Origin of the sequence: Ochrobactrum sp. BTU1, from assembly GCA_018798825.1 — a bacterium.
GTDB lineage: Bacteria > Pseudomonadota > Alphaproteobacteria > Rhizobiales > Rhizobiaceae > Brucella.
This window is the reverse complement of record CP076356.1, coordinates 692,058-807,400: the sequence shown is the minus strand read 5'-3', so window position 1 is coordinate 807,400 and position 115,343 is coordinate 692,058. Positions and strand designations below refer to the sequence as shown.

The following is a 115,343-nucleotide window of genomic DNA, read 5'->3' as shown; positions in this document are numbered from 1 at the left end:
AGCCGAGCGCCACTGCACCACCGAGCGAGTGGCCTACAATATGTGCGCGTTCAATACCTATCGCTTCCAGCCGGTCTGAAACATCGAATACTATATCGTCCAGGCTGGTTGGAGCCTTTCGAAGTTCATCGCCATGAGCTGGCAGATCCAAGGCAATTGTTTCGTATTCAGAAGGTAGAAGGGCGGTAACTTGGCGCCACGACGAACGATCGGCTCCAAATCCGTGCAGGAAAACAACGGTTTCTGATCTCATGATAGGTGAGGAGACAATCGTTTCCGGGAAGGCCATTTTTTTTGCGGTCACCGCAGCCTCAATAGCGGTATCCGGTTGAGCATTTATTGCCGCCAGAACATCACGTTCCTTAATCCGTCCATGCGGGCCGGAACCTTTTATATGTGCAAGATCAAGTCCGACACTCTTTGCTACTCGTCGCGCCAATGGGCTTGCAACAATCCGTTGACCGACATCCACTACATCTGGCGTAGGCTGACTTACTGTATCGGGAAGGCCTGACGGAGTTGCTGTTGGGGCAGCAATCTGCGGAGCGTTGCTTTCTAGAGATAGTTCGGTATCTGAGATCGTGCCAAGAACAGCGCCGAGCGGCGCCTCCTGGCCCTCATCGAAGAATACCTCAGCTAACCAGCCGTCGCGATCGGCCTCAATCTCGGTTGCGGCCTTAGCCGTTTCGACGGTTAAGATCAGTTGACCTGCTTTGACAGTTTCACCAGGTTGGACAGACCAACCAACGATCACGACGGTCTCCATATATTCGCCGCCGGCGCTCTCGATGCTGATTGGGTGTTTTGCCATTGTTTCCCCCAATTATTTCAGTGTGGCGAGAGCGGCAGCACGAATTTTTTCGGCATTCGGCAACATCGCGGTTTCGAGAGGTTCGGAATATGGAATTGGCATATCCGGCAGAGTGACGCGGGCAACGGGAGCATCGAGATCATCGAAAGCGTGATCCATGATTGTTGCGGACAGCTCTGCCGCATAACCGCAGAAACGCCAGCCTTCATTCACCACAACTGCATGATTTGTCTTGGCAATAGATGCCTTGATCGTGTCCAGATCCAGCGGTCGCAGCGAACGTAGATCAATAACTTCAGCGGCTACTCCATCTTTCGCAAGTAGTTCTGCGGCTTTGTTTGCCTCTATGACCATCTTTGATGTTGCAAAGATTGATATATCTTTGCCTTCACGGGTAATGGCAGCTTTACCCAAAGGCACGATGATGTCGCCTTCAGGAACTTCGCCCCGAATGTTGTAGAGGAGCTTGTGTTCAAGAAACACGACCGGCTGGTTATCCCGAATGGCGGCTTTTAGCATACCTTTCGCGTCAGCTGGAGTGGAAGGTGCTACGACTTTGATGCCGGGAATATGCGCAAGCATGGAATCGAGAGCTTTCGAGTGTTGAGCTCCCGCACCCGCACCGCCGCCACCTTGCGTACGCAATACAAACGGCATTTTGACTTGTTCATTCCAAATGTAATTATAAATGGAAGCTTGATTAACAAGTGCATCCAGCGTCAGCGGGATGAAGTCTGCGTACATTATTTCCAGAATGGGGCGAGTCCCGGTCATTGCTGCAGTCACAGCCATTGCGGTTAATGCTTGTTCCGAAATAGGGGTGTCACGGACGCGGCTTTCGCCGAATTCTTCCATCAGACCTTTACTGACTTTGAATACGCCACCATATCGGGCAACATCCTCACCAAACAAAAACACAGAAGGATCTGCGAGCATTTCTTCCCGAAGAGCAGCATTCAATGCTTCGGCATAACGCATAAGGGCCATGTTATTGCGCCTCACTATAAGGATTACATTTTTCGTCGAGGCGGAATTCCGGTAAAGGATCTGCGAGCGCCGTTGCGAATGCGGTATCGATTTCGACGCGGGCGGCCTCTTCAACCTCCAGCAGTTTTTCTTCTCCAAGCTCACTCAACAGAGCGTTTCTGGATATGACGAGCGGATCTCGTTTTCGCCAATGAGCAATGTCTTCAGGCCGTTGATAGCCCCCCATGTCCGATGTTGAAAAGCCTTCGAGACGATAGGTTTTACATTCCACCATCCCAGGACCTTCACCCCGGCGGGCACGCTCGACCATTGTCGAAACGGCGCGGTAGACGGCTACGGCGTCATTGCCGTCAACGATTTCTGCGGGGATGTCGTAACCCGCAGCACGGATTGAAAGATCCTGTATTGGAGACTGAACTTCAGTAGGTACCGTGAGACCAAACTGATTATGCTCGAGTACGAAAACCACCGGCAATTTCCAGAGACCAGCCATATTCATGGCCTCGTGGCAGATACCTGTTTGCGCAGCACCATCGCCAAACACGCACATGGCGACGCCTTTTTGTCCCAGAACCTGCATTGAAAGCGCCATTCCGGTCGCGGCAGGAATGCCCGCGCCGACGATTGCATTGCCGCCTATAACACCCTTATCAGCATCAGCAACAAGCATGTGTCCGGCACGACCCGCACAGGCGCCAGTAGCTCGCCCCAGAATCTCAGCGATGACCGGATGAGGTGCCATTCCTTTACCGAGATAGACGGAATGACCTCGATGCGTCGTTGCGACTTTGTCGTTGATTTCAAGTGTAGCAGTTGCTGCAACGCCAACAGCTTCTTGGCCATCACAGCGATGGATCGGTCCACGTGTGCGACCTTCCTTATGCAAAGCTCCCAATCCTTCTTCCAGATAACGGACCAGCAGCATTTTGCGGTAGATTTCGAGGTGTTCCTCGGTCGAGGGAGTATTTTTCACGAGTGCCTCCGATAAATTTGTCCTATTAAATACAAAAGTGTCGACACTTTGCAAGTGGTTGTGCAAGATTAGAAAAATTATTCAACAACAGAGAGGCTTATGCGGCTAAACACAAGGTTTCTGTCATCACGGGTGGGGATCTATTGGAGCTGCCACTGCTGAACTCTTTGCAGAGGAAGCCGCAAAATTTCTGATGGTTGATCGTGATGCGGATCCGGCTCACATGGAAGCTCAACATATCGGTGCAGAGAGTTGTAGTTCTGATATGTCCGATAAAACGCAGGTTGTCGCTATAGCTAAATACGCCACTGACACCTTTTGGTCGGGTTAATATTCTTGTCAGCATTCCCGACTATGGCATTCGCGGTTCTGTTACAGCTATGCATGTAGGAGATTGGGATGCTCTCATGGCAGTAAATCTCAAGGGCGTGTTTCTTTGCTCCAAACAAATAATTCCTTTGATAGCTGATAGTGGTGCTGGCTCCATCGTAAACACTGCTTCGAGCATTGCGCATGTTGGTCTCGCGGATCGTGCAGCCTATGTCGCATAAAAAGGCGGGTTTGCTGCCCTTGCACGAGAAATGACATTGGATCGTGTCAGTCAAAATATACGTGTTAACGCAGTCGCACCGCGTACGATCTGGTCTAGCTACTTTGGCGAAATCCTCGCGAAAAACGAGGACCCGGAAGAATTTATCGCCGTCCTCAACGCGCATGCGCCAATGAACCGTACCGCCAAGCCACGAGAAATGGCTCATGCCATTTTGTGGCTTGCTTCGGACGATTCATCTTATGGGACCGGATCTGTACTTACAGTTGATGCTGGCATGACTGCTTGGTAAGTTAAGCTGGTGAAACAGAATTGGCCATCCGTCTTAGGGAGGCCAACATGTCGTCCAAATTAACGCAAGGATAATATCCGAGTTCTGAAATCTCCTGCGATACTTCGACGGGGAGTCCAGAATTTGAATCTTTTGGTACTTCGTTCAAGCGTCCGCCCATCAACACGGGAAGATCAAGATTCCGCTCTCTTAGTACCGCTTTGACTGCCTTCGCGTAGGTCAAAGCCACACCATTATAGGTGCTAATTGCAATAACATTTGCGCCATTTGCAATTGCTGTGGTCACAAGGACTTCCGGATCAACGGCGACGCCGGCATCGATGATGTTGATCTCCATCCCCTCAAGCGCTTGCTCGACGAGATATTTGCCGTGTTCGTGGACATCTGTGGTGCCGATACAAAGGATCAATGATTTCGCGTTGGCAAAAGAGCTTTGCGCTGCCACCCAATGCTCGGCTTTTTCATTGAGTTCCCGCGCCCATTCGGCATGGATAAGTGGCTTACGCCCCCGCTGAGTTTCTATACCTGGTCCAAAGAGTGCTTCCATGCGTTTTGGACCGATGCGGCGGATGGCGAGCAAAAGTGCTGCGGGGTCTCTGACGTCGACCCCTCGCTCCTCCAGTCCGTTAAGTACTGAGCTTGCAAACGCTTTGCCACCCTCAACGAGCGTATCAGCCATAGCTTCCGGTTTAGACCAGTCATAGACGGGATTATAATAAGGTGCATGCAAGCTAAGACGATGGGCGAATGTTTGGGCATCGATGATTTCATCGACGTCCGGTATCCGTTGGTTTTCGGTCACAGGAACAGGGTTGACTGCGTGACCACTCGGCCAACGACCAAGTGCGAGTATGTCTGCCAAAAGATAGCTTGAAAGACTCGCGTAATTGCCTGCCGGTGTAGATTGATAAGCAACGGTATTACCGAAAATCATTGTACCAGGTGTGTCACTCACGCGGATTAGAGCAGCATGAAACGCTGTTCTGGATAATGGATCACTGAAATGGTGGCCATAGCAATGCGCGATCTTTGCACCGATCAAATCTTCGATAATGTATTTTTCGATTAGCACCATACCAAGTGCGCAGGCCATATCGATGAACAGCCCCGCGAAACCGTCGTCAAGATTGGAATGCACCAGCACTTCCGCTTCCTGCGCCGCGATCAATCCTAATGCCTTAACTGTAGCCTCGGTTGTAGCGACATCGTCATCCCAATATGGCAGACGGAATGTGAAGTATTGTCCAAGGTTTCCTACGGCTGTCGCACCTGCAGCCAGCGCAGCGCGGGTGTTCTCCACAGCTCCGGGCAGACCCAGCATGAAATCTCCAAAATGCGCTGCTGCGGGTGCCGCATTGGTAATTCGTGCAAAGTCTTCTGGCCCGGATAGAACAATGCCGGTGCCACGCGACGCTTTCGCACGCATGGCTTCCGGATATCCCATTGACCAGTCGAGGGTAATACCGAAGCGGTCAACAGTTATGCCGCTTTTCAAACATGTACCGTGGACCTCTGCAATTGCCTCAATGGTACGATTAACATCTCGAAAGCCAATGTGAGCATGTTGCATCACCCGGCGTTCAGTGATTGCCCTCCGCTTCCACTCCAGCTCCGAAGAAACATTCATTTCGGAAAGAAAACGACAGCTTCCCACGCGCCAATCGCGCGCCATGGCGCGTCCTTCTGCCAGAAGATCGAATCCCGGTTTCAAGCGTGCATCTGTCAAGTTTAGAATTGATTGAAGCTGGTTCATTTTATTTAACCATTCGGTTAAGAAACTGTTGAATGACAGACGCAAACTGGTCGGGACTGGCAAGCGGATGAAAATGCGCGCCTGAAACAGAGGTCAGCGTGGAACCTGGTATAGCGGCGGCTATTTCTTGCGAAAGAACTGTTGGAGTCAGAATGTCGTCGTTCGCTGATATTATATGGACTGGCCGCTGAATTTCCGACAAATCTGCCAAACGATCATGTTCCAATAGCATGCGGATTCTTGCTGCTGTCACTGAAAATGGTGCAAGATTTTTTGCGGCATCAGCAATACCAATGCGCCATATCTCAGGATTTTTTGCAATCCACTCAGCAGTGTGGCCGAATATATAGGTCATTCGCTGATATGTTTCCGCCAGCCCGGCCTCAATCATTTCTGCCCGGGCTTTAAAGAGCATCTGAAATCGCTGATCCGAGCGTGCCCAAGAACTGCTAATTGTATAACTCAGACCGACATCGGAATGATCGAGTGCAATAACTTGGGTAATTGCACCACCTGTCGAGTGACCAATAATGTGCACCGGACAATTAAGTTCCTTTATAAGGCCTACGATGTCATTTGCGATCAGAGCGATGGAATAAGGTCCAGTGGGCCTGTCACTTTGTCCTGCCCCTCGATGGTCGGGCACGATTAGTCGAAACTTGTTTTTAAGTCCTTCGATGACCCCGTTCCAAAAACGTCCGTCGCCACCTAACCCTGGAATCAGTACAAGGGAAGGGCCGGTGTGGCCGTAAAGTTGATAGTGAATGCGACATCCATCTTGAGCTATATGATAAGGCATCAATCGCGTCCCTTCGTTTCCAGGAATTTCCGCAGAGAGGATGCGAGACTGAGTGCTGTTATCATTGAAGTCTTTGGATTAAGTTCCGAAGGTACGTTCTCTAAACGAATGAATGCAGCGCCTGCTGCACTTTCGACTTCGATTTCGTGTGTATTTCCTATCGCATCAGGGTCAACCAATACGCGAACTGCCAACTTGTGGGGTCTTATTGCCAGTGAAATGGTGAGCGCAGCGTTGAGGTTTTTCGGATAAAGGCGTGCAGCTTCTTGCGATGATCCTTCGAACAATACCAAAGCATCCTTATCGCAAACGAGATTTCTTTCCTCGAGTTCCGCCTTCCATGCGGCTGGTGGCTTCCTGGACGTGTAGCGGATTCGCGCATCCTCAAGTGGAGCAATTGCGGAGAGGTAATCCAATCCGCCAATCGCGCCCGATGGAAAGATTAGAGATGCGTTTGTTTCTCGACAGGCTCTATCAAGTGTCGAAACAAGTGTTTCATCGGCCAGCGCGCCCACAGAAGCTGCGATAACAGAAATATTAGCTTTGAGAATTATAGGAACCTGGTCGTACACTGCGCTTTGGCCTGCCGCTTCAACTACAATGGACGGACCGGACTGAATAAGCTCATCAAGGCTTCGGACGAAAGTGAGGTTGATGTCGGCGTTATCAATGATGGGAGCAGATCTTGTATAGACAATCCATCTAACATTCGCACTTGTGAAATGGGTAAGAAGCTCTCTCGCAATAGCCCCGAACCCAATCAACCCTATAACACGTGATTGTGTAGAGGCTGATTGGAGTTGATCCGATGAGTCCTGGCTTTGATTAAGCTGCCGTGACATGGTCTCAACGCGTGCTCTGGTTTACCGGATCGAATTTGTCGGAAAGATCTGCGCCAAACACCGTCTGCCGTTCGATTTCAAGAACATTTTCGGGGCGTGGGAAATTGGACGGCACCCGGTCTCCCGGCTTGCGAGGTCTACCGATCAGGCGGAAGAAATTTTCCAGTCCATTGGGGACGATTAGCCATACCCAACGCATGGGACCTTCGCCATCATTGATGAACATGTGGCGTGTTGATTTTGGAATAAAGACGGCACTATCCGGCCCCAGCTCATATTCCTGACCAGCAATTACGGTCCGTCCACGGCCCTCGATGACAAAGACTGCTTCTTCATGCTCTTCGTGGGTGTGTTCGCGGACGTATCCACCTGGCGCGAGCGATTGCGTACCCATACCAAAGGGGTTCTCCATGCCAACGAGATGAGGCGCTAAGGCAACGCTGACATAGCCATTTGCTGGAACTGGCTGCCAATAGCTTTCGCGCTCCTCTGGACCAGAAACGTAGACTCCACTGGGTGCAGACGCGGTTTGAATAGTGTTTTCCATCGCTCAGTTCCCGACTGTTTACATGAGTTTTTATCGCAAGGGATCGTAATCTGCAAAAAGTGTAGACACAATAGTAGACAGATAATTTTTTATTGGTTTATAACTGTCAGTAACAATGCAGGGGAATTGCAATGAAGAATTTCGATGTCGTCGTCATTGGAACGGGCTCCGCGGCCTGTTCTGCTGCTCTGCGTGCCGCAAAAGGTGGACTTAAGGTTCTGGCAATTGAGAAAACTGCCAAACTTGGCGGCACGTCTGCAATGTCCGGTTCCGGTGTATGGATACCAGCCAATCATATTGCCGCAGCTCAAGGCGTTTCTGACAGCCAGGAAGAAGCATTGGCTTATCTGCGAGCGGTTCAACCTGTTGAATGGGGTGACAAGGAAAATGCACGTCATGCCGCCTTTGTCTCAAATGCGCCGGCAATGTTGAAATTCCTGACGGATAATACCCTTATCGATTTTCGGCTTATTGATGAGCCCGATCCTTATGTCGAAGCCCCTGGTGGAAAGAAGTATGGGCGAATGATGTCGCCACGGCCATTAAGCCGCCGTCTGCTTGGGAAATATTCCAAGCATATTCGCCGTTCCACCTTGCCTCACACTTTCACATACCAGGAAAACGTAAATCTCGATCTCTACCACACACCATTTCGCGCTGGTTTGAAGATGTGGCCGAAACTACTCTGGCGTTGGCTTAACAACGCGGGAGCCCAAGGTACTGCATTGATGACGGGTCTGCTCAAAGCTTGTTTGGACAATGGCGTTGAATTAATGCTTGAGACCCGCGCGGTCGATCTCGTTCAGGATGAAACGGGGCGTATTATCGGTGTAGAAATAGAAAGCAATGGCAAACGCGAAATAATCTCTGCGAAGCGGGGGGTTGTCATAGCATCGGGTGGCTTTGAGTGGGACAAGGACATGCGGGAGAAATACTTTTCCGGTCCATTTGATCGCATCGGAACACCATCTGGGAATGAAGGCGATGGTCAGAAAATGGCTGCTGCGGTTGGTGCACATATGGATCATATGGAAGAGGCCAACGTTTATGCATGTCTGCCCACCCGCTATGAAGGCAAGCGGTACGGATTACCGATCAATTTCTTATATGAACCCCACTCAATCGTTGTAAATCGTTATGGAAAACGCTTTGTAAGTGAAGCGCATTTCAACAGCGGCGAGGCCATTAATTTGCGTAATGCCGATGGTTCTCCTGTTCATCTCCCCTGTTATATGGTCGGCGATCACCGCTTCTTACGTACCTCATTTCCGTTCCGCTGGTATGCATCTTATGAGCCGGACTGGATCAAAAAAGCTGACACCATTGAAGAATTGGCGGAAAAACTGGGACTGCCAGCAGCCGAGCTTCGCCAAACTATCGAGCGATGGAACGGATTCTGCGCAAAAGGAAGAGACGAAGATTTTCACCGAGGTGAGAATTACTGGGAGCATAAAAAAGATGGCGGAGGGGAAGATGGTTCAATTCGTCTGAAGCCAATCGATAAGGCGCCCTATATCGGTGTATCCATGAACCGCTCAATCATTGGGACCAAGGGTGGACCGAGAACCAACGAATTCGGGCAAGTTGTTCGACAAGATGGGTCGATTATTCCTGGCCTTTATGCTGCTGGACTGGCGATGGCGAACCCTATCGGTACACGGGCTGTTGGAGCAGGGACAACGTTGGGGCCCAATCTGACTTGGGGTTTCATCTCGGCCGAGACGATTTTGAAGCAGAACAGCTAAAGCGTTTGGATTTTAAGGACAGGATTAAAAAATGTCCTAGCACTCAACGAGATTTGTTTTCAGCAACAGCGCGGGAAGTGGTCGTGTTTCTGGCTAACTTCGCGCGCCCAAGAAGCTGCAGAGAGTGTGTAAAAAAATGAACGCAATAGTGTCGACACTTTCTTGACGTTTCATAAATTCTCTGCTTCCTTACGGTTTCAAGATTTTCAAAAAACATCTAGGGGAATAAAAAATGAAGACTGTTTTGGCACTCTGTCTCGGCGCCACCTTAATTGCTGCTCCCGCAATAGCTGAGGAAGTAACCATTGGCATCGCCGCACCCTTGTCCGGTCCGCAAGCATATTTTGGATCGACCTGGCATAATGGTTTCAAGCTTTATGTCGAGAAGCTCAATGCCGCCGGTGGCGTCAATGGAACCAAGATAAATATTGATCAGCAAGATGATAAAGCTGACCCTCGGGAAGCTACACTCGTGGCGCAAAAATTCTGCGACAATGATGATGTCAGTATAGCACTGGTAAACTTCAATTCGGGTGTCGCTCAGTCGACCCTTCCGATCTATGAAGATTGCGAACTTCCGAATATGACATTCGCGTCAAACCCAGCTTTAACTCACATGGACTACAAGTTCATGGTTAGGCCGGTCGGCAATGATCTCACAAATGCACGCCTTCCAGCCGAGTATGCCCTCAACAAACTGGGCGCAAAAACGGCCTTGGTCGTCAGCGACAAACAGGTTTTTGGACAGGGCGTTGCGGAAATCTTTTCTGAAAATTTCAAGAAAGGCGGCGGCGAAATCGTCGACACGTTAAGTGTCGCACCAGCAGACGTTGATTTCACAGCAGTGCTAGCAAAAATCAAAGCAAGCAATCCTGACGTTATCTTTATTGGTGCGGTAATGCCGCAGCTGTCCCTTTTTGCCAAACAGATGCACGAGCAGGGTGTGAAGTCCCAGCTTATTGTTCCAGATGGCGGCTACACACCGGATTTCATCAATCAGGCCGGCGAAGCCAATGTTCAGGGTGTCGTGATGGCTATCCAGGTCCCTCCAATGGATGCTTCGCCTGAGATTGCTGAATTCGCTAAGGCGTATAAGGCGAAGTTCGGTGAAGAAGCTGGCCCTTACTCAATCTATGGCTATGTTCAGGGGCAGATTCTAGAAGAAGTTATTAAGACTGCGAAGGGCTTTAGCCGCGAAGAGATGAATGCTGCTCTTCATGGGGTCAAAGTGAAAACAGTTGTGGGTGATCTTGAATTCGACGATATCGGCGAACTGAAAGTCGCGCCATCCTATATCTACCAGGTAGAGGGTAAGGACTTTACGCTCAAAGGGTCGAACTAAGATACAATCTCACTTGCCAATCCTGTGTTGGTTGAGTGAAACGCATCGTGCGCCAGCTTTCAATTTCTGGCAGGCGCACCCCTCTCATTGTTCAGCAATAAACGCTGACCCCTTCGAGCAGGATCTCCCATGCTTGGAACGTTTATCCAACAAACAGTCAATGCTCTGACCATCGGTTCACTGTATGCCCTCATCGCACTCGGCTACACGATGGTCTACGGTGTGCTGCGAATGATCAACTTCTCTCATGCAGAAATGTTTATGCTGGGAGCCTATGCTGCATTCTTCGGACTAGTGCTTTTAGTGGGGCAGATCGGAGACGCCGGTACGATTGCTTTAACAGTAGTCTTCTTTCTGGCTATTATAACCGTTGGCCTTATAGGCGTGGGAATTGAAAAGGTGGCGTATAAGCCGCTGCGTAATTCATCTCGCTTAGCGCCGATGCTTTCGTCACTTGGTGTCTCGCTGACGCTTGTGACAGCAATTCAAATCTTGGCTGGTCCTCAGCCGATAGGCTTTCCAAGCTTTTTCCCGTCAGTACGCTTTGAAATTTTTGGTGCAACAATCACAGCGATGCAGATCGGTATTTTGATCTCATCTTTCATACTCATGTACGGCTTGCATTTGGTCGTTAATCGGAGTCGAATAGGCGTCATTGTGCGTGCGGTTGCTGAAAATCGCGGGACTGCACGCCTATTGGGCATAAACGTCGATCTTGCTATCTCTATGGTATTCTTCTTTGGACCGCTTCTAGGGGCTGCTGGTGGTATTCTGTACGCTAGCTATTACGGTATCATGTCACCATCGATGGGCGCAGTGATTGGTCTCAAGGCATTTACTGCAGCCATTTTGGGCGGAATCGGGTCAATACCTGGTGCGGTGATCGGAGCTTATATTCTCGCATTCATCGAAGTTGGAGGCGTGGCACTGCTGCCAATTATTACGGGTGGAACATTGGGTACCGAATACCGTGATGTCCTGTCATTCGCGATCCTAATCTTAGTTCTGCTCGTCAAACCCGCTGGTATTCTTGGTGAGACAGTGTCCGAAGAAAGCATGGTCTATAAGAGGGAATTCTGATGTCGATCGATGCTGCTTCATTAACAAGAGAAAAGCCAAGAGGGCGTTTGGCGGCATTTTCGGTGCTTGCCGTTGTTGTCGCTCTTGTCATTATAACCCCATTTTTGCCGAATTATCATATTCGGGTCGTTAATGGTTTGCTGATCTATATCCTCCTTGGGATTGGTCTCAATATAGTAATCGGCTATGCTGGTTTGCTTGATCTAGGCTTCGTCGCGTTTTACGCCGTTGGCGCTTATACCTACGCGCTACTTGCAAGTCCCCAGTTTGATCTTCATCTGCCTTTCTTTGCGATCCTGTTTATTGCTGTCTTTATGGGCGCGATGATGGGGATACTTCTGGGCATACCTGTTTTGAAACTTCGTGGGGACTACCTTGCAATTGTCACCTTAGGCTTTGGTGAGATCATTCGTATTGTTGTCAACAATGTTGATTGGCTTACAGGTGGGCCGCAGGGAATTGCACGTCTTGATAAGTTGTCAATCTTTGGGCTCGACGTCAGTAAGCCAGCTCAAATTTATTGGTTGCTTCTGGTTACCGTTTTCATTGTCGCAATCGTTGTTTGGCGCTTAGAACAATCCATTCTAGGCAAAGCATGGTCTGCGGTGCGCGAGGATCAGGACGCTGCGCGTGGAATTGGGATCAACACAACGAATGCCAAGCTTGCGGCCTTTGCAACCTCTGCATCGATCGGTTCGATTGCAGGTGTCATTTTTGCCGCTTCACAAAGGTTCGTAAGCCCAGAAAGTTTTACGTTGCAGGAATCCGTACTCATCGTTTTGATGATTGTGATCGGCGGCATTGGAAATATTCTCGGAATTGTGGCTGGTGCAACAATCTTGATCATTCTGCCCGAAATTCTACGCGAGTTTGCCGAATGGAGAATTTTGTTCCTTGGACTGTTGATGGTCACACTTATCATAATTCGGCCAGCCGGTATCGTACCACGCAGCTTTGGCCCGGATAAGCTATTCAAGAGGCTAATCGGAAAATGACGCTTGCCTTCAAAAATCTGCGCAAGCAGTACGGCGAAGTTGTAGCAACGGACAATGTTACAACACAGTTCGCATCTGGTTTGATCCACGGCATTATCGGCCCGAATGGTGCTGGAAAGTCGACTTTGATCAATATGACTGCCGGTTCTTACGAGGTTTCTTCTGGCTCAATTATTCTTGATGGGCAGCATCTTGAGAACCTGAAGAAGTATCAGATTGCCAATTCGGGCGTCGCGCGCACCTATCAGAATATTAGGCTATTCGACCAAATGACTGTGCTCGAAAATCTGGAGGTGTGTTTTTATCCCGAGGACGTAAAGAACACGTGGAAAGAGGTTCTTTGGCCACCATTTAGTCGCGCAGAACTTGCTAGGCGGCGAGCGATATGTATGGAAACACTCGAGTTGTTCAACCTCCAGGGCTATGCAGACCTGGAAGCTGGCAGCTTGTCTTATGGGCGACAGCGTATGCTGGAAATCGCGCGAGCTCTAGTCCGAAACCCGCGGGTGCTGCTGCTCGATGAACCCGCAGCCGGTTTAAATCATCATGAAACTGCAGAGCTGACACAGCAATTGGCCGCGCTTCGTTCTCCTGATCGGATCATGATCGTCGTTGAGCACGATATGGATCTGGTTATGACTGTTTGCGATAATATCGTGGTGATGCACCACGGCAAACTGCTTTTTGAAGGAACACCTGAGCAGGTTCAGGCAAATCCCGACGTTCAACTCGCCTATCTGGGGACAGACAATGACATCGACGAAATCCGCACCGCTGCTGAAGATCGCCGGACTAAGCTCGGGTTACGGCCGCGTCGGCGTTCTTGAAGGCGTGAATTTGGAGGTTGATCCTCATGAGATCGTTGTTATTCTTGGGCCAAATGGCGCGGGTAAGACCACGTTGCTAAATTCGATCTCCGGCGTCGCGCAAACGACCGCTGGCTCGATCCAGTTTGATGGCAAGGACATCACAGGCGCCAAGCCTGAGCAGGTTGTCCGGATGGGCCTGACCCATTGCCCGGAAGGCCGCCAAATCTTCCAGCGTCTCACAGTGGAAGAAAATCTGATTGCCGCGCATGTTGGTCGAGTGGGAAAGAGCTTTGAAACGCTTCGTGAAGAAGTCTTCGAGCTGTTTCCAGTCCTCAAAGAACGACGCAATGGTATGGCAAGCCGGATGTCGGGTGGCCAGCAGCAGATGTTGGCCATTGGACGTGCACTAATGTCTGAACCCAAACTGTTAATGTTGGATGAGCCATCGTTGGGTCTTGCACCAAAAATCATCCATCAGATTTTTCGAATTATCCTTGACCTGTCACAGGCTGGCATTTCCATCCTGCTTGTCGAGCAGAACGTCCAACTGGCACTTGAGTGCGGTGACTACGCGTATCTTCTCAACACTGGTCGTGTTCGATTGCATGCACCAGCGCAAGAAATGATAGAGCATTCCGATTTAAGTGATCATTATCTTGGGGGAGCGTCGGAAGAAAATATTCATGTTTGACGTAGATTGGAAAACACCACATCTTTGGCGTAAGACGGCGCCTAACCGAACCCCAGCTTCAAAACTGATCGGTGAACATCGCACAGACCTTCTTGTTGTGGGCGGTGGTTTTACCGGCATGGCGGCTGCCTTGGGTGCTCGCGATTGCGGCTCGAATGTCATTTTGCTGGAAGGTAATGAGATAGGTTCTTCGGCTTCAGGTCGAAACAACGGGTTGGTCATATCACATCATTCCAAGGCTTCACCAAGCGAGTTTGAGTCTACTTATGGCAAGAAGATGGGTGGTCGATTTAATGAAATGGTTGCAGAGTCTGGAGCCGTTGCTTTTCGACTAATGCAACGATTTGGCATCGATGCGCATCAGGTCCAGAATGGATGGATCCAGCCAGCGCATAATACGGCGACTTTAAAGCGTGCCCGTCAGTTTTGCGACGAGTGGAAGGTGCTGGGTGCGGACGTTCAATGGATGAGCCGCGACGAGGTCTCGTCAAGGGTTGGTAGCCCTTATCTTGGGGGATGGATTGTCAAAAACTCTGGTCACATCAATCCCTTCGCTTTGACGATAGGTTTGGCAAAAGCGCTTGAAGATCAAGGTGTAAGAATATTTGAGAATTCAAAAGCGCTATCCCTTGAGAAAAGTGGCAGCGGATGGCGGGTGAGGACAGCCAACGGTACGGTTTTTGCGTCGAAGGTGGCTTTGGCGACCAATGCGCTCACTGATAAACTTTGGCCGGGGTTAAAACAGACGCTGATCCCGTTTAAAGTTTTTCAAGCCGCGACTGAGCCTTTGTCGGATGAGCTTCGTTCGCGCATACTTGCTGGTAACCCGGCTGTGTCAGACATGCGCAACGACCTGCGTTATTTTCATTACGATTGCGACAATCGTCTTGTTAGTGGCGGTACTCACAGTTTCTGGTATAATGAAGCTGAACGCGGTCGTCACAAGGTTGCACAACTCTTGAAGAAAGCATTTTCGGCGTTCGACCATACTCCGAAAATTACTGAATACTGGCATGGGACCTTTGCGGTGGTTCCCGATCGCAGTCCTCGACTGTACAGATTAGCACCAGGTCTCGTCTTCGGCGGTATCTATTCTGGCCGTGGTGTGGCACTCTCAATGTCTTTGGGCCAGGCAATAGGGCGTTGGGCGATTGAGCATGATCAGGATGATCAGATGCCGCTACCGGTGACAAACATGCAGACCATTCCGTTCCATCCTATTGCTACGCAAGTCGCAAATCGTATGCATGCTTGGAACCGAATAAAAGATTCACTTGGTACATAAATTTTTTATCGCCTGTCATAAAAGTACAATGCGCAAAGATAGTTCTTCGAGAAGATCGACTATCGCTGCTATTGACAGGAGATCAGTCGTCTTTGGCCTAGGAACCCGCTATTGGCGGGTTGCGTAGTGATGGCTTTAACCAGGATACCTCTCGACGAGCGGCCTAACCCCGTCGATATGGCTACCTCTTGTCTTTATGTTGGACAGGTCGATTCTGCGCCGTCTTATGGTACAGTTTGGCAAGTCGAGAGATGTGCGTTCGATAGATTGCGCAGCTATATCAAGCTTGTCCGTACACTTGTCCCGTATGCAGATCACCGAGCTCATACGAGTTCAATAATGCGATAGAAGTCTCGCACAGACTAAGGCGAAACGTGAGAAGATACCGGGGCGGTTCAAGTCAGCATGGCAGGCGCAGGGGCTTCTGTCTGCGGATGGCCAGATCGATCTTATTTCCTGCCCTCCTCATCATAAACTCACCAACGCATCCTTTCGTCACGCGAGATCCAACGCGTTCGCACTATGGCATGACTAAACATTCGAAATGACCGTCTGCGCATAGGCGCGCTATTCGCGTTCAGTCACTGTTCAAAAACTTTTCGATACCCTTTTTACGTTTCCAAAAGTTGCATTCCCGCAGCGTGAACCGCTCGCCTGTCGAAGGTCACCGTTTCACGGCATCCCGCAAGCCGCCCCCCGTGCGCAATAAGCGCATCAGAAAAATCTGCATTGCTGTTGCGAAAGGTTGCAAGCGCCAGATAACCAACCTCAGCGCCCTCGATGACCAATTCGCGTGTGCGAAGAAGCATTTCGATCACTTCGACCAAAGCGGCGCGCGGCATCTTGTAAGAGCGCCCAAGCACCCAAACGGTTTCGACCAGCACAACCTGGGAAATATATCCCGGCAGTTCAGTGGTGAGGCCATCGATGATCTGTGACGCTGCAGCCGATTGGGCTTCGTCGTCCTGCGCCAGATACCGCACAAGCACGTTGGTATCGATACCTATCACCTGCGAGTAGCCTCGCTTGCAATCGCTGCGTCCATGTCCTCCAGGCTGACGGGCGTGTTGGGCTGGGGGACGATCCCTTTCAACGATTTCACCGAACCCGACGCTGGCACGACGGCATAGTGGCCGTCCTCCATGCGAATGAATTCAATGCGGTCGCCGACCGACAGTCCCATGTCATGGCGTACCTTGATCGGAATTGTGACCTGGCCTTTCGACGTGACGGTTGAGAACGACATAACACAACTTCCTTACTATAGGTAAGGAGGAATGTAAGAAAGAATTATTCGATGTCAAGGTCGCGCCACGGAGAAACCGAACGTCGTCGCTTCTCTTATCGCGAAAATCCTAGCATCGAAGAGGATGCCGGGCGGCGATCGAAGGATCTGACGACTTCAGGCCGCTTTGTAGCGATATATGATGGGGCAGCTCTTTCGCAAAAAGCGCTTCGGTGGGGGCGACTATAGAGTTCGCAGGTCCAAGGGATCGGTATCAGCTTCCCTACGATGCTTAATTGGTATTATTAGCGGATGTTACGGGCTTGCCATCTGTCGGAAGGCTGTCTTAATGAAGCTTGCTCTTGTCGGGCAACGACGGCGGGATCGTTCATGTAAGCTGTGCTTGATTTACGTTCACGAGAAGTAGTTGAACGGCGCATTCCAGGCTTTTCCGCATAACGCACGTTAAGCTAGAATCCACCTCTCTGAATTAAGAGCTTACAGAATATCTAGGAGATTTCGAAGCAGGTACCAGGAGAAGGGCACTAACAACGACGATGGCCAGAGCGGTCTTCCGAAAAGAACGCTTGAGCAACACGTAGCCGATCGCGATTGCGATTAGCACCGGCAGCAAAATCATTCCGAGGCCGATATACAGCGTTGTTTTGTCTTCCATCAAAATCCGATCCATCGGTGCAGTCGATTGAGACCACTAACCGACAGAATTAATTATCAATTATGCGTAACTGAAAGCGATGTTCACGTGGCTTTCTAATGATCTTTTCGTCTAACAATAGTAACCGCCCAATTGTTACCGTGGAGACTATGTTGCGGCACGTTCGACGACCTCTTGATAATCGATAAAAAACTCGAGACATTCCTGCCATTTTTAGGCTCGTCTCGCGCGAGAGCCAGCATTTGTCGGCGCCCATCGATGCTGTCATCTCTCAATGCGGATGTAGTCTTGTCCTCACTGGTTCTGACAGTAATGATATTTTCAGCCTCTATAGTTTTAGGATGCCTCAATTTAGTACGAAAATAAGGACACGAATTCTTGCCAAACGAGATTGAGACGGACTCTAGTTCTCGCTTCGGCCCTAAATCAGCCGCTTACCATTATGATTTCGCGGTTTATCATGGGTCTGACGTCTTTATACCAACGATTGCCGTATTAGTTTCGTAGTTAGATACTCGTTTCTGGTCCTGATTATCTCAGTGTCCCGGAGATTTCAGCTTGGATTGCCTGTAGGCTAGGAAGATATTTCTGAACCAGACATTCCAGAGGTTCAGTAGTTGCAGCGAACCCCACATTAAGTGCTGCGACTGTCGTTCGCCGAAAGTCAGTTAATGGCACTGCAATTGATCGCAACCCCATTTCTACTTCCTGATCGATCGCAGCAAAACCGTGTTCGCGGATATGTCGAAGCTGATCCAACAGTCGGCGAGGAGATGTTTCTGTTCGTGGCGTTCGTGCATGGAGGGGGCCTGCCATGAGAATGTCTTTGGCTTGTTCTTCAGGTAGCGCTGCCAGAAGCACGCGCCCCATAGATGTGCAATAGGCGGGCAAACGAGATCCAGGCATGAGGGTCACTGACATCACACGCTGCTGTGCCGCCCGCGCCACATATACAATTTCTGATCCATCAAGAATTGAAACGGAGGTGCTTTGATGGATCTGTTCTGAAAGTTGATCGAGGTAGGGTTGCACGATGCGGGGCAACGGCATCGCGGCCAGACATCCTGTCCCCAAGCGAAGTATCCTGGGGGTTACGGTAAAGTACTTACCGTCATAAGCGCAGTATCCCAATTCAGCAAGCGTTAGCAGGCAGCGTCGTGTCGTAGCCCGGTCGTAACCGGTGACATCAGCGGCCTCGGAAATACTCAATTTCGGTCGATCAGCAGTAAAGGCTTCTATCACCTTTAAGCCCTTTGCTAAGCCACCCATCAGGTCGCGTTCTTTCAAAGTCATGTACTGCCTTTCAAAATGTGCGAATAACGAACAAAAAGACTATAACGCACAAACTGCTTGCAGTCGAGATAGGCTACTCATATCCATTTGCAAAACAGAAGGCGTATTTTTCGGCGTTGGAGAGATTGCAAAATGGATAAGCGACTGGACAGTGTTGATGCCGCAGTGGCATCCATCGGGGATGGCGCAACGGTCATGATCGGAGGGTTTGGGGGATCTGGTGCACCAATTGAGCTCATCCATGCATTGATCAAAAAAGGGCCCAAAGACCTCACTGTTATCAACAACAATGCTGGCAATGGTCGCATAGGGATCGCTGCCATGATTGATGCCAGGATGGTTCGAAAAATGGTCTGCTCTTTCCCACGATCATCTGACCCGAGAGCATTTACTGATAAGTATCTAGCAGGTGAGATCGAACTGGAGTTGGTGCCGCAGGGCACTTTGGCTGAACGCATTCGTGCGGGTGGAGCTGGGATCCCAGCCTTCTACACACCAACTGCCTATGGGACGGAATTGGCTGCAGGAAAAAATATAAGCGAGTTTGATGGACGACCCTATGTACGGGAACGCTGGTTAAAAGCCGATTTTGCTTTGATTAAGGCGCATTATGGTGACCAGCACGGGAACTTGACCTATCGGATGGCGTCGCGAAATTTCAATCCACTCATGTGTATGGCCGCTGAAAACACGATTGTCCAAGTCTCAAAAGTTGTACCGCTCGGCGAACTTGACCCGGAACACATCATCACACCAGGAATTTTTGTGAACAGTGTTGTCGAGGTTACCCAGCCACAGCAGGAAGAAGAACTCATTCGCGCGGGAGCAACCGGATTATGATGGATATCCACGAAAATATCAAATTATCGAATGCTCAGATTGCCTGGCGAGCTGCACAGGACATCGTTGATGGCGCCTATGTTAATCTCGGAATAGGTTTCCCGGAGATGGTCGCACGATATCAACCATCCGGACGGCAAGCCATATTCCATACAGAGAATGGTGTACTGAATTTTGGCGAGGCTCCACTGTCGGGCGAAGAAGACTGGGATCTGATTAATGCCGGAAAGAAAGCTGTTACACTAAAGCCCGGAGCATCGTTCTTCCACCATGCAGACAGTTTTGCCATGGTGCGGGGCGGCCATCTGGACGTCGCTATTCTTGGTGCGTATCAGGTTGCGCAGAACGGTGATCTGGCGAACTGGCGCGTCGGTTCTTCCGGTGTTCCGGCTGTCGGCGGAGCAATGGATCTGGTTCACGGTGCCAAGCAGGTGGTTGTTATTACCGAGCATCTTACCAAAAAGGGCGAACCCAAACTCGTTGATAAATGCACATTTCCTTTGACGGGCGTTGGTTGCATCACGCGTGTGTATACCAGCCATGCTGTCATTGACGTTGAAAAAGGACATTTTGTACTTCGGGAAAAGCTTGCCGGCATGAGTGTCGAGCAACTTCAATCCATTACTGGTGCTCAGCTACATCTTGACGGACCAGTATCCGACTTGAGCGTACCGCAACTCTGAAAGAAATGAACATGAGCGAAGCATTTATCTGCGATTATATCCGCACGCCCATTGGTCGTTATGGTGGCGCGCTTTCAAGTGTGAGAGCTGATGATCTGGGCGCTATCCCGCTTGCTGAATTGATGAAGCGCAATCCATCGGTGGATTGGGAAGATGTTGACGATGTTATTTTCGGCTGTGCCAATCAGGCAGGTGAAGACAACCGAAATGTGGCCCGCATGTCATTGTTGCTTGCGGGGCTGCCAGTCTCAATATCAGGAACTACCATCAACCGCCTTTGCGGCTCCGGCATGGATGCTATCATAACGGCTGCACGTGCTATAAAATCCGGAGAGAGTGATCTAATGATAGCTGGCGGTGTCGAGAGCATGAGCCGAGCACCATTTGTCATGCCAAAAGCTGAAAGTGCATTTTCCCGTCAGCCCGAAGTTTTCGACACAACCATCGGTTGGCGCTTTGTCAATCCAATGATGAAAGCTCAATATGGCGTCGATTCAATGCCTGAAACGGGTGAGAATGTCGCTGAGAATTTCCATGTCTCTCGTGAAGATCAGGACGTATTTGCGTTCAATAGCCAGCGCAAGGCAGCTGTCGCGCAAAAAAATGGCCGGCTGGCACGCGAGATTGTGTCTGTGTCTATACCGCAACGAAAATCAATCCCCGTTATCGTTGAGAAAGACGAGCATCCTCGGGAAACAACAATCGAAACTCTTGCTGGGCTTCGCGCTCCCTTCCGAACGGGTGGAACGGTCACGGCCGGCAACGCATCCGGCGTTAATGATGGCGCAGCGGCACTCATAATCGCATCAGAGAAGGCAGTTAAAAAATATGGGCTCACACCTATTGCACGCGTTGCGGGCGGTGCCACGGCAGGTGTGCCACCGAGAGTAATGGGTATCGGGCCAGCTCCGGCAGCAAAAAAGCTACTGGCAACACTGGATTTGACCGCTGATCAACTCGATGTCATTGAACTCAATGAGGCTTTCGCCAGTCAGGGCCTAGCAACTTTGCGGGAACTTGGCATTCGTGATGATGATCCTCGCGTCAATCCAAATGGCGGGGCAATAGCATTGGGTCATCCACTTGGTATGTCGGGAGCACGGATAACCGGCACGGCCGCTCTTGAGTTGCTGGAAACAAAGGGGCGCTATTCCTTATCAGCAATGTGTGTGGGCGTCGGACAAGGGATCGCGATTATTCTGGAAAGAACTTAAATCTAAAAGAGCGTTGCCCTTTTTGGGGCAACGCATCCGAACCTTTTATGGTCTTCATAATTCTATGAAGCGATGTCGTTATTGAGAGCTTGACATGCTGCATCATGATCCAGAGAAACTCAGTGAGCTCTTGCGCATACCGCGAGCGAAAAAGAGCTTCCTATTTACATTTTTTGAGCAACATGCTGGAAAGCTTTTACTTGCTTTACTGATGATAGCCTTGCTGATTGGCTTTTGCAGATGACGAGCGACCAGCCATATGACCATTGTCATGGAAGGTATCAGCAACGCTTGCTTTCAGCCGCTTCCATGCGCTATGTGGCGAATCCATTTATCAAATGATTTTCCAGCATCACTGAGACGCCGTGTTGGATGCTTCAGAAGCATATAATGCGCATTGCTCATCAACTTTGCCTTAGGAAATGGCGCTGTCAAGTCGCCTCTGCGCAGTGCTGCATCAGCTAATTCTATTGCGTAAAGCGCAACTCCGTCGCTTTCGATTGCGGTCTGCTCAAGCAATGGGGTGTCGCGGATAATATGTCCCGATTTAAAATGTTCTAAAGGGAGGTTATTCAACCGTGCCCATGCCAGCCAATTGTCGTAATCACGATCATGTATCAATACACATCGTAGGATATCGATAGGAGAGAACAGCTTATTTTTTTGTGCGAATTCCGGAGAGCACATTGGTGTGAACGTCAGACCCATTAATGGTTCGCATTGATATTCCGGCCAACTTTCAGGGTGACCCCACTTAATAGCAATTTGCGTTTGCCCTGAAAATTCGAGGCGCTTATCAGACAAATTGAGCTGCAATTTCAACGATGGATTTTCGTTGAGAAATTTCTTGAGCCGGGGAGCAAGCCATTTGGTGCTAAAGGCCGGCTCTACTTCAATCTCCAGCGAACACTTGCCTTGAGGATTGAAAGAAGAAAATGCGGTTTCCAATGTTTTGAAGGCTGGCTCGATCTCGCTTGCTAGCTTGGCTCCCGCCTCTGTGACGAATACGTGGTGTGGTGAACGGTCGAAGAGGACAATCCCAAGCTCCTCCTCAAGCCTTTTTATGCGATGGCTTACAGCTGATTGAGTGATGTTAAGTCTCTGAGCAGAAACTGAGAAATTGCCGTCCGAATGGACTGCCAGAAATGTCGCCAATAATTCGAAGTTGGGAATTCTGTGCTGCATGATCATGACCTTTCATCATCATCATGATGCACATATTTCGTTTCCAAGCCAAGGCATATCTGAATACAATTTAGGATAATCGGTAAAAATAAACCAAATATCACAATGGCTTAACGAGGTTATCTTAAAATATGTCAAATCCAGTGGTCAGTAATCCTTGGGCTTCAAAAGATGAGCAGACATTGCGCGAAGAACTGGCTGCAGTTTTTCGATTGGCAGTACGAAATGATTGGCATGAAAGTGTGGCAAATCACTTCAGTGTTGCGGTTTCCAATGATGGCAAGCAATTCCTGATGAACCCACGCTGGCGCCATTTTTCGCGTATCAAAGCATCTGACTTGTTATTGCTTAATGCGGAGGATCCTTCAACTATGGAACGTGACGACGCTCCCGATCCGTCCGCTTGGACTATCCATGGCTGTATTCATGCTGCGAGGCCTGACGCGCGCTGCGTTTTGCACGTCCACTCGACATATAGCACTGCTTTAGCCAGTCTGGCGGATCCTGAGATTAAGCCAATTGATCAAAATACAGCCCGCTTCTTTAACCGAACAGCTATTGATATTGAGTTTGGTGGCATTGCTGATGATCAGCATGAAGGGCAAAGATTGGTCCGAAAACTGGGAAATAAAAAGTCGATGATTATGGGAAATCATGGCATTCTCGTCACTGCGGCGAGCGTGGCAGAGGCTTATGATGAGCTCTACTTTCTTGAGAAATCATGTAAGACGCTTGTGCTGGCTTATTCCACAAACCAACCATTGAATATTATGTCGGATGAACTGGCCGAAAAGACGGCCCAGGAGTGGGACGACTATCGGGAAATGGCTTTTGCACATTTCTCTGAAATGCGTCGCATCCTCGATGAGGAAGAGCCAAATTACGCTCAATGATAATTGGCATCTGTATCTACTCCGAAAAGCAAGAAGTACGTTGGGAGTAGATATGCGCCAAAATATTTCCTGGCCGGATAGCAACACCTTATCAAGGTATGGTGTTTTGGCCGCGATATCACCCACGGCTGTTACATGGTTGAAGCAATGCATATACTCATTATAGAGAGCCATTATCAGATATATCACGACGCTCTCAAGGAGCTTCTACCTGATGCGGTTATTGTCTCTACGAGCAGTATCGAGCATGCATTGACCGAAGCTGGTCAATGTTCTTTCTGGATCGGTCAGCCTGATCTGATTGTTGGTTTGCTATCATCTGGCATGAAGCCCGAATTTGTCCAGTCGAGTTGGGCGGGATTTGAGGCTTTGCTCGCGCCGGATTTGCCGAAAGATTATGTTTTCTGCCGCGCGGTCGATGTATTTGGCCAGACGATGGCGGAGTATGTGTTGTCATACATCCTCGCGCATGAGCGCCAGCACCAATTGCGTTACCAGTCGCAAAATGCTTGTATTTGGGATGATACGCAGCCCGGCACGCTCAGCGGTAAAACGTTGCTCATTGCTGGAGCCGGTAATATTGGTGCTTCAGTTGCAGATTTTTTCCGACCTTTTGGCGTAAGGTTATTGGGTGTCGCAAGAACGATACGCGACTATGATTCATTTGACTATGTTGGGTGTTTGAATGAGATGAGTGATCTGGTTGGAAAGTCCGACTATGTCGTTAACCTCCTTCCGGATACCCCTGAAACGCGTAATCTCTTTAATGAAAGCCTTTTTCAGTGTTTTCGTCGCACTGCGGTATTCGTTAATGCTGGCCGGGGCTCAGCTGTTGTAGAACCTGACTTGATTAAAGCCATAAACAATGGCTGGTTAGCGAAAGCAGTTCTCGATGTATTTTGCCAAGAGCCTCTTCAACCCAATTCAAAGCTTTGGTCAACACCTGGCATTCTGTTAACTGCGCACGTTGCAGCACCAAGTGCGCCGCTTGCAGTTGCGCAGCTTTTCGTCGACAACGTGAATCGGCTGAAGGGCAGGATCCCACTTCGTGGTCAGGTTGAGCTTGGAAAGTATCAAGCTCAATCTGAATCAGCCACATGATTGTTTAAGGGATCGTACAAATCCGCGCCCCGCATCTGCATTAGCTTTGAAAGCCGATGAGCCGTGTCTTTCAATGCTTCACAATGCGCTTCAAAATTCTCCTCAATAACAGCACGGTAGGGACCCGTTACACCCACTGCATATAAGATCGGTGCCCGTTGCAATATGACGGGGACTGCAATTGTACCCAGTCCCGCCACATGTTCAGCAAGATCTGTGGAGTAACCGCGGGAGCGGATTAATTCATATTCCTCAAGCAGAGGGGCGGCTTGGGTTTTGGTCTGATCTGTAAATTGTATCAGGTTTTCAGAGAGTATCTTATCGATCAGTTCTGGCGATTGAAATGCCATTATAGCTTTCCCAGACGCTGTAGCATTGATCGGCATTGCCATGCCGGGCATTACATATGTTCGCACCGGAGTATCCGGAGCAACGCAAGTGACAGAGCGAATTTCATTTCCATCCAGCTTTGAAATAAATGCAGACTGTCCGGTTTTTTCCGCCAGAATCTGCAAAGGCTTTTGCGCTAATGTAACAACCCAGCTTGTATCAGGTGACGTGTGGAGCAGTTTGAGTAGCCGATCTCCAAGTTTGAAAGTTCGGTTCCGAGAATTGTTGGTGCTGATCATGCCGCTGCTAATCAGAGCGTGTAACAAGCGATTGACAGTTGTCTTGGGAAGATCGAGCGCCGTTTCAAGCTCTGCAGCGGTCAGACCATCAGTGAAAGGGGCAACTGTTTCCATAATTGCTATGTAGCGCTCAAGCGGGCTATCTTTGTTCGCAGCGTCATTCATAAGTTAAATCTTCTATCCTCGGTTCCATAAGGCGATTAGCTACAGGCCAAGTTATTGTCTGGTCACTCAGATCATTGAACGGGATTCTACTATTGAACAAATAATCGCATTCGGCAATCAGCGAGTAAATTGTCCCAATGTAAGGTAATAAGAAAATGAGCAAAATTATCCAATATTAAGCGTCCTGCCATTGGCGCTCAAAAAATTGAAGACTTAGTTTGCAGGAGAGAAAGGGCTGCGGAATCCGCAGCCCTGAAAGCTTGTCAGTATTCTTTATTCTCACCCACATCCGCAGCGGATGTAGGAAGGCCGTAGCTTGTCAGTGCTTCTCCAATGACACCATCATCGCGATAGCTCTTAAGCGATTTGTTCATGGCATCCACAAATGTTGGATTGTTGTGAGACATCAGGAAGGCGGTCTGTGTCGGCAACGTTGTCGCCGCCACTCGTGGGTCTGGCTGATATAATTTAACCTGAACATCGTTACCTTTGTTTAGGTTGACTGCTGCGCCAAAACCTTCAATCCCGGCGTCGATCCGCCCAGCCTGCACATCCTGTGCCAGATTAAGAGAGGATGGATAAGTTTTCACGTTGTCGTATAATTTTTCCAGATCTCCTACCCAGGAATAGCCCTCGACAGTTCCGACACGCTTGCCTTTGAGCTGATCAATTGTCTCAAAGCCTTCTTTGGATTCAACCGCAACCTGATCAAGGTAGACAGCATCGCTGAGCGCGACCACTTTGCCGCGCGCAGCAGTCCGATAGAAGCCGCCTATTGCCACATCAGCACGCCCCGATTGAATAGCTGAAACGGCAGCCGGATAGCTAAATATTTCGTATTCTACGGTCAGGCAATTGTCTTTGGCGAATTTCTGAAGGATCTGGCCATCAATTCCGGAAACTCCGTTTTCTTCGACCGAATAAGGTGGCGTATTTGTAAGGGCAACGCTGAGAACGCCAGCTTTGATTGGTTCTATGGAATGCTTTGGTGTGCAATCTTGCGCTCCTGCAACAGTGGCAGTCATCGTGGTCAAGACAAGTGCGCCCAATAGAGTGAACTTATTTGCTTTCATGTTACCCTCCGGTTTGTCGATTTATTGGTTGCCTAACTTCATGAGAGATCGTGAGTGATGGCGATCGCTTCTTAATCGCTCACACGATCTCATTCTCAAATATAAAGTTCCGAAAATCGGGAATTATCTTTATAAATGGAACTATGTCTCATCGCTCGGTTTTGTCAAGCGGTGCACAAGTGGGTCAAACGAGGTTCCAACCCTATTGTAACCGGACAAGCCATTGTTTGAATGAAAGAAATTGATAGTTCCGATAAATAAAATAAATTTCGATAAGTGGAACTATTGACTTTCAGCATTTTATAAAACCATTATTCGGTAACAATACCAATAATCGGAACATAAAATGACCCAATCCTTGCCACGTGTCACGTACTCCAACATTGGAGTGGATTTTTCCCCGGTACATGATTTCCTTGATGAAATATTGCCGGGCTTCGAAAAAAATGAGCTTGGAAGACAATGGGAGGTACCCTTTGCGACTGGGTCAATGCATTCGGTTAAGAGCCCAATTCATCCGTCTATTTCGCTTGGTTCGTTTCCGACGTCTACATCTGCCGATGTCGACGCCGCCATTGCTGCATCAAAGCAGGCAGCTATTTCCTGGCGAGTTTCGTCACTGGAAGAGCGCCTTGCTTTCGCGGCACGCTGGAGAGACATGCTTGAAGACGAAAAGTATCGTCTAGGGTTGGCAGCACTTTATGAGGTTGGCAAATCTCGTCTGGAAGCAATCGGAGAGGCGGAAGAAGCCGTCGATATGCTCGACTACTACCCTTCAGAATTGCGGGATAACAACGGGTTTGTCCGCTCAATGAACGAGCTTGTGGAGTTTGAAACTGCCACAAGCGTTCTCAAACCATATGGTGTGTTTGCGGTTATCGCACCTTTCAACTTCCCGCTTGCCCTATCGATCGGAATGATCGCTGGTGCCTTGATTACGGGCAATACAGTGGTCTTTAAGCCGTCGCCGGAATGCCAACTGACTGGCCTGTTGATCGCTGAGACGTTGCAGAAGGCCGGATTGCCTGAAGGTGTCTTTAGTATTGTGCTGGGTGGGGCAGACGTCGGTCAGGGCCTTTCGCAGCATCCTGACATCGATGGCGTTGCATTTACGGGGTCTCATAACACCGGCATGAGTATTTTCCGACATATGGCTACACAGCCATGGATGAAGCCAGTTATCGCTGAAATGGGCGGAAAAAATCCAACATATGTGACCGCGAATGCTGATCTGGATCGGGCAGCTCAAGGCGTTGTCCGCTCAGCTTTCGGACTACAGGGCCAGAAGTGTTCAGCTTGTTCAGTTGTCTACGTTGATAATGCAGTGAAGAATGATTTCATTGCGCGTTGTGTTGCCTTTGCAGAAAAGTTGAACATTGGCGATCCGCGTGAGCGTGATACTTTTATGGGCCCACTTTACAGTGAGGCAGCGACAAAGCGCTTTGCTAGCTCTGTTGCTCAAGCCCGGTCTGAGGGAATTGTTCATTTCGGGGGGCAGCCGATCGAAGGCAAACCTGAAAACTACTTCAGTCCAGCTATTGTTGAGATGCACAGTCCTTCGAACCTGACGCGCGATGAATTGTTCATGCCATTTGTTGTCGTGCGCGGTGTCACCTCGCTGGAAAGCGGTGTCACAGAAGGCAATAGCGTCGCTTATGGTCTTTCGGCGGGCATTTTCACACGTGATGAGGAGGAACTTAACTACTTCCTCAATAATGCTCAGGCTGGGGTCCTTTATGCCAATCGCGCTAGCGGTGCAACAACAGGTGCATGGCCAGGTGCGCAGCCATTCTGCGGTTGGAAAGGCACTGGCGTAAGTGGGAAAGGTGGTCTGGGAGCTTATTTCCTGCCACAGTTCATGCGTGAACAAAGCCACACAATCATGACCCGCTAGGCATCATAAAGCGCTTTATTGAGAAGATCACTCATGTCACGTTATCCAGACGATTGCCCTAAATCCCGCGAGTTGTTTAACCGCGCAAAAAAAGTAATGCCGGGTGGAAACACTCGCACGACTGTTTTCATCGATCCGTTTCCTATCTACGCAGAACGCGGTGACGGGTGCCGTATGTGGGATGTTGACGGAAATGAATATTACGATTGTATCAACAACTTCACTGCGATGATTCACGGCTATTCCCAGCCGGCAGCCAATGCTGCTGTTGCCGACCAGTTGCCTTTAGGAACAGCTTTCGGTGCGCCAACGTTGAGCGAAATTGAACTGGCTGAGCTCCTTGTTGAACGTTTGCCGTCGGTCGAGCAGATCCGTTTTGCCAATTCCGGTACCGAAGGCGTCATGATGGCAATTAAGGCGGCACGAGCATATACGGGTCGACCAAAAATCGTGAAGATTGAAGGTGCATACCACGGCTCGTATGACTTTGCTGAGGTCAGTCTCGATAGTGCTCCCTCTAACTGGGGAGATTTGCCTGTTTCAACCGCTTACGCAAAAGGTACGCCGAAGGGTGTGCTTGCTGATGTGATTGCTGTGCCTTTCAATGATTCAGAAGCGCTCAGAGCTGTGTTCAAGGCCGATGGTGAGAGCATTGCTGCGGTGTTAATTGATCCTATGCCCAACCGCGCAGGCTTGATTCCAGCTCGTTCGGAGTATCTGCAGGTCCTAACTGAAACCGCACGGGAACGTGGCGCTCTTGTGATATTTGATGAGGTGATTTCGTTCCGTCTCGGATATTCTGGTGCGCAGGGACTATGGGAGGTAACTCCAGACCTGACGGCACTCGGAAAGATTATTGGCGGTGGCTATCCTGTTGGAGCAGTAGGTGGTCGCGCAGATGTTATGGCGGTGTTTGATCCGACGCGTGGTAAACCAGCACTTCCGCATGGCGGCACTTTCACAGCAAATCCCGTTACAATGCGGGCCGGACTTGCTGCTATGCAGGCACTTAAACCTGATGTGTTCACGCACCTCGATAAAATTGGTGCATTGCTTCGTGAAGGCACAAACAAAGCTCTCCAAAAATACAATATTCCAGGCCGTTGTGTTGGTATGGGGTCACTCTTCAAGATCCACTTTACGGATAATGACGTTGTAGACTATCGTTCGGTTTATCCTTCAGCAGATCAGCGAAGGAAGCTTGATGCATTGCATAAAGGGCTTCTGCAGCGTGGTGTACTTTCAGCAAGTTATGGCCTGTTTGCATTGTCGACACCCATGACTGAGGCTGATGCGTTCAATATTTTGGCGGCTATAGACAACACTTTTAAGGATATTGCGGCGCATTAGGTAGCGCCGCATCTCTAAAATTCGATCCCCCGTTGGGCTCATGCGTAGTGTGTACCGGGTGATGGGGCAGGCATTCGCAAAGACGAGTGTCATAGCGCGGTAAGCTGCGTGACCAGTTCATACCCAGACAAGCAGGAATAGAAATGACAAAGTCGCCACATGTGGTTGTAATTGGTGCCGGAACGCTCGGTATGTGCACTGCATATAATCTCGCCAAACAAGGGGCTCACGTAACCGTTCTCGACGCGAATGCTATTGCATCGGGTTCCAGTGGGCGTTCTGTTGGCGTTATTGGAACTCAGTTTACAGATCCATTTGAGATACAGTTACGACAGTATTCAATGCGCCAGTTTCGTGAATTCGAAACATTTGGCCTGAATATAAATCGCATTGGCTACCTTCGACTTGCACGAACATCTGAACAGATGAAACTATTTGCTCAATCTGTTTTAATGCAGCAGGAAGCCGGTTTCAGATCCCGCGTCTATGAAGCAGACCAACTTACCGAACTCGTTCCCCATATAAGCACTGAGGGTTTGGCAGGTGGCATTTTCGGACCGGACGACGGTTTCATCGATCCGCATGAACTTTGCATGTTGCTTGCCGAAAAAGTGAAAGCATCCGGAAATGTTGTCCGTCAGTTCTGTAAGCTTGAAAATGCAGAACGGTTGTCATCCGGTTATCGATTGCAGACCAGCAAAGGTCTGATTGACTGCGATATGGTTGTGAATGCTGGGGGGGCATGGGCGCCTCAGGTCGCGGAGCTTTTTGGCCAGACACTTCGGATTAAGCCCGAGCGTCATGAGGCAATCACCATTCAGCTTGATGAACCACTGTCATATACCATGCCAATGGTTATGGATCTCGTTAACGGCGAAGGAACGGGACTAAATTTCCGCCACGAAAAGCCCAACGAACTGATAGCTGAAGTCCACAAAGTTGCATCACTGGAACCAGAAAATCCTGATCTTTATAATGATCAATGTGAAGAAGCTTCCAAGATTGACTTAGCAGAACTCTTACTCGAGCGCGTACCTGACCTTCCGGGGGCACGTTTGGGACGTGGTTGGGCTGGGCTATATCCAATGACGCACGACAAACGGCCCTTCATCGGTCCAATCGACTCATCTGAACCTCGTCTCATTACAGCTGCGGGCGCAGGTGGTTATGGCATTCAGCTATCGCCTGTCATTGGCCAGATTGCGGCAGATTGGATCCTTAAAGGCGAGGTTCACTTTTTCCCTGAAGCAGTAAGGCTCAGGCCAACTGATGAGCGCAATATCTCGAGTTAAATTTGAGGATGCGCTGTCAGTTACCTCACGAGGGGAGCCTTCTTGAAGGCTACACGCTTAAAAACACCGTTGCTCAAACACGGGTACAGAGATGCAAGAAGCAAATTTTATAGTCCGGCTTAAAGACATCAACGTTCACTACGGAAAATACCACGCGGTTAAGAACGTCACGCTTGATATTAAAAAAGGTGAGGTTGTTGCAATTGTGGGTCCAAGCGGCGCTGGCAAAAGCACATTCCTTCGAACGATTAATATGCTGGAACAGCCTGTTTCAGGATCGCTGCAAGTTGGGTCATTTACATTCAGTCTGGATAAGGCGCTTGAAAATGCGCAGCTTTTGCGACTGAGGCGATCAACGGGAATGGTTTTCCAGTCTTTTAATCTGTTTCCTCATATGACGGTTCGCAGAAATATTTCTCTTCCGCAAATGCGCGTTTTGGGTCGTAGCCAACAGGAAGCGGATAAACGTACGATGCAACTGCTGGAACGGGTTCATCTGGGCGATAAAGCAGATTCCTATCCAGCCCGCCTGTCGGGTGGTCAGCAGCAGCGAATTGCAATCGCTCGGGCGCTCGCACTTGATCCGGATGTGATGCTTTTTGATGAGCCGACCTCTGCACTCGATCCTGAACTTGGTCTGGAAGTGCTAGCAGTTATGCGAGAGCTGGCTCAGGATGGCATGACCATGATCGTTGTCACTCACGAGATTGCATTTGCTGCCGAAGTGGCCGACCGTCTCATTGTGATGGCGGATGGCCAGATACTTGAGGAAGGCATTCCAGCAGAGGTTATTCGCAATCCTGCTTCTCCGCGCACGCAGAAGTTTTTTCGCGCTATAGTGGACCGTCACTGATGATGGATCTCTTGTTCAATCTTCTTAGAGGCGTGCCTGCAACACTCGCTTTGACGGCAGGGGGATTTGCAATCGGTGCAATCCTCGGTGTGCCGCTCGTTTTAATGCGGAAGTCACAGCTTTCCCTTCCACGCATTCTGGCGCGATGTTTCATTGACATTGCGCGTGGCATACCTCCAGTCGTGTGGCTGTTCATCATCTTCTTCGGACTTGGAACCGGACTCATTCGGCTGACGTCACTACAGGCGGGCATTATTGGGCTTGGTCTGGTTTCCGCCGCTTACCTCGCGGAAATATACCGAGGTGGGTTTATGGCTCTTCATCCGGGTCAGTCTGAAGCTGCAACGGCACTTGGAATGCCGAAAACTGATATCCTAAGGTTCATTACTGCCCCTCAGGTCTTACGGGTATCCATTCCACCTATGGCGACTTTTTTTGTTGGCTTGCTTAAAGATAGTACCGTTGCTTCGACGATCGGCGTCCGCGATATTATGATGTACACATCACAGGCCGCACAGGCGCAGTCTGGTGGCTTTGCACCGTTTTTGTTTGCAGCCGTCCTCTATATCTTGTTGTCAGTACCTGTCGCGGTTTTCTCGCGTGTTATGGATGACAAATTGCGCCGGAGACTGTCATAATGTCTGAGACCCTCACGAACATAATCGACTGGGCGCCACAGCTCTTTACCGGCCTTCTCGTTAGTTTGCGCCTAACTGGCCTTGCTTTGTTACTGGGCCTTCCCCTTGGCCTCGCCCTTGCTTTGTTGTCGATGACGAAGACCACGTCATTACGATATCTCGCAGTGGGTCTTGTTGAAATTGGCCGTGGTGCACCAGCACTCATCGTCTTGCAAATGGTATATTACGGCCTGCCATCTGTGGGTGTAAATACGTCAGCCTTTATTGCTGCTGCCCTGGCATTAGCTCTAACTACTGCAGCCTATACCAGTGAAATTTTGCGTGCCGGACTTAACGCTGTCCCCAAGAAAGAGATAGAAGCAGGACAGGCATTGGGAATGACGCAGAGCGATATCATGCGTTTCGTTGTTGTTCCACAAGGGGTCCTGTTTGCTGTCCCCGCTTTGATGGGCTTTGCTATCCTTATTTTCCAGGCAAGTGCGTTGGCCTTCACGATCTCTGTTCCTGAATTGCTAGCCAGAGCCTATCGAATTGGTGCTGCAACTTATCTTTACCTTGATGTCCTTCTCCTTGCCGGCGCATTTTATCTGGCTGTTACCATTCCATTTGGTTGGTTGGTTGCATCAACAGAGCGACGTTTGGGAAAGCATTTGGGCTAAGCTGTGTTTGCAGCGAACGACAGCCGATTAAAGTCTAAGGTAACTGTAAAATGAAACGTGTCCTTGTCGCAGTAAAGCGGGTTGTAGATTACAACGTAAAGATCCGTGTTAAGGGTGATGGTTCAGGCGTTGAGCTTGCGAACGTCAAGATGTCGATGAACCCTTTTGACGAGATCGCGGTTGAAGAAGCGATCCGTTTGAAGGAAGCAGGCAAGGTCACGGAAATCGTCGTGGTTTCGGTGGGTCCGGCACAGGCGCAGGAAACGTTGCGCACCGCACTTGCCATGGGTGCTGACCGGGCAATTCTGGTGAAGACTGACGAAACCGTCGAGCCGCTTGGTGTTGCCAAGGTTCTGAAGGGCGTGGTCGATGCTGAACAGCCGGACCTCGTGTTCCTCGGCAAGCAGGCGATTGACGACGATAGCAACCAGACCGGCCAGATGCTTTCGGCACTGCTCAACTGGAGCCAGGCAACATTCGCCTCGAAGGTGGAGCTTGCTGACGGTTCGGCCAAGGTAACGCGCGAAGTCGATGGCGGTCTGCAGACCATTGATGTGAAGCTTCCAGCCATTGTCACAGTTGATCTTCGTTTGAACCAGCCGCGCTATGCATCGCTGCCAAACATCATGAAGGCCAAGAAGAAGCCGCTTGATGAGAAGTCGCCTGCCGATTTCGGTGCTGATATTGCGCCGCGCCTCAAGGTTCTGAAGACCGAAGAGCCGGGTGGCCGTAAGGCTGGCGTGAAGGTTGGCTCGGTTTCCGAGCTGGTTGAGAAGCTTAAAGCCGACGGCGTATTGTAAGAGATCGGAAGGAACAAACACATGGCTATTCTTCTTATTGCCGAACACGACAATGCAAGCCTTTCCGATCAGACTGCAAAGGCACTGACAGCAGCTGCCCAGATCGGTGGCGATGTCGATATTCTGGTTGCTGGCAAGGGCGCGAAAGCAGCCGCCGATGCAGCTGCCAAGCTTTCTGGCGTTCGCAAGGTCCTGTTGGCTGAAAGCGATGCGCTGGAAAACCGTCTGGCCGAGCCATTGGCTGCAGCCATCGTTGAACTCGCAGGAAACTACGACACAATCATTGCACCAGCCACCACTTCGGCCAAGAACGTGCTGCCACGCGTTGCAGCACTTCTTGATGTGATGCAGCTGTCGGAAATCATGGAAGTTGTGTCCGCTGACACCTTCAAGCGTCCGATCTATGCGGGCAATGCGATCCAGACCGTGCAGTCGACCGATGCCAAGAAGGTCATCACGGTTCGTACGGCTTCTTTCTCGGCAACGGGTGAGGGCGGTTCGGCTCTAGTTGAAAGCATCAATGCGGCTGCTGATCCGGCACTGTCGAGCTTTGTTGAAAACAAGCTTTCGGGTGGTGATCGTCCGGAACTGACTTCTGCCAAGATCATCATCTCGGGCGGTCGTGCGCTTGGTTCGTCGGAGAAGTTTGAGGAAGTGATCCTTCCTGTTGCCGACAAGCTTGGTGCTGCCGTTGGCGCCAGCCGTGCAGCAGTTGATGCGGGTTATGCACCAAACGACTGGCAGGTTGGCCAGACCGGTAAGGTGGTTGCACCGGAACTTTACATCGCAGTCGGTATTTCCGGCGCGATCCAGCATCTGGCTGGCATGAAAGACAGCCGCGTGATTGTTGCGATCAACAAGGATGAAGAAGCACCGATCTTCCAGGTGGCTGATTATGGCCTCGTTGGTGATCTCTTCACGATCCTGCCAGAGCTGCAAAAAGCGCTCTAAATGTTCGCAGATAACGAGCTTCCCGAACGCGAAAGCATGGAATTTGATGTTGTGATTGTCGGCGCAGGCCCTGCTGGCCTTGCTGCGGCTATTCGGTTCAAACAAATCAATCCGGAGCTTTCAGTCGTCGTTCTTGAAAAGGGCGGGGAAGTTGGCGCGCATATCCTGTCGGGCGCCGTCGTTGATCCAAGTGGTATCGATCAGCTTCTGCCAGGCTGGCGTGAGGAAGAGGGGCATCCGTTCAAGACCCCTGTGACCGCCGACCATTTCCTGCTGCTTGGTCCTGCGGGTTCGGTGCGTCTGCCAAATTTCGCCATGCCACCGCTGATGAACAATCACGGCAATTACATCGTGTCACTCGGCAATGTCTGCCGCTGGCTTGGCACGAAAGCAGAAGAGCTAGGTGTTGAAATCTACCCGGGCTTTGCTGCCACCGAAGTGCTTTATAATGATGAAGGCGCTGTAATCGGTGTTGCTACTGGTGATATGGGTGTCGAGCGTGATGGCTCGCACGGTCCAAATTACACGCGCGGCATGGCGCTGCTTGGCAAATATGTTCTGATCGGTGAAGGCGCACGCGGCTCGTTGGCAAAGGAACTGATCGCGAGGTTCAAGCTTGATGAGGGTCGTGAACCAGCCAAGTTTGGTATCGGCCTCAAGGAACTCTGGCAGGTCGATCCATCCAAGCATAAGCCGGGTCTGGTACAGCATTCATTTGGCTGGCCGCTTGATATGAAGACCGGCGGTGGCTCGTTCCTCTACCATCTTGAAGACAATATGGTTGCAGTCGGCTTCGTACTGCATCTCAACTACAAGAACCCTTATCTGTCGCCGTTTGAAGAGTTCCAGCGGTTCAAGACGCATCCGGCGATCCGCGATACATTCGAGGGTGGCAAACGCCTTTCTTATGGCGCGCGCGCGATTACCGAAGGTGGTTTCCAGTCAGTGCCAAAACTGTCCTTCCCGGGTGGTGCGCTGATCGGCTGTTCGGCTGGCTTCGTCAACGTTCCCCGCATCAAGGGCAGTCATAACGCAGTTCTGTCGGGCATTCTTGCCGCCGACAAGATTGCGGAAGCATTGGCCGCTGGTCGTGCCAATGATGAGCCGATTGAAATCGAAAACAGCTGGCGTAACAGCGCTATCGGCAAGGATCTCAAGAAGGTCCGCAATGTGAAGCCGCTCTGGTCGAAGCTCGGAACGGTTATGGGTGTTGCTCTCGGTGGTCTTGATATGTGGACCAATCAGCTGTTTGGCTTCTCATTCTTTGGTACGCTGAAGCATGGGAAGAACGATGCGCAAAGCCTTGAGCCAGCAGCAAAGCACAAGAAGATCGATTATCCGAAGCCGGATGGTGTGCTGACCTTTGATCGTCTTTCGTCAGTGTTTCTTTCGAACACCAACCATGACGAAAACGAGCCTGTGCATCTGCAGGTAGCTGACATGAAGCTGCAGCAGACATCAGAGCATGATGTCTTTGCAGGTCCATCGACGCGCTACTGCCCTGCAGGCGTTTATGAATGGGTGGATGCTGACGGCAATTCCGCGGCTGATCCGCAGGCCAAGGATGTTCGCTTTGTGATCAACGCGCAGAATTGCGTGCATTGCAAAACTTGCGATATCAAGGACCCGAACCAGAACATCAACTGGGTTCCGCCACAAGGCGGCGAAGGACCGGTTTACGTAAACATGTAATGTTGGCTATTCCTATAGTATAGCCTGTGCTGCTCTCTGTGATAGGAAATCCGTGACGTTGAATATAGCATCGGCCTCTTGCCATAACGCTTGGCTACAATCAGAAGGGCCTTAATTCAGCAATATCATTGGGAGGGGTGGCGGCATTCAACATAGGTCGAACCTGCCACACTTGGCAGTTATTTGCTTGATGAGTATAAAATCAGAGCGGTCGTGCCGCAGCTATCGAACCCGCGCTCAATGGCTACCATTCGTTGAGAGAAACACCATTTGAGGCTCCATGGAGAAACTCTGTTCTTTCCATTCGCTAACTCTCAACGATAGAATAAAAATCAACAGATTGTGGGGTCAGATCATCGTTGCGCTCGAAAGGCTGTCGCGAAAGCGGTTGCTTACGGAAACTGATTTTGCGCGCCAAGCTGGTGCATTACCGGCGAAAATACTGAGTTTCTCCCCGCTGGTTCAATAAATTAATTCGGAGCGGGTCGTTCTTCGACCCGGTGACGGCCATGCATCTCATTAATCCTGATCGGGAAACAGCCCCGGCATCCACCGTCCCGCGTACTTGGCTGGAAACGCTAGTTTGAGCGCCGCGCGCGTTGATGTGGAGGACAGAGCACCTATTTCGAGAAGCACGGACGTAACGCGCCGCGCGGTGCGATCACTAGTACCAAGAATCGCCTGGACCTCTCCGCGCTCAATCTGCCCCTGATAGAGGACGGCCTTCATTACGGTATCAGCTTTTTGTCACTGTCAAGCGGGAGGGTGCCGGTCAAGCTTCAACCATCAGCATAATTATCAACGGTTTCGCCGCAGCGATGACGATGGCATCCGAGCTGTATTGAACCTTCAGAAGCTTTGCTTTCAAACGAATGAAAACGGAAAGGATCACATCGAAAAGCAGATCCCACTGGCCGAACGTCGCAGGCCATTTGGGCTAAAGCCGCTTAAAGTCCCTGTCGGTTACGTTGCCGATTGATGGATCGTCATTGCTCGACCGCTTATCGAGATATCGTGCGCAACAGCGATCGTTACAGTGATCTACCCGATCACAACGGCCATTACCTGGCCCGGAGTAAAAGAAGACGCCGCAGATGAATTGTTTTCATCTGCGGCGTCTTCTTCATGTGATGAACTCGGCACATTAGCCGCAAGTCGCAGAAGCTGATGATTTCGCCTGATCTGCAACTCTGTCATGCTCAATCGCTTGTTGCTGTGACTGCGCTCTCGCTGTGCCACTCAGTATTTGTGCGCAATAACGCGAGCGCTTGGCTGCTTCACGATTAATTAGTTCAGCACCTCTAGAATTTAAGCACGCACCACCCGAGCTTGCCTTAGCTTGAACACTTTGTATCCAGCGGATGAAAGGCGTATTCGTCGCCCCTTCACAGTCAGCACGATTATCGGGTGGAACGGGCGGGAAATCCGAAGACGATGCGGTCGCTACAGATACCCTGCTTGTCTGAGTACTTGTCGACGCCGAGTTTTGCCGCTCTTGAGCTTTTCTTGCCAGTATGCCCTTAAGCCGATCCTGTTCTTCGCTGCTAAATTCTCTTGAACCAAAATGATAATCAAGCAGTAACTGATTGTCTGATAGACGAGGTTTACTTACACAACCAGTTATCAGTATGGCAGAGCAAATTGCAGCTGCCGGCATGAGAATGCCCATTCTAGACTTCATATTGTCCCCTCCAAGCAAGAACTTCCCTGCTAGCGGAATGATGTCTCATTTCAACATCGCGGGCAAACGCTTAATCAATACAGACGTCATGGATGGTTTGCTCTTCTGTTTTCAGCGAACAATAGTGAAAAGAATTGTCAGGGGCGGACATTGTCAGACGAAACTAAAAAGAGCCGATCCCTGCAAAATAACTAAGGGAAGTCTCCATGGACCCTACTCTAAAACAATGACATGGCAACAAACCTGCCCTCGTTACAAAAGCGGCTGCATTGCACGCTGGTAAGTCGCTGTCGCAGCGATGAGCCGTTAAGGCGAACGCGGAAGTACGCCGGACAAAGCGCCGGAGGATGACGCATCGTTAGGCACGGACTGGCGCAGCATTGCGATGTCCAGTTTCCGCCGAAAGTCATTACGTAGTCAGGACGTTCAAACAAAGGGCGCCCGAACGCAATGAAATCTGCTTGCTTCGACTGTAAGATGGCTTCGGCTCTTTCGGCGTCGCGTATCAGCCCGACGGTGATATCCGGAATATCGAGTTCCCGCCGTATCTCGGTTGCGAATGGCACCTGAAACTCGGGACCATTGTCGAATGAGGTGCGATGCAACAGCCCTCCTGACGACACACCGACGGCCGCAAGTCAAAATGGGATAAGCGGCTTGAGGTGAGCTGCAGCTTGGAGTGGTGTCAAACCGCCATCGGCGAAATCCGTTGCCGATACGCGCACGACCAATGGATAGTTTTTTTCGACCACATCCCTTACGGAAGCGAAGACGCCACCCCCACTCGCCCCGGCCTGCCGTGGCGGGCCAGAGACTTGCACAGAAACCGCTTGGCAGCGATTAAATTAAGGTTTTAGCTGAAATAGAACTCAACCGTATCGCCATAGCTACCGATCGCACGATACAGGTAGAGCCGCTCGCCTTGATCTTAATTTACGTCCATCAAGGTTCCATTTACGTGTGACCTGGCGCTTCTATCGGTTGAACTGTTCAAGCAGTTTTGGACTCTCTTAAGATCCCAGCGATGCAGTTTGGATGGTCCACCTCAACACCATGTTCTGCCATTATCTCCTTCAGATCACCAAGCCTGAGATTGTAAGCAAGGTACCCTCGAACGCACAGCAGAATGACGGATTTATCGAAATGACGGCCTTTAAACATCAAAAATAATCAGATCTTTAAAAGTCAGAATCCTATCAGACCATGCGTTGACAAAAAGTTTGCAACAGATCCCAACAAAAGCGGCTTGCGCCAAAATCCAACGATTTAGGCCAATAGGAGACGCCGTTTTGGTTGGTCCGAACATACTTCGGGTTAGCTTATAAGAACCTCAAAAATGGACGCCCGGATAAGTTTTAGGATTCTAAGATAACGACACTGGCCTTCAACGCGGCTACTTTCAATCATCAGTTAAAGCATTCAACAAGCGCAATTTAGTGCGGTTCAACTCGAATCCGCAGAGGGAAATTCTGTTCTTTTTCAACAAAGGGCGCCCGCAACGAGTAGTGTTGGAGGATCTCGTGAATATAAATTTCAGATCATCGGGTATATCTGCAGAGCGTATCTCAACACGGCGGATTCTTGTAGCAGGCGGTGCAGGATTTCTCGGTTCTCATCTTTGCGAGCGCCTACTGAACGAAGGAAATTTTGTCATCTGCGTCGATAATTTTTCGACGGGGCGGCTTGAGAACCTGCGCAATCTCCTGCGATACGACACGTTCAGCTTCGTGCGGCACGATATTGTAAACCCGATCGATCTGCCGGTGGACGAGATTTATAATCTCGCATGCCCCGCATCGCCGCCGCAATATCAAGCCGATCCGGTACATACAATGAAGACGAGCGTCATCGGCTCGCTCAATCTGCTCGAGCTTGCAGCGCATTATCAGGCACGGATTTTTCAGGCTTCCACGTCGGAAGTGTATGGCGACCCCCAAACACATCCACAACCGGAAGCCTATTGGGGCAATGTGAACTCGTTCGGCCCCCGGTCCTGCTATGACGAAGGCAAGCGCTCGGCCGAAACACTGTTCTACGATTTTCACAAGCAGTATGGCGTCGACATCCGCATCGTGCGCATCTTCAACACCTATGGCCCGCGCATGCGACCCGATGATGGCCGTGTCGTGTCGAACTTCATCGTTCAGGCCCTCAAGCGCGAAGACATCACCATCTATGGCGACGGCTCGCAGACCCGTTCCTTTTGCTATGTCGATGACCTGATCGAAGGATTTAGCCGGTTGATGAACAGCCCGATTCAGAAGCCCGTCAATCTCGGCAATCCGGGGGAGTTCACCGTGCGTGAGCTGGCCGAGCAGATCATTGCGCTGACAAACTCATCCTCGCGCATCGTCTATCGCCCACTGCCCACTGATGATCCGCGCCAGCGGTGCCCCGACATTACACTCGCTAAACGTGAGCTTGGCTGGGAACCACAGATTGCACTGGTCGAAGGACTGAAGCAGACGGTCGCCTATTTTGAACGCCAGTTGGTCAGACCATCGGGCGAGCTTTTCGAGGTGGCGAAATGACCCCGTGGAACATACTGGTCACCGGTGGCGCTGGCTTCATTGGCAGCCATACCGCCAAACTTCTGCACAAGAGCGGATTCTCGCCGGTCGTCTATGACAACCTGTCGACGGGTCACCGGTCTTCCGTGCGCTGGGGCGAGTTTGTCGAGGGTGATACGCTTTCGCAGGAACAGCTTATCGCTGCCGTCAGGACCTTTGAGCCGGTAGCAATCATCCACTTTGCGGCCTCGGCCTATGTGGGTGAATCAGTCACGGACCCCGCGAAATATTATCGCAATAATGTCGGCGGGATCCAGTCCGTTCTGGAAGTCAGTCGCCTGACAGGCGGGCGCCCTGTCATTTTCTCGTCGAGCTGCGCCACTTATGGCATTCCGGATGTGCTGCCAATCCGCGAAAGAGAAGTGCAGAATCCAATCAATCCCTATGGTCGGACAAAGCTGATCGCGGAACATATGCTGGCCGACTATTCAGCAGCCTATGGCATGTCCTATGCGGCGTTGCGCTACTTCAATGCTTGCGGCGCCGATCTGGACGGTGAGCTGGGAGAAATGCACGTTCCTGAAACCCACCTGATCCCGCGCGCCATGCTGGCTGCGGCGGGCATGGCAGATTGTCTGGAAGTCTATGGCGACGATTATGAAACGTCGGATGGCACCTGCATTCGCGATTATATTCACGTGGAAGATCTGGCACGGGCCCATGTGCTTGCGGTCGAGCATCTTCTGAATGGCGGCGGCAATCTGGTCCTTAATCTGGGAACCGGACGTGGGACATCTATCAAGGAAATCGTTGATGCGATACACCGGCTCACCGGACGCAAGGTGCCTGTCGAAATGCGCGCACGCCGGGCTGGTGATCCGCCGGCTCTTTATGCCGACCCGGCTGCAGCGGCTGCAAAGCTTGGCTTTCGCACGCTCCATTCCGATCTCGACACCATCATCCGCACAGCTGCGCCCTTCTTTGGTCTGGAGATTCGGACATGACAAGGCGCGAATTTCATCCGGCCATTGACGGCGAAAATGGCGAAAGGGAACCATTGCTGGCACCCATCTTCACCGGCCGCAAACGGGTGGAATATGTGGTGGGCATCATCCTGTGGGCTCTCGCTATCAGCTATTTCTGGCAATGGTGGTTCATCAGTGCAAAGCACAATCATCTGGTCGGCTCCATTCTGGTAACGGCACTCTTGGCCTGGATCACGATCCTGCCGCTTTATTTCATCACTGTTTTCTTCCATGCAGCGCGCCCGACCGGCCCGCTTCGCATCCCCGCCGGAAGCCGCGTCGCCATGGTCGTCACCAAGGCTCCGTCAGAACCTTTCGAGGTGGTGGCTGAAACATTGCGCGCAATGCTGGCGCAAGATGTGCCGCACGATACATGGCTTGCCGACGAGGATCCTTCACCCTCGACGCTTGCCTGGTGTCGGGAGCACGGCGTGTTCGTTTCCACGCGCAAGGGCCGTGCTGACTATCATCGGCAGACCTGGCCGCGCCGTACCCGCTGCAAGGAGGGCAATCTCGCCTTCTTCTACGATCATTATGGTTATGAGCGCTATGATTTCGTCTCGCAGCTCGATGCCGACCATGTGCCAGAACCGGGTTATCTCTTCAACGTGCTGCGGCCCTTCGCCGATCCCGCTGTGGGTTATGTTTCCGCACCGAGCATCTGTGATCGCAATGCGAATGAAAGCTGGTCGGCCCGGGGGCGTCTCTATGTGGAAGCCAGTATGCATGGCTCGCTGCAGGCCGGTTACAATGGCGGCTTTGCCCCGGTCTGCATCGGCTCTCATTATGCGGTACGCACGGCGGCATTGAAGGAAATCGGCGGTCTTGGACCGGAACTCGCTGAGGATCATTCCACGACCCTGTTCATGAATGCGCATGGCTGGCGGGGTGTTCATGCGCTGGATGCCATTGCCCATGGCGACGGTCCGCGCACCTTTGCCGATCTTGTGACGCAGGAATTCCAGTGGTCGCGCAGTCTTGTGATGATCCTGCTACAATATACGCCGAAGCTGATCGGTCGGTTGCCCCTGCGTCTGAAGATCCAGTTCCTATTCTCGCAACTCTGGTATCCTCTCTACGCGTTCTTCCTGGCGCTGACATTCATTCTGCCGATAGCCATTCTGGCTTATGGCGATAATTTCGTCAGCGTTACCTATCCTGCCTTCCTGACGCACTTCATGCCGCAATCGCTCGTGATTTTGGCGCTGGCATTCTGGTGGCGTTCGAGTAAGACCTTTCGCCCGGTCGACGGCAGGATTTTCAGCTGGGAGGCGATGCTGTTCCTGCTTGCGCGGTGGCCCTGGGTTCTGGCTGGAACCTTCGCAGCTTTCCGTGACTGGCTGACCGGTTCCTTTGTTGATTTTCGCGTCACGCCGAAAGGCTCATCCGAGGTCGATCCTGTGCCACTACGGGTGATCGCTCCCTATGCGATGATCTCCGGCCTGTCCATTATGCCCGTCCTCTTCTTCAGTGCTGCCGATCAGACACGCGGCTTCTTCGTCTTCGCCATCATCAATGCGTGCTTCTACCTGTTCTTGATGACGATGATCGTGATCCAGCACACACGCGAAAATCACGTGCGGATGACGAGCCGCTTCTATCGGCCAGCAATGGCTTGCAGTTTTACGGCGCTGGTCGCGCTGACTGGGTTTACTACTGTCGAGCGCGGACGCGACGGCATTGAGGCACTGAGTTGGGGCACGAAAAGCTTCACGGTATTTGACGACCGCTTCTCGGTTGCCGGTGCCGGCGTAGGCGGACGTGACGTCCACAGGACAATTTTCAATCCACGCTGGCGCACGAATACCGCTAGCGGAACGGACTAGCAGGAAAGGCGCGACGATTATGAAGATCGCTGTCATTGGTACGGGATATGTCGGATTGGTGAGTGGCACGTGCTTCGCGGCATGGGGACACGAGGTCGTCTGCGTCGACAAGGACGCCCAGAAGATTGTCGGGCTGGAGCGCGGCATCGTGCCGATCTACGAACCTGGGCTGGACGAACTGGTGGAACGCAATTTTGCCTTTGGTCGGCTGAACTTCACCACCAATCTGGAGGAAGCCGTCAAGGGTGCGGAGCTTGTCTTCATTGCCGTTGGCACACCAGCACGGGCGGGCCAAGGCGACGCCGATCTGTCCTTCGTCTATATGGCCGCTCGCGCGCTTGCGCCGCTGATCGACGACCACAGCGTCGTCGTGATCAAGTCCACCGTTCCGGTCGGCACAGGCGATGTGGTGCAGAAGATCATAGGCTCGGTTCGAAGGTCCGGCACATTCTCCGTTGCGTCCAATCCGGAGTTCCTGCGCGAGGGTGTCGCGATCCGCGATTTCCTCGAGCCTGATCGCGTCGTCATCGGTGTGGAAGATGAACGTGCACGTTCGGTACTCGTCGCCCTTTATGCTCCGCCACTCGAGGCAGCAAAGACGCCAATTGTAATTACGCAGCGCCGGACATCGGAACTGATCAAATATGCGGCCAATGCTTTTCTCGCAACCAAGATCACCTTCATCAACGAACTGGCGGATCTGTGTGAGGAAGTCGGCAGCGATGTCACCGAGCTGGCGCTCGGCATGGGGCTGGACAAGCGTATCGGTACCAGTTTTCTCAATGCTGGGCCGGGGTATGGTGGCTCCTGTTTTCCAAAGGATACGGTTGCGCTGTTGCGAACTGCCCAGGATCACGGGGTTGCCCTGCGACTCGTCGAGGAAACGGTCACCGTCAATGAAGCGCGCAAGCGTCGCATGGCGCTGAAGGTTCTGGATGCGCTCGGCGGCAGTGTCGAAGGCCGAACGATTGCCGTCCTCGGCCTCACGTTCAAACCCGATACAGATGATATGCGCGACGCACCGTCCATCCCGCTCATCGAAACCTTGCAGCGCTTCGGTGCCAGCATCCGGGCCTACGATCCCGCCGGAATGGAGAATTCACGCAGTCTTCTCAGGGACGTCGAGTTTTACGACGATCCCTACGAGTGCCTGAGCACTGTCGATGCAGCGGTGGTCGTGACCGAATGGGACAGTGTCCGCAAACTCGATCTCGTTCGGATGAAACAGGTCATGCGGGACGCTGTACTCGTCGATCTGCGCAATGTTTTTTCACCGGCGATTGCCAGGAATCTGGGCTTCCGGATTTCGACAATCGGCCGTCCCATTCAACAGCGGCAGGAAGCAAGACCAACAAACGTTCTGCCGCACGCGCGCATCCGTCAAGCGCAAGCACCCTTGGCGGGTGCGCGCAACCTTAAGGTCGTGGGAGGTTCAAATGAAACATGTGATGTATGAAGACCAACGGTACCGATCTGGTCGGAACGCTGATCGGCGCAGATGCGTTCTGCCGCTGGTTGTCCTGCTTGCGGGGCTAAGCGGACCGGCTGGAGCGGCGACAGTTCCGTCAAATGGTTTGCCCGACGGCGCCCGTGTGATGACTCCTGCCGAGCTTTACCTACTCTATCGTGACAAGAACTGGCAGTGGGTTGACGGAGCTGGCCGGATGGAAAGCCAGAACCGTCGTTTCACCGCCCGTGTTGATGGCGAGAAAGGCAAGGCCTGGGCGGAAGGACGCTGGCGGATCACCTGGTCTGGTCAGATGTGTTTCGATGCGAAGTGGCATCTGGATCAGGGAGTTTTTTCGAACAAGACCTGTTTCTCCCACCGCATCGCCGATGGGACGATCTATCAAAAACGCGAGCCGAACGGTGTCTGGTACGTCTTCCGACAAGCTGGTGAAAACAAGGATGATGAGGCGCATAAGCTCCTCCCCATCGAAACAATAACGCCAAAAACGGAAGCGCTGAATCTGGTGCTGCCCGTTGGCCTATCGCCCGTACAATAAAGGAGGCGGCGATGAAAACATCATATAAAATAACAACGGCCATTCTTTGCGGTGGGCTGCTTTCAACCGCTGTTTACGCTGCGAGCGGCGTTTCGGGTGCCAATGTCGACACCCGCAACATGTTCCACGACAAACGCCCGGTGATAACACCGCAATCCATCACGTTCGGGGCCTATGATCCGAGCGGGGATTTCACCAACGATCCCAATTCTCGCATCGAACATCTGTTCCTTCCGTGGGAAGATGTGGACCTGACGAGTCTGTCGACCGCTGATGCTTACGCGCAGGCACGGGGCCGTGAATTGCTGATAACCGTCGAGCCCTGGTCATGGGCCCGCGACTGGCGAGTTGCACCGGACGCTCTCCTGAACGGGATCGTGCGAGGGCATTACGATACAAACATGGCTGCCGTCTGCTCCGCTGCGTCGAAGCTGAAGAGCCCTGTCACTATTCGCTGGGCACAGGAAATGGATGACAAAACGGGTCAGTTCACGTGGTCTTACTGGTCGGCACAGAGCTATGTCCGCGCCTATCAGCATGCGGTCAATGTCTGCCGCAAGTCCTTGCCGAACGCCAAATATATGTGGTCCCCGAAGGGAGATGCGGGGCTTGAGACCTATTATCCGGGCGATGGCTATGTCGATGTGATCGGCTTGTCGGTGTTCGGCTATGAACCTTACGATATGCTGGAACTGGGGCATGCGTCCACATTCGTTGAGCGGACAAAACCGGGATACGACCGGGTAGTAGGCTTCAAGAAGCCGATTGTCATCGCCGAACTTGGCTATGAAGGAAGCGACGCCTATGTCCGAGCATGGGCGCAGGAGACCAACAAACCGCAACCTGAATTTCCGGAACTGACTGCGACCGTCTACTTCAATGACCGTGAAGTCTATCCGTGGCCACGGGGTGTTGGGCGGCCTGACTGGCGGGTTGCGAACCATCCGCTTGATTGATCCAGAGGCGCAAGTGCGTCTTGATCAGGTCATGCTCTGGACCGGTTCCAGTTAAAACAGTGTCGCTGGAACCGCTCTAAGTATTTGTTTCGTCGCATTTATCTCACGCAAAATCGCTTCGCACTTTTGCTGGAAATTCTTAACGTCTGAACAGGAATACGACAATGTTTTCGATCCGTTTGAGAACCGTAGGTGCGGCGCTGTCCGTGCTTCTTCTGGCAGGCGCTGCCGATGCGGCGCCGAAACAGAAAACTGAGGACTCGATCGCCGTCAAGGCTGCGGCGGCTGCACCGCTATCAGCCGAAGCGCTTGAGGCGCTTTATTCTGGTAAATCATGGAAATGGAAGGATGGCGGCGGCTATTTCTCTGCCGACGGACATCGTTTCATCGCCTGGTCGCAGAAAGGCAGAGCGTGGTCTAACGGGCAGGGGCGCTGGTACGCTACCAATCGCGGCAAGCTCTGCCTGCAGGCCTATTGGGTCAACAAGATGGGCGGCGGCAGCGATACGACCTGTTTCCTCCATCGCCAGAAAGATGGCGTCATCTATCAGAAGCGCTCACTGGGTGGTATCTGGTATGTCTTCCGCAATAATCCGCCACGCTCGACCGATGAGGCCGCCAAGCTATTGCGAGGCGACCGTGTCAGTATGGGGTTGGCGATCATGAAAGCCAACGCGAGATGATCGCCAGGAACGCATGTCGGCCCGCTCATCTGTATGGAGTTTTTGCGAGCCAGTGCGCCATGGAGCGCATCCCGAGAAACTTACGAGAGTTTTCGGGATGCGCGGTTCTAAACAAATTTGGAGCACCGATCTGATTGAATCAGACCGATACGCGGTCTAGTCGCGGATGAAGCAGCGGGATTTCTGCCCGAAGCCGCTCGGCGTGCACACATAGAGCGTACCGGCTGCATATTGCGTGGCGGAAACCTTGATGGCCTTGGCCGATGCGGGCTTGTTGTATCGTGCCTGGCTATTCACCATGTACTTGACGAGGTAAACGGAAATCGTTTCGCTTTTCTGCTTGCCGGCATCCTTGGCTTCGGCGCCTGCCGTCAGGCACAATGAAGCGAAAAGTCCAACGATAATAGCGGCAGCGCATTTCAAGGTTTCGCGGCGCGCAGTATATGCAAATACATTGTTCATACGATTGCCTCCGGTTGTTATTACCGTGCTTACTATCGGATACGAGTTAAAACTCCTGCCGGATATTCATGACAATTTTCATTAAATCCGATACATCCAGGTCATTTCCTCAAATACATTCCGGCACCTCTTATGAAATTTCTTAGGTGGCAGAAACCTCGTTGAACGCTGGCCATGCTCGCCAAGCTATCACCTTAAGTGCAGTATTTTCGACGCTCATGCGATAGCGGCATCGATGGATGCCATGATCATCTGCACGGATTAACCAGGAATAGACTGGAGAGTTCCAGATGCTTTGATTTTACATGTTCAAGTGCTAATATCCTTGGAGGGACTTGGGTGGCGTTCCGCTTACCTTGGACCTGAGAATTGGTTTGAGGAGTTGCCATGACGACCCCAAGCGACAAGGCTGTGAGCGATCTTAAGCCTGAATTTGTTGAGCGGCGCCAGTCTGCGCGAGTACAACTTACGCCGCTCGGCGAAAGTAGTCGCAGCACTAATATTCTGGCCCCACTGATATTTTCCACTAATTCACTGGGAGCCACAGAGCAGTTTTCTGCCTGGAAAAAACATATCGCGGCTCTTTATGATGTGCGTATGCCCGATGGCGTTAATGCGCGTGATGGCTTTCTTGTATTGCAGAAAGTCTGGGATCTTCATGGTATGTTGCTTATAGAACAAAATGTGCCACCGTTCAGCTATGAGCGCACGCCAGAGCAGGTTCGATTCAGCCCGATCGATCACTGGCATATCAGCTTTTTGCGTAGCGGGCGCACTTGGACAGAAGTGGATGGACGCGTTGCTGAAAACGAGCCAGGCATGATCAACATCCGTTCACTTGGCTATCCATTTCGTGGCCGGGCGCTCGCGACCGAAGCCGTGATGCTGATTATTCCAGTCGACCATTTTGCAGGACTCGGGGGAATGCCCGAGGCCAGCAACAACGCCTCAATTGGAGGCTATCGGGCCAATCTTCTGATCGATTTCATCTCCAGTCTTCAGTTGGGGCTAAGTCAGATAACAAGTGGGGATTTGCCCGAGTTGCGGGATGCAATAAGGCAGATCGTATTCGGTGCTATTGCTCCATTGGTGAGAGACGGTAATGCGACTGAGCACGTCGCTTCGATGGGTCTGATGACCAAGGCGAGACGCTTTATCCAGAAGAACCTCATGTCTCGTGACTTAAATCCCGATGTTCTGAGCAAAGAACTCGCAATTTCTCGTACCCACCTCTATCAATTATTTGAAAGTTCCGGAGGAGTACTCAACTATATTCGTCAGAAGCGATTGCTTGCGGCGCACGAAATGCTTGCTGATCTCTCTGGGAACCGGAAAGTTTCCGATATTGCCCAGTGGCTTGGCTTTGAAACAGCCGCGAACTTCACCCGGGCCTTCACCCAGCATTTCGGCTACAGCCCAAGCAGTGCCCGGAAGTCCACTTTACGGACCGATGGTACCGAGTGCATTCAGTCTGATGTGAGTCCTAATGAAACTTTATCAACTTTGTTGAGAAGGCTATCAACGCATGACACATAAGGGTTGAAAATATCATCCGGATAACCCGTCCCCTAAGTGAAAGGCAGTCAGCACTTAGCAATTAGGATCCGAGGCACTGGCGAGGCTCATACCTGCCATCGAGTTTGCCCCGGATACCGGTGTCAGCGCACTCTCAGAAGGTACTCTAAGCCCTGCGTGAAGCCACGCGGCGCAACGGTAAGGTGATCCTCGTCGTCCAAGACCGCAGACTTCAATTGAAGGTTCGGATACTTTCGGCTCTGCAACGCCACTTCTAAAGCTCGGTTGTCGGCGACCATATCTACCGTTTGGTTGTAGCGCAGGTCGCCTTTGCGTTGTGCCTCATAGGCGCCAACATAAAGATAGACCTTTGCGTGCAAGTCCTTGTTTCGATTGGCGTAGGCAGTTTCGAGCTCGAAAGTGTGGCGCTTGTCGTACCATAGAGAGGGGCTACCCAGAATATAGCCGCTAAACAAGTCAGGCTCGGTAAACAGTATCTGTGTGCCAAGTAAAGCGCCGTAGGAGTGGCCAAGGAAGAAGGATCTGGCGGAATCGGTCCGATAGCGGGCGGCAATAAATGGCTTCACCTGATCGCCCAAATATCGCTGATAGGCTCGTCCCTGTCCATGGATCGCACCTGCTGGTGCGCTCCTTGGGCCGTTCGAGGTGGGGGTGTAGTCGCGCTGCCGGCTAATCTTGCCATCCTCACCTTTTCCATAAGACAAACCGACAAGAATGAATTCCTCAATTCGGGGACCTTCGACATTCAGACGGCGGCCGATCTGTCGGATGATCGGAAAAGCGTAGTCAGCATCGGTGACGTAAAGCACGGGGTAACGCCGCTTTGGCTCCTTCACATAGGACGGTGGTAAGGCGACAAAGACTTGGTAACCGCGACCGGAAACCGGATCGGGCACATCCCAGACTTCGCTATCGATGATCTCGTACGCGCGCCCCGCTCCCAATTGAGCTTTTGGAGTCGACTGAGCGTACGTAAGTGTCACACCACTATGGAAGGCGAAGCCTGTGATGACAGCTATCAGCAGAGCATTGAGAAAACATCGTCGCATGTGAAGTCTCCGCGCTTAGGATTTCAATGGCGTCACCCATTAATGACCTACATGCGCAGCATTAAGGCTAATACTCTATCGAATGAATTCGTAGTTAACAAAACGAGACGGCTCGGAACGGTGGTTCGAGCCGTAATGCTGTCCGTAATTTGTCACAAAAATCCCGAAACTTGCGACAGGTATGGTTCAAGATGACAGGGACCCTGATGGCCCGCCGTAGTACTTTTCATCTCCTTTCATAGAACAGTTGCAATGAGGTGCATCGTGACGAAAAGCGCGTACAGCTTGCGGAATGATTAGACTGGGCATTTTATCCACTTGAGTGTGATTGCAGAGAATGCCGCCGTGCCATTTCGGGGGCACTTTGCAATATCGACTGTTTTGTCCGACGTGGAAGCAACTGATAAATGCCATATTCGAGACAAAGGAAACGAATTCTCGAGTAGATTTTCAGCTTCACCACTATAGGGCCAAACGCGTCTGTGACCGCCGAAACTTCAATAGTATGCCGGTCCCCTAGAGCATTTGAAAGTGTCATAGCTCCAATCGCTGTTAATAGCGTTTGAACTGTGTTCTATTCAAAATGGGTCTGTGTCATCAGTTCATAACGAAACAGTCCATCTGAACTCCGGCGCTGCTGCTCGTGCATAGCGAGTTCCGAAGAGATAAAGATTTTCTTGTTTGGCGCGAAGCGAAGGTCAACCGGTCCGCCTGCATTGAAGCCGACAATCGAGGTCAGAGTTTCGAGGCACAGTTGAACGCCAGATTTTTCTTCCACTGACGCAAAAAGATGCGAATAAAGTCGGTTTATAGCCGCCTGATCTGCTGTTGCAGTCTTCCACGAAAGAAGTTTAGTGAGCCAATTCATTGGGGCCAATACCTCAAAGTTAAGGTTACGATGTCACGGGTGTAGCTGCTTCGGAGGGCCGCAATCAGCCGCGCTGCTCATGCGGAGATTGTTTTGTTATCAACGGATCGCTTTGTCGAGTGCCGCGACAGATGTACTACATTTTGCGCGGACTAAAGTTCTGCTATACAGAACGGAGTTTCATAAATATATTATCTTTGCATTTTGTCGACGGCGCGCCGAAACCTTTCAAAGGCAGGCAAGGTGACCGTTTGTTGAGATGGGGAACTATAGAGTATCATCGTAGACGGGAGTGCTAGATATGGAGATTAAGAGAATTGTGGCGCTGGGTAATGATCACGTCGCCCATGATCTGAAGTTCGTGTTAAAGAGAGATCTTGAGGAGATGGGCTACGAAGTCATCAACTTTGGCTGTGACAGTTCCGCGCCCGTCGATTACCCCTGCTACGCAAAGGCTGTTGCAGAGGCAATCACGGAAAATCGTGCAGCTTGGGGGGTTCTCGTCTGTGGAAGTGGTATCGGTATTAGTATTGCAGCCAATCGCTTTCCTAAAATCCGAGCTGCGCCGGTTCATGATGCGCTCGGCGCTCGCCTTGCGAGGGAGCACAACAACGCTAACGTGTTGTGCTTAGGGGCACAAATGACCGGAACTTGGTTGGCGCGCGATTGCCTGAAGCAGTTTTTTAGTACCGATTTCGCGGAGGTTGCCCACGGACGTCGGGTTGATATGCTGGCAACGCTATTGTGATGCAAGGAGTAAGAGTGTCAAGGTTAAGAGACCTTCGGCGCAGGCATTTTCGACCAGCGAGTTGCTAAACGTCGTGCAGACCTATCCACGAGCTTTGGACGTGTTCGCAGTTGACACTGAGCAATCCGTCGTGACGCCATCACATCGTGATGAGAAACTGTACGCCGCGGCTTTTAAAATCAACGGAAGGCTGACCAGGTTCATCCTCATCGGCGCGCAGCCTCTTGGATACAAAAAAGACCAGTCTGCAAGAAAAAACAGAGGTAAAGTGGAATGTCGTCGAGGATATCCCTGAAGCAAACCTAAATCGGGACGCGAAACGAGAGTTCTTGCGCGCGCCGCCTTTATTCTTAGAAAATCAAACCCCATAATCCAAAGAGCATTGGATCATATTACAGTTAGTACTCTCGCCAACGGGGGAGCGCATCACTTCACGCCTCATTGAATTCTCTGACCGTTAACAGATTGGTGCCGACTGGTCTTCATAAATGCCTTCGATGCAAATCCGTAAGGCTCTGTTCAGACTTAAACTTTACCGACCTTCCCCTCGCATGCAGTTTTCGTTTTTTACATCGTCACAAATCTACATTCTAGCAAAGCGGACTTTGCGGATGACTCGGTGAGCGAGGCAATGAATTTTTTAGGCGTATCTTGACAGGAAAGGCCGCTCGAGCATAAATTCAGAATGCTGTTCTATAATATAGAATAGCATGGAGGAACAAAAAAGATGAAAGATCCTGCGGAACTGCGCATCCGGCAATCCGGGGCGACTGACTTGCTGCGGCAAAAATCGGGAAAATGCGTATCGGGCTCACGCTTTGATGGCGTGCGGCCAGTCCGCGATAGTTGGCTTATCAAAACTATACCAAATGCCGACACTTTCGGTGCCGCTCCCGGGGCATCTTCAAATCAAAATAATGCAAATGGAGGGAATGCATAATGAAACAAAATTTTGATAGTTTGAGAACAATCGGGCGTGGTGTTTCTTTCGCGACCTTCCTTCTCTTAGCCGCTGCGCCGTCAGTAGTGGCCGGTGAGATGATGGGGGAATGTGAAGTGACGGGTGAAAAGGGCTCAATGCCTTTCACGCCGGTCAACGCCGGTGAACTTACAGTGCAAGTCAATCTTCCTTCCAATCCGGGCTGGAACAATGGCGATACCCCTGACCAGATTAAAGATGGGTATGAATATTGTCTTGGAGCGAACATTGCGCATCGTGCGGGACTTAATCGCGTGAAGATCGTGAACGTTGCATGGGATGCCCTCGTCGCAGGAAGAACCAAGGATTTCGACGTAGCACTTTCGCAAATATCAGTTACCGAGCCAAGAAAGAAAGTTGTCGATTTCTCCACCCCTTACTTTCACTCGGATTTCGGCCTTCTGGTGAAAAAGGGCACGGTAGTCGACCCGGATTCGATCAAAAAGATGCGCGTTGCGGTGCAGCAGTCTACAACAGCAGCAGACTTCGTTTCCAGTAAGTTAAAGCCGGCAGAGGTCAAGGTGTATCAGGACGTGGCCAGTACTGTTACGGCTTTGAGAGCGGGTCAAGTCGATGCTGTGGGCAATGATACCGCTGTCGTGCTCGGTTGGGCGAAGCGCTCGAATGGCGCGCTTGAAGTGCCGGGTCAGTTTTCTACGGGTGAAACCTATGGCGGCCTCTACCCAAAGGGCTCCAAAAATGCCGAGAAGATCAACGAAATAATCAAGTCGTTGATCGATGACGGGACGGTGAAGTCGCTCTCTGCGAAATATCTCACTCCGGTGCTGGGTGCGGATCCGGCTTCGATCCCATACATCAAGATGTAATCGTGCGAGGTTTGAGCTGATGTCCTTCATTATGGATAGCGAAGGGGGCCAGAGCTCTGGCCTTCTCAGTGGCAAGCGCCGCTGGAGTGCCGGCACGCCGCCCAAGGAAGTTGCCGGTTGGGTGGCGACCGCGTTGGGTGTCAGCGTCCTCGTCATCGCCTTTACCTGGAAAACACTGTTTGACGTTAAGGCTGCTGCTGCGGCGCTGGAGATCGATGGACAAATTGTTAATACAATGCTCCTCGTCTGCGCTCTTGTTGTATTGCTGCTTCTGTTTCCAGGGATCAACAGCCTGATCAAATTGCGCGTTGCGCGAGCTGCAGTTGCATCGGAGAACTTGGTCGATGCAAGGGTGGCCAATGCGTCATCTCGAGAGAGTGCCTACTACGCGTTAGGTGCGGCCACTGCTGTCGTAACTGTGATGCTCCTTGTGCAATTTGTCATTGCAAACGATCTCGCCGTTGGGCGCACCTTCTTTCTGCTGCCGTTGATTGGAAGCACGTTCGGACTCGTCGGCAACGCGTTCTGGGTCAATATCTATATTTTCGTCGTCGCGGAAATCTTCGTCCTTATTTGGGGACTGATTGTTGCGGTGGCGCGTCTGATGCCGGGTAAAGCGTGGCGCCCAATCCGTATGATGGCGACAATCTACACCGACGTGTTTCGTGGGTTGCCAGCAATCATCAATATCTATCTGATTGGCTTTGGACTTTCCTTGACGGGGCTCCCCTGGGTAAAGGACCTTTCACAGGAAACCTTCGCCATTATCGCCTTGACCCTGACACATGGTGCGTATACGGCGGAAATCTATCGTGCAGGTATTGAGAGTATCCACAGCAGTCAGATGTCCGCTGCACGCTCACTCGGTCTGACATATTTTCAGACGTTGCGATACGTAATCGTTCCGCAGGCGGTGCGTCGAATTATTCCACCACTTTTGAACGGTTTTATCGGTCTGCAGAAAGACACTGCACTGGTGAATGTGATTGGAGCAGTTGATGCTTTCAACCAAGCGAAGATTCTCACCAGCAATTACTTCAACCTGTCGCCGGTATCAGGCGTCGCATTCCTGTTTATCCTGATCACTATTCCTCAGGCACGTCTTGTGGACAAGTTGATGGAACGTGACCAGCGCCGCATGCGTGCGAGCAGCAATTGAGGGCTTGCTTATAATGGCAATGATTGAAATCCGCGATATTCACAAGCAATATGGCCACCACAAGGTATTCGATGGCCTCAGTTTGAAGGTCGAAGAGCACCAGGTTGTCTGCCTGATTGGAGCATCCGGTTGTGGTAAGTCGACCTTGCTGAGAACAATCAACGGACTGGAGGAGATACAGTCTGGTGAAATCCGTATATACGGCGACCGCATCACCGGACCCGGTGTTGATGTCAATACTCTGAGGCGGGACGTTGGTATTGTTTTCCAGAGCTACAATCTGTTTCCGCATATGACGGTGCTTGAGAATGTCACACTGGCACCAATCAAGGTTCTGGGAGTTGATCGCGCGGAAGCAGAGGCCAGAGCAATAGCTTTTTTGAAGCGTATCGGGCTCGACCACAAAGCGAAGGAATACCCTGATCGTCTCTCTGGCGGGCAGCAACAACGCGTTGCAATTGTCCGAGCGATGGCGATGGGTCCGATGGTTTTGCTTCTCGATGAGATCACATCGGCGCTGGATCCCGAGCTTGTTTCGGAAGTGCTTAATATTGTCCGTGATCTGGCGGCTGACGGCATGACAATGCTTCTTGCAACACACGAGATGGCATTCGCACGCGAAGTTTCAACAAAAGTCTGCTTCTTAGCCGACGGCAAAGTGCATGAGGAAGGTTCGGCGGAAGAAATATTCGGGGACCCGCAACAAGAGCGCACGCGCGCGTTTCTGCAGCGGATCATCGAAGCTGGGCGGCTGTAGTCATCGCTTTATCCGCTTCCTGCTCAGGCCATGCTAACGAAAGTACATGCAATGAATAAGATCAAACGGATACCACATTGCAGTCATTGGGGTGCGTACACACTTCTTGTGAATGACGGAACGATTGTGGGAGTTGAACCTTTCGAGTTTGATCCATCGCCGTCGCCGATCATCAATTCAGTTAAGGAATGGAGTAGCGGCAATCGTCGCGTTCCGCAGCCGCTCGTGCGAGCGGGCTGGCTCGAGAAGCGCGAGAAAAGTGATCCTCGTGGGCGAGGAAATGAGAAGTTCATACCAATAGGATGGGACGAGGCAACCAGCCTGATTGCCGGGGAAATACAACGTATTTCGCGTGATTTCAGCAATGAAGCGATTTTCGCGGGCTCTTATGGCTGGACGAGTTGCGGACGATTTCATCACGCGCCATCACTACTCAAACGTTTGCTCAATCTGGTTGGAGGCTTCACAGGGCATGTGGACACGTATTCGACCGCCGCGGGCCCAGTAATCCTGCGGCATACGCTGGGCGATGATGCTGCTGGCGGAGGCCAGGCCAATACGCTCGACACCATTGCTGAACACACCCAAACGCTACTAGTATTCGGCGCGTTGTCGCCGAAAACGGCACAAAGCGAAGCCGGGGGCATCGCGAGACATTCGCTTGAAACATACTTGAAGAAAATTGCAGAACGCGGCGTGAAAGTTATTCTTGTCTCCCCGTTACGCGATGATCTTCCCGATTGGGTCAACGCCGAATGGTGGCCGATCCGGCCAAACACAGATACCGCTCTGATGATCGGTATAGCGGGAGAGATTTTGCGGGCAGGCAAGCACGATCTGTCCTTTTTGCAGCGTTGTACCAGTGGATCGGAACGCTTTCTCGCCTATCTTGACGGGAGCAGCGATGGTATTGTTAAAACCGCGGAGTGGGCATCAGAGATCACGGGACTTGGTCGGGAGCAGATTGTGTCGTTAGCCGAGCAGATGGTGGTCACCCGTTCGATGATCACCGTTAGTTGGAGCTTGCAGCGCGCACATCATGGCGAGCAGCCTTTCTGGGCTGCGCTGGGCCTTGCATCCTTGATTGGTCAGATCGGGCTACCCGGTGGTGGTGTGGGATATGGATATGCATCTCTTGGCGGTGTCGGCGCGCCGATCAATCTTGGCAAGTCACCTGCAATTTCCCAATTGGCAAAGCCCATAAACAGCTTCATTCCTGTAGCGCGTATTAGCGACATGCTTCTCAATCCGGGGAAAACTTACACCTATGAAGGGTCGGTGCGGACTTATCCCGATATTCGTCTTGTTTATTGGGCAGGAGGTAATCCCTATCACCACCATCAGGACCTGAACCGGCTCTCTGAAGCTTGGAAGCAGCCGGAAACGATTATCGTTCAGGACCCGATGTTCACTGCGACAGCACAGAGGGCTGACATTATCCTTCCAGCAAATACGTCTATTGAACGCAACGACATAGCTGGGAACAGACGATCTGACTTTATCATAGCCATGCACAAGGCCATCGACGCTGTAGGTGATTCAAAGTCTGACTTTGACGTCTTTAATGCTCTTGCGGAAAAGCTTGGTGTTAGCGCAGCCTTCAATGAGGGACGGGATGAAATGGGATGGCTGCGGCACCTTTACGATATCAGCCGCGACGACGCGCGTGAGCGCTTAGGCTTTGAGATGCCTAGCTTTGATGTGTTTTGGGAACAAGGATATGCTCACTGTCCTACTGCAGATCATCATGTTTATCTATCCAATTTCCGAGAACGCCCTGAGGACCACGCTCTCAATACCGAGAGTGGCAAAATTGTGCTCGGTAGCGACACACTCGCTGCACTAAAATATTCCGATTGTCGTGAACATCCAGCATGGATCGAGCCGGCGGAGTGGCTGGGTTCCGCTAGGGCTGGCGGACAACTTCACCTCATCTCCCATCAACCATCGGGACGTCTCCATAGTCAGCTGGAAACGGGCGAGACAAGCAGGGCGCAGAAGCGAAATGGACGCGAGCAGGCTCGCATCAATCCCCATGATGCTGTTGATTTGGGTATAGAAGACGGTCAAACGATACGCCTGTGGAACGCTAGAGGTGAATCTCTTGCAACAGCCACCATATCAGATGCCGTTCGCCCGGGCGTTATTGTTCTACCCACGGGCGCATGGTTTACTCCGACCGGAAACAACGGGCTTGAAATTGCCGGAAATCCAAATGTGTTAACGCTTGATATTGGTACATCACAATTTGGGCAGGGATGCTCAGCGCACACCTGTTTGGTTCATGTCGAGCCATACAGCGGCGACGCGGGGGATGCATTCGAGAAATATCAAGAGCAGCTTACGGCCCTATCGGGCGAAAGCGGGCGAGTAAGTTACAATTGAGATACAAGTATGGGTTTTCCAATTGAACAGAATTGACGGAACTCTATGAGAAATATACTCTTACGCATCTCTGAACGGAAAATTATCTGCTGTTTTCCGCTGGGGTGCTCCAAACCAGCAAGTGAGGGGCCATGGCTACTGAATTCGATGTAAGTTTATGTGGTAGTTATATTCTAGATATCTGTGGGTTTCCTGTAACCGATATCCCGGCGGGCGGCAGCGTTTCGTTTATTGATGAAATCAGTATGACTGTCGCTGGGACAGCTGGCGGTACAGCAGTGCCATGTGCACGCCTGGGACTTAAATCACAAGCTTTTGGCGCAGTTGGCAATGATGAGAAAGGTGGTTGGATTCTAAATTCATTGCACATGGAGAGTATCGACACATCGCACATGCAGCGCCTGAACGATGTACAAACATCAGCAACGATCCTGCCAATCCGCCCCGATGGCTCGCGACCGGCAATCCACGCACGTGGTGCATCTGCTCATTGGGTAATGTCATCTGAAGCTCAAGCCGCCGCGATCAAAAGCAAGGTTGTTCATCTTGGTGGTGTCAACTCAATCATCGCCATGCAAGGCGAGCCTTCTCTGAAATTACTGAAGGCCGCAAAGGCTGCCGGTTGTATTACAACGCTCGACCTGATATCTGCACGCAGCGATACGTGGGCTTTGGTTGAACCGTTGCTCCCATACGTCGATTTTTTCATGCCCAGCATTGATGAGGCATCCGTAATGGTAGGCGCGGATGATCCCGAAACATGCGCGAGGTTCTTCCTGTCAAAAGGGGTGGGGGCATGTGCGATCTCGCTTGGAGCAAGTGGGTCTTACTTCTTGAATAAAGCGGGAAGACAGTTTGCTCTTCCTGCATTTGCGGTGGATGTGAAGGATACTTCTGGCTGCGGAGATTCGTACACTGGTGGGTTCATTGCCGGTTTGATGCGAGACTGGGATCTCGAGGACTGCGCAAAACTTGCCACGGCAACTTCCGCCATCGTCGCTACTGGATTGGGTTCGGGGGCCAATCTGGTTTCCTTTGAGAAAACTGTTGATGCCATGAATTCGCTGCCGATCTTGAGAAAATAAATCCCACAACAAACTGGAATATTAAAATGAACAGGAATGCCATTGTCACTGGCGGAAGCCGCGGTATCGGACGCGCGATAGCTTTGGGGCTAGCGCAGCGCGGTTTTGATCTAGCGCTTCATGATGTGGAGACCCAGGAGCAATATCTCCTTGAAACGGTGAAGGCAGTTGAAGCACTTGGTCGTCGATGCGTGCCAGTCTTTGCAGACGTGAGTGATTTTGCGGCGTGCCACAGGGCGACGCAGGAATCCATCGATGCGCTTGGCCATATTGACGTGCTGGTCAACAATGCCGGCATCCTGAAAATGGCAATGATCGAGGAGATGACCTCTGAGCTTTGGGATCAGACTTTCGCCGTGAACACACGAGGCGTCTTTCAGATGACGCAAGCAATTATTGGTCACATGAAGAAAAGGCGGTACGGACGTATAGTGAACATCGCGTCTCTGGCTGCACGAACTGGCGGGCCCGGTCAGGCCCACTACTCAGCCTCGAAATCCGCCGTAGTTGGGTTCACACGCGTCTGCTCAATGGAGTTTGCCGGAGACGGAATTACCGTGAACGCGGTTTGTCCTGGCATTATTAAAACTGAGATGGGGATGAACAACCTCCGCGAACCTGAAAAAATAGCCTATTTTGAAAAGGTAACAGATGTTCACCGCCTGGGAGAGCCTGAGGACGTCGTCGGCCCGGTCGCCTTCTTCGCCTCTGACGATTGCGCTTTTGTCACCGGGCAGGCACTCAACGTCGATGGCGGTATTTTCTACAGTTGACGTTTAATCACGGGCTGGCGGCTTTCTCCGCCGGCCTAGTATTGCTCTGAACGATGACGAGTTCTCTTCTCAGTATCGGTAGCGCCCTATCTCGATGATGGATCGCTTGACTGATGTGCGCAAATTCTCATTCTTTTCCGAAGGTCTTTCACAGAGGTGGGTGTGAGAGCAACATGATGCAGCATCCTCTCTATTCTGGAAGTACAAACGACAATTGCTTGAGTTTTCTTTCGTCAGCGGCGGTGATAGATTGTTAGCGGGTTAAGCGCTTGGCGACTGCGGAGGCTAGATGTCTGCGAAAAATTTTAGAGCTAGAATAGTGGTCGCTGCGCCTCCTCTGCAAGTGCCCGTGCAGCAGAGGCTGATGCAAACCGATCACTATAGAAGCAGGCTTAAGCAAGACAGGCCATCGGGCGCAACGAGGAATGCAACGGTATCCGGATAACCGTCGTATATTGGAACCACATTCCAATGGAGGTTGGAAGAGAAACTGGGTTGAATGAACGTGTAACAGAAAAGCTAAAGGTGCCGACAGATACCTGCTCCACGTTTGAGAGTTCAAGTTACCGGGACATGTTTTTGTTTGCCAATTAGCAGGTTTGGGCGATCGACAGTTAGGCCGAAGCAAGAAGTCGGAGACATAATATCGATCCGGTAACGTCTGTATGATGCGCATTTGAGACATCGCATCACGCCCTATTTGTTTTTCGACCAAGGCCGGGTGCGAGCTCCCATCAGGAAAGACCTCATCAATGCCAGTGTTCCAGCTTGCTCTGGTGTTTTTATAATCAAATTGACAAAGCTGATGAATCAGCAATAGAGTTAAAATACAGAACGGAATTCTATAATGCAGAACAATGCTTCTATCTGTCTCTACATTGGAGGACTGAAGTTTCTGGGTGATGCCTCCAAGGCACCCGAGAGAGATCACGAAAAACCTGTACGGCGCATCGGACGGAGAACGCAACAGTGTCAAGGTAGACAGTGGGTGACGCATGAGTGATGAACTTGCATTACGTAATGAAATTGTCGACGCCTGCCGTGGCATGAACCGGCTGGGTATCAACAAGGGAACTTCAGGTAATATTAGTGTTCGACATGGAGAAGGTTTTCTGATTTCCCCGACGGGTATTCCATATGAAAAGCTCGCTCCTGAACATGTCGTGTCGATGCGTTGGGATGCAAGCTATGAGGGTGATGTGCTGCCGTCCAGTGAATGGCGCTTTCACAGGGATATTTTAAAGGCACGTGAGGATCTCAAGGCCATCGTACATACCCACTCGACCTATGCGACCGCCGTTAGTAACATGAAGCGTGATATCCCAGCGATCCACTATATGATCGCGTCCGCGGGCGGCTCAAGCATCCGATGTGCTCCTTATGAAATCTTCGGTTCACAGGACTTGGCTGACCGGGTCATTGAGGCGCTGGAAGGGCGACGCGCGTGCCTTATGGCTCACCATGGTGTTGTTGCAGCACATGTTTCGATTTCTAGAGCGCTTTCGCTCGCTGTCACAGTCGAAGAACTTGCCCAGCAATTTCTTCTTTGTTTACCGTTTGGCGAGCCGCCAGTTTTAACTGAGGTCGAGATTGCCTCCGTCCTGGAAAAGTTCAAGACGTACGGACAGCAAAGCATTGCGGCACAGGATGGGCTCAGGGTAGCGTTCTGAGGGAGGGCTCGTCTCGTTCATTGTTCATCATATTTTATTTTTCCATGCGCAGAGGTAAGACATGACAATTGCTCTTAAGGAAAAACCGGACGGGTTTAAACCGGCTTCACGTATCGCTTCCGTTGGCGTCTCGAAAATATTGCAAATCGGTGCGAGGGCAGCAGCGATGAAGCGCAACGGCCGTGCCGTAATTGTATTGGGCGCGGGAGAGCCGGATTTTGATACGCCACAAAATATTAAAGAAGCAGCAAAAGCGGCAATCGACAGTGGGCAAACAAAATACACTGCACTTGACGGAACGGCTGCTTTAAAAACAGCTATCGTGAATAAATTCAAACGTGAGAACGGTATTGATTATTCGAATGACGAGATTAGTGTTGCCACTGGTGCAAAACAAATTCTCTTCAATGCGTTTATGGCTACAATTGATGACGGTGACGAAGTCGTTATTCCTACCCCTTACTGGACATCGTATTCAGATATTGTAGAAATTTGCGGCGGTGTCTGTGTCACGGTGCCCTGCGAGGCAAAATTCGGATTTCGCCTACAAGCCGAACAGCTTGAAAGAGCTATCACGCCAAATACGCGTTGGGTTCTCCTGAATTCGCCTTCTAATCCAAGCGGGGCTGGCTACAGCGATGCAGATTATCGTCCGTTGATTGATGTCCTACTGCGCAATCCGCATGTCTGGCTGATGGTTGACGATATGTACGAGCATATTGTTTATGATGATTTCAAATTTGTGACGCCAGTCGCTCTGGAGCCACGTTTGAAGGAGCGAACCCTCACCATTAATGGCGTCTCCAAAGCCTATGCAATGACGGGCTGGCGTATCGGTTATGCTGGCGGGCCAAAGTCCCTGATCCGCTCCATGGCGGTTATCCAGAGTCAAGCCACATCGTGTCCCTGCTCCGTCAGTCAGGCAGCAGCGGTCGAAGCTCTGAACGGTCCGCAGTCGTTTTTGAAAGAACGACGAGATGACTTTCAGCGCCGCCGGGATATTGTCGTGAGCGGCTTAAATGCTATTGATGGTCTCGAATGCCGGACCCCAGAAGGCGCGTTCTTCACTTTCGCCGGATGTAGCGGTGTCTTGGGGAAGGTGACACCGAATGGACGAAGGCTCGCCACAGACAGCGATTTTACCGACTATCTTTTGGAAGAGGCTCTGGTTGCCGTCGTGCCCGGATCGGCATTCGGTCTATCGCCGTTCTTTCGCATTTCCTACGCTATTTCGGAGGCAGAGCTCGTCGAAGCTATAGGTAGAATTAGCCGTGCCTGTTGCGTGCTCACGTGACAATTCTTCATCAATAGGCCACGAAGCGGTTCCGGCTTTAACCGGCGGGACCGCTTTCTTCCCTAGTTCATGGGGTCGCGTGGCCGCCTCGTGCGATTAAAATACACTCTTCGCTCAGGCTCAATGACGGCGTTAGAAGGGGAGTTAGGTCGCTACTTATACATTAGGTGGAAAGATCCTTCCACCTAGCGCCCGTGTAATCATTCGGGATGCTTCCATCACGTGAACAGAATATTCCTTGATCTGTTTACGTTTAAGCCGAGTATCCGGTCCGGATATTCCGATTGCACCGACTAGCTCACCTGAGGCGCCCAGTACAGCGCAAGCGCAAGCCGAAATTCCCTCTCGCCATTCACCCTGCGGGACCGAGGCGTATCCCTGCTGGCGTATTAGATCGATGTCAGCTTTCAACTCGTCAAAATTCTTTTTCGACGCAGCTGTGTAGGGTGTAATCTGATCCCTAAACTGTTCCAGATAGGAATCTGGCAACTGTGCAAGCATCGATTTACCTGTGGCGACCGTCCACGCAGGCGCCCTCGAACCAATGCTGGTATGTGCCCTGACATGATGTGCACCCTCGATCTTGTCGACATACACGACCTGCGTTCCTTCGAGAACTGAGAGGTGAATTGTTTCACCGGTAAGTTCGGAAAGCATTGCAAGCGCTGGGTGTGCCACCTCGATAAAGTTCAGTCTTTTGATGACAAGACCGCCGAGCTGCCAGATTTTCGTTGTCAACTCATAAGTGCTATGGGGTGGGATTTGACGAACGTAGCCATGCTCGATCAGCGTCGCTAAGAGACGGTGGACATTGCTTTTTGTTAGTCCCAGCTCATTGGCGAGTTCCGTTATCCCGCGAGGTTTCTCACTGGCTGCTAAGGTTTCGATCAGTCGTAGTCCCTTGATGAAGGCTTTATCCATTGTTCGCTTGCAAAGTCTCGTTTCTAGTTTCGCATCTCAATTCATCGCAGGCAGATGTGTCGACTCTCGATGATCATGCGTTGTGATGTATTAAAAATGCGAATATAGAATAGATCCTCGGAGAGGAAAAGTGCCGAGCCAGAAAAACAGACTAAGCGCCTATTAATCACCGTGCGAGCAAAGAATTCAAGTTTTTACGGGTATATTCTCCATTTACCAATTTTTTGCGTGACCCTTTCTTCAACGTTCGAGCGGGGAGCCGTAGTATCAAGCCTGCGAATATGGCGTATTGGGTAGAGCGTTAACAATGTTAATATCAGACATGCATAGTGATTGTAGGTCCCAAAAAAGCGATGTGCCTACGATGCGCACATTTGACAATTGGCCTTGCCGCTTCTACAGGATGCCTGTGTTGGCCGAGCAGGTAATCGGATCATCATTTGCATCCAATGGATCGGCATTTCTATTAGTCGATCCATTCCAGCAATACGGTGTGGAAAGCCAGTATTTTTGACCCCGGCCGTATTCTCACCCCCTAGCTTAGCCCTGTCCCCAACATGCCTTTATCGTGGAGTGCCCAGCCCCGAAACTGGTTGGCAGAGTGCCACAGGAAGCATCACATTCTGGGTTGCCTCGTAAAGGCGTGAAAGTGCAGGAGGTAGATTTAGCATGTTTTGGAGAACGTAACTCGGTTTTCTATCGGATGAATTCGTCCATACAATTTGTCGAGCGGTTACAAAAAAAGCGCGGCTGTTACCGGTTATAGGATTGACAGGTCGCGGCACCACACGTTAACTCATATTTGGAATTAAGTTCTATATTACAGAACATACGACAAACAAGAACGCGTTCGTTGCGCGCCCCTGTTATTGGGAGGGATACTTGCTATCCGAGCTTTGCGAATTGGCCAGCATTGTTAAAACTGGTATGAAAATTGCGATCCCGGTTGATTACGCCGGCGTCTCAATGGTCATGACAAAGGCACTTGTGAAAAATGACGCAAGTGGTCTTCATGTGGTTTGCGTACCAACCGGGGGACTCCAGGCAGATATCCTGATAGGTGCTGGACTGGTCAGATGCATTGAAACGAGTGCTGTGTCGCTTGGTGAAGTAGGTGGCGCCCCGCGATTCAATGACGCCGTTAAGCGGGGTGAAGTTGAGATACTCGACTCGACATGTCCGGCCATTCATGCCGGCTTGATGGCTGCCCAAAAGGGCAGCCCCTTCTTGCCGATACGAGGGCTCATCGGGACTGATATCTTGCACAATAGGCCCGACTGGCGCCTTATCGAAAATCCTTTCTCTATAGATCCAGACCCAATCGTCCTGGTGCCGGCCATTCAGCCAGACGTCGCCATTTTCCACGCACCAATGGCCGACCGCTTCGGGAATGTATGGGTCGGGCGCCGCAGAGAGTTGGCCGCGATGGCCTATGCTTCACGACAGACTATTGTAACTGTCGAAAGGATTGTTGAAGACAGTTTGCTTGGTGACGAAATCACAGCCGCTGGCACACTCCCGTCGCTCTACGTAACGCATGTAGCTGTGGCATCCAAAGGGGCCTGGCCCTATGGTCTATGGGGAGAGTATCCGCCAGATACTGCAGAACTAAAGCGATACGCTGAACTGGCGCGAACCGTTGATGGCTTCATGCAATATATCAGGTCGACTTCTGCGGTGTCGGTGCCATGAAGCCCATTCTTGCTCGAGAGACACTAATCTATTCGATCGCACGACTCCTTGAGGGAGTCCGTCACGTCGCCGTTGGAGCATCGTCTCCCATACCCGCCGCTGGGGCAATGCTTAGACGTGCGCTCAATGATGGCGATGGCGGAGAAGCGGTCAAAATATCTATTCTGGGCTCCGTCGAACATAATTTCTTCACTAACGGTTCGACAGAGCTTTTTGATTGTGCTGGCCAGGGACGGATAGATGCCTTCTTCCTGGGGGGCGGACAGATCGACGGGACGGGCAACATTAACCTGGTCGGGGTTGGTGATTACCCTAACGGCACTGTGAGGTGGCCGGGTTCATTTGGCTCCGCTTATCTCTACTTTGTTGTTCCGCGTATCATTCTATTTCGCGAAGAGCATAGCGTGCGGGTTCTGGTCAATAAAGTAGACTTCATAAGTGCGGCTGGTGTCTCTGAGAGGAATATTCACAGGACCGGCGGGCCGTATGCCTTGCTGACTGGCAAAGGCCTTTTTCATTTTGATAAAGAGCGAGAAAATTTTCGTCTGACAAGCTTACACACAGGGCATGAACTGGCAGAAGTTGTTGAGGCAACTGGGTTTGATTTCGATTATTCGCTTGAGCCGGAGAGAACACCCGACCCAGACACTTCAATTCTTCAGTTGCTCCGAGGGCGCGTGTTGGACGAACTTAGCGAAACCTATCCGGAGTTTGCGGCCGAGATGCGCCACGAGATCGAGAAGGTTTCGTTCGGCACAGAAGAAACACAGGGAAATTGATATGACGCACACGCAAGTTTCCACCGGATCTCTTAAAGGCCTAAAAGTTATTGATGCAAGCCGGGTGTTGGGTGGGCCATATGCAGGGCAGATTCTAGCCGATCATGGCGCGGACGTTATCAAGATCGAGCCACCGGGCGGAGACGAGACTCGCGGATGGGGCCCCCCATTTTTGGACGACGCGGCGAGCTATTTTCTCGGGCTCAATCGCAATAAGCGCGGAATGGCACTCGACATGTCCAAGCCGGCAGGCCAAGAGCTGCTGCTTCATCTTCTTGGGTCCGCGGATGTCTTTATTGAGAATTTTAAGAGTGGTACGCTTGAACGCTGGGGCCTCACCCGCGCAGTTCTGTTGGAGCGTTTCCCTAAGCTCATTCATTGCAGGATATCGGGTTTTGGCGGCGACGGGCCGTTGGGCGGCTTGCCAGGCTACGACGCTGCAATCCAAGCCGCTTGCGGCATTATGAGTGTGAACGGTGAAAAGAACGGGCAGGCTTTACGTGTCGGCTTGCCAGTGGTCGATATGGTAACCGGCCTGAACGCTGTTATAGGAATTATGATGGCACTGAATGAACGTGTTGGAAGCGGCAAAGGTCAATTCGTCGAGACAACCCTCTACGACTGCGGGTTTTCTCTTCTCCATCCACATTTACCGAATTTCTATCTCTCCGGAAAAGTGGCAGGTACGTCCGGCAATGCCCATCCCAACATATGTCCGTACGACACATTCCTGACCGCAACCGATCCAATCTTTCTCGCGGTAGGCAACAACCGCCAGTTCGAGATCTTGTGCCAAAAGATCGGGAGGCCAGATCTGCCGTCTGACACACGATTTGTAAACAACGGTGAGAGGAATCAAAATCGGGACGCGTTGAAGGCTGAAATCGAGAAAGGATTGGCCAATTTTGAGTGTAAGACGATTGCAAAGGATTTAATCGAGGCCGGAGTGCCGTGCGGCGCGGTCCGAACAATCGATCAGGTGGTTGTCGATCCCCATACAAAACACAGGGAAATGGTTGTGGATATCGAAGACTTCCGGAGTACAGGAAGTCCCATAAAGATGTCGAGAACGCCGGTCAGTTATCGGCGCAAGCCGCCGCGTTTCGCTCAGCATACCGATGAGATTCTTCGCGAGTACGGTGTTGATGTCGATGAGTATCGGGATGTCTTGCCGGGGATGGAACAGGCTTCACTGGTAAAAGTGGAGACGACCTAGAGATTGTCCGGAGACAATTTAGAACGGTTTGCATTCGTGAAAGCGGTAAAGGCAAACAAGGGAATTTTTGCAAGGCCGCTTTTACCATATCGTAGTGGTCTGCTGTGATTCAGATCACTATGATTTAGATTAGGGGACTAAGACAATGAACGGTGCTGATGTTCTGTGCGAGACCTTGCTGTTAAACGGAATCGACGTCTGCTTCGCCAATCCGGGTACATCTGAGATGCACTTCGTTGCAGCCTTGGATAGACAGCCGAAAATCCGATGCGTGCTCGGCTTATTCGAGGGAGTAGTCACTGGAGCCGCGGACGGGTTTGCCCGGATGACGGATCGACCGGCGGCGACTTTGTTGCATCTGGGGCCGGGGCTGGCAAATGGTCTCGCAAACCTGCACAATGCCCGTCGTGCTTTCTCGCCGATGGTCAATGTCGTCGGTGATCATGCAACACAGCATCTCGCCTATGATGCGCCACTGACTTCCGACATAGAGTCGCTGGCGCGTCCGATGTCGGGATGGATAGGAAGAGCGCAATCTGCAGATGATGTCGGGCGACAGACTGCACGTGCAATTACGGAAGCCAACAGGGCGCCCGGCGCTATCTCTACTCTTATCCTACCTGCTGACGCTGCGTGGGGAGAGGTTCACAGCAAGGTTCCAAGCAGAGCAACCCGAATTCCCGCCGATCATCCAGACCCTGATAAGATTAGAGAGGCAGCGGAGGCACTGCGAGGTGGAAAGAATACGACCATTCTCGTTTCCGGCACTTCGCTAAGGGCGGAAAATCTCAAAGTGCTGAGCCAGATTGCTGCAATGACAGGCTCACGGCTGATGGCGCAGCAATCGAATAGCAGAATGCAACGCGGTGCAGGTCGGGTCGTTGTGGACCGAGTGCCTTTTGCAATCGATAAGGCGATTGAAACCTTCGCAGAGACGGAGCAGATTATCCTGATTGGTGCTAAGGCGCCCGTAGGTTTCTTTGCCTATCCGGGCAAACCCAGCAGCATGCTGCCTCCTGCATGCATAGTACTTGATATGGCACCGAACCATCAGGATCTGACGTCTGCAATCAACCTGCTCGCAGATGAGATCGGACTGAGCGTAAAGTCCAACGCCATTGTCGCAATGCGTGAAAAACCTCCCATGTCGAGGGGAGCACTGACGCCTGAAGCGATTTCGATCGCGCTGGCCCATCATATGCCGGAAAATTCGATTATATGCGACGAATCCGTCTCGTCAGGTCGAGATTTCTTTCGACACACTTACGGTGCAGAACCTCATGACTTCCTGCAACTGACGGGAGGGTCAATTGGCATCGGGTTGCCTCTGGCTGTTGGCGCAGCCATTGCCTGTCCAGATCGTAAGGTGATTACGCTTCAAGCGGACGGTAGCGGCATGTACACGGTACAGGCTCTCTGGACCCAGGCGCGGGAGAGGTTGGACATTCTGACCATTGTCTACGCAAATCAGTGCTACAACATTCTGCACGGCGAGCTTAAACAGGTGGGGGCCGGGGTCGCTGGCGTCAATGCAAGCAGAATGCTCGACCTAGTCGATCCGACGCTCGATTGGGTCGGTATTGCTAACGGTATGGGGGTCGAAGCTGTCCGTGTTGATACTGTGGAAGGATTTGAGAGCGCTCTGAAGGCGGCTTGCCAGCAACATGGGCCGTTTCTAATAGAGGCAATGATCTGAACCAATATAAGTCTGATTTCAAGCCCGTAGCAATGCAACAGGTTCGCCCGTCCGGTCGCTTTTCGGACGAGCGAACAGTGCCGGCGGCACCTCATTTTATCTAATTTTTTCGCAAACTCATTTTGAACTGCGGAATTCGCTAAGGCCGTTTATTTGTGTGCGCTCGTTAATTCTGATTTCCCAGTGACTGGAACACTTTGCGTACAGTCCTTTCTAGCTCGGTAGCCGGCAGCCCGATATGTTCTATAAGTGAAAGGATTCGCGATGCCGAAGGATAGCCGAATGGCAGGCATTTTAAATGTTCTGCTAGTGGCGGCGACAAAAGTCGCTGCGGAATGACAGAAACGCCAAATCCCTGAGAGACGAGCTGCTCTATCGTATCTAGAGAGTCGATTTCCATGCCGTCGTTTAGATAAATGGCTTGTATTTGTAAGTCTGCGGCAATTTTCTGTCCTAGCCAAGCACGTTTATTGAACGCGATAAATGGCAACGCAGTGATGAGCTCTGCAGCAGAGTTTACGTGTTTCAGAGATTGCGGGCCTACGATGAACAGAGGTTCGCGCGCAATTTCGGTGACTACCAGCTCCGGCATCTGCATGCTCGGTGCAGTGATTAATGCGTAGTCAATTTCGCGCCGTAATACGGCTGCTGCCAATTCGCCAGACAATCCTGATTTGATATTGATCTGAAGATCGGGAAATTCGTGCCGCAAGCAGGTGATTACCCGGGGAAGAATACGTGTCAGTGTTGTCGGAACAAAACCGATCGTAATAGACTTTGCGATGTCGATGCCTTTTGCAATTCTTCTTATCTTGTCCTCTAGCTCAAGTATCTCGTGTGCAATTTCGGCGATGGCAAATCCTTCAACCGTTAACGTTGGCGGACGGGTGGAACGGTTAAAAATTTTTATCCCGAGTTCTTGCTCGAACCTAAGCATCTGAATGCTCACGGCTGAAGGGCTGAGCCCGATTTGGTCGCCGGTTGAAGCAAAACTTTGTTGTTTCAAGAACGTCACGACCGTTCTGAACTGGCGGAGATTCATGCTGCATTGCCCTTCGAAGAAGATATAGAGTGAATATTTGTCATGATAAAATGCATATCTTTAAACTGGCAACACTTCTTTTTAGTTTCTAGAATGCCGATATGAAAAATTTAGACCACACAATCTTATCTTCCGATGGTCCTCTGCAAGGCATTAGAGTGCTCGATCTATCGCGCATTCTAGCAGGGCCGTCATGTACGCAATTGCTTGGCGATATGGGGGCGGATATCATTAAGATAGAGCGCCCCGGCGAAGGGGACGACACCCGAAGCTGGGGCCCCCCATTTGTCACAGACCCAGACGGCTGTCCCACAAGGGAAAGCGCGTATTTTCTATGTGCTAATCGCAACAAGAGATCGCTGGCGCTCGACATCTCTGATCCGGATGATGTCAAGATACTCAAGAAGCTTGTGAAAGAATGCGATATTATAGTGGAAAATTTCAAGGTCGGAGGATTGCGCAAATACGGGCTGGACTATGAGAGCCTAGCTGAGGAAAAGCCCGATCTTGTGTACTGTTCGATCACCGGCTTTGGTCAGACCGGGCCGAATGCAGCTAAGCCAGGTTATGATTTACTTGCTCAGGCTTATGGCGGGATCATGAGCTTGACTGGTGAGCCGACTGGGGAGCCGATGAAAGTCGGCGTCGGTGTGGCGGATGTTGTCTGTGGTCTATATGCGGCTACTGCCATCCTCGCCGCACTGCGACATCGGGATCAGACTGGTGTTGGTCAGCAAATCGACATCGCTCTCGTGGACTCCCAGATATCGTGGCTCGTGAATGCAGGTACATATTATCTGTTGTCCGGCAAAGCGCCTGAGAGACACGGCAACCAGCATCCAAACATTGTTCCTTATCAAGTGTTTGAAGTTTCAGATGGGTATGTCGTGGTAGCTGTGGGAAACGACCGTCAGTACCGGAGCCTTTGCGATATTGTTGAGCGACCCGATCTGGCAACCGATAGTCGTTTCGAAACCAACGCAGCTCGTATCGAAAACCGTGAGGTATTGATTAAGGCTTTGGAGAAAGAGCTTAAACGGATTTCGAAACAAAGTCTGGTCGTTGAGATGGAACGCGCAGGTGTTCCGGGCGGCCCCATCAATTCGCTTTCAGATGTTTTTGCGTCTGAACAGGTGGAAAGCCGCGAGATGAAGATTTCCATGCCCTACCCGACGTCAAATACCGGCGATGTGAGCCTGATCGGCAATCCGATTAAGTTCAGCGATACGCCAGTTACATATCGTCGGGCGCCACCGACCTGCGGGGAACACACCAACGAAATTCTCGAGCAATTTGGCCTGATAGATTCAGCGCCCCAGCTGATTTTGAAATGAGGAGTATGACATGACTGCTGCAACCCCTATTACCAGCGATTTGATGGCCGAAGCGCGCGAGCTTGCGGAAAGTGAATTTCGACCAAAGGCGGCAGAAATAGATCGAACCGAAGCTTATCCATGGCAAAATGTAAAAAAGCTTGCGAAAGCTGGCTTTATGGGGATGACTCTTCCAAAGCAGTATGGCGGCCGTGGATTGACCTATCGCGACGCAGTAGTTGTAATTGAGGAAATGTCCCGTTGCTGCGGGACAATGGGACGGATCACGGTCGAAGCCAATATGGGGGCGATTGGCGCGATCATGCGCTATGGCTCTGACAAGCAAAAACATCTCGCCAGCGAACTAGTGTTGGCAGGCGACAAGCCGGCGATTTGTATAACTGAACCGGCTGCTGGCAGTGCTGCCACCGAGATGACAACAACTGCGAGCAAAATCGGCGACAAGTACGTCATCAATGGTAAGAAGCATTGGATTACTGGAGGTGGTGTCTCACAGCTGCATCTCGTTTTCGCCCGTCTGATCGAAAATGGCCAATCAAAGGGCATCGCTGGCTTTATTGCTGTCAGGGACAAAACCCCAGGCCTGGTAGTCGGCAAGCGAGAACCAGCAATGGGGCTTCGCGGAATACCTGAAACTGAAATTCTCTTTGAAGATATGGAAATCGATGAAGATATGGTCGTCGTTCCGCCGGAGGGTATCAAGCGAGGTTTCGCAGGTTTGATGCGCGCCTACAATTCTCAACGTGTGGGTGCGGGAACGGTCGCATTGGGAATCGCTCAGGGCGCTTTTGAACACGCTGTTACCTATGCACAAGAGCGTCAGCAATTTGGGCGCCCCATAGCCGAATTCCAAGGGCTACAATGGATGATCGCGGACATGTCGATTTCATTAGCTGCTGCCCGCGGACTGCTTCGGTCCGCAGCAGAAACGCAGGTTGATGGCTTTCCAGAGATATGTGCTGCCGCACAGGCGAAAATTCTCGCCGCAGAAGCAGCTCAATCCGTAACCAGTGCCGCCCTTCAAATCCATGGTGCGATGGGCTATTCCCGTAATTTGCCACTGGAACGCATGGTGCGTGATGCGCGGATGTTCAGTATAGCAGGCGGCACAGCGCAGATCCTGCGCACGCAGGTCGCCGGAGCAGTGATGGATATGAAAACACCGCAAACACGGGACGGATATCTGCAAAAGGAGGTGACTCCAGACAGAGGAAATGCGCTTCTGAGCGTTGCAAGTTCCATGTAAGGATCGTACCGTGAGACAATATCAAAATTCAGACGGCCTCGCCTTTACAGCGACATCAACCGAAAGCGCCACGGCATTCAGCGCCTTTACCACTGCCTATATGGGATTTCGCCGCGACACCGGCGGTCTGCTCAAGGCATTGGCAGAAAGCGATCCTGATATGCCTATGGCTCGATGCGCCAAAGGTTACCTTGCCAAATTGATCGGCAGTTCAAACCATTCAGCAAGAGCGAGTGTCATTTCTAGTGAGATGAGTGAGTTACTCAAGCAAACTGGTGCAAATGATCGCGAACGTGCCCACGCCGCTGCGCTGGCGCATTGGTGTGCTGGTGATCTTGAAAAGGCAACCGGTGTGTGGGAGAGGATCTTGCTCGACTACCCTCTCGACGGGCTTGCCTTGCGACTAGCGCATTTTACTCATTTTTATTCTGGTGATCCGCGCAGGATGCGAGATTCGATGGCGCGTATTCTCCCTCTCTGGAAGCCTGACCACACGGACTATGGTTTCCTGCTGGGAATGTACGCTTTTGGCCTTGAGGAAAACGGAGAATACTACGCGGCGGAAAAATATGGTCGCATGGCAGTGGATCGAAACCCAGCCGATGCATGGTCAGTGCACTCGGTAGCCCATGTTCTTGAGATGACTGAAAGGACCGACGAAGGCATCAAGTGGGTTATGGATCTCGAAAACAGCTGGTCTTCAGTTAATAATTTTCGGTTTCACCTGTATTGGCATCGGTGTCTTTATCATTTGGAACGCGGTGAATTTGAGACAGTATTGCGATTGTATGATGAGCAAATCGTATCGGATATCGAATCGGATTTTTATCTCGATATCTGCAATGCGTCGTCTCTGTTATGGCGACTGGAAATGTTTGGCATCGATATAGGTCAACGTTGGAAGTCACTTTTAGACGTTGCCCGGCGACATGTAAACGATACGGATTTGATTTTCGTATCGCTCCACTATCTCATGGCGCTCGTCGCCGGGGGCGATCGCGAAGCTGCTGACCGTATGCTCTCTAACATAAAAGAATGGTCGACCTTGAATGGTACGCAGGCCCAAATTTGTGCGGAATCTGGACTAGCGCTTGCACAAGGGCTCAAACTGGCTCGAGCTGGCCGATTTGCAGAGGCCGTGGCGATCATGGAGCCAGTTCGATACAAGCTAGACCGTATCGGGGGCAGCAGGGCTCAACGCGACGTATTCCACATGATCCTGTTAGATGCAGTCAAATCCAGCAGCGATACACTGCGCGCACGCGCGCTTTTTGCCGAACGCTTAGGCCATAAGGCACATTCGAGCTGGTCCTGGAAAGGATATGGAGAAGTTCTCAGCACCCTTGGACAAAGCGACCTAGCCCAACAGGCGCGTGCGAAAGCCGCGTCGATTATTGCGGGATCTTAGTTTTGAAGAAGCTACCCCGAGGACATGCCTATGGGTAGGGTAATTGATTATGCTGCTTCCTGCAAAAGAGTCGCGAAGAACTCGGCTTGTGTCTTAAATCCAAGACACAAGCGCGGGGTTGCATTAGGGCTGTGGGCGAGGGCAGTTAACTAAACCTGGGTGACCGTTGTCAGGTCAGTGTTGCTGGGCAAGCAGCGCCAAATGCGTTTGTTGATTTTCTCAATAACGCCTATTTGCCAAGGTGAGTTCGGGTGTCAAAACCAGATTTCTAAAATAGAACCCACCCGGCTACACACCGCCGACGGCATAAGCAAAATCATGGAGCTGTCAGATATGAGTTTACCTGGTTAACTTTTCGTCCAGCATCTGCTCCTCCTCTAGAACGTGTCCCTTCAAGTTGCATCATATCCGCACGAGGGAAACGCTCTAGAGTCTCATTACACTATTGCTTATTTTTTACGACATGGCATGTCGGTACCTTCAGCGTTAATTGCCGTACCTGCAGCTGTTTCGATGCCATGAATAAGCTTCGAACGAGCCTCAATAGAAGCAAGCAGGGCTTCACCAAGATCCAAAGCGCGTTCAGATTGGCGGACGCTATAATCTGTCAAATATTTTGATGCCAATTCTGGTTTCTCAGCCTTGTAGAGAATATCAGCCGTTGCCTGAACTTCCCGTATATCGTCGATCTGCTTAGCTTCAAAGGCTTCAAGTGCTTGTGTGACCTCTGGAAGAAATGTCTCTGGATTAGCGCAGGTATGGTACATGATGCGCTTGAACAAACGTCCTGCAAACTGTGTTGCTTCCTGAGATTGATATTCGGCATTCAGAAATGTGGAACCTGCATCGCGGAAAAGGTATCTATGAATCCCATATTCTGGAATGACCTTATTGATGCCAATATGGTACGGCACGAATGGCGCGGTAACTGAGCCAGTTGGCGCAACCCATAGCAAATTGAGGCCTGAATGAGCTGTGTTTCGCAGCTGAGCTACTTCACCGTAGCCGGAGCGTTCGGTTGATACGCGTGGATCACGGACCAGCTTCATCATTTTTTTTAGCGTGACCGGTGCCATTTCATGCAGTTCTTTTTCAACTGTATCAATTGTCCAGTGTTTTTGGCCAGTTCGCATGGGGCGGTCTTGTTCGCTGTAGACAGCATGAACATTGAATGGCTTATCACCTTCACGCTTCCACCAGCCCTGTTCTATAGCGACATCATAGAAATTGGGTGAGGCCATATAATCCTTACTTTCAGTTATGTCGGCTGGAATTTCACCGATATAACCTGGATATGAGACGCGAACGTCATCAGGTCCTAAGCGTTCAGCAACCCATAATCCCTTGCCACCTGCAAACTGAATCATCACCCAACCTTCATCCTTATCTGCGATCAGATGCGAGTTGCCGCCGTATGTCGTGTAGCCATGCTTATTTATTAAGTCACCAATGATTTCGACGGCCTCACGTGCCGTTTTCGCCCGCTCCAATCCAATGCGTGCAAGGTCACTATATTGTGGTCCTGTTTGTGGATTTGGGGTCATTTTCACAAGTTCATCACGTGAATTAGACCAGATATCTCGGATCGCGACGCCGTACTCGTTCAGACCACCATTGGTCAAAGGTGCTGGAAAGCCTTCAAAATCGCTATAATTCATGTTTATATATTTATAGGTCTCAGGCACTTGAGGGATTTCGATAAGTTTGCCTGGCATGTAAGCTTTGTCAGTCGCGCCTACAGATATTGTCGAGCCTTCTGGATGCTTTTTAGCCGGCACTACGGTTAGCCAGTGACCGGACACTTCTTCACCCGTTCCGCCGATTAGAACAGAACCATCATCTGTTAAATTCTTTCCAACATAAAAACCATAGCTAGCAAAAGCATTTGAATAAAGCATTGATAGCATCAATACATTCAAAGACAGAACTTTACCAAATTTCAAAACTTTCATCACTTCTTCTTCCATTAATTACTACATTTCTCATACGTGCATCATCAAAAATATTCACGTACGTTTTCGTAACATCGGCACTTATAGCAATTATTTTCACTGTGTCACATTCGATGTCCGAAAACATCAGCGATACATTCAGAGACAATCAATATATTAAAAATGAGCTGCTTCGGTTGTTATTTGGAAATGATGCAGGGTGTAGTTACTAAACGGAGATTTCAGTTTCACGCATATTCAATTGCCCAAGTCGGGCCGAGCCAATGTATTGTTATATGCTTACGGATCTCCATTTGATTGTTTGGGTTGCAGCTTTGAAGTATTGTTAGGTTCGTCCTGCAGCCTTGGATTTCATGAGCGCACCTTGGCGAGCGAAATCTGTTTTTGCCGCGACACCCCAAACGACATGATCTTTGCAGTCGTCGAATGCGGTTCGGAATCCATCAACAAAAATTCTGTAGCCCGCTCAGGGGTAATCGTCCAAAGGCTGAGGGGAAAGCGGTAGTACACCCATATAACTTCGGCGATGGTTTCTTGTAATTGGCGTTCAACTATCGTTTTTTTATGAACCAAAGTGAGCCAGTCCTTTGAACATTGCCATGTAGGACTACAGCAGTCTTCAGCCCGATTGGTTCATCCAGACGAGCTCGGCCTCAATAACATCGAAAGAGCTGCCGCAACGTACAGTTATTGACACAGGTCGAACGGTGCGATGACCTGACGAAGAAAGTCGATGAGTTTATTTGCAGCCAGAGATCTTGGGTGATTTTTTGGCGTAAGAAGACAGAGGTCAATCGTTGTTTCTTGAACGATGCGTCGTCTAATCAACATATCGGGAGAGAAATCCAAGCCGACAAACGAGGAGACGTTCACAGCGACGGGTCATCTTTGCAGATCATTGGTTGTCATGGGTTGCGACTTGAGCTGCACGCCGCACATTCAAAAAAGCCACGACACTCGTCCTGTCTCGAAGGCTGCCCAATGCAAGTTCGCTTACGTGCCTCAATAAACTAGGCCATTCAGAATTCGAGTTTTCCACGCATGAGCCCTAATCGGGGAGAAGCCGAATTTTATGCAGATTGCATTCGTTTCGAAGCAGGCAGAAGATGGGATGCCGATCACCTAAGAGCTCCATGAAACCTACAATAAAACTGCACCATCGCTCCATATAGTATTGATATGGAGTGATGAACCGGTGGGCCGACGACCTGAGGGTTCAAATACTAACGAGCAACGTCATTATGCAACATGTGGTTTTCGCGAGACGACCGAGAACATTTATTTAAGGGAAATCAAATGACTGATAAAACTTCAGTAATTGTGTTTTCTCCTCCTCTTGTTGATTTGGTAGACAACAAGTTCTTCATCAAAGCGGAAGACGCTGATGGCAAGTGCTGGGACCTAATCGGCCCCATATCAGATGAAAAAGTTGCGATCCTGATCCGTGCAACGCTTCGCGAATTAGAAGATGGTTGGGGTTATTTATCAGCTTTAAGAGACGCGATTTCTGATACATCTCCAGGCAGCGATTAACATGCTTTGCATAAAATACAGTGGCACTTTTGCAGGGTCCGGCGACTGGAATGCCATCTGTAGTGGCTTCGTTTAGCAGTTGGGAAACTGGCGAATTGGGAGCTCCCGAATACATAGGGGCCAACAGAATCTCATTCATTCTGAAGGTATATTATGCTATCCGATGCGGATGTTAATTATTCGGCCAAAAGAAAATACTATGCTTCTAAGAAATTTTTCAATCGTCTGCATTCTGTTATTTTTGTTCGCATTTTTAATGTCGTATCTCATTAACACGACAAAACAACCACGTGATCACTCTCCAAATGCATTCTTGCACTACGTCCGTTAAAGTATCCTGCTTCGCTACGGCTCTTAGCATATACCTGTCTGAGGTTTATATTATAGGGGGTTGAATCTTCGTATCTCACTGTTTGTAAGAAACCCCTAAATCTCCACGTAATCTGCACAGATCCTCGATATTATCTCAGCGTAACGATGCGACAAGCAGGCAGTAGATTAAGCTTGGACCGCAAAATGACAATCCGCCGCATTTCAATTTTCGCTATCGTATTAGGCGGGTTCTTCTTCGCTATTATTCTTGCTTTTCAAGAACGGAGTAGGTCTGCTGGGAAAGCAGAAGTAGCCTCCTCTGAGGAACGAGCGAGCGCTGTAACTATGAAAGTTACGCGGGAATCCGTTGTTATTACCGATGAACTGCCGGGGCGCATTGTGGCCTTTCAAAAGGTCGAAATAAGGCCCCAAGTCGGTGGGATAATTAAGAAGAAAGTTGTTGAAGCCGGCTCCCGTGTAAATGCGGGCCAGATACTTTTTGAAATTGAACCCGCTTTGTTTTTAGCAGACCTGGAAACTGCGCGAGCCGCATTGACACGTGCAGAGAGCGGTTTAGAACATGCTCGCTCGGCATTTCAGCGCGCTGAAGCTTTGCTCGCGAGTAAGGCAGCAAGTCTTAAAAATTATGAAGACGCACGCAATAATTTGTCGACAGCGCAGGCAAATCTGGCCGAGGCTCGTGCTGCTTTTCACCGTCGTCAGCTTGATCTTGACTTCGCCACCATAAGATCGCCGATTGATGGCTACATCGGGCGAACCGTCGCGGACGAAGGCTCTCTCGCATCAATTTCGGGGCAGACCGAACTCGCAGTCGTTCAGCAGCTGGAACGTGTTTATGTGGATTTACGCCTGCCTGCGACAAAACTCGATGCCGTGCAATTTGCGGCAGAAGAGAAAATAGGCCAGATTGAGATACTACGTGCCGATGGCAAGCCATATTCCTATCCGGCGAAGCTGGTGCTTTCAGATGTTACGGTTGACACCGTGACGGGCAATGCAACGATCCGAGTGCTCGTTGAGAATCCTGAATTGCAGCTTTTGCCTGGCATGTTTGTTCGTGCCCAAGTGCCAAGCGGATTGCTCTCCGACGTAATACTTGTTCCTGAATATGCTCTCGTTCGGACAGGAGGAGACGACGCCAGTCTTATGGTCGTTGATCCCGACGGGCGCGCAAAAAGGCGCAAAATAACGCTTGGAGAAGCCACCGCTCGCCGTGTGGTGGTCAAGTCAGGGCTTCAACCGGGTGAAACCATCGTAATTCGCGGTCAGGACCGTTTGCAGGATGGGATGCTCGTAAACGCCGATCACTCACCAAACGCGACGACTGTGAAAGACAAGATTTAAAGGCCAGATCACCATGCCACAATTCTTCATCAATCGCCCGGTGTTTGCCTGGGTGATTGCCATATTCATTGCATTGGCTGGTGTTGTTGCGATCCCACAACTGCCGGTTTCACGTTATCCTGTTATCGCACCGCCGAATATCAGTATTTTCACAACATATACTGGAGCTTCTGTTCAAACGGTCAATGATAGTGTGGTTGCTCCTATCGAAAAGGAACTCTCAAGCGTCAAAAACGTTTTATATTATGAATCGACTGTCGACTCGACAGGTGCTGCGAATATCACGGTGACGTTCAAACCTGGAACGGACCCCGAACTCGCGCAAGTGGATGTTCAAAACAGGTTGAAAAATGCCGAGCCTCGTCTTCCAGAAGTCGTTCGCCGTAACGGAATAAATGTGGAAGCGTCAGAGTCGGGCTTCCTTATGGTCATTGCACTCAAGTCACGCAGCGGTGAGACAGACGAGTTGAGCCTTGGTGACTATCTGACGCGTAACATCGCCGAGGAGCTCAAACGCGTTCCCGGCGTTGGACGTACCCAACAATTTGGTTCCGAACGTGCAATGCGTGTTTGGGTTAACCCGACAAAACTGGCTGCCTACAACCTGAGCATGTCCGACGTGACGAGCGCGATTGCCCGCGAAAATGCTCAAGTTTCGTCGGGCAGGGTCGGGGATGAACCGACCGTTCCGGGGACCACAGTTTCAACGCCACTGATTGTGCATGGACAGTTGAACTCACCCGAGGCGTTTGCAGCAATACCTTTGAGAACCCAGACAGATGGCGCGCGGCTGCTGTTGTCCGATGTTGCACGTGTGGAACTTGGCGCACAGACTTTTGCCTTCAGCGTCAGCAGTAACAGCAAGCCTGCTGCAGCAGCGGCGATACAAATGTCGCCGGGTGCCAATGCCGTCAGCACTGCGGCGGCGATCGAAAAGCGGTTAGGTGAACTGCAGGCTACAATGCCGAGTGATCTCTCAGTCTCAATTTCCTACAATACCGCGCCCTTCGTGAAAGTGTCGATTTTGAAGGTGGTGCAGACACTTGTAGAGGCAATGGTTCTGGTGTTCCTCGTGATACTGCTGTTTCTGCAGAAGTTGCGGTACACATTGATCCCAACAATTGTCGCGCCGATCGCGCTGCTTGGCACATTCGCGGTGATGCTGGTTGCCGGTTACACGATCAATGTTTTGACCATGTTTGGCATGGTTTTGGCAATCGGTATCATTGTTGACGACGCCATTGTCGTCGTCGAAAACGTAGAACGGATCATGGCAAGGGAGGGGCTCTCGCCGAAGGAGGCTACTCGCAAAGCAATGCGCGAAATTTCGGGTGCAATCGTCGGGATCACATTGGTTTTGGTCGCCGTCTTTATCCCTATGGGATTGTCCGATGGTTCTGTGGGAGCAATCTACCGCCAATTCACAATGTCGATGGCAGTGTCGATCCTGTTTTCAGCCTTCCTCGCACTTACCCTTACGCCTGCTTTGTGCGCCACTATCCTCAAGCCTGTCGGCCCCCACGCAGAAGTACGTTTCTTCTCGTGGTTTAATACCAAGTTTGACCGTTTAAGTGCACGCTATACCGGCGCTATCGGCTGGATTTTACGGCGTGGTGTTCGGATATTGTTGGTTTACATTTTGCTCTTGGGAGTACTAGGCGTTAGCTACTCTCAACTGCCGACATCGTTCGTGCCTGAAGAAGATCAGGGAAATTTCATGGCAATGTTCGAGCTGCCGGCTGGTGCCACAGCAGAGCGCACGCGGGAGATTATTGCAAAATATGAAAAACACACCGCCTCCCGCCCTGATATTACTGAGAGCATTGTTATTCAAGGTTTCGGATTTTCCGGCTCTGGTCCGAATGCTGCTCAGGCGTTTACCAGTCTTAAGGCTTGGAGTGATCGTAAGACAACGGTTAACGAAGAGATCGCGGCGGCGCAAGCGGCGATGGCGGATATTCCGGAGGGAACCGCGATGATAATGAAACCACCGGCCATTGAATCGCTGGGAACAACATCTGGTTTCTCCCTTCGCTTGGAGGATCGGGGTAATGCCGGGCCAACAGCACTGAAAGCGGCCGAGAGTGAGTTGATAAGGCTCGCCTCCAAGAGCAAATTGCTCACGGGCGTGATGACGGATGGGCTTCCAGATGGGCAGAGTATTGCGTTGAATATTGATCGCCAGAAGGCGCTGGCTCTCGGTGTTTCTTTTTCAACCGTGAGCGACATGATTTCGACAGCAATCGGGTCAACTTATGTCAACGATTTTCCGAAAGACGGCCGCCTCCAACAGGTAGTCGTGCAAGCCGATGCACAGCATCGTATGCATATTGATGATGTGCTTCGCCTTGAAGTGCGCAATATTGATGGCGCGATGGTTCCCCTGTCGGAGTTTGTCCAGCCTGTCTGGCAAATGACGCCGCTTCAATTGGCGCGCTATAACGGCTACCCCGCTGCTCGTCTTTCAGGTTCAGCTGCGCCGGGTGTTTCGAGTGGAGTGGCAATGTCCGAGATGGAGCGATTGGCAAAACAGTTACCGTCAGGATTTGCGGTTGCGTGGACGGGGCAATCGCTACAGGAAAGACAATCCGCAACCCAGACGCCAATTCTTTTAGCCGCATCGATGCTCGTGGTATTTCTGGTCTTGGCCGCACTTTACGAAAGCTGGACAATCCCGCTGGCCGTTATGTTGGTTGTGCCGCTTGGCGTGCTCGGGGCTGTGCTGGCTGTGCTGGCGCGGGGCATGGAAAATGATGTGTTTTTCAAAGTCGGCGTCATTACAATAATCGGACTTTCTGCAAAGAACGCCATTTTGTTGATTGAATATGCTCGCCATCTGCGCAACGAGGGGCAAAGCCTCAACAGAGCAGTGCTTAAGGCATCACGATTGAGATTCCGGCCAATTCTGATGACTTCACTGGCCTTTATCTTGGGGGTCGTGCCACTCATGATCGCGCGCGGGGCCGGTTCTGAAATTCAGAATGCAATAGGAACAGGGGTTTTTGGAGGAATGTTATCCGCAACCGTCCTGGCTGTTTTCTTTGTACCCTTGTTATATGTAACAATCAGCCGATTAATCAGAGTAAGAAAATAACACCTGTCCGCAGAACCCAGTCGGTGCTTTAAATGAACATCCGTCGAAAACGTTTCAGAGATGGTAGATAGCCATGATCAATGCTTTAATTCTTATTGTTGAGGATGAGCCCGAAATTGCTGAAATCATCGAGACGTATCTGTCTCGCGAGGGGTTTCGCGTTGTCACGGCAGGTGACGGAACTGTCGGGTTAGGGCATCATCTTCGTCTTCGCCCTGATCTCGTGGTCCTAGATATTAAGTTGCCGGGACAGGACGGTTATGACGTTTTGGCTGCAATCCGCCGCCGCGGCAATACGCCAGTCATCATGTTGACCGCTTTGGCCGAAGACTTGGATAAGCTGCAAGCTTTACGTATCGGAGCCGATGACTACGTTGTTAAGCCTTTTAATCCGCTTGAAGTCGTAGCGCGTGTGAAAGCCGTCCTTCGAAGAAGTATGGGTGTGCCGACTGAACGTTTGTTGCGCGTGGGGCCAGTAACCGTGGACTTACAGGCGTATCGTGTCACGGTTGAAAGGGACACAGGTCCTCTCACGCTTGAGTTAACAAAGACAGAGTTCCGTATTCTATCCCATATGGCTTCGAGTCTGGGGAAGGTTTTTGAGCGCTCGGAGTTGGTTGATGCGTGTCTGCCCGAAGGTGAAGCGCTCGACCGGACTGTGGATAGCCATTTGAGCAATTTGCGCCGCAAGTTAGCTGCCGCCGGAGCTGACGGATTGCTTACTGGAGTGCGCGGCGTTGGATACCGCTTGGACAATACAAATGGGTAAAAACTTAAACTCATTGATTGTGCGTGCGATGATAATGCTTACGTTGTTGGCGTTCGCTGTGGTTTACTTCGGGCTGACGGCTTACTTTTTTTTCATTTATGAATGGCTTTATCCCGATTTCACCGATGATGACGTACTTCGGACGGGCGATATCATAACTCTGGGTCTTCTCTTAGGAGTGGGTATATCGACAGCTTCAGTGCTTGGGTGGGTTCTTGCGAAGCGGATTGTCGACCCGTTGAAGTCGGTTGCGAATGCGGCGCGCAAGATTGCAAATGGTGACTTCTCTGCACGCGCCAGTTTACGACACGAAAACTTCGGCGAGGCAAGGGATTTGGTTAATGACTTCAACCAAATGGCGGAGCGATTGCAGCGTGCGGAGGCTGAGTTGCAATATTCCAATTCAGCGATCGCGCATGAGTTGCGGACACCGCTGACGATACTTCGCGGCCGCCTGCAAGGCCTATTGGATGGAGCCTTTTCACCCAGTAGTGAATCCTATGCACGCCTTATCGGGCATGTCGACGACCTGTCGGCAATTGTCGAGGAATTGCGCACACTCGCACTCGGTAACGCTGGCAAACTCGACCTGCGGTGCACCCAATTTGACTTAGCGACAGAGGCTGAGAGTGTTCTTGCATCGCTGGAAGATCAGTTCGAAAAATCTGGGATCAAAACGGTGTCCGCGCTTGGCCATGCAGTTACAGTCGCTGACCGTTGGCGTGTGCGTCAGGCTTTCATAGCCTTGCTAGAAAACTGTTGCCGTTACGCACCGCAAAGCACCGTGTCCGTCGAGACCGGCGTCGCAGGCGAACACGTTTTTTTCCGCTGTAGCGACACGGGGCCAGGCATCTCCGAGGAAAGCCGATTACGGGCTTTCGAACGCTTTTGGCGCGCTGACGATTCGAGGGGACGGGGCAGGGGCGGATCCGGTCTCGGCCTATCAATTGTGAAAGCGATTGCACAGGCGCATGGAGGGGACGCCCGTATTCTCTCCCTTAAAAACTCCGGCTTTGGGATCGAAATCCGCATTCCTATCCGAGAAATCGCGGCTTCGAATTGAGAGAACCAATGTCTCCAACGCCTCAAAACCCAGACGATTATGACAGTCTTGCCGCGCAGCACGTCTCATTGCGGCGTGTGTTAGCACTCTTCAGGCCTTACCGGAAAAGGATCGCGACTGTTATTGTGCTGATGTTGATCGCATCGACAACCGGATTGGCAGGGCCTTTCCTTTTGCGTGCGATTATTGATGACGCATTACCCCGAAATGACCTCAAGCTGTTGAGCCTGCTTGTGGCAGGTATGATCCTTGTCGCGCTCGTGTCAGCCGTAATCGGCGCATGGCAGGTGGTTCTAAGTTCACGTATCGGGCAGGCTGTTCTGCATGACCTGAGGGTGAGATTATACGCCCATCTGCAGAATCTTTCACTTCGGTTTTTCACGGGCACCCGCGTCGGGGAGGTGCAGTCCAGAATTGCAAATGACGTTGACGGTCTTCAATCGCTTGTCAGTGATACGGCTAATGAGCTCGGGCGCTCGCTCAGTTCTGTCATTATGACGTCTATCGCCATTATTATTCTCGACTGGCGATTGGCGCTCCTCGTACTGCTTATCGTGCCAGGAACACTTATTATCAGCGGCCGTGTTGCCCGGGCACGCGAGGCTATCACCTTTCAGCAACAGGGCCGCGCCGCCGATTTGTCGGTTGCCGTGCAAGAAACACTTTCTGCCTCCGGTATCATCCTCGCTCGCACGATGGGCCGTGCCGCACATTTAAATCAGCGATTTAACCGCATCTCAGGTGATCTCGCACAACTTGAGGTGAGATCACGAACGGCGGGTGAATGGCAGTGGTCTTTCATCGGCTTTGCACTCGCCGTTCTGCCAGCATTCACTTTACTTGCAGGCGGACTGTTAATGAACACAGGAAGCCCGGCAACGATAGGCACACTCGTGGCTATGATCGCGCTTCAAGAGCAGTTGCTATGGCCATTCGAGCAGTTACTTGAACTTGGCCGTGATGCGCGGAAGACGCGGGCATTGTTCGCAAGGATATTCGAGTATTTAGACAAGCCAGTGGAAATCACGGAAAAAGCGAAAGCTACCACAATCCTTCGGAGTGATATGAGAGGAGAGGTGGAGCTGGATCACGTCAGTTTCAATTACAGCGAGGAAGGCCGTTCAGCTTTGCACGACGTCAGTCTTACCATCCAAGCGGGTAGCAATGTCGCAATTGTTGGGCAGACCGGGTCTGGAAAGACAACTCTCGGATATCTGCTGGCCAGGCTCTACGATGTCGACAGTGGCGCAATCCGGTTTGATGGTGTTGATTTGCGTGATCTCAGCTTCAATTCTTTGTCAGAAATGTTAGGGGTGGTCTCTCAGGATCCATACCTGCTGCACGCTTCAGTGGCAGAAAACTTGCGTTTCGCGAAACCTGAAGCAACCGATGAGGAACTCTATGCTGCGGCCAGGACCGCCCAGATCCATGATCATATTATCAATCTACCTGAAGGTTACGACACGATCGTGGGCGAAGATGGCTATCGCTTCTCCGGCGGAGAAAAGCAACGTTTGGTTCTAGCCAGAACTATTCTCCGGAATCCTCCGGTGCTTTTGCTTGATGAGGCAACAAGCGCTCTTGATACCCGCACGGAACGTGCAATGTCAGAGGCTTTGGCACGCATGTCGAAGGGACGAACCACCATTACGATTGCCCATCGATTATCCACTATACGTGACGCTGACATAATTGTGGTTATGAAAGCAGGGCGAATCGTGGAACAGGGTAACCATCAGCAGCTTTTGGCTCTAAACGGTACTTATGCAGAGTTACTGCAAAATTCATAATTGTAATACGCGTCTTCCCATCGGGTACTGAGGACATTAATTTGCGCCGCAAGAAAGCCAGCGCAGATTAATGTCATTCTTTTTTGTCATTGAACCGGCAATTTTCTTGCCGATTTGGCAGAGTTTAAGGCGCTGATCGAACGTGATCCAACAAGGCTCCATAAGTCAGGGCGCGTCACATCGAGTGAACTTGTACGGTCACATTCTGCGGCAGATAAAATTCCAAATATCCAACTAATCTCCAATCTTCGTCCACGCGATCTCGATATAGGCCTGTTAGCTCTGCGGGTGACATGTGATTATTGTAAAGGAAGAGACGAAGAAACGGTTGTGTTTTTAAAGCGCATCCGAAAAATACTACTGTAATTCTCGCAAAAAGATAGAAATGTAAATTCACAATATTTTGTAAATGCATCCTATTGGATGCAGATATAATATGTTTACCTATTTTATATAGATGCAATATTGACACACCTAGTAATACGCAAGTAATAGATGAATTAAAAAGTTGAAAATGGTTAGTGAATCTTACAATAAGTCATTGCCTCATAACAAAGGAGAGTGAAATTGAACGCTAAAATTATTATAGTATCATCGGTAGCATCAATTGTATCTATTACATCTGCGAGCGCTGCTGATTATATTGTTTCACCAGAGCCTGAAGCGGTCCAGTACGTTCGTGTATGCGATGCATATGGCGCTGGTTACTTCTATATTCCTGGTACGGAAACTTGCCTGCGGATTCATGGCTATGTTCGCGCTGACCTTGTATTATTTTGGATTTTAATACCGTGGAGGCAATCAATACTGTTACTGAGAAAATCGTTGACTTTGTCTCGGCCACTTATTCAACCGCTGCTCGCGATGCACAAGATCTGGGGTCTTTCGTGGTTTTTTGCATGTGTTGTTGGTGTCATCTACTTCTACCGTGTATTGACAACGAATCGGTTGTAATGGGATGATCTTCTAAGTTCGGAACAAGCTCTATTGTCCAGAGAAACTAGACACTTGACCTTGTCTGCCTTTTCGTGACTCTACAATTCTGCTTGGTTATCTACGCCAGATTCAGCAATGAACTTCGGTGGCGTCAAGCCAGCCTGTGATCAAGAAGACCACTTGTATTAGTTCAGTGCCGATCCGCGCAACACGGCGCTCTAGCGCTGTTTCTGGGGGATGGGCAGCAGTTGGTTGGGCACAGTTACGTTAAATTTGTTGTCATCAGAGTTTGCGATTATGCGTTATGCAATAGCCTCGTCCCTCGCTTGATTATCGTCAGTGTTTTCCAGCAACGATTATTACTGACACCGAATGGCTGTGCTCTAGCTTCCCGTTGTGTTTAATATGGTCGAGGACATGCTTGCTTACCACGGGATTACCATTACTCATAGAACGGTTCGCGAATGGGCTGATAAGTTCGGGCGACAGTACGTCAGCGCTCATCGTTGCCGGACACCACGACTAGTGGGCAAATGGCATCTGGATGAATGCGTGATATTAATCACAGGCGAAAAACATATTCTCTGGCGTGCTTTCGATCAGCATGGGTTTGTGCTTGATGTGTTGTTGCACAACCACCGAGATACCGCCAAAACGCTTTATCCGTACTATTATAAAGTCAGGGTTCTAACTTCGCGTTCTGGTGACAGATGAGTTTGGTTCTTACGCTTCGGCAAATCGTGAGGTAGGCCTGAGCATTTGCGATTATCGCAGCATCAGGGTTTGCCTAATCGGGCCGAGGATTCCCTCCAGCAGATACGAAAGAGATAGCGAATCTTGAGCGCGTTAAATCAGCGAGAAATCTGAACGCTTATGCTAAATCCACGACCCGATTTACATCACTATTTTCCCCGCAACCATCTCAGTACAACAGCTCACCGTGACTTGCGCATGCTGCCACCAACATGTGGCGTGAAATCGCTGGCCTGTAGTCCAATTAACAATCACGGGAATTATCCAGCCGCGGCTGCACTAAGGGTAAAGTCCCCAGCTGATCCGCAATCCACACCTGCATTCGCGCTGGTATTGGAAGCATTGAGATTTTGTAATTAGCCTCTAATTTCGAAGTAACCCAAACGTCAAGCTCGGAAGCATGTTATCATTCGCAAGTTGCACATCAGCTTGAACCAAGCGCTCTAAACATGTTAACAAACCTATTCCTATTCCTAACATCTAGAGGTTGAATATCTGCATGCTGTTTAACTTTCCGCCAGAGACCTTCGTAGTGGCAACTAGCGACTACAACCGACCTTATGATAATCCGATCGACGTCAAAGCCGGTGATTTTATCATGCCTGTTACTGATGGATCGGTGGATACAGACATCATGGGTTGGACGTGGTGCGTGGGAAGGGATGGGCGTGCCGGATGGACTCCTAATAGCTGGTGCCAGCCGATTGGTGAAGGCTGGCAAATCTCGCGTGATTTTTCTGCTCTGGAATTCACGCTGAGCAAAGGCGATCGACTCCGGCTGCTCTTCAGTGAAAGCGGCTTCCTTTTTTGCGAGGCAGACAGTGGTGAACGCGCATGGGTGCCCGACGCGGTTATGACGCTCGCGACATAAGAGCAAAGCTACCTTTCGGCATCTCTTTGCAACGGAGCGGGCGGACAGGAGAATGGAAACAACCTGATTGCAATGCGCTTTCATCCCGGTCGTTCAAATATATCTTGTAAGGTCCGGAAAATGATCCGACTGCTTACATCTTTCAAATGTGCCAGACGAGTCTATCGGTGACTGTTGACCACCTAGCCATTGCGCTAGCGTACTATGGTGCTATCGTCGAAATTTGATACGATGCTGGGTCAGTTTTGCGAGCAGCAGAATAAATTGTGGCAATGAACGTTCGGGAGGCTTGCCTTGTAGCAAGTCGATACAAGTATAACCTTACCTTAAATGCCAACTCGCGCTGTGATACCTATAGCCAGCGAGAGAACTCGCTGTTGATCTTGATACAATGTATATATGTAAAGCGCTTGCTGTTTAGGTTTTTGAAGAAGCAACGATGTTCACCAAAGCATATCGTCACTGACAAGCTCCGATATTAAGGTGCAGCGAAGCGTGAGATTGTGCCTCATGTCGATCATCGTTTACACAAGTGAGAGAACAATAGAGGCGAGAATTCGCACTTGCCGTTTCGGAAACGGGAGCCAACCCGGCAAGTTTTTCCGTTGATAGGGTCATTGCCATATTTCTTATCAATCTTTTTAGCCTCCTGAAACCATTTTGTTTCCGCAAGTCTGATCTACAGGCTGAGCAAATCTAATGGCATTGTATAAACCGTTATCGCCGAAGTTATAGCCATGTGGCTCAAACTGGCCATAAATCCAATTGACTGCTTCAAGCTATGTGACTGCACCGAAGTCACATCACCGAAGTCACATCCCATCTTTATTTCCAAATCACCTTGGCATTGACCTCAGATCACTCTTTCTCAAGATAGATATCGGCAAGGTCACGGAGATCCCAGTTTCCGCCGGTCAAAACTGCACAGACATTCTCATCTTTTTGCACGTTTATAGAACCTGCCAGGAGAGCACCGATACCTATCGACGCGGCGGGTTCAGCGATGAGTTTTGCGTCAGTTGCGAGCGCTCGCATTCCTGCAACTATATGCTCATCGTCAACCAGAACGATTTCGTCGACATATTTCTCGATAATAGGATAAGGATTGCGGCCGGGCACACTAATCCTGAGACCATCTGCGATGGTATCTTTGAGAGGAAGTGAGGTGGGTTTACCGTTCTTGCGGCTCCAATAATATTTGGGCGTTAGAGCTGGCTCCGCGCCGATAACACGAACAGAGGGATTAATTTCCTTGATTGCCGTCGCAACACCGGAAATCAGACCGCCGCCGCCGACAGGAACAATCACGGTGTTGACTTCCTTCAGGTCTCCGAGGATCTCACATCCAATAGTGCCTTGACCTGCCATGACCATCGGATCTTCAAAGCCATGGATCACCGCGTAGTTATTGGCTTCCGCGATCCGATATACTTCTTTCCATCTGGTAGCGTTGTCACCATCAAATAAAATGACGTCAGCACCTAAAGCTCGAGTGTTCGCAATTTTGATTTTCGGAGTAGTTACGGGGAGTACAAGGACAACTTTGACACCAATCATTCGGGCGGCATATGATAGTCCCTGTGCGTGATTTCCAGAAGAGGAAGAGATAATCCCGTTTGCAATTTTCTCCCGTGGAAGCGCTAGCACGGCGTTCAGAGCGCCTCGAATTTTGAATGCGCCGGTCACTTGCAAGGTTTCTGGTTTCAGATAAAGATTACAAGCGACTTTGGCCGCGATTTTGTCTGCTCTTAGAATGGGAGTATGCCAGACGTAGGGCTTAATCCGTTTCTGCGCATCTCGAATGTCTTCAATTGTTGGATAGTTTAGCATTCATCACCGCCTGCATGCGCTTTCCCGAGTGGGACGCTGCTATTGTTCCAAAAAGGAAAATCTAGTGCCCACGTTCTGGCGAAGGGCGCTCTGATAGATCGCATTCGCTGTTGTATTATCCTGAGCAGCCATCCCAGTCGAATCGAAGATAGTTATCTCTTCGGCATTCTCTCGACCGGCTTTTGTCCCCATCAAAATCTCACCAATTTCGGCGTGAATACCATTCATTGAAATCATGCCACGATTGAGTGCATGCCAAATCTCACCTTTTTGCGAGCACTGGCTCGTCGAATCCGTGACGATTTTAGCATTCTGAAATATCTCAGGCTCCAGTTCCTGCTTTCCCAGAGCATCTGTCCCAATCGCAACAATATGTGTTCCTGGTTTTATCCATTCGGTTTCTACCAGGGATCCCTTGCCGCGCGTGGTCGTAACCAAAATATCTGCTTGCTCTACAGCTTCTCGTTTGGATGCTGCCATTGTCACGGGAATATTGAATTCTCTTTCGATGTCAACTTTGTATTTTAACAGTGTTTCAGGGTGAGAATGCCACGCATGAATCTCCTCGATTTGCATCACTTCTCGGATTGCTCTAATTTGCATGCGGGACTGATTGCCGGTGCCGATAGAAGTTACTTTTTTCGCGTCTTTGCGAGCCAACAATCTGACCGAAATCGCACCGGCAGCCCCAGTCCTTAGACCTGTAATCAGACTGCCATCCATCACGCATACCAAGGCGCAACTTTGTGCGTCAAAAAGAAGGATAGTTCCCATACCATTTGGAACGCCATGACGAGAGGGATTGTCCCTGAACCCGCCTGAAGACGCTTTCATTGATATCATTTCTGATGATTTCAAATAACCCAGCTTGAAGTCAATTTCGCCGCGTGGAGCAGGTAAATCCAACCCCATATAACCTGGCTGTTCGACTTCGCCCCGGCTAAACGCGCGATAAGCGTCTTCAACAGCATCAATTACCGAAGAAATCGAAATGAGTTTTTTGACTTCATTTTTTGTCAATAATAACGTTTTCAAACTCGTCTCCGTCGGTCGAAAAATCTGCAGCGGATTAGATCGCCAAACCGAATGTCGCAATAACTGAGAAGCATAAAATGCTAAACTGATCTCAATTGCGGAACTTACCTCTGAAATGTCATGTTTTATTGACCAATCGTTGGCTTCGTGGGCATGGCTTTTTTCGCCAGGCGCACGGGGGATATGCCAGTGAATAGCCTCCGATACGATCAAGCCCGACGTCATCATGGCATCGGGCTTATTTTTTACGTGGATAGTAGATCGATCAGGCGGGACGTTCGCTGGCATTAGGACGCCATTTTATCAGCCGTGTTTCAACCACATCAAGAATGCTGTCGATAATCAGCACAAATATCCCTAGGATCAGGATGCCTGCAAAAACGCCCACGGCATCGAAATTGCCCTCAGCCTGAGCGATAAGGTAGCCAAGGCCAGCAGACGAACCCAGGTACTCGCCAATGATAGCTCCAACGACTGCGAAACCTACGGACGTACGCAAAGACGAGAGAATCCAGCTTGCGGCAGCGGGGAAATAAACGTGACGCAAGAGATCAGAACGTTTGGCACCGAGAATACGCGCATTGGAAAGTACGACCGGATTAACTTCACGTACACCCTGCATTGCGTTGAAGAACGTAACGAAAAATACCAGTGTGACAGCGAGTGCCACTTTGGACCAGAGACCAAGCCCCAACCAAAGGACGAAAATTGGCGCGAGCACAACACGAGGTATCGCGTTCAGTCCTTTGATGAAGGGGTCGAGAATCCGCGATGCACTACGACTAAGGCCGAGCCAAACGCCTGCTGCAACACCGAGAGCAGTTCCGATCAGATATCCAAGAACAGTTTCCGTCAAAGTGATCGATACATGCCGATAGAAGCTCGTATCACTTACCCATTCGACGACTTGATTGAAAATATTAATAGGTGCCGGAAAGAAGAATACGTCGATGAAACCCAGGGACGTACCCAGCTGCCAGCCACCGAGAATAACGACCAGCAAGCCAGCCTGGATAAGTCGTTCAGTCATGGCGTTCATAGCTTTTCTCCACTTCGCCGCGAAGCGACGCCCAAATGTTGCGGTAAAGATCCAAAAAGCGTGGATCAAGTTTAATTTCCGCGACATCTCGCGGGCGATCCAGATCGACGTGGAAACTGTCGATTACCCGGCTTCGGGGTCCTGCGGCCAGAACAACAACGCGATCTCCAAGCGCTATGGCTTCCTCCAGATCGTGCGTAATCATAACAACCGCACGGCGCTCTTCCTGCCAGAGCCGCAGAAGTTCATTCTGCATGAGGTGGCGTGTATGGATGTCGAGTGCGGAAAAAGGCTCATCCATCAAGATGACTTTTGGACCTGTGATCAGCGCCTGTGCCATTTGAACGCGCTTGCGTTGACCACCTGAAAGCTGATGAGGATAGCGGTGTTCAAATCCTTTCAAGCCAACCTTGGCGAGCCAGTTGAGCGCACTCTTGCGTCTCTCAGAGGTGCCTACACCTTTAAACATCGGTCCAAGCTCGACGTTCTCCAGTGCTGTTTTCCAAGGTAGAAGCGCATCCTGCTGAAACAAATATCCAATGTCGTTATGAACACCTGTGACGGCCTTACCGTCAATTGATACTGTGCCGTTTGAGGGTTTCAATAATCCCGCGATTGCATTGAGGATCGTACTTTTTCCGCAACCTGTCGGTCCAACGATGGCGAGAAACTCGCCATCTGCAACGGTCAGATTGACATTTTCGACGGCAACAAAGTTACCAAACGACATGGTCACGGCATCAATTGATACCATCGCTTTCGGGTTTGGACTTTTTGCGACTTCCGGCGCAGATTTGACGACGGCCAATGTCATTGCCTCCTCCTCCTAATTCGTAGCCGCGTGCGCTGCTTTATCGACGAAGCTGTTTGTATATGTTTTCGATAGATCGATTTCGGTTGCCCCAACTTTTTTGTTGAAGCTCTTCAGAACAACCAATGGTGTTTCGGTATCTTCTTCATCGAACTTTCCATCCGTGGAGAAGATCGCCTTGGCATTCTGTACGGCTTTAATGTACGTCTCGCGGTCGCCAGAGATGAATTCCTTAGGTAGCTTTTCAACGATTTCCTCTGCCGAATGGGTGTTCATCCATTCCAGTGCTTTAACTGTAGCGTTGGTGACTTTTTGAATGGTTTGGGGATTGCTATCGATGTAGTTTTGCGTGGCATAGAGAACTGATGTTGGATAAATGCCCCCGTAGATTTCTTTGGCACCGTCGTCGCTGCGTCCGTCAATGAGAATTTTTCCGACGCCTTTGGCTTCGATAAATGTCGCAGCAGGATCATAATTAACCAGCAGGTCGATCTTGCCCTGTTCAAGAGCCGCAACCGCAGCCGAGCCGGAACCAACGCCGATCAAAGCAATATCATCTGCAGAAAGATTATGGCGCTGTAGATAATAACGAACGAAGAAGTCCGATGAAGATCCCGGTGCGGTAATACCGATTTTTGCACCCTTAATTGTCTCAGGTTTTGCTGGGTCGAATGTTGAACTGTTCCCACCAGCAAGAACAAGCCCGGAGTTGCGCGCCAATACGACGAAGCCAACCACGGCCTTGTTCTGTGACTGCATCTGGATCGTGTGGTCGTAGAAACCCACAGCAATATCGGTCGATCCGGCAACGAGTGCCTGCAAGGTCTTTGAACCGCCGGAAGCAAAATTTTCGACCGTGACGTCTAGTCCTTCTTTCTCATAAAGGCCCAGTCCCTGCGCAACAGGAAAGGGTAAGTTATTGAGATTGTAAGACCCGACGCTGATACGGACCGGTTCAGCCATTGCCGTTCCGGCAAAAGCTACAGTTGCTGCCAAGGCGAGCAAAAATTTACGCATTACTTCTCCTCCGATTATGAATGGTGCCCTCCCGGCGACCAGTTGAATTATGCCGCGCAAACGATCTGTTTGACAGGCTTAGCAAACACATGACCGTCAAATAGACGCCGGGCTGTGCGTAGTATTCCGGCAATTATCTTTCCCTCACGCTCCTGTAGCTTGACGTCGAGGTGGCCGCTGGGATGCTCGATCGTCATCACAAGCGGCGGTTTACGAAGTCCGATGAGTTTCGATGCGACCGTATCAGCCGTTATGCAGGCGGTTGCGATGCCCACTGCGCCAGTTGTGGCAAGGGACGGATGACAATCATGTGGCATGAAGTAACGCACATTGATATCGCCGCCGCATTTTGGTCTGCTGATGAGTACCGGCTTGGGTGTGACCTGATTGGTAACGTCACCCATGCCCATACGCCTGCCGGCCTCGATTCGCACGCGTTCAAGCTTTACAAGAAGCGCAGTGTTAACATTGAGTTCCGGCGCGCTCTCGTACCCGCTCAAATTAAGAGCTTCAGCGTTGATAAGAACCATTGGCATCGCGCAATCAATGCATGTCACGGCCAAATCTTCAATCATCTCATCGGAAGCACCGGTAGGGAACAATTTCCCAGTTCGTGCACCTGCGGCATCCATGAAAGTTAGCGCAATCGGAGCAGCTTTCCCGGGTACACCATCAATGCTGGCATCACCGAGATATGAAACTTTACCATCAGGTGTCGGCACTTCTGCCTCTATTAGCTTCCCCGTGTTGACGTTGTGAATGCGAACAATCGTCATTGTGTTCTGCGCTTTCATCAGTCCCGCTTCAATTGCAAACGGGCCAACAGCTGCAAGCATGTTGCCGCAATTAGGTGCGGTATCGACCAATTGCTGATCGATACGGACTTGAGCGAAAAGATAGTCAACATCGGCACCGGGAATTGTCGATGGACCGACGATTGCAACTTTACTGGTCACAGGGTTTCCGCCACCAATACCATCGATCTGGAGCGGATGACCGGAACCCATGATCGAAAGCAGAATCTGATCACGTTCGTTGCGATCCGGTGGAAGATCGGATGACAGAAAGAATGGGCCTTTCGATGTGCCGCCTCGCATCAATACACAGGGTATAGACATCAGATCGTTCATGCTTGCGCTTTCGCCTCCACTCATGTGTAGTGGGTATCAATCAGTTTGTTTATTGCACTCTGTGGCAAACTGATTGATATGTGAAATGCGAAGATTCGGAGTATTGATGCAAAATGAGCATTAATTGTGAAATACTAGACTTAAGAGCATTTCTCGCAATCGTTGAACTGGAGAGTTTTCACAGGGCGGCTGATACATTGAACATGTCCCAGCCAGCACTGAGCAGGCGCATCCAGAAGTTGGAATTGGCCATTGGTGCGCCATTGTTGGAGCGCACCACTCGACATGTTTCGCTTACAGCCCTTGGCACGGAACTATTGCCTCTGGTGCGGCGTATGCTGGAGGAGTTTGACGGCTCACTTTTTGCGGTGCGTGATCCTGCCGTTCAGCGCGGCGGCCTAGTGACTATTGCATGTCTACCGACAGCAGCATTCTACTTCCTGCCGAAAGTTATAAAGCAGTTCAATATCGAGTATCCAAACATCCGATTCAGAATTCTTGACCTTCCAGCCACTGATGGATTGCAGGCTGTTGCACGGGGAGAGGTGGAGTTCGGTATCAATATCATGGGAACAGCCGACCCGGATCTGATCTTTGATCGGCTTGTCGAGGACCCCTTCGTTCTTGCTGCCAGCAAAGATCATCCTCTTGCGGAAAAATCCGAAGTCGGCTGGGACGACTTAGCACCTTATCATTTGATCACAGTTCATCGCTCAAGCGGCAATCGAACATTGCTCGATGGAGCTTTGGCAAAATCCAACATTAAACTTCGTTGGTTTTATGAAGTAACTCACTTGTCAACCTCTCTCGGTCTTGTGGAGGCGGGGTTAGGCATATCTGTGTTACCGCAAATGGCTACACCGCAAGGAGAGCATCCACTTTTAATTACGAGGCCTATTCGAAACCCCGAGATCTCAAGAACTATAGGCGTTGTAAGACGCAGGGGGGGCACGTTATCGCCGGCAGCGGAGCGATTCCTCAAAATGTTGATCGGCACATGGGGGAGTTTTTGAGGGGCTTATTGGCAAGAAATTTCACGACGCCCTTATAAGTCGTTTTGGCTTGGTAAAGCTACTCCAAGTACACCAATCAGGCACATTAGGAATATTCTTGACCGGCGATCTCAACGAAGCGTGGGATTGCGTGTAGGGTTAAAAGCTACTCCAATATTCTTCACTCTACCGCAAAATCCCTACGGAAACGACGAAACGGGATACTTCAACACCAACCAATCAACCCCCGATATTAACGCATTAGGCGCAGGCTTTTACCTTTTAGGTCTGCAACTAGGGAGTGCACTCAATCCCGGATGTATCGCACACATGGGCTTCGGACGCGGCAACCGCCTCCTAAGCGTCACGCGCAACAGTAGAAAAGTCGTAACGCGCCTTCATAGGCACTGTCCTTTGCTCTTTGTTTTTCGTCTAAAAGGTGCGCTGGGACCCAAGTTTCGTCGAACTTTGGACCTGTATGAGAGGGGTTTTCCGAGATCGCTGATCATGGGCTCCAGCCGCCGCTGCCGCAGTGGCGGATTATCACTTTGAGCAGATGCCATTTAGATCGTTGAAATAGAGCCCGCCGCCACCATCGTGGTCGTTCATCCCCGGCTTCCGCCGTGGGGGATCGGCCGAGTAATGCAAGCTCCGCTTGCCGAGTCGGTCATGCAAAGCGTCGATACTCGTGTCAACGAAGGGGAACTCGCAATGTTGTGGAACGACGGCACGACCCACATCCGTATAGTCGACGTGGACGCCATTGGCGGTGGAGACCATGCAGAACAGCCTCCATCTGCGCAGCGGCGGCACTCCGAGCATTTCAGCAAGAAACAGGGCAGAATCGTGCGCGTCTCGCGTCGCCAGGATCGTGTGATTGATATCGATACTCATCAGCCGCCGCCCATTCCAAAGCTGATCTATTCTGAGCCGACCTGCCTGATCGTCGAGGTCACCATTAGCACGGCAATGAGAGCCGCCCCCGCCACAATGTAGGCTGCTGAATCCCAGCCAAATCGTTCCAGTGCTCCACCGATAGCTGCTGGACCAAGTAGCTGTCCGAGATTGTTGCCCTGAACGATCAGGCCCATAACAATTGGGGTCAACCCTGCCGTTGGCGCCATAATTGGCGCGGAGGACAGCAGTATAGCCGGAACCACACCGCCTATCGCCGAAAACAACAGGCATAGGCCGAAGGCCGTACTTACCGGCAGCACGGGGAGAAATACCCCGAAGCTGGCCAGCCCCATAACGAGGCATGCAGCTATAAGGAGAGCAGGGCGGCTAAAGCCCTTGGAAAGGAGTAGTCCCGCTGTCAAATTGCCGATGACGTTCACGGCTGAGACCAGCGCGCTGAGCACGCCGGCCATCTGGTGCGAGACCTGTAGCCGCTCCATCAGCAGCACCGGCAGGAAGCTGAAGACAGCGAAGAACATTAGGCTATAGAGCGAAAATGTGATCGCGAGTCCCACGGCTCTCCGGTCGCGCAGCACGATCATGCTTTCGCCGCGTAAGCGGCTCCAGGACGTGTTTTGGCCTTTTTCGCCGGCAGAAATGAAGAGTGGAACGGCCAAGCAGATCACGAGTGCCAGCGCGCTGCTTGCCCACCACATCGTCTGCCAGTTGTCAAACAGCGGTCCGACTAGCATCGCTGTCGCCATGCCGACGGGCATGAAGCAGCTCCAAAGGGCGAAGGCCAGGTCACGATCAGATGGTCGTGTAACTTCTTCGAGCAATGACGGTGCAGCGACCGTCACGAGCAGGAAGCCCGCCCCTTCGATAATTCGGCCGGAAAACAGGCTTGGTAGTCCCGGTGCCGCCGCGCTAAGCGCTGCGCCGGCTGTGGTAATCAAAAGTCCGATGATGAGGATGCGTCTCGCACCGAAGCGCGCGACAAACGCACCCGTTGGAATGCCACCTATAAGGCCGATTACCGCAAATATTCCTGCCAGCCAGCCGATCGCCGTCAGTGCGATGCCAAAATCATGCTGCAACAGGGGCGCTGCAATCGCGGCCTTTCCAACTTGCAAGGCGGCTGTAATCCCGCTGGCAACTATGACGACCACGGCAGCCCAGCGCGTGGACACCGCTTTCCTTGTTGAAATCGAGTCCATCATGAGCCTCGTGCTAAGCGGCCGGCCACGAGTGCGGACGTGATCTCGGCGACATGCCGTCCCTGGAAGCGCGCGCCATCAAGCTCGTTTTCACTGACCGTGCGATGCCCTCCGTGACCATCATCAGCGAGCGTCGATGCGCCATAGGGAGAGCAACCGGTGATTTCGTCCATTCGCATCTGGCCCTTGAAGCTGTAGGGGAGGCCGACAATGATCATGCCGAGGTGGAACAGGACGGTCTGGGTGGACAGGATCGTTGTTTCTTGCCCGCCATGCCGGCTGCCCGTTGAGGTGAAGACGCTGCCCACTTTTCCGACCAGCTTGTCATCGAACCAGAGCTTACCGGTCTGGTCGAGAAAGTTCTTCACCTGGGACGCCATATTGCCGAAGCGGGTCGGTGTTCCGATGATGATGGCATCGTAATCCGCTAGTTCAGCCACCGTTCCGACCGGCGCAGACTGGTCGACCTTATATCCGGATGTTGCAGCAACCACTTCGGGAACAAGCTCAGGCACCCGCCTAACCGCCACGGTAGCCCCCGTCTCACGCGCGCCATCGGCCACCGCCATAGCCATTGTCTCAACATGCCCATAGGAGGAATAGTAAAGCACCAGCACCTTCGTCATCTCGTTGTCCTCGGATTGATCTTGCAGGCCGAAAGGTTGCATCAAAAAGAGAAGCGAAATAAGTGATATAAAAATAATATAGATGATCATAAGGAAAGATCATGTTGGACGCCCTTACGCTCGATCAGCTACGGACATTCGTCACGATTGCCGACAGCGGCAGCTTCCGGTCCGCAGCTCAGAAACTTTCACGCGTCCAGTCGGGTGTAAGCGCAACCATCGCCAACCTTGAGAACACTCTTGGCGTTGAACTGTTTGACCGTTCTGGGTACAAGCCTACCTTGACATCACAGGGACAGTTATTGCTTGGCAACGCCCGCGACATCATTCTGCGAGTGGACGTATTACGAGCCCAAGCGCAGGGCTTCGCGCATGGTGTCGAAACGGAACTCGCGATTTCTGTCGATACGCTCTTCCCGATGCGGGAGGTCGCCCGCGCAATCTCACAGATGCGACATGATTATCCTGCTGTTGCCGTTCATGTATGGTCGGAAGCCATGGGCGGTCCTCTCGATGCGCTTCGAAAGAACCGTTGTGCGCTTTCGGTGATGGTTGGTGAAGAGTTCCGCGACCCCCGCATCAAGTTTGAGCCGCTGAAAACCGTAAGGCAGGTCTCGGTCGTCGCTTCGACCCATCCGCTGGCCCTCCGCGATGAGGGCCGTCCACTGGAGCTGATGGATGTTGCCGATCATCTCCAAATTGTTCTGACCGATCCATCCGACATATCCGCAGGCCGAGATTTCGGGGTCGTTTCATCAAAGACCTGCCGCGTCAACTCCCAGGATACCAAACACCAGCTCATCCTCGGGGGAGCAGGCTGGGGGCGGCTCCCCTATTGGCTAGTTGAACGGGACTTGGAACAAGGAACGCTGGTGTGCCTCAATGTCAGCGCCGTAGGTTTCAATGGCGAGGTCACGTCGAGTGCTTATGTCGCCCACCGCCGCGACGAGGCGCTAGGTCCCGCAGCGCAGAAACTTGCCGATCTGTTGATCAGCCAGGAATTTGTTGATCAGAGCGCGTTAAACACTCCGTTTTAAGGTTCCCACGTCCTGACCCGATCCGAGCGCCCGGCTTCCGCTCCGCTTTGGCCGTGGGGATTGCTTGCGGCTTTGTTCTTAGGAGCGGCGCGTGGGCTCGCTAGTGCACGATCGGGACGGTCTCGCGAGCAATACTCAGGATGCGAGTTTCCACTCTAGTTAGCAGCTTCGATCCGCCAGCGGGGGAACCCTTCGTTTTGATAGCCCCCCTGTACCTTGCGAGCCGGTTCGGCCGCAATGCCCTCCGGATCAGAGGTTGCGAGGCGCTGGACTACGAGGTGCGGCTCCCGGTTGCCGGTCTTTCAGAGACTGACGCTTCGTTGTGAGTATGCTGATGAGAACCAGGAGTACCCCTAGAATCTGGACTAACGTTAGAAATTGACCGAGAAAAACCCACCCGAGGATCACGGCGGTCAACGGGCTGAGGAAGCCTAGGGACGACACGAGTGCGGGCTCAAGACGGGATACACCACGAAACCAGATGATGTAGGTTGCTGCGGCCCCGATCAGACCAAGCCACAGGAAACCTGCCATATTCTGCAAGCTCGGTGACGGCAGCATGGGTTCGAGCAAAAGTGCCAGAACAGCCAACAACAATCCGCCTGCCGTCAGTTGCCAGGCCGTGAACGTCAGAGCTGAGACGGGAGGTTGCCACTTGCGGCTCAGCACTGTTCCGAATGCCATCGAGACTGCCGCCCCCGTGCCCGCAAAGATGCCAATCATGTCCAGCTTCGCATTCGGAGCCAGCACAAGAAGCCCGACACCGCCTATTCCGACCAAGGCCGCAAGAATCCCACCAAGCTTCAACCGCGCGTCCATCAGGACACGGGCAAGAACGACCACGACCAGAGGTTGGATAGAGCCGACAGTTGCAGCGACGCCTCCAGGCAGCCTATAGGCCGATACGAACAAAAGTGACCAGAAGACTGTGAAGTTGAGAATCCCGAGAATGAAGCTGCGCCACCACCACACTCCTGTAGGCAACTGCCTGACGATCGCGAGAAGCAAAAGACCCGCCGGGAGTGCCCTGAGCGCCGCAACTGTGACAGGATATCCAGATGGCAGAAATTCTGTCGTGACGATATAGGTGCTGCCCCAGACCGTCGGAGCAATCGCGGTTATCAAAACATCGACGCCATGGCCGCGACACCCCGAGGAAGAACTGTGACCGGCCGTTGTTGTATGTGTCATGATCATGCGAACTCCAGTACTTCGCGCAGATCACACCGGGGTTTCTGCGGCCAGTTATTGGCCGTGGCTTTCCCGACAGTCATCAGCAGGACGGGGACTTCATCACCGGCAAGTCCGAAGTCTCTACTGACCGCAATGGGATCGAAACCAACCATGGCCCCCGTTGCCAGGCCGTAACCGGCTGCCGCGTACATCAGGTTCGCAGCGCCGAAAGTCGCAGATCGGATCGCTTCGTCGCGCTGCATTTGCGGATCATTCCCATACATGTGGTGAACAGCATCAACCCAGCCGAGCGCAACTGTTTCCGGCATGAACCCCGCAGTAACGGAGAGGCGAAGAATTCGCTGGAGATCAATCGTTTTGGGATTGCGACCGCAGACGATGAAAGTGGCGGCCGCTGCCTTTATTTTGTCTTGTCGACCCGATGCCTCCCACAACAGCTCTTTTGCCGTCAGCGAGCGTACAGCGATGAAACGCCAGTTCTGAAGATTGAATGCGGTTGGTGCGAGTGTGGCCAGTCGAACAAGCTCACAGAGCATCGCATCATCGATGCTTGCATCTGTATCGTAGTGGTTGGTCGAAACGCGACGTTCGATCGCGTCGATGATAGTTTCGGGCTCGTGGTTGATTTGATGCAAAGGCACAATGGCTATCTCCATTTCAAGATAGCGGCAATTTATAACCCTTCTTCCATTTGTTAATGATCGAACTTATATCGACACTCGAAACAGAGAGTATTGAATATGGAACGATTAACAGCTCTTACGGCTTTTCGCCGCACTGCTGAGAAAGGCAGCTTCGCAGAAGCTTCAAGAGGCCTTGGGATGACTCCTGCCGCGATAGGAAAGAACGTTGCCGAGCTCGAAGCTAGGCTTGGCGTTCGCCTGTTCAACAGAACCACGCGACGGATGAGCCTGACAGAGGCCGGATTGATGTACCTCTCGCGCATTGTACCTCTTCTTGACGGGCTTGATGAGGCGGATCAGGCTATGGGGCCGCTCAATTCGAAGCCGATTGGTACGCTTCGCGTCGCGGCGCCGATGACCACGACCTTGGTCTGCCTATCACGAGCTATTCCGAAATTTCTCGAGCAATTTCCTGATATCAAACTGGACCTTGACCTGAACGACAGGCGTGTTGATATCGTTCGCGACGGTTTCGACCTTGCGATCCGCGGAAGCGACGCGCTCGAGGACACGAGCCTTACAGCTCGCAAACTGATGACCCTACCGCACGTCTTGTGCGCGTCACCTCGATACCTGGAGGCTGCGGGAACACCCGTGACACCTGAAGATTTGAAGGGGCATAACTGTATCCGTTTCAGTCTTTCCGGCCATGCCGACGTTTGGGAGTTCTACAACGGGGACGAGCGAGTATCGGTCCCAGTACAAGGTCGCTATTCGGTTACGACCAGCCTCGCGGTTCGCGATGCCCTGTTGGAGGGCTTTGGCCTGAGTTTGATACCCTTACGTTACGTGGCTGAGGATCTTGCCACTGGCCGCCTCGTTTCTCTTTTGCCAGACTGGACCAAGGTTGAATTGTCGGTCTATGCCATCTATCCGTCTAGGCATCAACTTTCGCCGAAGCTCAGGGTATTCCTCGATTTCGTGGTCGCGGAATTGCGGCAATTCTAATTAGCAGGTCATGGGCCAACTGCAGTCTTCCGCAATGTGGCAATCCCCGTCGCGTAGCATTCTCTTGCCTTTCCAAGCTGTTGCTCCTCTTATCATGCTTCGACGTCTGAGTAGGGGTGGCGAGTGGAGTGATGACTTTTGCGTTTATGAATAGAGAGCAAGGGACGTCATGGCATTGGGGACCGAAGTTGCTCAAATGATCAGCAAAAGCAATTCGTAGATGAGAACGGTTCGCCATACAAAACTTTCGCGCAACTTGCAGGATAATTGCGTCAACAGATCTGGCCGCCTTTAACGTGTAAAGAAATTGCGACCCAGCCTGCTGCGTTCTCTGAAACCACATTATGAGTGCATAACCACTCACCTGAGTTTTTGGCATTCATAGTTGGGCATTCGGTCAGCGGGAATTTGCCGCTCCTCGCGCGCATTTTAAAAAAGAGGCCGGTGATCTCTATGTCGATCCAGTTTTCGAGCAAGCTTGTGGTTCCAGCACGCTGATCACAATTGCAATATGAATAATTAGGTAACTTCTTGTGCATAGCGACGAAGGTGATCAAGCAAGCTTGCCGCATAACTAGGTAGTTGTAATTCATTCCTTACGCAAAGGTAGAGATTGCGATCGGCCCACCCCTCATCAATTTCCGTGACGTTTATAGCCATGTAGCGCCCGTAACGAAGCGCAGCCGATTGTGGGACAATTGCTATGCCTGCACCGCATTTAACCATGAGACAAACGCTTTCAAAGTTCTCGGCTCGGGTCCGGTAATCGACGGCGCGGCCGAGCTCATTGGCAAGCCTGCTCATAAACTGCATCAAGGCTGTGTGTTTTGGCAAACCAATTAATTTGAAATCGAGGATTCTAGAATAGTTCACGGGCGATGCTGCAAGCGGATGTTCGATTGGCGTAACAAGGACTAGCCTGTCGGGCACAAAACGCCAGCTTTCCAAGCCGCTCATGTCTGCAGAAGATGCGACAATGCCAATGTCTGCTTCTCCGTTTCTTAGCAAGCTCACGACTTCAAGACTAGGTTTGTCCTCGACGCTGACCGTCACATCGGGGTGTGCTGCAAGAAATGTCCCAAGGGTATGAGGGATATGTTCCGCTAACATATTCGTGTTCGATAGTAACCGTACATGACCGCCGCGACCATCGGAAAAATCATCAAGTGCGGTCTGTGCCCTCCGCGCATCGTCGATAATCTTGCGCGCGTTCCGCGCAAAAATTTCACCTGCAAGCGTCGGGCGAATACCGCGCCCCGTTCTGTCGAACAGTTTGAGATTAAAGGATTCCTCCAACTTTTTTAGTCGCGCACTGACTGCCGCCACAACAATATTGTTCTGATTTGCAGCAGCGGTGAGGCTACCACCTTCGATGGCGGATACAAAAATGCGCAGGTCAATTAGATCGAATTTCACAGGTCAAGCTTTCACGTATGATGAAATCTGAATTTAGCAAAGACTGATTTTCTTATCTAGTCACTTGGAGCTATTCCAAACAACAGGCCACGGAACATCGCATACCCAACTCTCTGAATTATTGAAGAGAATAGGAATGTCCAAGAAATTTCGATTCTTGGATTGCTATGCTTGTCCCGTTTCGAGCGAGGCGAGCAGGTTGTTTTCGGAAAGAGAGCAACCTTCGGCTCGCATTGAATTATTCATGCTTCATGAAAGCTCGTTCAGAATGTCGCAATCAGGCAGCTTCAAGCAATACCCCGTTGCACCCCGTCCTTCATGGAAAGCACTCCTTGGCGCAACAGCCGTTTTTGTTATGGCATTCGGATCAGAGGCGATAGCTGATGAGCCGAATGCGGAACTGATCGCCAAGGGGCGCTATATTGCCACTGCATCGGATTGTGCAGCCTGCCACACGGCGCCTCACGGCGGTCAGCCCTTTGCAGGTGGTTATGGCATCACGTCACCGCTTGGCACGATTTTTTCGACAAATATTACGCCATCAAAGGCCGATGGCATTGGCACTTACACTGAGGAAGAATTTGCGCATGCCGTCCGTGATGGTGTTGCGAAAGATGGTTCGCATCTTTATCCGGCTATGCCTTACACGGCCTATGCGAAGATGACAGACGAAGACGTGAAAGCGCTTTACGCCTATTTCATGCATGAGGTGAAGCCAGTTGATCATCAGCCGCAGAAGACTGAACTGCCGTTCCCATTCAGCGTACGTACGTCAATGGCGGCATGGAACCTTCTGTTCCTTGATAAGACGCGTTTCACCTCGAATTCCAACAAATCTCAAGAGTGGAACCGTGGTGCATATCTCTCTGAAGCGCTGGCACATTGCAGTACTTGTCATACACCACGCAATGATCTGATGGCCGAGCGGGCTAGCCAAGCACTTTCCGGTGGTTCGCTCGGTTCCTGGTATGCGCCAAACATTACCTCTGATCCAGTCAGTGGTATTGGTGACTGGTCACAGGATGAATTGGTGCAATATCTGCGCACAGGTCATGTTGCGGGCAAGGCGCAGGCGGCAGGTCCTATGGCAGAAGCCATCGAACACAGTCTCCAGCATTTGACCGATGAAGATCTGAAAGCGATTGCGGTATACGTAAAGGATGTGGCTCCGGTTTCGTCCGGCACCAAAACTCCGCGCGACAAGTTCGGCAAACCATCAGTAACAGAATATGCGTTGCGCGGTCTTCCGGGGGAAAAACCAAATGAAAGTGGCTTCCGGATTTTCAGTGGTGTTTGTGCAAACTGCCATCAGATGAATGGTGAAGGCAACAAGCATTATCCGTCGCTGTTCCACAACACGGTTACGGGTGCAGAGCGTTCAGACAATCTACTTTCCGCAATCCTATTTGGTGTCAATCGCACGGTAGACGGGGAAACGGCATTCATGCCGGGTTTCGGTCCAGATGCTTTCTATACAGACCATCTTTCCGATCAAGATGTTGCCGATGTCAGCAACTATGTGCTGGCGCAATACGGTAATCCGGATGTCAAAGTGACGCCCGCCGATGTCAAACTGATCCGCGAGGGTGGACCGAAGCCGCTGATTGCCAAACTCGCACCATTTGCGGCACCGGCGATCGTGATCGGTATTCTGATCCTTATAACGGTCATTGTCTGGCTGGTTCGTCGCCGCAAGCGTCTAATGCGCGCCTGATCGGCTTTTTTCTTTGTTTGCCCATAGCATTGAGCACTCCCTCAGGAGACCAGTAATGCCAGTTGATAATTTTCTGGACACCGCTTTCGGTCGTCAAATCTCTCGCCGATCTGTCTTGCGCGGAACTGTTGCACTTGCAGCGCTCGGCGCCATAGCCGCTCTGGCCGGCCCGCTGCCTGCAGCTGCAGCCGATGCAACGCAGCAAGACTTCATGCAGCTCTCGACGTTTCTGACCGGCCATAATCTCGATCCGGTGTTGGGTAGCCGCTATTTCGCGGCCCTGCAAAAGCGGAATTCCGGTTTCGTAGCGCAGATGAATGCGCTCGGTTCGGTCGTTAAGCAGAGTGATGCTGCAAATATGGACGCATTTCTTGAGTTGCCTTCCGTTGATGCAAAGCTGATGGAAACCGCAACCAAAATTGTGTCGGCCTGGTATCTCGGCGTGGTCGGTGAGCCGGAAGATGCAGAGCTTATAGCTTACGGAGAAGCGCTGATGTACCGCCCGACGCGAGGCATTCTGGCGATCCCAACCTATGGACCTGGCCCAGACGCCTGGGGTCCGAAACCTGATACCAAGATCTGACAGGAAGAGAAAAATGGCAAACGACGCATATGATGCGGATCTGATCGTTATCGGTTCGGGCGTAATGGGCGGGATCATTGCCAGCAGCCTTGCAAAAGCTGGTAAGAAAGTGATCGTGCTGGAAGCGGGTCCGCGCGTAGATCGCCGCGATATTGTTGAGACTTTCCGCAATGCTCCTGTGAAGCTTTCGCTGGCCAATGCTAAGTTGCAGGGCGCAGGCTCGCCGTTTCCGAACCTGCCACACGCACCATCCACCTATGGTGATTATCTCCAGCAGGTGGGTCCAGTGAAGTACAACACCTCATACCTGCGTGTCGTCGGCGGTACGACATGGCACTTCGGTTCGTCGCTTTGGCGTATGATCCCAAACGACTTCCGCCTGAAGTCGCTTTATGGCCATGGTCGCGATTGGCCGGTGAGCTATGATGAACTCGAGCCATTTTACGCTCGCGCTGAAACGGAGCTCGGTGTCAGCGGCGTCGATGGTCAGGATGAAAGCGGGCAGGGGGGGAGTGCCTATCCGCCGCGTTCGATTCCTTATCCGATGCGTGGTCTGAAACCGAGCTATATGTTCACTCAGCTTTCGGAAAAGCTCTCAAGGGGCGGTTTTAACCCGATCCTTGAGCCGAATGGCCGCGCAACGCGCCCTTATGGCCAGCGTCCGGCCTGTGGTGGCAACAATAACTGCAACCCGGTTTGTCCGATTGCTGCAAAATATGATGGTTCGATGCATATCGACGAAGCCGAACGCCATGGCGCGATCATTCGGGACAATTCTGTTGTCTGGAAGATCGATGCTGATGATGGCGGTAAGATCACCGCAATCTGGTACAAGCGCTCGGATGGTTCAGAGCATAAGCTCACCGCACGTTATTTCGTGATGGCTGCTTATGGCATTGAATCTCCGAAGATCATGCTACTTTCAAAGTCTGATCGTTTCCCCAACGGTATCGCGAATTCATCTGATCAGGTTGGTCGCAATCTGATGGACCATACCGGCATCAGCATGAATGTGATGGCGAAGGAAGATTTCTGGCCAGGTGAAGGTCCAACCCAGCTTCTTGTTTATCTCAATCAGCGCGATGGTGAATTCCGCAAAAATTATCCAAGCTATAAGATCAAGGTTCGGAACACCGTTCCGACGGGTCAGACAACCGCGAGCCTTTTGAAAAAGGGTGTTCTTGGTTCAAAGCTTGATGCCGAAATTCGCCGAAATTCGGCGCGCTCGTTGAACTGGGCAGTGGATTTTGAAACTTTGCCCTTGGCTGAAAATCGTGTCCTCCCAAGCACGGATAAGGTTGATGCGCTGGGTATTCCTGTTCCGTCAATCTATTACAGCGTGACCGATTACTGGAATGCAGGCCGCGACCGCGCATTGCAGGACTTTGATCAGATCGCCAAGCTTCTGGATGCAGACATCGTCAGCACCGATGTGAAATGGCAGAACCGCCAGCACATAATGGGCACAACAATCATGGGCGACGATCCAAAGAATTCGGTGGTGGACCGCGACTGCCGCACGCATGATCATCGCAACATGTTCATTGCGGGCACCAGTGTCATGCCTTCTTCGTCTTGCGTAAATCCAACGCTGACAGGTGCGGCGCTTAGTGTGCGCATCGCTGATACTTTGATAAGGGAAATCTAAGCAGGAAGTTAGCGGCACGCAGACGTTAACTTTACTGAAGCCTGCGTTTGCAAGGATGCGATTGCGGCCCCGAATTGTTCATCAATATTTGAGAGCAATTCGGGACGGTAACTTTCTGGCCGCCACGCAGGCTAGCTGTGCAATGTGTTGGCAGTATCCAAGATACCAACAGCAGAACGTTATATTCTATCGCTTGGGAACTTCTTTCAAAAAGTTGCCAAGTTCATCGCTGTATAGCTCCGCTACATTACTGGTTGTCGCATGTCCGCGGGTTTTACTGCTCGCAGGGATTATCAGATAACTGCCATGTGGCATCCGACCAACTGCGGATTGCAGATGGCCGAGCTCTTCCGGATTGCGCTCATCATCAGCTGCGTTGATCGCAAAAAGATAGCTGGTGATTTTCTCAAGATCCTTTGATGGATCGAAATCTTGAGAAGCGTTCCACTGATAAAGTGTGTCATTTGCATCCGTGATTTTTGCCTCAGCGAGTTTTGTGTCGACATAGGTACTGGCTTCCGCATTTGTGGGGGCGGCTTGCCACAGTCGGGTATTGCCACCATTGGTCGCAAGATCATACCAGACAGAAGCGACACGAAGATTTTCTGGTTGGGTCTCGTAATTGCCGCTTTGCCAAGCGGGATCGGTCGTGATTGCATCAATAAGCATTCTGCGCATCATCCAGTTTCGTCCGGCCATCGGTGCCGGAAGGGACGCCATAGGGACCAGTGCATCCGCAAAATCCGGATAGCGAATTCCCCAGTTCCAAACATGCATCCCGCCCATTGAATGTCCAAGAATGAGGCGCAAGTGATTGAGTCCGAGGCCTTCCTTGACCAGCCGATATTGCGCTTCAACCATATCGTCATAATTGTAATGCGGAAATCTCATGCGTAATCCATCCGAGGGCTTTTGCGACCCGCCCGCACCGATGGAGTCCGGCAATATCAGAAAGTACTTTTGGGCATCGAGTGGTTGTCCGGGACCAAAGAGAGCTTCCGAAAATCCCTTGTTCAGCATCTTCTTGGCTGATCCATTGGTGCCATGCAAAATCAGTACCGCTTCGCCAGCGGGGTTGCCGATGGTCAAGTAGTGCGTTTTCAGATCCATGGTACTGCCATCATGGAAGCGAAAATTTTTGATCGTGTAGTCGTGCTCTACCGGCTTAGGATAGTTTTCAGCCATGACTTGGTTTGACGCTTGAAAGGTCATTAAAAGAATTGCTGTGAGCAGCAAGGCCCCACGTTTTACATGGCGTATCATGTACAGTTCCTCCTCCATTAAACTACGATATTGTGTTCTCCAACCCTCCCTGTCTGAAACAGTTTCCCGTGAGTGTTTGAGAGTGCCCAACAAAAAAGGCGGGGCAAAACCCCGCCACTCAGGCTTATTCCGCTAGTTCTCGCATGACCTTGATCAGATCTGTTTTTCCTTCAAAGCCGATGCCTGGAAGGTCAGGCATGACGATGTGGCCATCTTCGACCTTCACACCATCCGGGAAACCGCCATAAGGCTGGAAGAGGTCAGGATAGCTCTCATTGCCGCCAAGCCCCAGCCCAGCTGCAATGTTCAGGGACATCTGATGGCCACCATGAGGGATGCAACGAGAAGGCGACCAGCCCAGTTGATCGAGCACATCAAGCGTTCGAAGATATTCGACAAGGCCATAAGAAAGTGCGCAGTCAAACTGTAGCCAGTCCCGATCCGGGCGCATACCGCCGTAGCGGATGAGGTTCCGCGCATCCTGATGTGAGAACAGGTTTTCACCGGTTGCCATCGCACCGGGATAGAATTCGGAGAGAGCGGCCTGAAGCTGGTAATCGAGCGGATCGCCTACTTCTTCGTACCAGAACAAAGGGTATTCACGCAGCATTTTTGCATACGCTATGCCGGTTTCAAGATCGAAACGACCATTCGCATCAACGGCCAGCCGGGCTTCTGTTCCGACTTCTTCAAGAACGGCTTCGATACGGCGCTTGTCTTCGTCGATGGATGCACCGCCAATTTTCATTTTGACGACATTATATCCGCGGTCGAGATAGCTGCGCATTTCTTTACGCAGAGCAGAATCGTCTTTGCCCGGATAATAATATCCGCCAGCCGCATAAACGAAGACACGCGGGTCCGCCTCCACACCCTTGGCTTCTGCGAGAAGGCGGAAAAGCGGCTTTCCAGCAATCTTTGCGACTGCATCCCACACGGCCATGTCGATTGTACCAACTGCAACCGAGCGTTCGCCATGCCCGCCAGGCTTTTCATTGGCCATCATAGCGGCCCAGATTTTATGTGGGTCGAGATTATCGCCGGCTTCGTTGAGCAGGCTTTCAGGGTCTGCCTGCAGGATACGATCCCGGAAACGTTCACGGATGAGGCCGCCCTGTCCATATCGACCATTCGAGTTAAATCCATAACCCACAACCCGGCGGCCATCACGGACGACATCAGTAACGACTGCCACGAGGCTTGCCGTCATTTTGCTGAAGTCGATATACGCGTTACGGATCGGCGAAGAGATCGGTTTAGTCACTTCACGGACTTCAATGATGCGCATGACATATGTCTCCTATTCTACTTTATTCTTCATGCTAGGCATGCTGATGAGTGGCTTCTGGCACTGCCTGAGCGGTTATTTTCCGCGGGGTTTGGCCTTTTTGTTCGGCGATGACCTGACGTACCGTGTTCATATCCAGCTCTCCTTCCCATTTGGCGATTGCAATCGTTGCAACGCCATTTCCGATCAGGTTCACGACAGCGCGTGCTTCGTTCATGAAGCGATCCACGCCCAATAGCAGGACCAAGCCAGCTACGGGTACGGTGTGAAAGGTGGAGAGGGTTGCGGCGAGAGTGACAAAGCCTGCTCCGGCGACGCCTGCCGATCCTTTGGAAGTGAGCAACAAGACGCCCAGGATACCTAGCTGACCCCAGAGGCTAAGATCGGTATTGGTGGCCTGCGCGATAAAAATTGCGGCCATTGTCAGATAGATACAGGTGCCATCAGCGTTGAAGGCATAGCCTGTTGGCAGCACCAGCCCGACGACGGGTTTGCTGACACCAAGGCGTTCCAGCTTGGCCATCATGCGTGGCAGTACCGCTTCTGTGGAACAGGTGGCCAGGGTGATGAAGATCTCATCTTTGAAGTATCGGAAGAACTGAAGAAGCGGAAAGCCTGACCATCGTGCCACGGTTCCGATGACGAGAACTACAAAAAGGATGGATGTCAGATATACCGCGAGCATCAGGTGGCCGAGTGACCAGATTGTCCCAATACCGTGTTTGCCAATTGTATAAGCAACGCCAGCGCCGGCGCCCAATGGCGCGAGCTTCATGACCATTCCAACGATACGGAAAAGCGCCTGCAGCGACACATCGATCACATCGACGAAAGGTTTCGCTCGCTCGCCGATCTGTACCAGGGCGACCCCAAACAGAAGCGCGATCAGAATGACTTGCAACATTGCGCCGGAAGCAAATGCACCGACAATGGTTTGTGGAATGATATCCAGAAAGAAATCAATGACGCCGCCGTGTTCGGCCGCAGTCTTTTGATACCCGGCAATTGATGATGTATCGATCTGACTGGCATCAATGTTCATGCCCGCACCTGGTTGCATCAGATTAACCACAATCAAGCCCAGTACCAGAGCAATCGTGGATGCGATCTCGAAATAGATGAGCGCAACGGTTCCAATACGGCCCACTTCGTGGACATTGCCCATTTTCGCGATACCCAAGACCACAGTTCCGAAAATGATCGGTGCGAGCAGCATCTTGATGAGTTTGATAAAGCCGGTTGCAAATGGTTGCAGTGAGGTCGCAATGTCAGGCCAGAAGAAGCCGATCAGGCCGCCAATGACAATTCCAATTAAAACCTGGATATAGAGCTGACTTAACAGTCTTCTCATTATTTCCTCCCAATAAAGAAGAGCTGCTACCTTCGTACTCCCGGCAGCACGTCTCTCATGTGAGGAAATTCATAACGTCGGATAACTGAAAATGACCAATGCCAACTATCACATGATCAATGCCAATCTTGCATAGATAGATTTGCGATATCCGTCTCAGACCTTCGAGTGGGCGTTTACCGCCTTTTGCCAGAACTGCTCTGCATGAAGGCTGAGACGTGTGGTCGGGCGGATAAGTGTAATGTCCACCGGAATGTCGAATTCATGGCCGCCAGCGCGTGCCAGTTGACCGGCTTTTATATCACGTTCCGCCAATGAAAGTGGCACCCAGGCGACACCCTGACCCTCCTTGACCATCTCAAGCAAGGTCGCAGCAAGGTCAGAGCTAAACTGGGTCTGAAGAGCCGGTCGCGATCTGTTCTCCGACCAATATTCTTCCAAAATACGACCAAGGCCAGAGGCCGAGGCATAGCTCAGTTGTGGTATCGGTCTGTCTGCCGTTGCTCGATCAAGGCTCCATCGTGGTTCACCATTTTCATCAGGAGCCGAGAGAGGGACAAGCACATCCTGGCTTATTGTCTGGGACATAAACTGGCGCGTCGTCAGCTTGTTTTTTGTTTCGGGACGGCGATGGCAGATCAGGAAAACTGCGTCTCCGCTCAATAGTAACGCTTCACATTCGGCATAACTGTCGGTGATCAGGCTTGCAGAGTTGATGCTGGAATGGCCAATGGTTTGCAGCATCCATCGTGGCACGAATGTAAATGAAAGTGCGTGAGTGGAGGCGATCGATAAGTTTCGCTCTGCCTTGCCAGCCGCTTCGCGCGTTTCCTCGCGGGCACGTTTGATATCGCGGATGATAACGCTGGCACGTAAATAGAAAATGCGACCAGCATTGGTAAGCGCAACAGAACGGCTAGTCCTTCTCAGCAAAGGTGCTCCAAGCCATTGCTCGAGCATTTTTATGCGTCTGCTGAAGGCTGGCTGCGTAACATTGCGCCGTGTCGCTGCAGCTGAGAAGTTCAACTCATCAGCCAAGGTTATGAAATCTTCAAGCAGATCGATGTCCATCCTTGTGCTTTCTGAATTTGGAAGTTCGCATTTTTTGCAGAAGCTATCCCAAGTGCACCATCCAGGTCGAGCTATAATGCCGTTTTAGGCGCTGATCGTTTTAATTGGCCATCAATCACATCGGCGGCAGTTCAGGCTTATGACCCGTATTTGAAGATTTTTGGGTGTAAGTCATGAGGTTGGTCAAAGAGCGTTTAGTGAAAGAGAAGTGGCACGGGAAGTCGAAGCAGCAAGGGTTGAATGGAATTTCTGGCTAACTTTGAATTAAATGTCCGAAAGAGGAAACACCATGACGTGGCGACCGCGCCGGAACCACAGCCCAGCTTATTAAGGAGAACCTAGCGTTTGCCGCGCGCATTTTCTGGTAGACGCCAATGGTAAGAATAAAAAACTTTGTTTTTCGGCGTTTTGGCAAGGTAACGGTCGCGCTTTCAAGGAGTGCATGCTCCGACGTCTATGACTTACATCCAACGAGCGAAAATGCTTAATAGCAGAAATGACCCAACCTACATCTGACCAAATCGAACTACTCGCCATTGCCTTTGAGCGCTTCACCCGTCGTTTCAAGGTCTTGGAGGCAGCGGCAGCGATGCAGAACTCGCTCAACGCCCTCGATATTCAGGCGCTCCTTTTCATAGATGAACATCCCGCTTGTAACCTGGGAGATGTCGCGCGCCACCTTCAGGTAGCACTGACGACAATGTCGTCTTCGGCTGACAGGCTGGTACGCCGGGAAATGATTGAACGACAGCGCCCCGAAACGAATCGCAGGTCGGTCGCCCTGTCCATCGCCGAAAAAGGAAAGCAAGCAGTTACAGGCTATATTGATGGATATCGGGCCTCTTGCAAAGCAATGCTTCAAGCGCTCGATCCCGCTGACCAGGCCGAGTTCTTACGGCTGACACAGCAAATTGCTAAATACGATACTTGAATAATACGAAATTCGTAGTATGTCTCTGCCATAGAAATGACCAGGGACACTTCGATGACTCACACCTCGCTCACCGCTCTCATCACCGGAGCAAACAAGGGTATCGGCCATGCCATCGCGTGGCAGCTGGGTAAAGCTGGACACACCGTTTGGCTGGGTTGTCGGGACATTTCACGCGGTCAGATTGCAGCGCGCGAACTGCTTGGTGACGGGATCGATGCTCGTCCAGTCCAACTTGATGTTACTGACGCTGAAAGCGTTTCCGAAGCCGTCAAAGCTGTCGAGAGCGCGGTAGGTCATCTGGACGTATTGGTAAACAACGCCGGACTTATGTTTGGCCAACCACCTTCACTTGCTGAGGAGTCAATTGATGAGATGCAGCGAATGTTCGACACGAACGTATTCGGAGTGATGCGTGTCACTCAAGCCTTCTTACCCTTGTTGCGAAAATCCAAGGCAGCGCGGATCGTGATGATGAGCAGTGGCCTTAGTTCGTTGACGGATGCTCTCGACATGCGAAGCGAAACATGGACGGTTGGTTTTGGCGGGTACTGCGCCTCAAAGACCGCATTGAATATGTTGACCGTCAAGCTCGCAAAAGAACTGGATCGGGAAGGGATCAAGGTAAACGCAGTCGATCCCGGCTTAACCTCGACAGACATGACAGGAAACGGAGCTGGGCATTCGCCTGAAGTGGGCGCTCGACCTGCCGTAGCTCTAGCAACGACGCACGCATACGGGCCCACAGCAGGGTTCTTTGCTTGCACTGCATCTGGCGACCTCCTTCAAAAAAGCTGGTAATCCTTGTCCTGAAGAAGTTAGATGTGCTCCGCTATTCCGTGTTCCCATTTACTGCTTCGCGGCAGCCGCTGATCATCAATCACGACACAGGTTGCATGAAAAGGTGACATTCATGCCGCGCAATCGTCCAGCTCGTCACGATCGTCATCGACCGAGATGTCTT

Annotated in this window: 100 protein-coding genes and 3 pseudogenes (1 of these 103 only partly in view); 65 read left to right on the top strand and 38 right to left on the bottom strand. The window is 51.2% G+C overall.

The features are described from left to right. The 3 genes in view from KMS41_22785 to KMS41_22775 are tightly spaced (at most 12 nt apart) and all read right to left on the bottom strand, a layout consistent with a single transcriptional unit that may run on beyond the window. On the bottom strand, positions 1-811 hold the 5' portion of the coding sequence (locus KMS41_22785) for an acetoin dehydrogenase dihydrolipoyllysine-residue acetyltransferase subunit (GenBank protein QWK80554.1). The gene continues 479 nt to the left of window position 1, outside the view; only the first 811 of its 1,290 coding nucleotides appear in the window; its start codon is at positions 809-811; its stop codon lies beyond the left edge, outside the window. 12 nt (positions 812-823) lie between these two features. Beyond that, entirely contained in the window at positions 824-1,789 is a 966-nt protein-coding gene (locus KMS41_22780) for an alpha-ketoacid dehydrogenase subunit beta (GenBank protein ID QWK81189.1), read from the bottom strand. A 10-nt stretch (positions 1,790-1,799) separates the two neighbouring features. Continuing rightward, the gene (locus KMS41_22775; protein ID QWK80553.1) at positions 1,800-2,771 is read right to left on the bottom strand and encodes a thiamine pyrophosphate-dependent dehydrogenase E1 component subunit alpha; all 972 of its coding nucleotides are present in this window, start codon (positions 2,769-2,771) and stop codon (positions 1,800-1,802) included. Between the two features lie 308 nt (positions 2,772-3,079). Here KMS41_22775 and KMS41_22770 point away from each other — a divergent pair, with 308 nt between their 5' ends. Both KMS41_22770 and KMS41_22765 read left to right on the top strand, forming a co-directional pair. Beyond that, positions 3,080-3,322, top strand: a complete 243-nt coding sequence (locus KMS41_22770) for an SDR family NAD(P)-dependent oxidoreductase (protein ID QWK81188.1) — start codon at positions 3,080-3,082, stop codon at positions 3,320-3,322. Positions 3,323-3,352: 30 nt separating this feature from the next. Continuing rightward, entirely contained in the window at positions 3,353-3,613 is a 261-nt protein-coding gene (locus KMS41_22765) for an SDR family oxidoreductase (GenBank protein QWK80552.1), read from the top strand. A 1-nt stretch (position 3,614) separates the two neighbouring features. Here KMS41_22765 and KMS41_22760 read toward each other — a convergent pair whose 3' ends face one another. From KMS41_22760 to KMS41_22745, 4 genes are read right to left on the bottom strand one after another with little or no spacing between them, the layout of a single operon-like run. Continuing rightward, positions 3,615-5,366: a cobalamin-dependent protein gene (locus KMS41_22760; protein ID QWK80551.1), complete on the bottom strand. Its 1,752-nt coding sequence runs from the start codon at positions 5,364-5,366 to the stop codon at positions 3,615-3,617. A gap of 1 nt (position 5,367) precedes the next feature. Next, on the bottom strand, positions 5,368-6,165 hold the full coding sequence (locus KMS41_22755) for an alpha/beta hydrolase (GenBank protein QWK80550.1): 798 nt from the start codon (positions 6,163-6,165) through the stop codon (positions 5,368-5,370). After that, positions 6,165-7,007 carry an aspartate dehydrogenase gene (locus tag KMS41_22750; protein ID QWK80549.1) on the bottom strand — a complete coding sequence of 281 codons (843 nt, stop codon included), beginning with the start codon at positions 7,005-7,007 and terminating at the stop codon, positions 6,165-6,167. Before KMS41_22750 ends, KMS41_22755 begins: the two co-directional genes overlap by 1 nt. Before the next feature lie 4 nt (positions 7,008-7,011). Further along, entirely contained in the window at positions 7,012-7,554 is a 543-nt protein-coding gene (locus KMS41_22745) for a cupin domain-containing protein (protein QWK80548.1), read from the bottom strand. A gap of 131 nt (positions 7,555-7,685) precedes the next feature. On the opposite strand from KMS41_22745, the gene KMS41_22740 reads away from it, so the two are divergent. The 7 genes from KMS41_22740 (at position 7,686) to KMS41_22710 (ending at position 15,501) form a co-directional block, all read left to right on the top strand. Beyond that, positions 7,686-9,299: an FAD-dependent oxidoreductase gene (locus KMS41_22740; GenBank protein ID QWK80547.1), complete on the top strand. Its 1,614-nt coding sequence runs from the start codon at positions 7,686-7,688 to the stop codon at positions 9,297-9,299. A gap of 232 nt (positions 9,300-9,531) precedes the next feature. Then, entirely contained in the window at positions 9,532-10,641 is a 1,110-nt protein-coding gene (locus tag KMS41_22735; protein ID QWK80546.1) for a branched-chain amino acid ABC transporter substrate-binding protein, read from the top strand. Between the two features lie 129 nt (positions 10,642-10,770). Further along, positions 10,771-11,721, top strand: coding sequence for a branched-chain amino acid ABC transporter permease (locus KMS41_22730; protein ID QWK80545.1), 951 nt, complete (start codon positions 10,771-10,773; stop codon positions 11,719-11,721). After that, positions 11,721-12,716, top strand: a complete 996-nt coding sequence (locus KMS41_22725; GenBank protein ID QWK80544.1) for a branched-chain amino acid ABC transporter permease — start codon at positions 11,721-11,723, stop codon at positions 12,714-12,716. The genes KMS41_22730 and KMS41_22725 overlap by 1 nt, the downstream gene beginning before the upstream one ends. Continuing rightward, positions 12,713-13,543 carry an ABC transporter ATP-binding protein gene (locus KMS41_22720; GenBank protein ID QWK80543.1) on the top strand — a complete coding sequence of 277 codons (831 nt, stop codon included), beginning with the start codon at positions 12,713-12,715 and terminating at the stop codon, positions 13,541-13,543. The genes KMS41_22725 and KMS41_22720 overlap by 4 nt, the downstream gene beginning before the upstream one ends. Then, a complete protein-coding gene (locus KMS41_22715; GenBank protein QWK81187.1) occupies positions 13,491-14,216 on the top strand; it encodes an ABC transporter ATP-binding protein in 726 nt (241 codons plus the stop codon). Before KMS41_22720 ends, KMS41_22715 begins: the two co-directional genes overlap by 53 nt. After that, entirely contained in the window at positions 14,170-15,501 is a 1,332-nt protein-coding gene (locus KMS41_22710) for an FAD-dependent oxidoreductase (GenBank protein QWK80542.1), read from the top strand. The genes KMS41_22715 and KMS41_22710 overlap by 47 nt, the downstream gene beginning before the upstream one ends. A gap of 611 nt (positions 15,502-16,112) precedes the next feature. Here KMS41_22710 and KMS41_22705 read toward each other — a convergent pair. The 3 genes from KMS41_22705 to KMS41_22695 all read right to left on the bottom strand — a co-directional run bounded on the left by KMS41_22705 (position 16,113) and on the right by KMS41_22695 (position 18,695). Further along, positions 16,113-16,511, bottom strand: a complete 399-nt coding sequence (locus tag KMS41_22705) for a PIN domain-containing protein (protein QWK80541.1) — start codon at positions 16,509-16,511, stop codon at positions 16,113-16,115. Beyond that, on the bottom strand, positions 16,508-16,747 hold the full coding sequence (locus KMS41_22700; protein ID QWK80540.1) for an AbrB/MazE/SpoVT family DNA-binding domain-containing protein: 240 nt from the start codon (positions 16,745-16,747) through the stop codon (positions 16,508-16,510). Before KMS41_22700 ends, KMS41_22705 begins: the two co-directional genes overlap by 4 nt. A 1,186-nt stretch (positions 16,748-17,933) precedes the next feature. Further along, complete coding sequence (locus KMS41_22695) at positions 17,934-18,695, bottom strand: helix-turn-helix domain-containing protein (protein QWK80539.1); 762 nt, start codon at positions 18,693-18,695, stop codon at positions 17,934-17,936. 132 nt (positions 18,696-18,827) lie between these two features. Here KMS41_22695 and KMS41_22690 point away from each other — a divergent pair, with 132 nt between their 5' ends. From KMS41_22690 to pcaF, 3 genes are read left to right on the top strand one after another with little or no spacing between them, the layout of a single operon-like run. After that, the gene (locus KMS41_22690) at positions 18,828-19,535 is read left to right on the top strand and encodes a 3-oxoacid CoA-transferase subunit A (protein QWK80538.1); all 708 of its coding nucleotides are present in this window, start codon (positions 18,828-18,830) and stop codon (positions 19,533-19,535) included. Continuing rightward, complete coding sequence (locus KMS41_22685; GenBank protein QWK81186.1) at positions 19,529-20,218, top strand: 3-oxoacid CoA-transferase subunit B; 690 nt, start codon at positions 19,529-19,531, stop codon at positions 20,216-20,218. The genes KMS41_22690 and KMS41_22685 overlap by 7 nt, the downstream gene beginning before the upstream one ends. Before the next feature lie 11 nt (positions 20,219-20,229). After that, the gene (pcaF, locus tag KMS41_22680; GenBank protein ID QWK80537.1) at positions 20,230-21,432 is read left to right on the top strand and encodes a 3-oxoadipyl-CoA thiolase; all 1,203 of its coding nucleotides are present in this window, start codon (positions 20,230-20,232) and stop codon (positions 21,430-21,432) included. 297 nt (positions 21,433-21,729) lie between these two features. On the opposite strand, the gene KMS41_22675 is transcribed toward pcaF, so the two are convergent. Next, positions 21,730-22,623 (bottom strand): LysR family transcriptional regulator, encoded by an 894-nt coding sequence (locus KMS41_22675; GenBank protein QWK80536.1) that lies wholly within the window; start codon positions 22,621-22,623, stop codon positions 21,730-21,732. A 125-nt stretch (positions 22,624-22,748) separates the two neighbouring features. Here KMS41_22675 and KMS41_22670 point away from each other — a divergent pair, with 125 nt between their 5' ends. Then, the gene (locus KMS41_22670) at positions 22,749-23,510 is read left to right on the top strand and encodes a class II aldolase and adducin N-terminal domain-containing protein (protein ID QWK80535.1); all 762 of its coding nucleotides are present in this window, start codon (positions 22,749-22,751) and stop codon (positions 23,508-23,510) included. Between the two features lie 135 nt (positions 23,511-23,645). Then, entirely contained in the window at positions 23,646-24,611 is a 966-nt protein-coding gene (locus tag KMS41_22665; protein ID QWK80534.1) for a D-2-hydroxyacid dehydrogenase, read from the top strand. On the opposite strand, the gene KMS41_22660 is transcribed toward KMS41_22665, so the two are convergent. Together KMS41_22660 and KMS41_22655 are read right to left on the bottom strand one after the other, a co-directional pair. Beyond that, positions 24,590-25,405, bottom strand: coding sequence for an IclR family transcriptional regulator (locus KMS41_22660; protein QWK80533.1), 816 nt, complete (start codon positions 25,403-25,405; stop codon positions 24,590-24,592). The two genes, KMS41_22665 and KMS41_22660, sit on opposite strands and share 22 nt — an antisense overlap. A gap of 263 nt (positions 25,406-25,668) precedes the next feature. Further along, a complete protein-coding gene (locus KMS41_22655; GenBank protein QWK80532.1) occupies positions 25,669-26,478 on the bottom strand; it encodes a transporter substrate-binding domain-containing protein in 810 nt (269 codons plus the stop codon). 346 nt (positions 26,479-26,824) lie between these two features. Between KMS41_22655 and KMS41_22650 the strand changes: the two genes are divergently transcribed. From KMS41_22650 to KMS41_22610, 9 genes are all read left to right on the top strand, one after another. Then, complete coding sequence (locus KMS41_22650; GenBank protein ID QWK80531.1) at positions 26,825-28,372, top strand: aldehyde dehydrogenase family protein; 1,548 nt, start codon at positions 26,825-26,827, stop codon at positions 28,370-28,372. Between the two features lie 33 nt (positions 28,373-28,405). After that, positions 28,406-29,722 (top strand): aspartate aminotransferase family protein, encoded by a 1,317-nt coding sequence (locus KMS41_22645; GenBank protein ID QWK80530.1) that lies wholly within the window; start codon positions 28,406-28,408, stop codon positions 29,720-29,722. A 143-nt stretch (positions 29,723-29,865) separates the two neighbouring features. Continuing rightward, positions 29,866-31,014 carry an FAD-binding oxidoreductase gene (locus tag KMS41_22640; GenBank protein ID QWK80529.1) on the top strand — a complete coding sequence of 383 codons (1,149 nt, stop codon included), beginning with the start codon at positions 29,866-29,868 and terminating at the stop codon, positions 31,012-31,014. 109 nt (positions 31,015-31,123) lie between these two features. Continuing rightward, positions 31,124-31,867, top strand: coding sequence for an amino acid ABC transporter ATP-binding protein (locus KMS41_22635; protein ID QWK81185.1), 744 nt, complete (start codon positions 31,124-31,126; stop codon positions 31,865-31,867). Then, entirely contained in the window at positions 31,867-32,505 is a 639-nt protein-coding gene (locus KMS41_22630; GenBank protein QWK80528.1) for an amino acid ABC transporter permease, read from the top strand. The genes KMS41_22635 and KMS41_22630 overlap by 1 nt, the downstream gene beginning before the upstream one ends. After that, positions 32,505-33,164 carry an ABC transporter permease subunit gene (locus KMS41_22625; GenBank protein QWK80527.1) on the top strand — a complete coding sequence of 220 codons (660 nt, stop codon included), beginning with the start codon at positions 32,505-32,507 and terminating at the stop codon, positions 33,162-33,164. The genes KMS41_22630 and KMS41_22625 overlap by 1 nt, the downstream gene beginning before the upstream one ends. Positions 33,165-33,214: 50 nt before the next feature. After that, positions 33,215-33,964: an electron transfer flavoprotein subunit beta/FixA family protein gene (locus tag KMS41_22620; protein ID QWK80526.1), complete on the top strand. Its 750-nt coding sequence runs from the start codon at positions 33,215-33,217 to the stop codon at positions 33,962-33,964. Between the two features lie 21 nt (positions 33,965-33,985). Beyond that, positions 33,986-34,915: an electron transfer flavoprotein subunit alpha/FixB family protein gene (locus KMS41_22615; protein ID QWK80525.1), complete on the top strand. Its 930-nt coding sequence runs from the start codon at positions 33,986-33,988 to the stop codon at positions 34,913-34,915. Beyond that, on the top strand, positions 34,916-36,607 hold the full coding sequence (locus KMS41_22610) for an electron transfer flavoprotein-ubiquinone oxidoreductase (GenBank protein QWK80524.1): 1,692 nt from the start codon (positions 34,916-34,918) through the stop codon (positions 36,605-36,607). It abuts the gene before it with no gap. Positions 36,608-37,126: 519 nt separating this feature from the next. On the opposite strand, the gene KMS41_22605 is transcribed toward KMS41_22610, so the two are convergent. Both KMS41_22605 and KMS41_22600 read right to left on the bottom strand, forming a co-directional pair. Next, positions 37,127-37,336, bottom strand: coding sequence for a hypothetical protein (locus KMS41_22605; GenBank protein QWK80523.1), 210 nt, complete (start codon positions 37,334-37,336; stop codon positions 37,127-37,129). A 1,170-nt stretch (positions 37,337-38,506) separates the two neighbouring features. Continuing rightward, positions 38,507-38,893 carry a hypothetical protein gene (locus tag KMS41_22600; protein QWK80522.1) on the bottom strand — a complete coding sequence of 129 codons (387 nt, stop codon included), beginning with the start codon at positions 38,891-38,893 and terminating at the stop codon, positions 38,507-38,509. A 915-nt stretch (positions 38,894-39,808) separates the two neighbouring features. Between KMS41_22600 and KMS41_22595 the strand changes: the two genes are divergently transcribed. The 7 genes from KMS41_22595 (at position 39,809) to KMS41_22565 (ending at position 47,294) form a co-directional block, all read left to right on the top strand. Further along, entirely contained in the window at positions 39,809-40,819 is a 1,011-nt protein-coding gene (locus KMS41_22595; GenBank protein QWK80521.1) for an SDR family oxidoreductase, read from the top strand. Beyond that, entirely contained in the window at positions 40,816-41,802 is a 987-nt protein-coding gene (gene galE / locus KMS41_22590) for a UDP-glucose 4-epimerase GalE (protein ID QWK80520.1), read from the top strand. Before KMS41_22595 ends, galE begins: the two co-directional genes overlap by 4 nt. A 23-nt stretch (positions 41,803-41,825) precedes the next feature. Then, positions 41,826-43,649, top strand: coding sequence for a glycosyltransferase (locus tag KMS41_22585; protein ID QWK81184.1), 1,824 nt, complete (start codon positions 41,826-41,828; stop codon positions 43,647-43,649). A 19-nt stretch (positions 43,650-43,668) separates the two neighbouring features. Next, positions 43,669-45,105: a UDP-glucose/GDP-mannose dehydrogenase family protein gene (locus KMS41_22580; protein QWK80519.1), complete on the top strand. Its 1,437-nt coding sequence runs from the start codon at positions 43,669-43,671 to the stop codon at positions 45,103-45,105. Beyond that, positions 45,086-45,655, top strand: coding sequence for a DUF995 domain-containing protein (locus KMS41_22575; protein ID QWK80518.1), 570 nt, complete (start codon positions 45,086-45,088; stop codon positions 45,653-45,655). The genes KMS41_22580 and KMS41_22575 overlap by 20 nt, the downstream gene beginning before the upstream one ends. A gap of 11 nt (positions 45,656-45,666) precedes the next feature. Further along, positions 45,667-46,611 carry a glycoside hydrolase family 26 protein gene (locus KMS41_22570; GenBank protein QWK80517.1) on the top strand — a complete coding sequence of 315 codons (945 nt, stop codon included), beginning with the start codon at positions 45,667-45,669 and terminating at the stop codon, positions 46,609-46,611. Between the two features lie 164 nt (positions 46,612-46,775). Next, complete coding sequence (locus KMS41_22565; GenBank protein QWK80516.1) at positions 46,776-47,294, top strand: DUF995 domain-containing protein; 519 nt, start codon at positions 46,776-46,778, stop codon at positions 47,292-47,294. Between the two features lie 156 nt (positions 47,295-47,450). Here KMS41_22565 and KMS41_22560 read toward each other — a convergent pair whose 3' ends face one another. After that, the gene (locus tag KMS41_22560; GenBank protein ID QWK80515.1) at positions 47,451-47,756 is read right to left on the bottom strand and encodes a hypothetical protein; all 306 of its coding nucleotides are present in this window, start codon (positions 47,754-47,756) and stop codon (positions 47,451-47,453) included. A gap of 387 nt (positions 47,757-48,143) precedes the next feature. Here KMS41_22560 and KMS41_22555 point away from each other — a divergent pair, with 387 nt between their 5' ends. Further along, entirely contained in the window at positions 48,144-49,292 is a 1,149-nt protein-coding gene (locus tag KMS41_22555) for an AraC family transcriptional regulator (GenBank protein ID QWK80514.1), read from the top strand. Between the two features lie 122 nt (positions 49,293-49,414). Here the strand turns inward: KMS41_22555 and KMS41_22550 are convergent, their stop codons facing one another. Then, on the bottom strand, positions 49,415-50,188 hold the full coding sequence (locus tag KMS41_22550) for an alpha/beta hydrolase (GenBank protein QWK81183.1): 774 nt from the start codon (positions 50,186-50,188) through the stop codon (positions 49,415-49,417). 727 nt (positions 50,189-50,915) lie between these two features. After that, positions 50,916-51,209 (bottom strand): hypothetical protein, encoded by a 294-nt coding sequence (locus KMS41_22545; GenBank protein ID QWK80513.1) that lies wholly within the window; start codon positions 51,207-51,209, stop codon positions 50,916-50,918. Positions 51,210-51,510: 301 nt separating this feature from the next. Here KMS41_22545 and rpiB point away from each other — a divergent pair, with 301 nt between their 5' ends. From rpiB to KMS41_22500, 9 genes are all read left to right on the top strand, one after another. Beyond that, on the top strand, positions 51,511-51,957 hold the full coding sequence (gene rpiB / locus KMS41_22540) for a ribose 5-phosphate isomerase B (protein QWK80512.1): 447 nt from the start codon (positions 51,511-51,513) through the stop codon (positions 51,955-51,957). A gap of 939 nt (positions 51,958-52,896) precedes the next feature. Then, a complete protein-coding gene (locus KMS41_22535) occupies positions 52,897-53,763 on the top strand; it encodes an ABC transporter substrate-binding protein (GenBank protein ID QWK80511.1) in 867 nt (288 codons plus the stop codon). Between the two features lie 235 nt (positions 53,764-53,998). Continuing rightward, positions 53,999-54,922, top strand: a complete 924-nt coding sequence (locus KMS41_22530) for an ABC transporter permease subunit (protein ID QWK81182.1) — start codon at positions 53,999-54,001, stop codon at positions 54,920-54,922. A gap of 13 nt (positions 54,923-54,935) precedes the next feature. Continuing rightward, positions 54,936-55,679 carry an amino acid ABC transporter ATP-binding protein gene (locus KMS41_22525; protein ID QWK80510.1) on the top strand — a complete coding sequence of 248 codons (744 nt, stop codon included), beginning with the start codon at positions 54,936-54,938 and terminating at the stop codon, positions 55,677-55,679. A 51-nt stretch (positions 55,680-55,730) separates the two neighbouring features. Further along, a complete protein-coding gene (locus KMS41_22520) occupies positions 55,731-58,064 on the top strand; it encodes a molybdopterin-dependent oxidoreductase (protein QWK80509.1) in 2,334 nt (777 codons plus the stop codon). Positions 58,065-58,195: 131 nt separating this feature from the next. Then, the gene (locus tag KMS41_22515; GenBank protein ID QWK80508.1) at positions 58,196-59,149 is read left to right on the top strand and encodes a sugar kinase; all 954 of its coding nucleotides are present in this window, start codon (positions 58,196-58,198) and stop codon (positions 59,147-59,149) included. 26 nt (positions 59,150-59,175) lie between these two features. Beyond that, positions 59,176-59,922 carry a 3-oxoacyl-ACP reductase FabG gene (locus KMS41_22510; GenBank protein ID QWK80507.1) on the top strand — a complete coding sequence of 249 codons (747 nt, stop codon included), beginning with the start codon at positions 59,176-59,178 and terminating at the stop codon, positions 59,920-59,922. Positions 59,923-60,917: 995 nt separating this feature from the next. Continuing rightward, complete coding sequence (locus KMS41_22505) at positions 60,918-61,592, top strand: class II aldolase/adducin family protein (protein ID QWK80506.1); 675 nt, start codon at positions 60,918-60,920, stop codon at positions 61,590-61,592. A gap of 61 nt (positions 61,593-61,653) precedes the next feature. Further along, positions 61,654-62,886 (top strand): pyridoxal phosphate-dependent aminotransferase, encoded by a 1,233-nt coding sequence (locus KMS41_22500; protein QWK80505.1) that lies wholly within the window; start codon positions 61,654-61,656, stop codon positions 62,884-62,886. 156 nt (positions 62,887-63,042) lie between these two features. Here KMS41_22500 and KMS41_22495 read toward each other — a convergent pair whose 3' ends face one another. Then, positions 63,043-63,807 carry an IclR family transcriptional regulator gene (locus KMS41_22495; protein ID QWK80504.1) on the bottom strand — a complete coding sequence of 255 codons (765 nt, stop codon included), beginning with the start codon at positions 63,805-63,807 and terminating at the stop codon, positions 63,043-63,045. 882 nt (positions 63,808-64,689) lie between these two features. Here KMS41_22495 and KMS41_22490 point away from each other — a divergent pair. From KMS41_22490 to KMS41_22475, 4 genes are all read left to right on the top strand, one after another. Beyond that, positions 64,690-65,499: a CoA synthetase gene (locus KMS41_22490; GenBank protein QWK80503.1), complete on the top strand. Its 810-nt coding sequence runs from the start codon at positions 64,690-64,692 to the stop codon at positions 65,497-65,499. Next, the gene (locus KMS41_22485; protein QWK80502.1) at positions 65,496-66,278 is read left to right on the top strand and encodes a CoA synthetase; all 783 of its coding nucleotides are present in this window, start codon (positions 65,496-65,498) and stop codon (positions 66,276-66,278) included. Before KMS41_22490 ends, KMS41_22485 begins: the two co-directional genes overlap by 4 nt. Before the next feature lies 1 nt (position 66,279). Next, a complete protein-coding gene (locus tag KMS41_22480) occupies positions 66,280-67,494 on the top strand; it encodes a CoA transferase (GenBank protein ID QWK80501.1) in 1,215 nt (404 codons plus the stop codon). A gap of 145 nt (positions 67,495-67,639) precedes the next feature. Continuing rightward, positions 67,640-69,190 (top strand): acetolactate synthase large subunit, encoded by a 1,551-nt coding sequence (locus KMS41_22475; GenBank protein ID QWK80500.1) that lies wholly within the window; start codon positions 67,640-67,642, stop codon positions 69,188-69,190. A 166-nt stretch (positions 69,191-69,356) separates the two neighbouring features. On the opposite strand, the gene KMS41_22470 is transcribed toward KMS41_22475, so the two are convergent. After that, a complete protein-coding gene (locus tag KMS41_22470) occupies positions 69,357-70,232 on the bottom strand; it encodes a LysR family transcriptional regulator (GenBank protein QWK80499.1) in 876 nt (291 codons plus the stop codon). A gap of 101 nt (positions 70,233-70,333) precedes the next feature. Between KMS41_22470 and KMS41_22465 the strand changes: the two genes are divergently transcribed. The 3 genes from KMS41_22465 to KMS41_22455 are packed head-to-tail and all read left to right on the top strand — an operon-like array spanning position 70,334 to position 74,220. Beyond that, positions 70,334-71,566, top strand: a complete 1,233-nt coding sequence (locus tag KMS41_22465; GenBank protein QWK80498.1) for a CoA transferase — start codon at positions 70,334-70,336, stop codon at positions 71,564-71,566. A 10-nt stretch (positions 71,567-71,576) separates the two neighbouring features. Continuing rightward, on the top strand, positions 71,577-72,812 hold the full coding sequence (locus KMS41_22460; GenBank protein QWK80497.1) for an acyl-CoA dehydrogenase family protein: 1,236 nt from the start codon (positions 71,577-71,579) through the stop codon (positions 72,810-72,812). A 10-nt stretch (positions 72,813-72,822) separates the two neighbouring features. Then, positions 72,823-74,220, top strand: coding sequence for a tetratricopeptide repeat protein (locus KMS41_22455; protein QWK80496.1), 1,398 nt, complete (start codon positions 72,823-72,825; stop codon positions 74,218-74,220). Between the two features lie 449 nt (positions 74,221-74,669). Here the strand turns inward: KMS41_22455 and KMS41_22450 are convergent, their stop codons facing one another. Both KMS41_22450 and KMS41_22445 read right to left on the bottom strand, forming a co-directional pair. Beyond that, a complete protein-coding gene (locus tag KMS41_22450) occupies positions 74,670-76,187 on the bottom strand; it encodes a C69 family dipeptidase (GenBank protein QWK80495.1) in 1,518 nt (505 codons plus the stop codon). 336 nt (positions 76,188-76,523) lie between these two features. Continuing rightward, complete coding sequence (locus KMS41_22445) at positions 76,524-76,745, bottom strand: hypothetical protein (protein ID QWK80494.1); 222 nt, start codon at positions 76,743-76,745, stop codon at positions 76,524-76,526. Positions 76,746-77,468: 723 nt separating this feature from the next. On the opposite strand from KMS41_22445, the gene KMS41_22440 reads away from it, so the two are divergent. The 10 genes and pseudogenes from KMS41_22440 to KMS41_22395 all read left to right on the top strand — a co-directional run bounded on the left by KMS41_22440 (position 77,469) and on the right by KMS41_22395 (position 88,658). Next, positions 77,469-77,705, top strand: a complete 237-nt coding sequence (locus KMS41_22440) for a hypothetical protein (protein ID QWK80493.1) — start codon at positions 77,469-77,471, stop codon at positions 77,703-77,705. Positions 77,706-78,221: 516 nt separating this feature from the next. After that, a complete protein-coding gene (locus tag KMS41_22435; protein ID QWK80492.1) occupies positions 78,222-79,382 on the top strand; it encodes an efflux RND transporter periplasmic adaptor subunit in 1,161 nt (386 codons plus the stop codon). A gap of 13 nt (positions 79,383-79,395) precedes the next feature. After that, the gene (locus tag KMS41_22430; protein QWK80491.1) at positions 79,396-82,476 is read left to right on the top strand and encodes a multidrug efflux RND transporter permease subunit; all 3,081 of its coding nucleotides are present in this window, start codon (positions 79,396-79,398) and stop codon (positions 82,474-82,476) included. A 73-nt stretch (positions 82,477-82,549) separates the two neighbouring features. Further along, positions 82,550-83,245: a response regulator gene (locus tag KMS41_22425; protein QWK80490.1), complete on the top strand. Its 696-nt coding sequence runs from the start codon at positions 82,550-82,552 to the stop codon at positions 83,243-83,245. Beyond that, positions 83,238-84,308: a HAMP domain-containing protein gene (locus KMS41_22420; protein ID QWK80489.1), complete on the top strand. Its 1,071-nt coding sequence runs from the start codon at positions 83,238-83,240 to the stop codon at positions 84,306-84,308. Before KMS41_22425 ends, KMS41_22420 begins: the two co-directional genes overlap by 8 nt. A gap of 8 nt (positions 84,309-84,316) precedes the next feature. Continuing rightward, on the top strand, positions 84,317-86,098 hold the full coding sequence (locus KMS41_22415; GenBank protein ID QWK80488.1) for an ABC transporter ATP-binding protein/permease: 1,782 nt from the start codon (positions 84,317-84,319) through the stop codon (positions 86,096-86,098). Positions 86,099-86,665: 567 nt separating this feature from the next. Next, positions 86,666-86,866, top strand: a pseudogene (locus KMS41_22410) (porin). Between the two features lie 2 nt (positions 86,867-86,868). Beyond that, positions 86,869-87,060: a diacylglycerol kinase gene (locus KMS41_22405; protein ID QWK81181.1), complete on the top strand. Its 192-nt coding sequence runs from the start codon at positions 86,869-86,871 to the stop codon at positions 87,058-87,060. 278 nt (positions 87,061-87,338) lie between these two features. Continuing rightward, positions 87,339-88,026 (top strand): annotated as a pseudogene (locus KMS41_22400) (DDE-type integrase/transposase/recombinase). Positions 88,027-88,286: 260 nt separating this feature from the next. Then, complete coding sequence (locus KMS41_22395; GenBank protein ID QWK80487.1) at positions 88,287-88,658, top strand: hypothetical protein; 372 nt, start codon at positions 88,287-88,289, stop codon at positions 88,656-88,658. Between the two features lie 858 nt (positions 88,659-89,516). Here the strand turns inward: KMS41_22395 and KMS41_22390 are convergent. The 6 genes from KMS41_22390 to KMS41_22365 all read right to left on the bottom strand — a co-directional run bounded on the left by KMS41_22390 (position 89,517) and on the right by KMS41_22365 (position 95,520). Next, on the bottom strand, positions 89,517-90,488 hold the full coding sequence (locus KMS41_22390) for a threonine/serine dehydratase (protein ID QWK80486.1): 972 nt from the start codon (positions 90,486-90,488) through the stop codon (positions 89,517-89,519). Between the two features lie 39 nt (positions 90,489-90,527). Continuing rightward, entirely contained in the window at positions 90,528-91,523 is a 996-nt protein-coding gene (locus KMS41_22385; protein ID QWK81180.1) for an ornithine cyclodeaminase family protein, read from the bottom strand. A 265-nt stretch (positions 91,524-91,788) separates the two neighbouring features. Next, complete coding sequence (locus KMS41_22380) at positions 91,789-92,562, bottom strand: ABC transporter permease (GenBank protein QWK80485.1); 774 nt, start codon at positions 92,560-92,562, stop codon at positions 91,789-91,791. Next, on the bottom strand, positions 92,546-93,316 hold the full coding sequence (locus tag KMS41_22375) for an ABC transporter ATP-binding protein (GenBank protein ID QWK81179.1): 771 nt from the start codon (positions 93,314-93,316) through the stop codon (positions 92,546-92,548). The genes KMS41_22380 and KMS41_22375 overlap by 17 nt, the downstream gene beginning before the upstream one ends. Positions 93,317-93,388: 72 nt before the next feature. Further along, positions 93,389-94,390, bottom strand: coding sequence for an ABC transporter substrate-binding protein (locus KMS41_22370; GenBank protein QWK80484.1), 1,002 nt, complete (start codon positions 94,388-94,390; stop codon positions 93,389-93,391). Positions 94,391-94,437: 47 nt separating this feature from the next. Next, complete coding sequence (locus tag KMS41_22365) at positions 94,438-95,520, bottom strand: 4-oxalomesaconate tautomerase (GenBank protein ID QWK80483.1); 1,083 nt, start codon at positions 95,518-95,520, stop codon at positions 94,438-94,440. Positions 95,521-95,633: 113 nt separating this feature from the next. Here KMS41_22365 and KMS41_22360 point away from each other — a divergent pair, with 113 nt between their 5' ends. Further along, on the top strand, positions 95,634-96,533 hold the full coding sequence (locus KMS41_22360; protein QWK80482.1) for a LysR family transcriptional regulator: 900 nt from the start codon (positions 95,634-95,636) through the stop codon (positions 96,531-96,533). A 484-nt stretch (positions 96,534-97,017) separates the two neighbouring features. Here KMS41_22360 and KMS41_22355 read toward each other — a convergent pair. The 3 genes and pseudogenes from KMS41_22355 to wrbA form a co-directional block, all read right to left on the bottom strand. Then, positions 97,018-97,406: pseudogene (locus KMS41_22355) on the bottom strand (VOC family protein). Between the two features lie 26 nt (positions 97,407-97,432). Next, complete coding sequence (locus KMS41_22350; protein QWK80481.1) at positions 97,433-98,629, bottom strand: MFS transporter; 1,197 nt, start codon at positions 98,627-98,629, stop codon at positions 97,433-97,435. Continuing rightward, positions 98,626-99,252 (bottom strand): NAD(P)H:quinone oxidoreductase, encoded by a 627-nt coding sequence (wrbA, locus tag KMS41_22345; protein QWK81178.1) that lies wholly within the window; start codon positions 99,250-99,252, stop codon positions 98,626-98,628. Before wrbA ends, KMS41_22350 begins: the two co-directional genes overlap by 4 nt. A 101-nt stretch (positions 99,253-99,353) precedes the next feature. Between wrbA and KMS41_22340 the strand changes: the two genes are divergently transcribed. Further along, positions 99,354-100,289, top strand: a complete 936-nt coding sequence (locus KMS41_22340) for a LysR family transcriptional regulator (GenBank protein ID QWK80480.1) — start codon at positions 99,354-99,356, stop codon at positions 100,287-100,289. A gap of 249 nt (positions 100,290-100,538) precedes the next feature. Here the strand turns inward: KMS41_22340 and KMS41_22335 are convergent, their stop codons facing one another. Both KMS41_22335 and KMS41_22330 read right to left on the bottom strand, forming a co-directional pair. Continuing rightward, positions 100,539-101,480 (bottom strand): DMT family transporter, encoded by a 942-nt coding sequence (locus tag KMS41_22335; protein QWK80479.1) that lies wholly within the window; start codon positions 101,478-101,480, stop codon positions 100,539-100,541. A 2-nt stretch (positions 101,481-101,482) separates the two neighbouring features. Next, positions 101,483-102,139: a nitroreductase family protein gene (locus KMS41_22330; protein QWK80478.1), complete on the bottom strand. Its 657-nt coding sequence runs from the start codon at positions 102,137-102,139 to the stop codon at positions 101,483-101,485. An 84-nt stretch (positions 102,140-102,223) separates the two neighbouring features. Here KMS41_22330 and KMS41_22325 point away from each other — a divergent pair, with 84 nt between their 5' ends. Further along, positions 102,224-103,114, top strand: coding sequence for a LysR family transcriptional regulator (locus KMS41_22325; GenBank protein QWK80477.1), 891 nt, complete (start codon positions 102,224-102,226; stop codon positions 103,112-103,114). Positions 103,115-103,633: 519 nt separating this feature from the next. On the opposite strand, the gene KMS41_22320 is transcribed toward KMS41_22325, so the two are convergent. Beyond that, positions 103,634-104,530 carry a LysR family transcriptional regulator gene (locus tag KMS41_22320; GenBank protein ID QWK80476.1) on the bottom strand — a complete coding sequence of 299 codons (897 nt, stop codon included), beginning with the start codon at positions 104,528-104,530 and terminating at the stop codon, positions 103,634-103,636. Positions 104,531-104,885: 355 nt separating this feature from the next. On the opposite strand from KMS41_22320, the gene KMS41_22315 reads away from it, so the two are divergent. From KMS41_22315 to KMS41_22305, 3 genes are read left to right on the top strand one after another with little or no spacing between them, the layout of a single operon-like run. Further along, complete coding sequence (locus tag KMS41_22315) at positions 104,886-106,244, top strand: cytochrome c (GenBank protein QWK81177.1); 1,359 nt, start codon at positions 104,886-104,888, stop codon at positions 106,242-106,244. Between the two features lie 55 nt (positions 106,245-106,299). Beyond that, positions 106,300-106,827 (top strand): sorbitol dehydrogenase family protein, encoded by a 528-nt coding sequence (locus KMS41_22310; protein QWK80475.1) that lies wholly within the window; start codon positions 106,300-106,302, stop codon positions 106,825-106,827. A gap of 13 nt (positions 106,828-106,840) precedes the next feature. Continuing rightward, entirely contained in the window at positions 106,841-108,475 is a 1,635-nt protein-coding gene (locus KMS41_22305) for a GMC family oxidoreductase (protein QWK80474.1), read from the top strand. Positions 108,476-108,661: 186 nt separating this feature from the next. Here the strand turns inward: KMS41_22305 and KMS41_22300 are convergent, their stop codons facing one another. The 4 genes from KMS41_22300 to KMS41_22285 form a co-directional block, all read right to left on the bottom strand. Then, a complete protein-coding gene (locus tag KMS41_22300) occupies positions 108,662-109,756 on the bottom strand; it encodes an alpha/beta fold hydrolase (GenBank protein QWK81176.1) in 1,095 nt (364 codons plus the stop codon). A 106-nt stretch (positions 109,757-109,862) separates the two neighbouring features. Continuing rightward, positions 109,863-111,026 (bottom strand): mandelate racemase/muconate lactonizing enzyme family protein, encoded by a 1,164-nt coding sequence (locus KMS41_22295; protein QWK80473.1) that lies wholly within the window; start codon positions 111,024-111,026, stop codon positions 109,863-109,865. A gap of 34 nt (positions 111,027-111,060) precedes the next feature. After that, the gene (dctA, locus tag KMS41_22290) at positions 111,061-112,377 is read right to left on the bottom strand and encodes a C4-dicarboxylate transporter DctA (protein QWK80472.1); all 1,317 of its coding nucleotides are present in this window, start codon (positions 112,375-112,377) and stop codon (positions 111,061-111,063) included. Positions 112,378-112,533: 156 nt separating this feature from the next. Further along, positions 112,534-113,448 (bottom strand): LysR family transcriptional regulator, encoded by a 915-nt coding sequence (locus KMS41_22285; protein ID QWK80471.1) that lies wholly within the window; start codon positions 113,446-113,448, stop codon positions 112,534-112,536. Between the two features lie 496 nt (positions 113,449-113,944). Between KMS41_22285 and KMS41_22280 the strand changes: the two genes are divergently transcribed. After that, positions 113,945-114,379 (top strand): MarR family winged helix-turn-helix transcriptional regulator, encoded by a 435-nt coding sequence (locus KMS41_22280; GenBank protein ID QWK80470.1) that lies wholly within the window; start codon positions 113,945-113,947, stop codon positions 114,377-114,379. A gap of 36 nt (positions 114,380-114,415) precedes the next feature. Continuing rightward, positions 114,416-115,180 carry an SDR family oxidoreductase gene (locus KMS41_22275; GenBank protein QWK80469.1) on the top strand — a complete coding sequence of 255 codons (765 nt, stop codon included), beginning with the start codon at positions 114,416-114,418 and terminating at the stop codon, positions 115,178-115,180. Positions 115,181-115,343 lie beyond the last annotated feature (163 nt).

Coding starts and splice junctions, on each gene's coding strand:
- KMS41_22760 (QWK80551.1), bottom strand. CDS start 5,366: ATGAACCAGCTTCAATCAATTCTAAACTTGACAGATGCACGCTTGAAA.
- KMS41_22370 (QWK80484.1), bottom strand. CDS start 94,390: ATGCGTAAATTTTTGCTCGCCTTGGCAGCAACTGTAGCTTTTGCCGGA.
- KMS41_22415 (QWK80488.1), top strand. CDS start 84,317: ATGTCTCCAACGCCTCAAAACCCAGACGATTATGACAGTCTTGCCGCG.
- KMS41_22750 (QWK80549.1), bottom strand. CDS start 7,007: ATGTCACGGCAGCTTAATCAAAGCCAGGACTCATCGGATCAACTCCAA.
- KMS41_22670 (QWK80535.1), top strand. CDS start 22,749: ATGTCAAATCCAGTGGTCAGTAATCCTTGGGCTTCAAAAGATGAGCAG.
- KMS41_22510 (QWK80507.1), top strand. CDS start 59,176: ATGAACAGGAATGCCATTGTCACTGGCGGAAGCCGCGGTATCGGACGC.
- KMS41_22555 (QWK80514.1), top strand. CDS start 48,144: ATGACGACCCCAAGCGACAAGGCTGTGAGCGATCTTAAGCCTGAATTT.
- wrbA (QWK81178.1), bottom strand. CDS start 99,252: ATGACGAAGGTGCTGGTGCTTTACTATTCCTCCTATGGGCATGTTGAG.
- KMS41_22325 (QWK80477.1), top strand. CDS start 102,224: ATGGAACGATTAACAGCTCTTACGGCTTTTCGCCGCACTGCTGAGAAA.
- KMS41_22360 (QWK80482.1), top strand. CDS start 95,634: ATGAGCATTAATTGTGAAATACTAGACTTAAGAGCATTTCTCGCAATC.
- KMS41_22625 (QWK80527.1), top strand. CDS start 32,505: ATGTCTGAGACCCTCACGAACATAATCGACTGGGCGCCACAGCTCTTT.
- KMS41_22305 (QWK80474.1), top strand. CDS start 106,841: ATGGCAAACGACGCATATGATGCGGATCTGATCGTTATCGGTTCGGGC.
- KMS41_22765 (QWK80552.1), top strand. CDS start 3,353: ATGACATTGGATCGTGTCAGTCAAAATATACGTGTTAACGCAGTCGCA.
- KMS41_22365 (QWK80483.1), bottom strand. CDS start 95,520: ATGAACGATCTGATGTCTATACCCTGTGTATTGATGCGAGGCGGCACA.
- KMS41_22485 (QWK80502.1), top strand. CDS start 65,496: ATGAAGCCCATTCTTGCTCGAGAGACACTAATCTATTCGATCGCACGA.
- KMS41_22580 (QWK80519.1), top strand. CDS start 43,669: ATGAAGATCGCTGTCATTGGTACGGGATATGTCGGATTGGTGAGTGGC.
- KMS41_22665 (QWK80534.1), top strand. CDS start 23,646: ATGGTTGAAGCAATGCATATACTCATTATAGAGAGCCATTATCAGATA.
- KMS41_22640 (QWK80529.1), top strand. CDS start 29,866: ATGACAAAGTCGCCACATGTGGTTGTAATTGGTGCCGGAACGCTCGGT.
- KMS41_22630 (QWK80528.1), top strand. CDS start 31,867: ATGATGGATCTCTTGTTCAATCTTCTTAGAGGCGTGCCTGCAACACTC.
- KMS41_22755 (QWK80550.1), bottom strand. CDS start 6,165: ATGCCTTATCATATAGCTCAAGATGGATGTCGCATTCACTATCAACTT.
- KMS41_22330 (QWK80478.1), bottom strand. CDS start 102,139: ATGGAGATAGCCATTGTGCCTTTGCATCAAATCAACCACGAGCCCGAA.
- KMS41_22275 (QWK80469.1), top strand. CDS start 114,416: ATGACCAGGGACACTTCGATGACTCACACCTCGCTCACCGCTCTCATC.
- KMS41_22745 (QWK80548.1), bottom strand. CDS start 7,554: ATGGAAAACACTATTCAAACCGCGTCTGCACCCAGTGGAGTCTACGTT.
- KMS41_22645 (QWK80530.1), top strand. CDS start 28,406: ATGTCACGTTATCCAGACGATTGCCCTAAATCCCGCGAGTTGTTTAAC.
- KMS41_22520 (QWK80509.1), top strand. CDS start 55,731: ATGAATAAGATCAAACGGATACCACATTGCAGTCATTGGGGTGCGTAC.
- KMS41_22675 (QWK80536.1), bottom strand. CDS start 22,623: ATGATCATGCAGCACAGAATTCCCAACTTCGAATTATTGGCGACATTT.
- KMS41_22505 (QWK80506.1), top strand. CDS start 60,918: ATGAGTGATGAACTTGCATTACGTAATGAAATTGTCGACGCCTGCCGT.
- KMS41_22425 (QWK80490.1), top strand. CDS start 82,550: ATGATCAATGCTTTAATTCTTATTGTTGAGGATGAGCCCGAAATTGCT.
- KMS41_22280 (QWK80470.1), top strand. CDS start 113,945: ATGACCCAACCTACATCTGACCAAATCGAACTACTCGCCATTGCCTTT.
- KMS41_22375 (QWK81179.1), bottom strand. CDS start 93,316: ATGGTATCAATTGATGCCGTGACCATGTCGTTTGGTAACTTTGTTGCC.
- KMS41_22470 (QWK80499.1), bottom strand. CDS start 70,232: ATGAATCTCCGCCAGTTCAGAACGGTCGTGACGTTCTTGAAACAACAA.
- KMS41_22660 (QWK80533.1), bottom strand. CDS start 25,405: ATGAATGACGCTGCGAACAAAGATAGCCCGCTTGAGCGCTACATAGCA.
- KMS41_22430 (QWK80491.1), top strand. CDS start 79,396: ATGCCACAATTCTTCATCAATCGCCCGGTGTTTGCCTGGGTGATTGCC.
- rpiB (QWK80512.1), top strand. CDS start 51,511: ATGGAGATTAAGAGAATTGTGGCGCTGGGTAATGATCACGTCGCCCAT.
- KMS41_22615 (QWK80525.1), top strand. CDS start 33,986: ATGGCTATTCTTCTTATTGCCGAACACGACAATGCAAGCCTTTCCGAT.
- KMS41_22700 (QWK80540.1), bottom strand. CDS start 16,747: ATGTCGTTCTCAACCGTCACGTCGAAAGGCCAGGTCACAATTCCGATC.
- KMS41_22720 (QWK80543.1), top strand. CDS start 12,713: ATGACGCTTGCCTTCAAAAATCTGCGCAAGCAGTACGGCGAAGTTGTA.
- KMS41_22530 (QWK81182.1), top strand. CDS start 53,999: ATGCTCCTCGTCTGCGCTCTTGTTGTATTGCTGCTTCTGTTTCCAGGG.
- KMS41_22610 (QWK80524.1), top strand. CDS start 34,916: ATGTTCGCAGATAACGAGCTTCCCGAACGCGAAAGCATGGAATTTGAT.
- pcaF (QWK80537.1), top strand. CDS start 20,230: ATGAGCGAAGCATTTATCTGCGATTATATCCGCACGCCCATTGGTCGT.
- KMS41_22620 (QWK80526.1), top strand. CDS start 33,215: ATGAAACGTGTCCTTGTCGCAGTAAAGCGGGTTGTAGATTACAACGTA.
- KMS41_22690 (QWK80538.1), top strand. CDS start 18,828: ATGGATAAGCGACTGGACAGTGTTGATGCCGCAGTGGCATCCATCGGG.
- KMS41_22340 (QWK80480.1), top strand. CDS start 99,354: ATGTTGGACGCCCTTACGCTCGATCAGCTACGGACATTCGTCACGATT.
- KMS41_22390 (QWK80486.1), bottom strand. CDS start 90,488: ATGCTAAACTATCCAACAATTGAAGACATTCGAGATGCGCAGAAACGG.
- KMS41_22465 (QWK80498.1), top strand. CDS start 70,334: ATGAAAAATTTAGACCACACAATCTTATCTTCCGATGGTCCTCTGCAA.
- KMS41_22395 (QWK80487.1), top strand. CDS start 88,287: ATGCTGTTTAACTTTCCGCCAGAGACCTTCGTAGTGGCAACTAGCGAC.
- KMS41_22525 (QWK80510.1), top strand. CDS start 54,936: ATGGCAATGATTGAAATCCGCGATATTCACAAGCAATATGGCCACCAC.
- KMS41_22350 (QWK80481.1), bottom strand. CDS start 98,629: ATGATGGACTCGATTTCAACAAGGAAAGCGGTGTCCACGCGCTGGGCT.
- KMS41_22285 (QWK80471.1), bottom strand. CDS start 113,448: ATGGACATCGATCTGCTTGAAGATTTCATAACCTTGGCTGATGAGTTG.
- KMS41_22315 (QWK81177.1), top strand. CDS start 104,886: ATGGCATTCGGATCAGAGGCGATAGCTGATGAGCCGAATGCGGAACTG.
- KMS41_22310 (QWK80475.1), top strand. CDS start 106,300: ATGCCAGTTGATAATTTTCTGGACACCGCTTTCGGTCGTCAAATCTCT.
- KMS41_22380 (QWK80485.1), bottom strand. CDS start 92,562: ATGAACGCCATGACTGAACGACTTATCCAGGCTGGCTTGCTGGTCGTT.
- KMS41_22460 (QWK80497.1), top strand. CDS start 71,577: ATGACTGCTGCAACCCCTATTACCAGCGATTTGATGGCCGAAGCGCGC.
- KMS41_22740 (QWK80547.1), top strand. CDS start 7,686: ATGAAGAATTTCGATGTCGTCGTCATTGGAACGGGCTCCGCGGCCTGT.
- galE (QWK80520.1), top strand. CDS start 40,816: ATGACCCCGTGGAACATACTGGTCACCGGTGGCGCTGGCTTCATTGGC.
- KMS41_22575 (QWK80518.1), top strand. CDS start 45,086: ATGAAACATGTGATGTATGAAGACCAACGGTACCGATCTGGTCGGAAC.
- KMS41_22300 (QWK81176.1), bottom strand. CDS start 109,756: ATGGAGGAGGAACTGTACATGATACGCCATGTAAAACGTGGGGCCTTG.
- KMS41_22780 (QWK81189.1), bottom strand. CDS start 1,789: ATGCGTTATGCCGAAGCATTGAATGCTGCTCTTCGGGAAGAAATGCTC.
- KMS41_22570 (QWK80517.1), top strand. CDS start 45,667: ATGAAAACATCATATAAAATAACAACGGCCATTCTTTGCGGTGGGCTG.
- KMS41_22560 (QWK80515.1), bottom strand. CDS start 47,756: ATGAACAATGTATTTGCATATACTGCGCGCCGCGAAACCTTGAAATGC.
- KMS41_22730 (QWK80545.1), top strand. CDS start 10,771: ATGCTTGGAACGTTTATCCAACAAACAGTCAATGCTCTGACCATCGGT.
- KMS41_22655 (QWK80532.1), bottom strand. CDS start 26,478: ATGAAAGCAAATAAGTTCACTCTATTGGGCGCACTTGTCTTGACCACG.
- KMS41_22650 (QWK80531.1), top strand. CDS start 26,825: ATGACCCAATCCTTGCCACGTGTCACGTACTCCAACATTGGAGTGGAT.
- KMS41_22480 (QWK80501.1), top strand. CDS start 66,280: ATGACGCACACGCAAGTTTCCACCGGATCTCTTAAAGGCCTAAAAGTT.
- KMS41_22565 (QWK80516.1), top strand. CDS start 46,776: ATGTTTTCGATCCGTTTGAGAACCGTAGGTGCGGCGCTGTCCGTGCTT.
- KMS41_22295 (QWK80473.1), bottom strand. CDS start 111,026: ATGCGCATCATTGAAGTCCGTGAAGTGACTAAACCGATCTCTTCGCCG.
- dctA (QWK80472.1), bottom strand. CDS start 112,377: ATGAGAAGACTGTTAAGTCAGCTCTATATCCAGGTTTTAATTGGAATT.
- KMS41_22435 (QWK80492.1), top strand. CDS start 78,222: ATGACAATCCGCCGCATTTCAATTTTCGCTATCGTATTAGGCGGGTTC.
- KMS41_22535 (QWK80511.1), top strand. CDS start 52,897: ATGAAACAAAATTTTGATAGTTTGAGAACAATCGGGCGTGGTGTTTCT.
- KMS41_22475 (QWK80500.1), top strand. CDS start 67,640: ATGAACGGTGCTGATGTTCTGTGCGAGACCTTGCTGTTAAACGGAATC.
- KMS41_22420 (QWK80489.1), top strand. CDS start 83,238: ATGGGTAAAAACTTAAACTCATTGATTGTGCGTGCGATGATAATGCTT.
- KMS41_22695 (QWK80539.1), bottom strand. CDS start 18,695: ATGACTTTGAAAGAACGCGACCTGATGGGTGGCTTAGCAAAGGGCTTA.
- KMS41_22500 (QWK80505.1), top strand. CDS start 61,654: ATGACAATTGCTCTTAAGGAAAAACCGGACGGGTTTAAACCGGCTTCA.
- KMS41_22545 (QWK80513.1), bottom strand. CDS start 51,209: ATGAATTGGCTCACTAAACTTCTTTCGTGGAAGACTGCAACAGCAGAT.
- KMS41_22495 (QWK80504.1), bottom strand. CDS start 63,807: ATGGATAAAGCCTTCATCAAGGGACTACGACTGATCGAAACCTTAGCA.
- KMS41_22735 (QWK80546.1), top strand. CDS start 9,532: ATGAAGACTGTTTTGGCACTCTGTCTCGGCGCCACCTTAATTGCTGCT.
- KMS41_22605 (QWK80523.1), bottom strand. CDS start 37,336: ATGAAGGCCGTCCTCTATCAGGGGCAGATTGAGCGCGGAGAGGTCCAG.
- KMS41_22335 (QWK80479.1), bottom strand. CDS start 101,480: ATGACACATACAACAACGGCCGGTCACAGTTCTTCCTCGGGGTGTCGC.
- KMS41_22725 (QWK80544.1), top strand. CDS start 11,721: ATGTCGATCGATGCTGCTTCATTAACAAGAGAAAAGCCAAGAGGGCGT.
- KMS41_22440 (QWK80493.1), top strand. CDS start 77,469: ATGACTGATAAAACTTCAGTAATTGTGTTTTCTCCTCCTCTTGTTGAT.
- KMS41_22515 (QWK80508.1), top strand. CDS start 58,196: ATGGCTACTGAATTCGATGTAAGTTTATGTGGTAGTTATATTCTAGAT.
- KMS41_22450 (QWK80495.1), bottom strand. CDS start 76,187: ATGGAAGAAGAAGTGATGAAAGTTTTGAAATTTGGTAAAGTTCTGTCT.